Raw genomic sequence first — 108,616 nt, forward strand, 5'->3', positions numbered from 1 at the left:
GAAGGCCACGATCGCGCCGTTCAAGTACCCGCGCGAGATCGAGTTCGTGTCCGTGCTGCCACGCACCGAAACCGGCAAGCTGCAACGCTTCAAACTGAGACAAACCGAAGACAACAGGTCCACCACATCATGATCAAACTCTTGCAGCCTCCGGGCTGGTTGCCCCCCAAGGGCTATGCGAATGGCGTCGCGGCGCGCGGCACCATGGTGTTCGTCGGCGGACAGATCGGCTGGAATGCCCAGCAGCAGTTCGAGTCGGACGACTTCATCGACCAGTGCGGCCTGGCGCTGCGCAACATCGTCGAGGTGCTGCGCGAGGCCGGTGCCGGTCCCGAGCACATGGTGCGCATGACCTGGTACGTGGTCGACCGCGACGAGTACAGCCGCCGGCTCGCCGAGCTCGGCCCGGTGTACCGCGATGCGATGGGCCGCAACTTCCCGGCCATGACCTGCGTGCAGGTCGCGGCGCTGGTGGAGCCGCGCGCGAAGATCGAGATCGAGGTCACGGCGGTCGTGCCGGACTGAAGGCAGAGGCAGGCGCCTCCAGCAACGACAAAGCCCTCTTGCGAGGGCTTTTCTTTTGGACGCGTGCTTCGCGTTGTTGCAACGCGCTTGCGAATCCTGAGCAGGAAAAGAAAAAGGGTCTTTCGTTTCCGAAAGACCCTTATCAATTTGGTTGCGCGAGCAAGATTTGAACTTGCGACCTTTGGGTTATGAGCCCAACGAGCTACCAGGCTGCTCCATCGCGCGGCAAGAGATAAATTATAGCACTTATTCGGCGGCGTTCTGGTCGGCCGCAGAAACTTCGCTCACTTCAGGGCGATCGACGAGTTCGACCAGCGCCATCGGCGCGTTGTCGCCCACGCGGAAACCCATCTTCAGGATGCGGGTGTAGCCACCGGGACGCGCGGCGAAGCGCGGGCCCAGTTCGCCGAACAGCTTCACGACGGAGTCGCGGCTGCGCAGGCGGTCGAAGGCCAGGCGCTTGTTGGCGACGGTGGGCTTCTTGGCGAGCGTGATCATTGGCTCGATGACGCGGCGCAGTTCCTTGGCCTTGGGGACCGTGGTCTTGATGACTTCGTGCTCGATGAGCGAGTTCATCATGTTCTGCAGCATCGCGAGGCGGTGCGAGCTGGTGCGGTTGAGTTTGCGGAGTCCGTGTCCGTGACGCATGGTGCTTTCCTTTGCTTTTTGAAGAACGGGCAGCCGTGTCAGGTACTGCCCGGTGCACTGGCCCTTTTCAGAGGGCCGTTAAAAAAATCAACGCTTGTCGAGGCCGGCCGGCGGCCAGCTTTCGAGCTTCATACCCAGGGTCAGGCCGCGCGAGGCGAGCACTTCCTTGATTTCGTTGAGCGACTTGCGACCCAGGTTCGGGGTCTTGAGCAGCTCGTTCTCGGTACGCTGGATCAGGTCGCCGATGTAGTAGATGTTTTCGGCCTTCAGGCAGTTGGCCGAACGCACGGTGAGCTCGAGCTCGTCGACCGGGCGCAGCAGGATCGGGTCGAACTGCTGTGCGCTGCGCGGTGCCGGTGCATCGAACGCGGCCAGTTCGCCGCCTTCGAGCTGCGCGAACACGGCGAGCTGCTCGACCAGGATCTTGGCCGAGGCGCGCACGGCGTCTTCGGCGGTGATCGCGCCGTTGGTCTCGATTTCGACCAGCAGCTTGTCGAGGTCGGTGCGCTGCTCGACGCGGGCGCTTTCGACGGTATAGCTCACGCGCTTCACGGGCGAGAACGAAGCATCGAGAACGATGCGGCCGATCGACTTGGTCGGCTCGTCGGCATAGCGGCGCATCGTGCCGGGCACGTAGCCGCGGCCCTTCTCGACCTTGATCTGCATGTCGAGCTTGCCGCCTTGCGACAGGTGAGCGATCACGTGGTCGGGATTGATGATCTCGACGTCGTGCGGGGTCTGGATGTCCGAGGCCAGGACCGGGCCTTCGCCGTCCTTGCGCAGGCTCAGCGTGACTTCATCGCGGTTGTGGAGCTTGAACACCACGCCCTTGAGGTTCAGCAGGATGTTGACGACGTCTTCCTGCACGCCATCGATCGACGAGTACTCGTGCAGAACGCCGGCGATCGTGACTTCGGTGGCCGAATAACCGACCATGGACGACAGCAGCACGCGACGCAGCGCGTTGCCGAGCGTGTGGCCGTAGCCGCGCTCGAAAGGCTCGAGCGTCACCTTGGCCTTGTTGGCCGCGAGTTGCTCGACCTGGATGGTCTTGGGTTTCAGCAGGGTGGTTTGCATGCAGACTTCCTCTCAATACCCCCGGCTCGTTACACCGGTAAGGCTGGTGAAGCGCCTGGCCCGCAGCGCGAGTGCGGCACGAACCAGGAACGTGAACAACAAAAACAGGACTCCCGCCGCCGCTTGCGCGGTGCGGGAGTGGAAATCAACGCGAATACAGTTCGACGATCAGCGATTCGTTGATGTCCGCAGCGAACTCGTCGCGGTCCGGGACCTTCTTGAAGGTGCCTTCGGCCTTGTCGGCGTTGACGTCGACCCAGCCGGGGATACCGACTTGCTGGGCGAGTTGCAGTGCTTCGACGACGCGGTTCTGCTTCTTCGACTTCTCGCGCACGGCGATCACGTCGCCGGTCTTCACCAGGTACGACGGGATGTTGACCGACTGGCCGTTCACCGTGATCGCCTTGTGCGACACGAGCTGGCGCGCTTCGGCGCGGGTCGAGCCGAAGCCCATGCGGTAGACGACGTTGTCCAGGCGCGACTCGAGCAGGAACAGCAGGTTGGCGCCGGTGTTGCCACGGCGACGATCGGCTTCTTCGAAGTAGCGGCGGAACTGCTTCTCGAGCACGCCGTACATGCGCTTGACCTTCTGCTTCTCACGCAGCTGCAGACCGTAGTCCGAGGTGCGCTGACCCGAGGTACGGCCGTGCTGGCCGGGCTTGGAGTCGAACTTGGCCTTGTCCTGGATCGAGCGGCGGGCGCTCTTCAGGAACAGGTCGGTGCCTTCGCGGCGGGAAAGTTTGGCCTTGGGGCCGAGGTAGCGTGCCACGTCTTTTCCTTTGTTTGCTGCCGCAGTCGCCTGCGGGAGCCATCGACAACAGAGTGCCGATGGCGGTGGGCTTAGTTAAAAAACAAATGCGCAGCCGCTTTGAAACGGCTGCGCCTGAGGGGGCTGACGCTCAGATGCGACGACGCTTCTGGGGACGGCAGCCGTTGTGCGGAACGGGCGTCACGTCGGCAATGGAATTGATCCGGATGCCGAGCGCAGCCAGTGCGCGCACCGACGATTCGCGACCGGGGCCGGGGCCCTTGATCTCGACGTCGAGGTTCTTGATGCCTTGTTCGACAGCAGCACGGCCGGCCACTTCGGAAGCGACCTGCGCGGCGAACGGGGTCGACTTGCGCGAGCCCTTGAAGCCCTGGCCACCCGACGAAGCCCACGACAGGGCGTTGCCCTGGCGATCGGTGATCGTGATGATGGTGTTGTTGAACGAGGCGTGCACGTGAGCGATGCCGTCCGCAACGTTCTTGCGAACCTTCTTGCGAACGCGCTGTGCGGCGTTGTTGGCAGGAGCTTTAGCCATGCTGTTTCAATCCTTACTTCTTCAGGGACTGCGCAGCCTTGCGCGGACCCTTGCGGGTGCGGGCATTGGTGCGCGTGCGCTGGCCGCGCATCGGCAGGCCGCGACGATGACGGAAGCCGCGGTAGCAGCCGATGTCCATCAAGCGCTTGATGTTCATCGTCGTCTCGCGGCGCAGGTCGCCTTCGATCGTGAACAAGGCGATCTGGTCGCGGATCTTTTCGAGATCGGCGTCCGTCAGATCCTTGATCTTCTTCGAATATTCGATGCCGCTCGCTTCGCAGATTTGACGGGCGCGGGTGCGACCGATACCGAAGATGGCGGTCAGGCCGATCTCAGCGTGCTTGTGCGGCGGAATGTTGATGCCAGCAATACGTGCCATGTGCGTCCTCTAATACTCTTTGATCAACCCTGGCGCTGCTTGTGGCGCGGGTCGGTACAGATCACGCGCACCACACCCTTGCGGCGGATGATCTTGCAATTACGGCAGATGGTTTTGACCGAAGCCGAAACTCTCATTTCATTCTCCTAAAACTCTGTTCAACCCGGCGGGCCAGTGCCCTGTGCCTTACGAAGTCTTGAAATTGGCCTTCTTCAGCAGCGACTCGTACTGCTGGGACATCATGTAGTTTTGGACCTGGGCCATGAAGTCCATCGTGACGACCACGATGATCAACAGGGAGGTACCGCCGAAATAGAACGGAACGTTGTATTTCAGGATCAGGAACTCGGGCAGCAGGCAGACGAAGGTGATGTACACCGCGCCGGCCAACGTCAGGCGAACCAGAATCTTGTCGATGTAGCGCGCCGTCTGGTCACCCGGGCGGATGCCCGGAATGAACGCACCGCTCTTCTTCAGGTTGTCGGCGGTCTCGCGGCTGTTGAACACGAGGGCCGTATAGAAGAAGCAGAAGAACACGATCGCGGCGGCATACAGCAGCACGTAGATCGGCTCGCCCGGGCGCAGCGCGCTGGCCACATCCTTGATCCAGCGGAACCCGCCTTCGCCGGTGCTGAACCAGCCCACCACCGTTGCCGGCAGCAGAATGATCGAGGACGCGAAGATCGGCGGAATCACACCGGCCATGTTCAGCTTCAGCGGCAGGTGCGACGACTGACCGCCATACACCTTGTTGCCGACCTGGCGCCGCGCATAGTTCACGAGGATCTTGCGTTGGCCGCGTTCGACGAACACCACGAAGTAGGTGACCAGCACCACCACCGCGACGATGAACAGCGCGATGATCACGTTCATGGCGCCGGTACGAACCAGCTCCAGCAGACCGCCGATGGCGTTCGGCAGACCGGCGGCGATACCCGCGAAGATCAGGATCGAGATGCCGTTGCCCAGGCCGCGTTCGGTGATCTGCTCGCCGAGCCACATCAGGAACATCGAACCTGCCGTCAGGCTCACCATGGCGGTGATCCGGAAGCCGAAGCCGGGCGAGATCACCAGGCCAGCCGACGACTCGAGCGCCACTGCGATGCTGAACGACTGGAACAGCGCCAGACCCAGTGCACCGTAACGGGTGTACTGCGTGATCTTGCGGCGACCGGCCTCGCCTTCCTTCTTCAATTGCTCGAAGCTCGGAAGCACGTAGGTCATCAGCTGCATGATGATCGACGCCGAGATGTACGGCATGATCCCCAGCGCAAACACCGTGAAACGCGACAGCGCGCCACCCGAGAACATGTTGAACAGGCTCAGGATGCCGCCCTGCTGCCCCTGGAACAACGCCGCGAGCTGGTCGGGGTTGATGCCGGGCACGGGAATGTGCGCGCCGATCCGGTAGACCACGAGCGCGAGCAGCAAGAAGACCAGCCGGCGACGCAGGTCACCGAACTTGCCCGTCTTTGCGATCGTTGCCGCGTTAGTTGCCACGAGGAGCTTCTTTCAGTCCGAAGGTCTGTCGATCAGGCGACGCTGCCGCCCGCCGCTTCGATCGCGGCCTTGGCACCAGCGGTGGCACCGACGCCCGTCAGCTTGACGGCCTTGGTGAGTTCGCCGGTCTTGATGATCTTCACCACCTTGGCGAGCTGGCCCACGAGGCCGGCTTGCTTCAGGGCGAGCACATCGACTTCGGCCAGGCCGAGCTGCTCGAGAGCAGCCAGCGTGACTTCGGCGTTGAACTTGAGCGTCTGCGACTTGAAGCCACGCTTCGGCAGGCGACGCTGCAGCGGCATTTGACCGCCTTCGAAGCCGACCTTGTGGAAACCGCCTGCGCGCGACTTCTGGCCCTTGTGACCGCGACCCGCGGTCTTGCCGATGCCGGAGCCGATACCGCGGCCAACGCGGCGCTTGGCGTGCTTGGCGCCATCCGCCGGCTTGATGCCATTGAGTTCCATATCAGTCTCTCTTACAGAACTTTGACCAGATAACTGATCTTGTTGATCATGCCGCGCACCGCGGGGGTGTCCTGCAGTTCGCTCACGCTGTTGAGCTTGCGCAGGCCCAGGCCACGAACGGTGGCACGGTGCGATTCCTTGGTGCCGATCGGGCTCTTGACCAATTGCACCTTCAGGGTTTGTTGTTGCGTCGTCATTTGAATGCTTCCTTCAGCCTTGCAAGAGCTCGCGCTCAGGCGAAGATTTCTTCGACGGTCAGGCCGCGCTTGGCAGCCACTGCGGACGCGGTCGTCGAATTCTTCAACCCGTCGAGCGTGGCGCGAACCATGTTGTAGGGATTCGACGAACCATGGCTCTTGGCCACGATGTCGGTGATGCCCAAGACTTCGAACACGGCGCGCATCGGGCCGCCGGCGATGATGCCGGTACCCTTGGGGGCCGGGTACATCACGACCGTGGAGGCGCCGTGGTGGCCCTGCACCTGGTGGTGCAGCGTGCCGTTCTTGATCGGAGCCTTGAACAGATTGCGACGGGCTTCTTCCATCGCCTTCTGCACGGCAGCGGGCACTTCCTTCGACTTGCCCTTGCCCATGCCGACGCGGCCATCGCCGTCACCGACCACGGTGAGTGCTGCGAAACCGAGGATACGACCACCCTTCACCACCTTGGTGACGCGGTTGATCGCGATCATCTTCTCGCGAAGACCGTCCTCGGGGCCTTCGTTCTGCGTTCTTGCCTGAATCTTTGCCATTTTGAATCTCGTGTCCGGTTAGAACTGCAGGCCGGCTTCGCGGGCGGCATCGGCCAGCGCCTTGACGCGGCCGTGGTACGCAAAACCTGCGCGGTCGAAGGCAACCTTCTCGACGCCGGCGGCCTTCGCCTTTTCGGCGATGCGCTTGCCGATGGCGGTGGCTGCAGCGGTGTTGCCGCCCTTGCCCGAGCCGCCGAGCGCGGTGCGCACTTCGGCTTCGGCGGTGGAGGCCGTGGCCAGCACCTTCGAGCCGTCGCCGGAGATGACGGTCGCGTAGATGTGCAGGTTGGTACGGTTCACCGTGAGGCGAGCCACACCCTGCGTCGCGATGCGGATGCGGGTCTGGCGCGAACGGCGGAGACGCTGTGCTTTTTTGGTCAACATCATTTTGCTGCCCCTTACTTCTTCTTGGTCTCTTTGATCACGATCTTCTCGTCCGCATAACGGATACCCTTGCCCTTGTAGGGCTCGGGCGGACGAACGGCACGGATCTCAGCGGCCACTTGGCCGACACGCTGGCGGTCGGCACCCTTGATCACGATTTCGGTCGGAGTCGCGGTGGCCACCGTGATGCCTTGCGGCATGTCGATGTTGACCGGGTGCGAGTAACCGACTTGCAGGTTCAACTTGGAACCCTGGGCGGCGGCCTTGTAGCCCACGCCAACCAGGTTGAGCTTCTTCTCGAAGCCCTTGGTCACGCCGACCACCATGTTGTTCACGAGCTGACGAATCGTGCCGCTCATCGCGTTGGCTTCACGCGAATCGTTGGCCGGCTCGAAGCTCAGCTTGCCGTCCTTGCTGACGACGTTGACCAGTGCGTTGCGCGCGAGGCTGAGCGAACCGCCCGTGCCCTTGACGCTGATCTGGTCTTCCTTGATCGACACATCCACGCCTTGGGGGATGGCGACCGGCGATTTTCCTACTCGGGACATTTCAGTGTTCTCCTCGATGTCTCGGTCAGGCGACGTAGCACAGCACTTCGCCACCGACACCGGAGGCGCGTGCCTTGCGGTCGGTCATCACGCCCTGGGGGGTCGTGACGATCGCAACGCCGAGGCCGTTCTGGACTTGCGGAATGGCAGTGCTGGACTTGTAGACGCGCAGGCCGGGGCGGCTCACGCGCTCGATGCGCTCGATGACCGGGCGACCAGCGTAGTACTTCAGCGAAATTTCGAGTTCGCTCTTGCCGGCTTCGGTCTTGACCTGGAAGCCGTCGATGTAGCCCTCGTCCTTCAGGACCTGCGCGATCGCGATCTTCACCTTGGAAGACGGGACCGACACAGTGGGCTTCGCCACCATCTGCGCGTTGCGGATACGCGTCAGCAGGTCGGCAATGGGATCACTCATGCTCATGTTGTTTGCTCCTGCCTGGCTTACCAGCTGGCCTTGATGACACCGGGGATGTCACCGTTGAAGGCCAGTTCGCGGATCTTGGCGCGGGCCAGACCGAATTGACGGAAGGTGCCGCGCGGACGACCGGTGATTTCGCAACGGTTGCGTTGACGCGTGGGGTTCGCGTTGCGCGGGAGCTTTTGCAGTGCCAGGCGGGCGGCTGCGCGCTCTTCTTCGGTCTTCTTGAGGTCGTTCGAGGCGGCCTTCAGTTCGGCGTGCTTGGCGGCGAACTTGGCAACCAGCTTGTCGCGCTTGAGTTCGCGCTGGATCAAAGATGCTTTAGCCACGAATCACCTCAGTTCTTGAACGGGAAACGGAAGCCGGCGAGCAGCGCCTTGGCTTCTTCATCGGTCTTGGCCGTCGTCGTGATGCTGATGTTCAGACCACGCAGGGCGTCGACCTTGTCGTACTCGATCTCGGGGAAAATGATCTGCTCTTTCACACCGATGTTGTAGTTGCCGCGACCGTCGAAGGCACGACCCGAGATACCGCGGAAGTCGCGAACGCGGGGCAGAGCCACCGTCACGAAGCGGTCCAGAAATTCGTACATCTGGACGCCGCGCAGCGTGACCATGCAGCCGATGGGTTGGTTCTCGCGGATCTTGAAACCGGCGATGGCCTTCTTCGACTTGGTGACCACGGGCTTCTGGCCGGCGATCTTGGTCAGGTCGGCGACGGCGTTATCGAGGACCTTCTTGTCGGCGACAGCTTCACCCACGCCCATGTTGAGCGTGATCTTGGTGAGGCGCGGGACCTGCATCGGCGAGACATAACCGAACTTCTCGGTCAGGTCCTTGGCGATCTTTTCGCGATAGTGTTGTTGGAGACGTGCCATCTGAGTACCTCTTAGGCGATCTTGATTTCTTCGCCGCTGGACTTGAAGACACGCACTGCGACGCGCTTGCCTTCGGCATCCTGGCTCACCTTGATGCCCACGCGATCGGCCTTGCCGGTCGCGGCATTGAAGATCGCCACGTTGGATTGGTGAATCGGCATGGCCTTCTCGACGATGCCACCGGTCGTGCCCTTGAGCGGGTTCGGCTTGGTGTGCTTCTTGACGAGGTTGATGCCTTCGACGAGCACGTGCGAGTCGTCCTTGCGCAGCGTCACGACGCCGCGCTTGCCCTTGTCGCGGCCGGCCAACACGATGACCTGGTCGCCTTTGCGAATCTTGTTCATGGCGTTGTTGTCCTTAGAGAACTTCGGGTGCCAGCGACACGATCTTCATGAACTTCTCGGTGCGCAGTTCGCGCGTCACCGGTCCGAAGATGCGGGTGCCGATCGGCTCCAGCTTGGCGTTGAGCAGCACGGCGGCATTGCCGTCGAACTTGACGAGCGAGCCGTCGCTGCGACGGATGCCCTTGGCGGTGCGCACGACCACTGCGCTGTAGATCTCGCCCTTCTTGACGCGACCACGCGGAGCGGCTTCCTTGATGCTGACCTTGATGACGTCGCCCACGCTGGCATAACGCCGCTTGGAGCCACCGAGCACCTTGATACACAGGACGGACTTCGCGCCTGTGTTGTCGGCCACTTCGAGCCGGGATTCAGTTTGGATCATTTCTTGATATTCCCAACTTGTACCAATGCGCGGCCCGGAGGGATTCGCGTGTCTCGCATCGGTCAGTCTTGGGCCCGCCGTCCGCGCCTCGAACCACTCGAAGCGCTTCCCGTTTGGGCTGAAATCTTCGCCTTTTTGAAGCGAAGCCCGCGATTGTGGCACCCGCCTGCTTCGATGTCAACTGCCTTCTTTGCGCCGCCCGCCAAGACACTAGACTCTGGCCCCGTGCGCCCTCCTGCCCCCACCCCCTCGTTCTCGACCACCCGCCGCCTCGTGCTGGGTGGCCTCGCGGGGGCGGCCGGCGCCCTGGCGCTGGGCGTCGCCGGCTGCGGCGCCCCGGCGGCCGCGCCCGAAGCCCCGGCGCCCGTCCGGCTGCGCCGCCTCGCGGAAGCGCGCTGGCCGCACCGGCTCTCCATCGGCGGCACGCCGGCGGGCGGGCTCTCGGGCATCGACTTCGACGCCCGCGCAGGTGAGTACCTGCTCCTGAGCGACGACCGGTCGGACCTGGCGCCCGTGCGCTTCTATATGGCGCGCTGGCCCGCGCCCTGGAGCGCGGCGCCCGAAGCCACCGGTGTCGTCGAACTGCAACGCCCGGGCGGCGGCCCCTGGCCTTCGCGCCGGCAGGCCATCGCCGGCCTGCCGGTGCCCGACCCCGAATCGCTGCGCCTGCGCCCCGACACCGGCACCCTGCTGTGGAGCAGCGAGGGCGACCTCGCGCGCGGCTTCGGCCCCGCGCTCTACGAATCGGCGCGCGACGGCCGTTTCCTGCGCGAATTCGCGCTGCCCGCCCTGTTCCAGGCCGACACGGCCCAGCGCCGCGGCCCGCGCGACAACCTCGCCTTCGAGGGCCTCGCGCTGGTGCCCGATGGCCGCACGGCCTGGCTGGCGATGGAGAACGCGCTGATCCAGGACGGCCCCGTGCCCACGGTCGACGCCGCCGGCGGCCCCTGCCGCTTCACGCGCATCGACCTGGCCAGCGGCCGGGCGACCGGCCAGCTCGCCTATGTGCCCGACGCCATCCCCCTGCGTCCGCTGCTGCCGGGCACCTATGCCGACAACGGCGTGAGCGAGGTGCTGATGATCGACGCGCACCGCATGCTGGTGCTCGAGCGCGCCTACGCCGCGGGCACCGGGAATTCGCTGCGCCTCTATGAAATAGACACCCGCGGCGGCAGCGACGTGCTGGGCCTGGAGGCGCTGGCCCCTGGCAACCACCGGCCGGTCGCCAAGACCCTGGTCGCCGATTTCTCCCGGCTCGGGGCCGACAACGGCCTCTCGCGCCTCGACAACAGCGAGGGCATGTGCTGGGGCCCGCCGCTGCCCGGTGGCGGGCGGACGCTGATGATCGTCAGCGACGACAATTTCAACCCGCTGCAGATCACGCAGTTCGCCGCCTTCGAATTCCTCGACCGACCATGACCATCGCCGCCACCTTCCTGCCCCGCAACGCCCCCGCGCCGCTGCCGCCCATCGCCTTCATCGGCGGCGGCAACATGGCCAGCGCCATCATCGGCGGGCTGATCCAGCAAGGCACGCCCGCCACCTCCTTCGAGGTGGTCGAGCCCTTCGAGGAGGCGCGCGCCAGGCTGGCCAACACCTTCGGCATCGCGGCCCAGCCGGAGGCCGGCGCGGCGCTGTCGCGCTGCGCGGTGGTGGTCTGGGCGGTCAAGCCCCAGACCTTCGCCGAGGCCACGCGCCCGGTGCGCCCCTTCGCCGAAAACGCCCTGCACCTGAGCGTGGCCGCGGGCATCCCGTCCGACAGCATCGCCCGCTGGCTCGGTACCGAGCGCGTGGTGCGGGCCATGCCGAACACGCCGGCGCTGGTCGGCCAGGGCATGACGGGCCTGTTCGCGCGTGCCGGCGCCGACGGCGCCGACCGCGCGCTGGTCGGCCAGTTGCTGACGCCCACCGGCGAGCTGATCTGGGTCGACGAAGAACCCGCGCTCGACGCGGTGACCGCGATGTCGGGCTCGGGCCCGGCCTACGTGTTCTATTTCATCGAGGCCATGACCGAGGCCGGCATCGAGATGGGCCTCACGCCCGACCAGGCGCAGCGCCTGGCGATCGGCACCTTCACCGGCGCCTCGGCGCTGGCCGACAGCGCGCACGAGCCGCCCGCGGTGCTGCGCGAGCGCGTGACCTCCAAGGGCGGCACCACCTATGCGGCGATCAGCGCGCTGCAGCAGGCCGACGTCAAGGGACAGTTCAAGACCGCGATCCGCGCGGCGCAGAAGCGCGCGGCCGAGCTCGGCGAGGAATTCGGCCGCGGTTGAGGGCCCTCAGGCCGGCGGCGCGTCGAAGGTGCCCGCCAGCGCGCGCGGGCCGAGGAAGAACAGCCAGTCGGCCGCCAGCGTGACGGTGCCGTCCTCCAGCTCGAGCTGCAGCGCTTCCTTCAGCAGGAAGCTGTCGCCGGGCTTGGGCGTGACCTCCGCGATGCGCACGCGCGCCCGGAAGCGCGCGCCCACCGGCATCGGCCGCACGAAGCGCAGGCGGTCGAAGCCGTAGTTCAGCGCATGGTTGGTGTCGAAGGGCAGCAGGCTGCGCATCGCCTCGCCGCTGAGCTTGATCAGGTGCGAGACCTGGAAGAAGCCCTGAACGATGGCGCCGCCGTAGCCGGCCTCGCGCGCGGCGCGCTCCGGATCGAGATGGATCCACTCGCCCTCGCCGTCGCCCGAGAGCTCGGCATAGCGCGCCACCATGCCCTGCGTGATGCGATGCCATTCCGAATGGGCCTCCTGCCCGATCCGGCCGCGCAGTTGCGCCAGCGTGGCCTCGGCGTCGGGCGTGGGCTGCATGCGGTCTCGCCTCCGGGCCGGGCCGTGGATCAGCGCAAGCCGTAGCCGGCCACCACGCCGGCGAAGACCGCGAAGCCCAGCCAGTGGTTGAGCCGGAAGGCCTGGAAGCAGCCTTCGCGCGTGCGCTCGCGGATCAGCCGCCAGTGCCAGGCCGCCTGCCCCGCCGCGATCGCGATCGCGAGGTAGAACACGGCGCCGAGCCCGCGGCTCGCGCCGGCCCAGGTCCACACCGCGAGGAAGACCGCATAGCTCGCCATCACCGCCGCCACGTCGTAGCGGCCGAAGGTGATGGCCGAGGTCTTCATGCCGATCTTGAGGTCGTCGTCGCGGTCGACCATCGCGTACTCGGTGTCGTAGGCCAGCACCCAGAACAGGTTGCCCGCCAGCAGCCACCACGCGAAGGCCGGCACGGTCGCCTGCACGGCCGCGAAGGCCATCGGAATGCCGAAGCTGAACGCGATGCCGAGCACCGCCTGCGGGATCGACACGAAGCGCTTCGCATAGGGATAGACCAGCGTGACCGCGAGCGCGGCGAACGACCAGTACACCGTGACCCGGTTGGTCGTGAGCACCAGGCCGAAGGCCACCAGCGCGAGCACCGCGCCGAACAGCAGCGCCTCGCGCACCGAGATCTCGCCGCTGGTCACGGGCCGCTGCGCGGTGCGCTTCACGTGGCGGTCGAAGTCGCGGTCGGCCACGTCGTTGACGCAGCAGCCCGCGCTGCGCATCAGGATCGTGCCGAGCACGAACACCGCGATCAGGTGCCAGCCCGGCCAGCCGTCGGCCGCGAACCAGAGCGCGCCGAGGCTGGGCCACAGCAGCAGCAGCCAGCCCGCGGGACGGTTCCAGCGGATCAGGTCGAGGTACACGGCAAAACGCCCGCGGCGCGGCGCGGGCGTGAGGCCGTGAGGGGCGGGATGGGTGGTCAATCCTCGAGCAGCGAACGCAGCATCCAGGCGGTCTGGTCGTGCACCGTGCAGCGCGCGGTCAGCATGTCGGCCGTCGGATCGTCGCCGGCTTCCTCGGCCACGGGGATGAATTCGCGCGCGATGCGCGACACGGTCTCGTGGCCCTTCACGAGGATGCGCACCATCTCCATCGCCTTGGGAGGGTCCTGCGGCACGTCGGGCACGGTGGCGATCTTGCTGAACTCGGCGTACGAGCCCGGCGCGTAGTGGCCCAGTGCGCGGATGCGCTCGGCGATCACGTCGGTCGAGTTCCACAGCTCGGTGTATTGCGCCATGAACATCGCGTGCAGCGAGTTGAAGTGCGGGCCCGTCACGTTCCAGTGGAAGTTGTGGGTGGTGAGGTAGAGCGTGTAGGTGTCGGCGAGCACGCGGCTCAGGCCTTCGGCGATGGCCGCGCGGTCCTGGCGCTCGATGCCGATGTTGATGATCGGCGCATTGCGGCTGCCGGACTCCTGCGCGACCACCGCGCCGCCCTTCTTGGGCACCTTGCCGGCGGAGGAGGCGGGAGAGGGCTTGGTTTTCTTGGGAGCTTTGGCCATGGCAAAAGGTCTTTCTTCAAGTTGGGAATGACACCGGAATTCTCGAAGCCGACGCGCGGCTTCGCAACAGCGTCACTCTATCTCAGCGTTCGATATTCCAGGCTTGCAACGGCGTAGGCCGAGGTCGCGAATTCGCCCTCTCCCGCGGCCGCCACGGCTCAGGACAGCCGCTTCACGCCCGGCAGTTCGCAGGCATAGATCGCGTTGCGCAGCGCCGCGATCGCCTCGTAGCGCGTGAAGGTGCGCCGCCATGCGAGCACCACGCGGCGCGTGGGCGGATCGCGGTCCTGCGCATCGCGTACCGGCAGGTAGCGCACCATCTGTTCCGATTCCTTGCGGCCCTTGCCCCTGGGCTTGAGCGCCTCGGCCGGCACCGACAGTCGCGGCACCAGCGTCACGCCCATGCCCGAGGCCACCATGTGCTTGATGGTCTCGAGCGACGAGCCCTCGAAGCTCTTGCGGATGCCCTCGGCATTGCTCGAGAAGCGCGCGAACTCGGGGCAGACCTCGAGCACGTGGTCGCGAAAGCAGTGGCCCGTGCCCAGCAGCAGCATGGTCTCGCTCTGCAGCTCTTCCGAGGTGATCGACTCGCGGTCGGCGAACTTGTGCTTGACCGGCAGCGCCGCCACGAAGGGCTCGTCGTACAGCGGCGCCATCGCGAGGCCGGTGTCGGGAAAGGGCTCGGCCATGATCGCGCAGTCGATCTCGCCGGCGCGCAGCATCTCGAGCAGCTTGACGGTGAAGTTCTCCTGCAGCACCAGCGGCATCTGCGGCGTGCGCGAGATCACCTGGCGCACGAGGTCGGGCAGCAGGTAGGGCCCGATGGTGTAGATCACGCCGAGGTTCAGCGGCCCGGCCAGCGGGTCCTTGCCGCGCTTGGCGATCTCCTTGATGCTGGCCGCCTGGTCGAGCACGCTCTGGGCCTGCTGCACGATCTGCTCGCCGAGCGGCGTGACCGTGACTTCGCCGGCGCTGCGCTCGAAGAGCTTGACTTCGAGTTCGTCCTCGAGCTTCTTGATGGCCACCGAGAGCGTGGGCTGGGACACGTAGCAGGCTTCGGCCGCCTTGCCGAAGTGGCGCTCCCTGGCCACGGCAACGATGTATTTGAGTTCGGTGAGGGTCATAGCTTGCGTCAATTATGCGCAAGGCACCGTGACCGCTCGCGGTCAGGGGTCGGGCGCCGCCGGAGCGGCACGCGTCAGGACTCCCCGGGCGTCCAGTCCGGGCTGTAGCCACCGAGCGTGGGGTGGTACATCTCGTCGCCCGTGTGCTGCGTGAACTCGACGTTGAGCCGGTCCTCGCGCAGGCCCAGCAGCTCGATGCAGTGAGCGCACAGCGCCTTGGCGAGCGCCATGCGCAGCTCGGGCGGGCGGCCCTGGCGGATGTCCAGCATCATCAGCGAGACCGGCACCGGCGGGCCCTCCGGGTCGGGAATGCGCCAGAGCCCGCCCTCGCCGAGCTCGCGCACCGCGACGCTGATGCGACGGATGTCCACCGACATCATCTCGGCGTAGGTGCGGCTCATGCGCTCGGCCAGGCGCTGCTTGAGCTCGCTCGGGTAGTGGTCGTTGACGTCCAGTTGAAGATACGGCATGCGGGGCTCCTGAAAAGAAGAGAAGAGGCCTCAGCGCGCCAGACCATAGCGCGCGGCCGGGACGGCGTTGGCGAACTTCGGCGCCAGCGCGCGGCGATCGGCTTCCCACTGCGTCCACCGCTCGCCCTCGTGCAGGCCCGGAATGGTCACGCGCTCGCCCGCGTCGAGGCCCGCCAGCGCGGCGTCCACCAGGTCCGCGGCCGACATGGTGCTGGCCGATTCCTTCTGCGGCGCATAGCCCGCGACGTCCCAGAACTCGGTGGCCGTGGCGCCCGGCATCACGGTCTGGATGCGCACGCCCTTGTCGCCCAGGTCGCGCTGCAGCGTGTGGCCGAAGCCGATGACATAGGACTTCGACGCGCTGTAGACGCCGTTGAGCATCTCGACCGCGACGCCGACCACCGAGGCGATGTTGACAATCGTGCCGGCCTTGCGCCGCACGAACGCGGGCGCCACGGCATAGCTCAGGCGCGTGAGCGCCGTGACGTTGAGCGCGATCATGTGCTCCATGGTGTCGACATCGTCCGCGAGGATGGACGCGACCGAGCCGATGCCGGCGTTGTTGACGAGCATCGTGAGGGACTCGTCGGTGCGCAGCACTTCCTCGACGCGCGAGCGCGCCGCCGGGTCGGTCAGGTCGGCGACGAGGGTCGTAATCCTGCGTCCGGTGGCGGCACGCAGTTCGTCCGCCAGCGTTCGCAGCCGCTCGCCGTTGCGGGCCACCAGGATCAGGTCGTGGCCGCGCCGGGCCAGGCGGTCGGCGTAGATGGCGCCGATGCCGGTGGAGGCGCCCGTGATCAGCGCGGTGCCTGGGGAGGTCGTGGAAGCGGTCATGGAATTCACCTTGGAAGAGAGCGGGCCGACGGGCTGCCGGCGCCTGTGGGTCATCGTAAAAATGACGCCACATTTCCTCAATGTCGTAGATGCAAGGTTTTCGGACACGGCCCGGCAGCACCGCGCAAAGCGCCGCAGAATGGCGCGCTTGCACGACATGCAAGGTTTCAGGTCACTCGAGGAGCGCGAAATGCACAGCGTCGGATTGCTCGTCTACCCCGGCTTCCAGTCCCTGGCCCTGGCGGTGGCCACGGCCTTCGAATACGCCAACCTGATGAATGGCGCGGCCGCCTATGACTTCGCCGTGGTGTCCGAACCCGGCGGCGCGGTGGCCTCGTCGCAGGGCTTCGCGGTGCAGACCGAGGCCTGGGGCGAGCGCACGTTCGACACCCTGATCGTGGCGGGCGACAACGAATGCCGCCTGCCGCCGCGCAGCCTGATCGAGCGCGTCCGAACGTCGGCCGCGCGCTCGCGACGCATGGCCTCGATCTGCACCGGCGCCTTCGTGCTGGCCGAGGCCGGACTGCTCGACGGCCGCAAGGCCACCACCCACTGGCTGCATGCGCGCGCCTTCAGGGAGCGCTATCCGCGCGTGCAGATGGAGGAGGACCGCATCTTCGTCATCGACGGGCCGGTCTGGACCTCGGCCGGCATGAGCGCGGGCCTCGATCTCGCGCTCGCGGTGATCGAGAAGGACCTCGGGCGCAAGCTGGCGCTGACGATCGCGCGCAAGCTGGTCATCTACCAGCGCCGGGGCGGCGGCCAGTCGCAGTTCTCGACCCTGCTCGAGCTCGATGCCAAGTCCGACCGCGTGCAGACGGCCCTGGCCTACGCCAGGGAGAACCTCGCCGCCGACCTGTCGGTGGAGGTGCTGGCCAACGCGGCGCACCTGAGCCCGCGCCAGTTCAGCCGCGTGTTCCGCGAGGAGACCGGGCAGTCGCCGGCCAAGGCGATCGAGCGGCTGCGCGTGGAGGCCGCGCGCCTGATGATGGAAACCAGCCGCCACCCGATCGAGGTGATCGCGCGCGAGACCGGGTTCGGCGACCGCGAGCGCATGCGGCAGGCGTTCCTGCGTGCCTTCGGGCAGCCGCCGCAGGCGATCCAGCGCATCTCGGCCAACGCCGAGCTGGTGTAGCCGGCGCCGCGTCGAGGCAACCTCGCCGCGGCGATGCGCGGCTCACGCCGGCCGCGCGCCATGCCAGCGACGGTAGCGGCGCGTCAGGCGCTGCATGCGCAGCTGGTCGAGCAGCAGGGTCAGGAACGGCGAATGCCGCGGCACCCCGGTGCGGCCCGGGCGCAGGGTGCGCAGGCGGCGCTTCACCAGCGCCATGCGCGCCATCGCGCCCATCACCTGATCCTTCCATTCGACCTTCGGCGCGGGCGCCACCGCGTCCTCGCCCGCGCGCCAACGCGCCGGCAGGTCGGGCGCGACGGCCAGGGCCGTGGCCATGCCCACCACCGCGACGCCGCCGGCCAGCACCTGTTCGGCCACCACGCGGCGCACGATGCCGCCCGTGGTCATCACGGGCATCCGGGCCACGGCGGCGAGCTCGCGCGCGAACTCGAGGAAATAGGCCTCGCGCGCCAGGGTGCGCCCGTCGGCCGTGCGGCCCTGCATCGCCGGACTCTCGTAGCTGCCGCCGGACAGTTCGACCAAGTCAATCGAGAGTGCGTTGAGCCACAGGATGACCTGCTTCGCATCGCTTTGCGAGAAGCCGCCGCGCTGGAAATCGGCCGAGTTGAGTTTCACGGCCACGCAGAAGTCGCGCCCCACGCGGCCGCGCACGGCACGCAGCACGTCGAGCAGGAAGCGCGCGCGGTTCTCGAGGCTGCCGCCCCAGGCATCGGTGCGCCGGTTGGTCAGCGGCGACAGGAACTGCGACAGCAGGTAGCCGTGCGCCGCATGGATCTGCACGCCCGTGAAGCCCGCGCGCTCGGCCGCCTGCGCCGTCGCGGCGAAGCGTTCGACGGTTTCCGCGATCTCGGCCTCGCTCATGGCCTGGGGCTGCACGAAAAGCTTGCTGTGCTTGCCGAGGTCGAGCGCCACCGACGACGGTGCCCAGGCCAGGCCGCCCATGCTCGCGCGGACCTGGCGGCCCGGATGGTTGATCTGCATCCAGACCTGCGCGCCACCGCTGCGCGCGGCCGTCGCCCATTCGGCAAAGCGCTCGAGCGGCGTGCCGGTCTCGAGCACGACGCCGCCCGGGCCGGTGAGCGCGCGGCCATCGATCATCACGTTGCCCGTGATGACCAGGCCCGCGCCGCCCCGGGCCCAGACGCGGTAGAGATCGTGCAGCGCCGCGCCCGGCAACTGCCCGTCCTCGGCCATGTTTTCCTCCATCGCGGCCTTGGCCAGTCGGTTGGGCAGGAAGCTGCCATTGGGCAGGGTCAGCGGCTGGAAGAGCGGCGAGGCATTCACGGTGAAGCGCCATGGGAGGAGTGAGGGAAAGCCGATGCTAAGATTCAAGCCAGCTTCAAGGTCAAGCCCCATGAAAATCGGCGAATTGGCACAGAAGACCGGCATGGCAGCCTCGGCCATCCGCTTCTACGAACAGAGCGGCCTGCTGCCCGCGGCCGAGCGCCGCGCCAACGGCTACCGCGACTACGACGATGCTGCACTGAAGCGGCTGCAACTGATCCAGATCGCGCAGAACCTCGGCTTCTCGCTCGACAGCCTGCGCGGCGCGTTCGCGGACTGCGCGGTGTTCTCGAAGGACGACCTGATCGAGCGGCTCGACGGCCGCGTGCACGAGATCGACCGGCTGATCGCGGGCCTGCGCGCCCAGCGCCAGGACCTGACCGCGATGCGAAGCACCTTGCACGCGCACTGGGCCCAGGGTGAATGCATGGACCCGGCCGCGCTGGCCGAGGGCATGTCGACGCCCCGCGGCAAGGCGGCGCCGCCGGCGCGCCCGCCGAAGGCCGCGAGAAGGTAGCGCCGCCTCAGCGCCGGTAGGGCCGCACCACCTCGAGGTCCGACGCGATCACCGCGCGCACCTGGTCCGCGAAGGCGCTCACCAGCCGCGAATCCGGCGCATCGGGTGGCAGCAGCAACGCGAGCCGCACCGGGATCGCGGGCACGAAGGCGCGCACCGCGAGCTCGAGGTTGCGCCGCTCCTCGAGCGCCGCCAGCGGGTTGAGCACGCTGACGCCCAGGCCCGCGGCGACCAGCGCGCAGACCGAGGCACCGAGGTCCGACTCCAGCACCGTGCGCGTGCGGGCGCCCGCGGCCGCCAGCACGCGGTCGATGCGTTCGCGCGGCGCGCTGCCGAGCGGGAACGAGACGAAGGCCTCGCCCTCGAGGTCGGCCGCCGCGACCTGCTTGCGCTTCGCGAGCCGGTGCCCGATCGGCAGCACGGCCACGCAGTCCATGGTCAGCAGGGTCTGGACCTGCATGCCCGGCACGTCGTCGCCGTAGAGGATGGCCAGGCCGAGCTCGCACAGGCCCGAGCTGACCCAGGTGTTGACGGTGGCGGCGGCGCCCGAGTGGATGGTGAGCAGGGTCTCGGGATGCTCGGCCTTGAACTGCGCGACGGCCTTGCTCAGCAGCCCGCCCGCGATCCGCGGCATGGCGGCCACCGCGAGCCGGTCGCCGCCGAAGGAGCGGATGTTCGAGGCCGCGCCCTCCAGGCCCTCGAGCCCGACGAAGGCCTTCTCCACGTCCTGGAAGAAACGCTTGCCGTCGAGCGAGGGCAGGAGGCGCGTGCCGCGGCGCTCGAACAGCAGGAAGCCGACGATGGCCTCGAGCTGCGACACCAGCCGGCTGACCTGGGGCTGCGAGGTGTGGAGCCGGCGCGAGGCCTCGGTCATCGAGCCCGTCTGCATGACGATGCGGAAGGCCTCGATGTGCTTGAGCGTCATGCGGCGGGTCGTCATATCAAAATTGTATGACGCACCCTCTACAAGGAATTTTGCGTATCCAGGCGGCGCGCGAATACTCGCCGCCATGACTGGCACCGACGCGACCGCACCCTCCGATCCTCCCGGCGTGGACCTGCGCAGCGACACCGTCACGCGGCCCACGCCCGCGATGTACGAGCGCATGCGCAGCGCGCCGCTGGGCGACGACGGCCTCGACGGCGACCCGACCGCGCGCGAACTCGAGGCGCTGGTGGCGCGCACGCTCGACAAGGAGGCGGGCCTCTACGTGCCCACGGCCACCATGGGCAACCTGCTGGCCGTGCTCGCGCAGACCGAGCGCCAGGGCCAGGTGCTGCTCGAGGCCACGGCCCACATGTTCCTGACCGAGCGCGGCGGCGCCACGCTCGCGGGCCTGGCCTACCTCGGCATCGCGGGCACGGCCGGCGCCATGGACCTCGACGAACTCGAGCGCACCCTGCGCCGCCCCGGCGGCCTGCGCACCGAGCTCGTCGGCATGGAGACCTCGCACGCGAACGCGGGCGGCGCCGTGCCGCCGCTCGAGCACATGCGCGCGGTGATGGAGGCCGCGCGGGGCGCGGGCGCGCGCGTGCACCTCGACGGCGCGCGGCTGTTCAACGCGGCGGTCGCGCTCGAGGTGGCGCCCGCCGCCATCGCGGGCTGCGCCGACAGCGTGGCCGTCTGCCTCTCGAAGGGCCTGAGCGCGCCGGCCGGCGCGGTGCTGGTCGGCACCGCCGCGACGATCGAACGCGCGCGCCGGCTGCGCAAGGTGCTCGGCGGCACGCAGCGCCAGGTCGGCGTGGTCGCGGCGGCCGGGCTCGAGGCCATCGAGACCATGGCGGGCCGGCTCGCCGACGACCACCGCCAGGCGCGGCGGCTGGCCGAGGGCCTGGGCGCAGTCCGGCCCGGCGCGCTGCGCACCAACACGCCCGCCACCAACATCGTGCTCGCCGACCTGCCCGCGAACGGCCCCGACAGCGCGGCATGGACCCGCGCGCTGCGCGAGCACGGCGTGCTGGTGCGCGCCTGGGGCAGCCATCGGCTGCGCCTCGTGACGCACCGCCACGTCGACACCGCCGGCGTCGACGCCGCCATCGCCGGCTTCCGCCGCGCCGCCGACGCCCTGCTCCGCTGAGCCGCCCCATTCCAGGAGATCCACCATGCCCACCCTGTCCCGCCGCGACTTCGTCGCCACCACCCTCTCGGCCGCGGCCCTGTCGCTCGGCCGCCCCGCCTTCGCCAATGACTACCCCAGCCGCCCGATCCGGCTGGTCGTGCCCTATGCGCCCGGTGGCGGCTCCGACGTGGTCGGGCGCCTGGTGGCGCAGAAGCTGACCGAATCCAGCGGCTGGAACGTCATCGTCGACAACAAGGCCGGCGCCTCCGCCATGATCGGCACCGACGCCGTGGCCAAGAGCGCGGCCGACGGCTACACGCTGCTGATCGCCGATGCCGCGCACGCCACCAACGCGGCGGTGCAGCCGCGGCTGCCCTTCGATTCGACCAAGGACTTCGCGCCGCTCACGCTGATCGGCTCCTCGCCGCAACTGCTGGTGGCGCATCCGTCGTTCCCGGCCAACTCGCTCAAGGAACTGCTGGCGCTGCCGCGCGAGCAGGTGCGCCAGTACGGCGTCGGCACGCCGGGCCAGGGCTCGGCGCCGCACCTGCTCTACGAGCTGCTCAAGCTCAAGACCGGGATGGAGCTGGTGCACGTGCCCTACAAGGGCGGCGCGCTGGCGCTGACCGATGCCATCGGCGGCCAGGTGCCGATGGTGATCAACTCGGTGCCGGCCTGCATGCCGCACATCGAGGCGAAGCGGCTCAAGGTGCTCGCCATCGCGAGCACGGCGCGCGATCCCAAGCTGCCGCAGGTGCAGACCTTCGCCGAGAGCGCGCCCGGCATCGTCGGCAGCGTCTGGTACGGCCTCATGGTGCCCGCGAAGACGCCCGCCGACGTGCAGCAGCGCCTGAACGCCGCGCTCGCCAAGGTGCTCGACCTGCCCGAGGTCAAGGCCCGGCTGGCCGATGCCTTCATCGACCCGATGCCACGCGGCAGCCAGGCCTTCGCGAAGCACCTGAACGACGAGATCGCGCGCTGGCAGGCGGTGGTGAAGCAGACGGGGTTCACGCTCAACAGCTAGCAGCATGCAACGTACTGTGCGGCTTGCGCCCCACGGATACACAGGCATACGCAGCACGCGCGGCAGCGGTGGCGGGCGTCGAAGAATCGACGCATCGATTCTTCCACCGCCTCTTTCTCACCCGAAGGAACCGCCATGCGCATCCCCGCCGCACCGCTCGCCATCGCCGCCGCCATCGCCGCCTCAGTGGCTTTCGTCACCCTCGCCGCGCCGCCCGGCGGCGGCGACATCCCCACCGCGCAGGCCGCGCCCGCGCCGGCCTTCACCCACATCGACACCTGGCTCAACTCGCCGCCGCTGGACATGGCCGCGCTGCGCGGCAAGGTGGTGCTGGTCGACTTCTGGACCTACACCTGCATCAACTGCCTGAACCACCTGCCCTACGTCAAGGACTGGGACGCGAAGTACAAGGACCAGGGGCTGGTCGTGGTCGGCGTGCACACGCCCGAGTTCGCCTACGAGAAGTCGACTCAGAACGTGAAGGACGCGATCCAGCGCCTGCAGATCCGCCACGCGGTGGCGCAGGACAACAGCTACGGCACCTGGAAGGCCTTCCGCAACCAGTACTGGCCGGCCGTCTACCTGATCGACAAGCAGGGCCGCATCGTCTATTCGCACTTCGGCGAGGGCAGCTACGGCACCACCGAGAAGAAGATCCAGGCGCTGCTGGCCGAACCCGCACCGGCGTCCTGAGATGAAGAAGCTCTGGTTCGCCCTGCTGTTCCTCGCGGGCGGCTTCGCGCATGAAGTCCGCCAGCCGACCAACTGCCAATGCATCTCGACCCGTTCGGCGACGGGTCCTTCGAAGCGAAAAAACGCCTAGTCCCGCGCCTCGACCGCCGCGGCCAGCACATAGCCTTCGCTGCGCACCGTCTTCAGGTAGCGCGGCTCGCGCGCATCGTCGCGCAGGCGCTGGCGCAGCCGGCTCACCAGCAGGTCGATCGAGCGCTCGAACAGCTCGGCCTCGCGGCCCTGGGTCAGGCTCAGCAGCTGGTCGCGGCTCAGCACCTTCTGCGGATGGTCGAGGAACACGCGCAGCAGCCGGTACTCGGCGCCGCTGAGCGCGACCATGGTGCCGCTCTCGTCGAGCAGGTGGCGCTCCACCGTGTCGACCTGCCATTCGCCGAACACCAGCTTGCGCGCGGCCTCGGCCGAGCCCATGTTGGGCGGCAACATGCGGGTGCGGCGCATCACCGAGCGGATGCGCGCGAGCAGCTCGCGCGCCGAGAAGGGCTTGGCCAGGTAGTCGTCGGCGCCCATCTCCAGGCCCAGGATGCGGTCGGCCTCCTCGCTGCGCGCGGTCAGCATCAGGATCGGCGTGGCCTTGTACTTGCCGGTGCGCAGGTCGCGGCACAGGGTCAGGCCGTCCTCGCCCGGCAGCATCAGGTCGAGGATGATCAGGTCGAAGGGCCCCGAGTCCTCGAGCGCCGCGCGCATGTGGCGCCCGGTCGGCACCGCCACCACGCGCAGGCCGTTCTTCACCAGGTAGGTGCTCAGCAGTTCGCGGATCTCCCGGTCGTCGTCGACGATGAGGATGTGGTCGGAGGGCCTGGTGTTCATGGCGCGGTCTCGGGGTTGTCGTGCAGCGCAATGTAGCCGCCGGCCGGCGCGCGCCAGCGGCTTTTGTATGCCCAAGTATCCGGCGCGGCAAGGTGCCACATGCCGTTGCACTAGCGGCTGGCCGCAGCCTGGGACGTGAAACGTACTGTGTGCGTTTTTCGCGCGGATACACAGGCATACGCAAGGCGCGCCGCGGGGGTGGTCGCGGCCCAAGAATCCGTTCCGTTCGACGAACAACCCCTTCTTCACCCATCCAAGGAACCACCATGAGCCAGATCGACAAGGTCCTCTACACCGGCAAGACCCACACCACCTCCGGCGGCCGCGACGGCAGCGCGCGCAGCAGCGACGGCCGGCTCGACATCCAGCTGTCCTCGCCCGGTTCCGCCGGCCAGGGCACCAACCCCGAACAGCTGTTCGCGGCCGGCTGGTCGGCCTGCTTCATCGGCGCGATGGGCCTGGCCGCCGCGAAGCAAAAGATCGCGTTGCCGGCCGACCTGAGCGTGAACGCCGAGGTCGACCTCGGCACCGGCACGGGCGGCTACTTCCTGCAGGCCCGGCTCGACGTGAGCATCCCGGGCCTGGACCGCGAGGTGGCCCAGGGCCTGGTCGATGCGGCGCACCAGACCTGCCCGTACTCGAAGGCCACGCGCGGCAACATCGACGTCACCCTCCGCCTGGTCTGAGCCGCGGCGCGCCGGCCGACGCCGGCGCCTTCGTCCACCCGTCTATAAAGGCGTCCATGTCCACCCCCGCCAGCCCCGCCGCCAGCCAGGCCGCCCCCGTCCGCCGCGGGCTGCGCCGGCTGGTCCCGCGCTCGCTGTTCGCGCGCGTCACGCTGATCATCGTGGTCGGCCTCGCGATCGCGCAGGCCCTGACCTTCGGCGCGATCAACTACGAGCGCGGCCTCGCGATGCGCGAGCTGATGATGATCGGCATCGAGCGCGACATCGCGAGCTCGGTGGCACTGCTCGACCGCCTGCCGGCCGACGAGCGCGCGGACTGGCTGGCGCGGCTGGAGCGGCGCAACTACCACTTCACGCTCGGCGGCGAAGCCGGTGGCAACGAACCGGCCTCGGCCTCGCTGCGCCAGTTCGGCGAGGCCATCATGGAGGCCATGCGCCCGTTCGAGATCGTGAAGATCGGCGAGGTGGGCAACCCCGTCGGCGGCCTGGAGATCCAGGTGCGGCTGCACGACGGCTCGGCGCTGATCGTGCATGCGCGCCGGGTCGACATGCCGATGTCGCCCTGGCTGGTGTGGGGCCTCGCGGTGCAGTTGCTGGTGCTGGCGCTGTGCGCCTGGGCCGCGGTGCGGCTGGTCACGCGGCCGCTGGCGCAGCTGGCGAGCGCGGCCGACGAGCTCGGGCCCGACCTCAAGGGCCGGCCGCTCGACGAGCACGGCCCGAGCGAGGTGGCCCATGCCGCGCGCGCCTTCAATGCGATGCAGCAGCGCATCTCGGGCTACATGTCGGAGCGCGTCGAGATCCTGGCCGCGATCTCGCACGACCTGCAGACGCCGATCACGCGCATGCGGCTGCGCACCGAGCTGATGGACGCCACGCCCGACCGCGACAAGTTCCGCCAGGACCTCGACGCGATGAAGTCGCTGGTGCGCGAGGGCGTGACCTATGCGCGCACGCTGCACGGCGCGACCGAGCCGCCGCTGCGCGTGGATGCCGATGCGCTGGTGCAAAGCATGCTCGCCGACTACGAGGACGCGGGCCAACCGGTGCGGCTCGAGGGCCGTGCCGGCACGCCGATCGTGACCCGGCCCAACGCGCTGCGCCGCATCCTCGCCAACCTGATCGACAACGCGCTCAAGTTCGGCACCGAGGTCAGCGTGCGCGTGCAGCCCGAGGCCGCGGGCGGCCAGTTGCGCATCGCGGTGGTCGACAACGGCCCGGGCATCCCGGCCGACGAGCTCGACGCGGTGCTCAAGCCCTTCTACCGCGTCGAGAGCTCGCGCAACCGAGACACCGGCGGCACCGGCCTGGGCCTGGCGATCGCCCAGCAGCTCGCGACCGCGATGGGCGCGCAGCTGCGGCTGGCCAACCGGCCCGAGGGCGGGCTCGAGGCCAGCCTGCTGCTGGGCACGCGCCCCGCGCCGGGCGACTGAGCGCACACGACCCACCACGGCGACACCCGACGGCGGCCCCGCGACGCGAGGCTGCGCGGGATGCGCACGCCCCATCCCATCGATTCATCCACGACCCAACCAGGAGCGCCACCATGCTCGTTCTCATCGTTGCCTACCTCGGCGGGGTGCTCACCATCCTGAGCCCCTGCATCCTGCCGGTGCTGCCCTTCGTGTTCGCGCGCGCCGACCGCCCGTTCCGCTCGCACGGCCTGCCGATGCTCGCGGGCATGGCGCTGGCCTTCGCGGCCGTCGCCACCCTCGCGGCCGTGGGCGGCGGCTGGGTGGTGGCGCTCAACGAGTGGGGGCGCTACGCGGCGATCGCGCTGCTCGCGCTGTTCGGCCTCACGCTGCTGCTGCCCGCGCTGGCCGACCGGCTGAGCCGGCCGCTGGTGGCGCTCGGCTTGCGGCTGGCCGACGCGCCGACCGGTGGCTCGGTGTTCTCGCCGCTGCTGCTGGGCGTGGGCACGGGCCTGCTGTGGGCACCCTGCGCGGGCCCGATCCTGGGCTTGATCCTGACCGGCGCCGCGCTCAACGGCGCCAGCGCCGGCACCTCGCTGCTGCTGCTGGCCTACGCGGCCGGCGCCTGCACCTCGCTGGCGGCCGCGCTGCTGTTCGGCCACCGGATGTTCGCGCGCATGAAGGCCTCGCTGCGCACCGGCGAATGGCTGCGCCGCGCGGCCGGCGCCGCGGTGCTCGCGGGCGTGGGCGCGATCGCGCTCGGGCTGGACACCGGCCTGCTGAGCCGGCTCTCGGGCGGCGGCACCACCGCGCTCGAACAGGCGCTGCTCGACCGCCTCGGCCCGCCGAAGCCCGCCGTGCCGCAGTCCGCGCGCCAGGACCGCGGCGGCCTGATGCTGACCAGCGCCGAAGCGCCCCTGCCCGCCCCCGCCTTCACGCCGCGCCCCCTGCGCGACCAGGGCCCGTTCCCCGCGCTGGCCAGCGCGACCGAATGGATCAACTCGCCGCCGCTCACGCCCGAGGCGCTGCGCGGCAAGGTGGTGCTGGTCGACTTCTGGACCTACTCCTGCATCAACTGCCTGCGCACCCTGCCCTACCTGCGCGCCTGGGCCGAGAAGTACAAGGACGCCGGCCTCGTGGTGGTGGGCGTGCACACGCCCGAGTTCGCGTTCGAGAAGCGCCCGGCCAACGTGCGCCGCGCGGTCAAGGACCTCGAGATCGGCTTCCCGGTCGCGGTCGACAGCGACTACGCGATCTGGCGCGCCTTCGGCAACCAGGCCTGGCCGGCCTTCTACTTCGTCGACGCGCAGGGGCGCATCCGCCACCACCTGTTCGGCGAGGGCCAGTACGCGAAGTCCGAGCAGGTGATCCAGCAGCTGCTGGCCGAGGCCGGGCCGTCGCGCGTGGCCGCGGGGCTGGTCGCGCCGCAGGGCCTGGGCACGCAGGCCGCGCCCGGCACCGAGCCCGTGCGCTCGGGCGAGACCTACATCGGCCAGGAACGCGCCGAGGGCTTCGCCTCGCCGGGCGGGCTGGTCGCGGGCCGCACCCATGCCTACCAGGCACCCGCCGCGCTGCGCATCAACCAGTGGGCACTGGCGGGCGACTGGGCGGTCGATGCCGAGCGCGCAGTGCTCGCGCGCCCGGGCGGGCGCATCGCCTACCGCTTCCAGGCGCGCGACCTGCACCTGGTGCTCGGCCCCGCGGCCGATGGCAAGCCGGTGCGCTTCCGCGTGCGCATCGACGGCCAGCCGCCGCTGGCCGACCACGGCTTCGACACCGACGCGCAAGGGCAGGGCACGGTCGACGCGCAGCGGCTCTACCAGCTGGTGCGCCAGCAGCAGGGCGCGCGCGAGCGGCTGTTCGAGATCGAGTTCCTCGACCCCGGCGCGCAGGCCTATGCCTTCACCTTCGGCTGAAGCCGGCGCGGTGCTTCAGAACGGGTAGTGCCGCGGCGCGGTCTGCACCGTGAGCCAGCGCAGCTCGGTGAAGGCCTCCACGCCGGCCTTGCCGCCGAAGCGGCCGTAGCCCGAGGCCTTCACGCCGCCGAAGGGCATCTGCGCCTCGTCGTGCACCGTGGGGCCGTTGACGTGGCAGATGCCGGCCTCGATGCGGCGCGCCACGTTCCAGGCGCGCGCGATGTCGCGGCCGAACACGGCCGACGAGAGGCCGAAGGCGTTGTCGTTGGCGGTGGCGATCGCGGCCTCGGTATCGGCCACGCGCACGATGGCCTTGAGCGGACCGAAGGTCTCCTCGCCGTAGACGCGCATCGCGGGCGTCACGCGGTCGAGCACGGTGGCCGGCATCAGCGTGTTCTCGGCGCGGCCGCCGCAGACCAGCACCGCGCCCTGGGCCAGCGCGTCGTCGATCAGCGCGTTGCAGCGCTCCACGGTCGCCATGTCGACCACCGAGCCCAGCACCACCGGGCCCTCGCGCGGGTCGCCCAGCGGCAGGCTCTTCGCGCGCGCCGCGAACCTGGCGACGAACTCGTCGGCGATGCGCGCGTCGAGCACGATGCGCTCGGTCGACATGCAGATCTGGCCCGAGTTGGCGAAGGCGCCGAACACGGCGGCATCGACCGCGGCGTCGATGTCGGCATCGTCGAGCACCACGAAGGGCGCCTTGCCGCCGAGCTCGAGCACGGCGGGCTTGATGTGGCGCGCGCAGGTCTGCGCGATCAACCGGCCCACGCGCGTGGAGCCGGTGAAGTTGACGCGGCGCACCGCCGGGTGGGCGACGATCGCGTCGACCACCTCGGCCGCGTCGGCCGGCGCGTTGGTCACGAAGTTCACCGTGCCCGGCGGCAGGCCGGCGTCGTGCAGCGCATCGACGATCAGCGCATGGGTCTGCGGGCACAGCTCCGAGCCCTTGAACACCACGGTGTTGCCGCAGGCCAGCGGCGTGGCGAGCGCGCGCACGCCGAGGATCACGGGCGCGTTCCACGGCGCGATGCCGAGCACCACGCCGGCCGCCTGGCGCACGCCCATCGCGAGGCTGCCGGGCACGTCGGAAGGAATCACCTCGCCGCCGATCTGGGTGGTGAGCGCGGCCGCCTCGGTCAGCAGCCCGGCCGCGAGGTGCACGTTGAAACCGGCCCACAGCGCCGAGGCGCCGGTCTCGCGCGCCATCGCCTGCACGAAGTCGTCGTGGCGCGCCTCGATCGCCTGCGCGGCCTTCAGCAGCAGCGCGCGCCGTTCGCCGGGGCCGGTCTGCGACCAGGCGTCGAACGCTCGTTGCGCGGCCTCGACCGCGGCGACGGCATCGCGCGCGGTGGCGGCGGGGGCGCGCGTGGCGACGGCGCCATCGAGCGGGTTGCGGCGCTCGAAGACGGCGCCGCCTTCGGCCGGACGGCGTTCGCCGCCGATGCGCATGAGGATGTCGGTCATGAGGAGGTCCTTGGCTGGAAGAAAGAAGGTTCAGGCGACGCCGAGGTAGGCCTGGCGCACCGCGTCGGAATCGAGCAGCGCGCGGGCCTCGCCCGCGGCCACGATGCGGCCGCGCTCGAGCACGTAGCCGCGGTCGGCGGCCTGCAGCGCCTTGCGCACGTTCTGCTCGACCATCAGCACGGTCACGCCCTGGTCGGCGATGCGGCGCACGATGGCCAGCAGCTCGTCGACCATGCGCGGCGCGAGGCCCAGCGAGGGCTCGTCGAGCATCAGCAGACGCGGCCCGCTCATCATGGCGCGCGCCACCGCCACCATCTGCTGCTCGCCGCCGCTCATGGTGCCGGCCAGTTGCCTCGCGCGTTCGCGCAGCCGCGGGAAGTCGTCGAAGGCGCGCGCCAGCCGCTCGGCGCGCAGCGCGGCGGGCACCAGCCAGCCGCCGAGCTCGAGGTTCTCGGTCACGGTCATCTGCGCGAACAGCTGGCGGCCCTCGGCCACCAGCGCCATGCCGCGGCGCACGCAGGCGGTGGCATCGCCCGCGGGCAGCGCCACGCCGTCGAGCAGCGCCTCGCCGCGGCGCGGCAGCAGGCCGGCCAGCGCCTTCAGCAGCGTGGTCTTGCCGGCGCCGTTGGGGCCCAGCACCACGGTCACGCCGGGCACGGCTTCGAGATCGAGCCCCTGCACCACCTCGAAGCCGTGGTAGCCGGCGCGCAGGCCGCGCACGGCGAGGCGGCTGCCGTCGTTCGATGCGGCGCTCATGACGTGGCCTCCATCTCGTCGCCCAGGTAGGCCTCGATCACCTCCGCGTTGCGCACCACCTCGGCGGGCGTGCCGTCGGCGATCTTGCGGCCCTGGTGCAGCACCAGCACGCGCTCGACGTACTTCAGCAAGGTGGTCACCGCATGCTCGATCCACACCACGGTGAGGCCGTGCGCGTCGCGCAGCCGGCGGATGCGCTGCGCCATGGCCTCGACCTCGGCCTCGGTGAGCCCGGCCGCGACCTCGTCGAGCAGCAGCACGCGCGGCCGCGTGCCGAGCGCCATGCCGATCTCGAGCAGCCGCTGCTGCGAGGGCGTGACCTCGGCCGCGAGCCGGTCGGCGAACGCGCCCAGGCCCAGCATGTCGAGGATCTCCCGCACGCTCGCGAGGCCCGGCAGCGGCGCGCGGTGCCGGCCCGCGAACTGCATGCCGAAGCGCACGTTGTCTTCGAGGCTCATGCCGGCCATCACGCGCGGTGTCTGGAAAGTGCGCGCGATGCCGTGCGCGGCGAAGCGGTGCGGGCCGCGGCGCGTGAGGTCGATGCCGCCCTCCACCAGCAGTTGGCCGCCGGTGGGCATCACCACGCCCGAGATGGCGTTGAAGAAGGTGGTCTTGCCCGCGCCGTTGGGACCGATGATGCCGACCAGCTCGCCGGCATGCAGCGCAACGCTGACCGCGTCGACGGCGGTGAGGCCGCCGAAGCGCACGCTGACCTCGCGCGCCTCGAGCAGCAGGGGTCGCGCGGCCTCAGACATGGCGCGCTCCCTTCGCCTTGCGCCGCCACAGCGACGCCAGCCCCTCGGGCAGGTACATCACGCACAGGATCAGCAGCAGCCCCAGCACCATCATGTAGCCGTAGGGCAGTTGCAGCCGCAGGGTCTCGGACAGCACGCTGAACACCACGGCCGCGAGCACCGGCCCGCCGATGCTGGCGGCGCCGCCGATCATCGCGATCAGCACGGTCTGGAAGCCGATGAAGGGGCTGAAGACGGCGGCCGGCTCGATGTAGGTCCAGCGCACCGCCATCGCCGCGCCGACCGCGCCCGCGAAGGCCGCGGTGAGCGCGAAGCCGGCGATCTTCACGCGCCGCGTGTCCACGCCCAGGGTCTGGGCGCGCTGCTCGTCGGCGCCGATGCCCGCGAGCGCGAGGCCGAAGCGGCTGCGCTTCACGGCCATCGCGGTGGCGATCGCGAGCACGGCGATCGCGAGCACCGTGAGGTAGACGGTTTCGTTGGACGGCACCTCGGTCAGCACCCGGCCCACCGTGCCCGAGACCTGCTTCTCGACGAAGGTCAGCGCATGCCGGATCAGCTCGGTCATGCCGAAGGTCAGCACCGCGAAGTAGGTGCCGCGCAGGTGCAGCACGGCCGCGCCCATCAGCAACGCGACCGCGCTCGCGATGGCGGCACCGCCGAGGATCACCAGCGGCCAGGGCAGCACGTCGAGCAGCACGGCGCTGGCATAGGCGCCGAGGCCGAAGAAGGCCGAGGTGGCGAGCGACAGGTAGCGCGTGGCGCCGCAGAACAGCGACCAGCTCGTGGCCAGCGCGATGTACATCAGGCAGCCCAGCGCCACCGAGCTCAGGAACTCGCTGGCGATCCAGGGCACGCAGGCGGCGAGCGCGGCGGCGGTGCCGAGCAGCAGCCACGGCCGCGCGGAAGAAGAGGACAGGGAACTCATCGCGAGAACAATCCGTTGGGCCGCCAGATCAGCACGCCGATGAACACGGCGTACGACAGCAGCATCTTGAGCGAGGGGCTGGTGAAGTACATGCCCAGCGCCTCGACCACGCCGAGCAGCAGGCCGCCGACCAGGCTGCCGGCGATGCTGCCGAAGCCGCCGAGCGTGATGACGATCAGCGCGGTCACGGTGTAGGGCTCGCCCATCGAGGGCGAGATCTCGTAGGTCATCGACAGCAGCGCGCCGGCCACGCCCGAGAGGCCGAGGCCGATGCCGAACATCAGCGGATGCAGCCGCCGGGTGTTGATGCCGACCAGTTGCGCGCCGGTGGGCGACTGCATCAGCGCGCGCACCGCCTTGCCCAGCAGGGTGCGCTTGAGCAGCGCCACCAGCACCAGGCTCAGCGCGAGCGCGACGCCGAACAGCACCAGCTTGTTGGCCGTGAAGCGCATCGCGCCGAGCTGCACCGGCTCGGCCAGGTAGTCGTAGCCGCGCAGGTCGCCGCCCCACACCAGCAACGCGGTGTTCTGCACCAGGAACATCAGGCCGAAGCCCACCATCAGGCTGCGCGCCTCGAACACCTCGACGCTGGGCGCGCGCGCCGCCACCTGGCGAAAGCACAGCCAGTGCACCGCCATGCCCAGCGCCATCAGCAGCGCGAAGGCCACCGGCACGAACAACAGCGGCGAGATGCCCAGCGCGGTGTGGGCCCACCAGGTCAGGAAGGCGCCGAGCATCAGGAACTCGCCGTGCGAGATGTTCATGATGCGCATCAGCCCGTACTGCAGGTTCAGGCCGATGGCCACCAGCGCGTAGATGCCGCCCGAGATCAGTCCGCCGGCCAGCAGCTCGGCCCATCCTCCGAAGGACATGCGGCTACTTCCAGGCCGGCTTGGGCGCGAGCTGCGCGGTGGCGCGGTCCTTCGGCCACACGACCTCGAACTCGCCGCCCTGCCATTGCGCGACGGTGCCGGGCACCGAGGCGTTCTCGCTGCCCTCGAAGCGGATCGGCCCGAGGATGGTCCTGAACTCGGTCTTCGCGATGTGCTCGCGCAGCGCCTTGCGGTCCAGCCCCACGCTGGCCACCGCCTGCTGCAGGATCTCGAGTCCGGCCCAGGCATGGCCGCTGGCCCAGCGGTCGGGCTCCTTGCCGAACTTCTTCGTGTGGGCGTCGAAGTAGGCCTTGGCGCCGGGGCTGGTCTTGCCGTTCCACGAGCCCATGCCGATCACGCCCTCGGTGTTGGCGGCCATCACGTTCTTGTAGAGCTGGAAAGCGGTGCCGACCGAGGCATAGAAGAACTTCGGATTGAAGCCCACCTCGCGCGCCTGGCGGCTCGCGAGGATGGTGTCGGGCGGATAGGTGATGCCGATGAAGGCATCGGGGTTCAGGTCCTTGATGCCGCGCAGCACCGGCGCCAGGTCCTTCACGCCGAGCGGATAGCTCTTGCGCTCCACCACCTGGATCTGCGTCTTCTTGAGCGCGTTGTTGAGCGCCGCGAAGTTCTCGAGGCCGAACAGGTCGTCCATGTAGACGATGGCCACGGTCTTCGCGCCCTGGGCCACCAGCAGGTCGACCAGCGCGCCCATCATCTTGTCGGGCTGCTGCAGCAGCGAGAAGAAGTAGGGCAGCCGCATGTCGATGAGCTTGCGCGACAGCGCGGTGGGCGCGAGCAGCGGATAGCCGAAGCGGTTGGCCAGCGGCGCGACCGCGAAGTTGGCGCCCGAGCCCCAGGGCGGCAGCACCAGGTCGACCTTGTCGCTGCCCATGAGCTTCTCGAAGGTGCGCACGCAGGTCTCGGTCTCGCTGCGGTCGTCGTAGCCGATCAGTTCGATCGGGCGCTTCGCGCCGCCCTTCACCGCGAGACCGCCGGCCGCGTTGACCTGCTCGGCCCACAGCAGGTAGTTGGGCTCCTGGCTCACCTGCGCGCCCGCGGCCCAGGGACCGGTGCGGGCGATGGCATAGCCGATGCGCACAGGCGCGCCCTGCTGGGCGAACAGGCGCGGCGCCATGGCGGCGGCGCCGAGCGCGGCGGCGCCCTGGATCCAGCGGCGGCGAGGGGTGTGGAACACGGCGGTCTCCTTCGATGTTCGGGTCGTGCGGCGCCCGGTGCGGGCCCTGCCGGCATCGTAGGAACGGCCCCGCGCGCTCGCTGTGCCGGCGGTGCACAAAGCGCTTGTCCCAGCGTGCAGCCGGCTAGTGGTTAACCCGCAAGGCGAGGCGGCGCCCGCGCGGCCCACAATGGGCGCCCCATCCACCCCCCAATGCCTCCCGCCGCGCCATGACCGCATCGCAGTTGCTGTCGACCGACGAAGTGCCGCCGCGCGAGCGCGGCCCGGCGTGGTGCGAGTGGGTGTACCGCCACTTCGGCGGCCTGGGCTCCGACCTCTACGGCGACGAGGTGCCGTTCGACGGCCACCTGGCGGCCTCGCGCGCGGGCGACGTGATCCTCACGCGGCTCGAGGCCAACCGCCACCGGGTACTGCGCACCGCGCAGATGGCGCGCCTGAGCGACGCGGCCTACCTGAAGATCGTGGCGCCCTGGCAGGGCTCGGCCGAGGTGGTGCAGAAGGGCCGCGCGGCGGCGGTGCGCTCGGGCGGCTGGACGCTCTACGACACCACGCTCGACTACACGGTGGCCAACCCCGAGCGCAGCGACCACCTGATCGTGATGCTGCCCAAGGAACAGCTGGCCCTGCCCTCGCTGCCGCTCGCGCAGCTGGTGGCGCGGCGCGTCGGCGGCACCAGCGGCATCTCGCGCGTGGCGCTCGAGACCATGCGCAGCACCTACCAGGAGCTGCCCTCGATGAGCGAGGCGGCCGCGCGCGGCGCGGGCGAGCTGCTGATCCAGCTGGTGCGGCTGTCGCTGATGGAGCTGGCCGGCCAGCACACGCAGCAGACCCAGCGCGAGGCGCTGGCCGACCGCATCCGCCATCACGTGGCGCAGAACCTGCACGACCCGGCCTTGTCGGTCGAGGGCATCGCGCAGGCGCTGCGCTGCAGCAAGCGGCTGCTGCACGGCGCCTTCGCCGATGGCGAGGACACGCTCGCGGGCTACATCCAGCAGCAGCGGCTGGCCGCCAGCATCCGCGCGCTGCGCGACCCGGCACGCGTGGCCGAGCCCGTGACCGCCATCGCGCTCGCGGCCGGCTTCGTGAACCTCTCGCACTTCAGCCGCGTGTTCCGCGCCCACACGGGCCTGAGCCCGAGCGATTTCCGGCGCCAGGCACTCGGCTGAAGCCGGCGGTCCGCGGCGCTGCGGATAATGGTCGCCTCCCCCGTCCCCCCACCGCAGACGCCATGACCCTGTCCGCCTACCTGCTGTTCCTGCCGGCCTGCTTCGCCATCAACATGGCGTTCGGCCCCAACAACCTGCTCTCGGTGAGCAACGGCGCGCGCTACGGCATCGCGCAGGCCGTGACCGCCGCGGCCGGCCGCCTGGTCGCCTTCGCGCTGATGATCGCGATCGCCGGCCTGGGCATGGGCGCGGTGCTGGTCGCGTCCGAGCTGGCCTTCGACATCGTCAAGTGGATCGGCGCCGCCTACCTCGTGTGGATCGGCATCCGGCTGCTGCGCGCGCCCGCGCCCGAACTGGCGCAGCAGGCGCGCGAGCTCGCGGGCCCGCCGCCGATGCGCGTGCTGGTGCGGCAGGAGTTCACCGTCGCCGCGGGCAACCCGAAGGCGATCCTGGTGTTCACCGCCTTCTTCCCGCAGTTCGTGGTGCCGGGCGCGTACGCATCGAGCTACCTGCTGCTGGGCCTGACCTTCCTGGTCTTCGAGGTGGTGGCGATCGCGCTCTATGCGCTGCTCGGCGCGCGCATGCGCCGGCTGGCCGGCGGCAGCCGCGCGATGCGCTGGTTCAACCGCGTGAGCGGCAGCATGATGATCGGCTTCGGCTGCCTGCTGGCGTTGACGCGGCGGCCGAGCTGATCGACGCCCGCCCTCTTTTCCAGCTTCAAGCCTTCAGGTACTCGGCCTTGGTGCCGAGCCAGCGGTCGATGTGCCGCCGCGCCAGCTCGGGATGCTGCTCGAGCATGCGCGGCGCGAGCTCGCGCGCCCAGTCGAGCAGCAAGGTGTCGGTCGTGAGGTCGGCGAAGCGCAGCAGCGGCGCGCCCGACTGGCGCGCGCCGAGGAACTCGCCGGGCCCGCGGATCTCGAGGTCGCGGCGCGCGATCTCGAAGCCGTCGCCGGTCTCGGCCATCGCGCGCAGCCGCGCGCGCGCCGCCTCGCCGACGCGGCCGCTGTCGCCGGGCGCATAGAGCAGCACGCAGGCCGAGGCTGCCGCGCCGCGGCCCACGCGACCGCGCAGCTGGTGCAGCTGCGACAGGCCGAAGCGCTCGGCATGCTCGATCACCATCAGCGAGGCGTTGGGCACGTCCACGCCGACCTCGATCACGGTGGTGCTCACCAGCACGTGCATCTGGTTGGCGGTAAAGGCCGCCATCACCGCCTGCTTCTCGGCCGTGGGCATGCGCGAATGCAGCAGGCCGACGTTGACCTGCGGCCCGAGCAGGTCGGCCAGCTCGTCGCGCGTGGCGGTGGCGTTGCGCAGGTCGACCGCCTCGCTCTCCTCGATCAGCGGGCAGACCCAGTAGACCTGCCGGCCCTGCTCGATCTGCGACTGGATGCGCGCGATCACCTCGTCGCGCCGGTGCTCGGCCACCAGCCGGGTGACGATCGGCGTGCGGCCCGGCGGCAGCTCGTCGAGCGTGGAGACGTCGAGGTCGGCGTAGTAGCTCATCGCGAGCGTGCGCGGGATCGGCGTGGCGCTCATCATCAGCAGGTGCGGCTCGAGCTCGTCGCGCGCCTTGCCGCGCAGCGCCAGCCGCTGCGCCACGCCGAAGCGGTGCTGCTCGTCGATGATCGCCAGCGCGAGGTTGTGGAAGCGCACCTTCTCGGAGATCACGGCATGGGTGCCGATCACCAGCGCGGCCTCGCCGCTCTCGACCGCCGCGCCCATGGCGTCGCGCTCCTTCTTCTTCTGGCTGCCGGTGAGCCAGGCCACGCGCAGGCCGCGCTCGGCCAGCAGCGGATCGAGCCAGCCGACCAGCTTGCCGAAATGCTGGGCCGCGAGGATCTCGGTCGGCGCCATCAGCGCGCACTGGAAACCCGCGTCGATGCAGCGCGCCGCCGCGAGCGCGGCCACCACCGTCTTGCCCGAACCCACGTCGCCCTGCAGCAGCCGGTGCATCGGCAGCTCGCGCCCGAGGTCGCGCGCGATCTCCTCGCCCACGCGCGCCTGCGCGCCGGTCAGGCCGAAGGGCAGCACGGCCAGCAGCGCGTCGTGCAGCGAGCCCTTGCCGCCGACGGGCGCGGCCGCCATGTCGAGCATCGGCGCGCGCTGCGCCGCGCGCTCCATGCGCGCCTGCATCTGCGACAGCTGCTGCGCCAGCAGCTCCTCGGCCTTGATGCGCTGCCAGGCCGGGTGGCTGTGGTCCTCGAGCGTGGCCATCGCCACGTCGGGCGTCGGGTAGTGCAGGAAGCTCAGCGAGGCGCGCAGGTCCCAGGCGCCGCGCAGGCCGATCTGCACCGGGATGGTCTCGTCGAGCACCGCGCGCGCGAGGCCCGAGCGCACCTCGCGCCGCAGCACCGGCTGCGCGAGGCCGGCCACGGTCGGGTAGACCGGCGTGAGCGCCTCGGGCAGCGCGGTGCCCGCGGCCTTGACCGTGGGATGCATCATCTGCCGCCCGACGAAGCCGCCGCGCACCTCGCCGCGCACGCGCACCCGCGCGCCCACCGCGAGCTGCTTCTGCTGCGAGGGATAGAAGTTGAAGAAGCGCAGCTGGCAGGTCTCGCCGCCGTCGTCGATGGTCACGATGAGCTGGCGCCGCGGCCGGTAGGCCACCTCGGCCTCGGTCACCACGCCCTCGATCTGCGCGGTGTCGCCGTCGCGCGTGTCGGCCAGCCGCACCACGCGGGTCTCGTCCTCGTAGCGCATCGGCAGGTAGAGCGCGAAGTCGATGTCGCGCACCAGGCCGAGCTTGCGCAGCGCGCGCTGCACCACGCTGAGGCCGCTGCCCGGTGGCCCGGCCGGGGCCGCGGGCGTGGCGGGTGCAGGCGTGGCGGCGCCCGGTGCGCTCGGCGCGGCCGCGGGTGTGGAGGCTTTCTTCTTGGCGGGCACGGACAGGTCTTCTAGCGTGGACGGCAAAGGTCCGTCAAGGCGCTGCGCGCATCGGGAAACATGAACTGGAAGCCGCCGCGCAGCAGCCGCGCGGGCACCACGCGCTGGCCTTCGAGCAGCAGGTCGGCCTGCTCGCCGAGCAGCAGCTTCACGGGCGCCGCGGGCGTGGGCATCCAGCAGGGGCGGTGCAGCACGCTGGCCGCGACGCGCGTGAAGTCGTGCTGGCTCAGCGCCTGCGGCGCGGTCACGTTGAAGGCCTGCGCGGCCAGCATGCCACCTTCGCGTTCGATCCGGCTCCAGGCATGCGCGAGCGCGCGCACCAGGTCGTGCACATGCACCCACGACAGCCACTGCCGCCCGCTGCCCAGCCGCCCGCCGACACCGAGCCGCACCGGCAGCAGCAGTTGCGGCAGCGAGCCCTGGTGGCCCAGCACGAAGCCGAAGCGCATGCAGGCCACCTGCACGCCCAGCGCGACCGCGGCCTGCGCCGCCTGCTCCCAGCGCTGGCACAGGCGCGACATGAAGATGTCCTGCGGCGGCGCCTCCTCGTCGAGCGCGGTGGCATCGCCCTGCGGCTGCACGCCGTAGTAGCCGATGGCCGAGCCCGACAGCAGCAGCCAGGGCTTGCGCGGGCGCCCGGCCATCCATTCGACCAGCTGCCGCGTCAGGCCCTCGCGGCTGGCCAGCAGCTGGCGCTGGCGCCGCTCGCTCCAGCGCGCGCCGAGGATGCGCGCGCCCGCGAGGTTGACCACCACCTCGATCTCCTCGGCCGCGGGCAGCTCGGCCAGCGACTGCACGCAGCGCACCGCGCCGCCGAAGTTCCAGGCCGCCGCGCGCGCGTCGCGCGTCCACACCGTGACCGCATGGCCGTCGGCCAGCAGGTGGCGCACGAGGATCTGGCCGATGAAGCCGGTGCCGCCCGTGACCAGCACGCGCCGCGGCCGCGCGCCGAAGCGCACCGGCGCCTCGGTCTCGCGCACCCGCGCCTGGCGCCGGCGCCGCAGCAGCGCGCGCGCCGCGAAGGCATCGCGCAGCCCCGACACGCCCACCCCCACGCCGCACAGCGCGAGGAAGGCGCCGAGCCAGCCCTGCGGCTGCCAGGCGAGCGCGGTCGGCTCGGCGGCCCAGCCGACGGCCGCCAGCGCCAGCAGCGCGATGAAGGCGCCCGCGTTGATCGCCAGCACCGTGTGCGTGACGCGCTCGGTGGCCGGCAGCAGGCGGCTGCGGTCCTCGACCACGAAGTCCCACAGCGTGAGCACGATCTCGACGCCGAACACCGCGAGCAGCACCCAGGCCCAGGCGCCATGCCAGGCCCAGGACGAGAGGCCGATGAACAGCAGGCAGTAGATCGACGAGCGCGTGGCGTGGATCGCGAGCTCGCGCCCGGCCGAGGCGCGCCGCGGCAGCGCCTCGGTGCCCTCGTGGTGATAGAGCGTGTCGAAGGCGCCGAGCGCGCCCTGGGCCGCCATCAGCTGCAGCGCCAGCAGGTGCGTGTCGATCATGCGGGGGCGGACACTTCCTCGAACACGCCGACCTGGGTGAAGGTGGTGCCCATCAGCGGGTGGCGGATCTCGATGCGGATGTTGAAGCGCTCGGGCGTCTCGTTGTGGTGCCAGAGGAAGGTCTTGCCGGGCGTGAGCAGGCCCGGCAGCGGGATGCGCCAGCCGAGCAGCTGCCAGAAATAGCCGTCGCTCTGGAAATGCAGGCTGCCGTTCTCCACGCTGAGCACCAGCTTCATGCCCAGCCCCATGCCGACGTACTCGAGCACCTCGCCGCGTTCGCTCTCGCGCATGAAGCTGGTGAACTGGATCGGCCGGCGCCCGTGCAGCCGGTAGATGCGCTGCTTGTAGATCGCGGGGTCGCCGGGCTTCGCGTAGACCTGGATCTCGACCGGGAAGTCGGCGTCGCTGTAGGGGATCAGCGCGCCCTGGATCAGCGGCTGCGTGAGGTGGCCCAGCAGCCGGCCGAAGCGCGAGCAGCGCAGCTCGCTGAGCCGGCCGCTGTAGTGCAGCGCCTTGCCGGGCGAGGGGTTCTTGTCGAAGCGGCGGCGGATGTCGGCATGCAGGCCCTGCCAGGCGGCGCCGAGGATCTTCTTGAAGAGCTCGCCCTCGGAGGGTCCGGGCGCGGACCCGGCCTCCTGCGAAACGCGCGCTGCATGTGTATCGACCATGCGGCGATTCTGCCTCGCCGGCCCTCGCCCGACCCCGCGGCGGCGCCCGGTTTTCGCGCCATGGGACAATCGCCGCCTCGCTCTCCGAACGGCCCCTCGCGGCCCCCCTCTTGGAACGGGCCCGTCCGGCCCTCAAGCATCATGCGCGCCTTCACGCTCTCCGATTTCGATTTCGCCCTGCCGCCCGAGCTGGTGGCGCAACACCCGGCCACCGAACGCACCGCCTCCCGCCTGCTCGACGGCACCGGCCCCGCCCCGGCCGACCGCATCTTCCGCGACCTGCCCTCGCTGTTGCGCGAGGGCGACCTGCTGGTCTTCAACGACACCCGCGTCGTCAAGGCGCGCCTGTTCGGCGAGAAGCCGACCGGCGGCAAGCTCGAGCTGCTGGTCGAGCGCGTGCTGCAGGGGCAGGAGGTGGTGGCCCACATGAAGGTCAGCAAGAAGCCGCCCGTGGGCACCACGCTGCAGATGGTCGGCGGCTTCCGCGCCACCCTGCTCGGCCGCTGGCCCGAGGAGGACGGCGCGCTGTTCCGCTTCGCCTTCGAGAGCGACACGGGCGAGAACCCCTACCTGCTGATGGAGCGCTGCGGCCACGTGCCGCTGCCGCCCTACATCACGCACGACGACTCGGCCGAGGACGAGCGCCGCTACCAGACCGTGTTCGCGCGCGTGCCCGGCGCCGTGGCCGCGCCCACCGCCGCGCTGCACTTCGACGAGGGCCTGCTGGCCGCGCTCGAAGCACGCGGCGTGCAGCGCGCCAACGTCACGCTGCACGTGGGCGCCGGCACCTTCCAGCCGGTGAAGACCGAGAACATCGCCGAGCACACCATGCACGCCGAGCGCTACGAGGTGCCCGAGGCCACGCAGCGCGCCATCGCCGAATGCAAGGCGCGCGGCGGCCGCATCGTGGCCGTGGGCACGACCACCGTGCGCACGCTCGAGTCGTGGGCGAAGAGCGGCGAGGCCGCGGGCGACACCCGTATCTTCATCACGCCGGGCTTCGCCTTCGCGCATGTCGACCTGCTGGTCACCAACTTCCACCTGCCCAAGAGCACGCTGATGATGCTGGTCTCGGCCCTCGCGGGTTACGAGCGGGTGATGGCGCTCTATGCGCACGCCATCGCGCAGCGCTACCGCTTCTTCAGCTATGGCGACGCGATGCTGCTCGCGCGCCAACCGAGAACAGAGGACTGACCCCCATGCTGAACTTCGAACTCCTCAAGACCGACCCCGACAGCCACGCGCGCCGCGCCACGCTCACGCTCAACCACGGCGTGGTGCAGACGCCGATCTTCATGCCCGTGGGCACCTACGGCACCGTCAAGGGCGTGATGCCGCGCAGCCTCGACGAGATGGGCGCGCAGATCATCCTGGGCAACACCTTCCACCTGTGGATGCGCCCGGGCCTGGACGTGATGCAGAGCTTCGGCGGGCTGCACCAGTTCGAGAAGTGGAACAAGCCGATCCTCACCGACTCGGGCGGCTTCCAGGTCTGGTCGCTGGGCGCGATGCGCAAGATCAGCGAGGAGGGCGTGAAGTTCGCGTCGCCGGTCAACGGCGACAAGCTGTTCCTCACGCCCGAGGTCTCGATGCAGATCCAGACCATCCTCAACAGCGACATCGTGATGCAGTTCGACGAGTGCACGCCCTACGACACCAAGGGCCACATCACGACCGAGGCCGAGGCACGCATCTCGATGGAACTGAGCCTGCGCTGGGCCAAGCGCTGCCAGACGGAGTTCGAGCGGTTGCAGAACCCGAACGCGCTGTTCGGCATCGTGCAGGGCGGCATGTTCGAGAACCTGCGCGAGGAATCGCTGGCGGCGCTGGTCGAGCTGGACTTCCCGGGCTACGCCATCGGCGGCGTGAGCGTGGGCGAGCCCAAGGAGGAGATGCTGCACATCATGGGCCACACGCCGCACCGGCTGCCGGCGAACAAGCCGCGCTACCTGATGGGCGTGGGCACGCCCGAGGACCTGGTGCAGGGCGTGGCCGACGGCGTCGACATGTTCGACTGCGTGATGCCCACGCGCAATGCGCGCAACGGCACGCTGTTCACGCGCTTCGGCGACCTCAAGATGCGCAACGCGCGCCACAAGAGCGACCCGCAGCCCATCGATCCCAGCTGCACCTGCCATGCCTGCGCGGGCAGCTCGGGCGTGAGCTGGAACGACGGCGGGCGCGAGGGCTTCAGCCGCGCCTACCTGCATCACCTCGACCGCTGCGGCGAGATGCTCGGGCCGATGCTCACGACCATCCACAACCTGCACTACTACCTGAACCTGATGCGCGAGATCCGCGAGGCGCTCGATGCGGGAACGTTCACGGCATTCCGCGCGCGCTTCAAGTCCGAACGCGCGCGCGGGGTCTAGCCGGCGGCCTTGCCCGCGGCGGTGGCCTCGGGCACCTCCACCAGCCGGCCGCTGCGCACGTCGTAGATGTAGCCGTAGATCGGGATCGTCCTCGGCACCAGCGGGTGCTGGCGGATGCGCTCCACGTCCTCCTGCACGCTGCGCGCGTTGTGCGTGAAGGTGTGCCACTTGATGTAGCGCCCGGCCGACGAGCCCGGGCCGCGGCCGGTGTCGTGCCAGCCCGTGGCATCGACGCTCGCGGTCTCCAGGCTCTGCTCGAGCAGGCCCGAGATGACGTCGTCGGTGAACAGCTCCATGCCGCAGTCGCTGTGGTGCACCACGAAGAACTCGCGCGTGCCCAGCAGCTTGTACGAGATGACCAGCGAGCGAATGGCGTCGTCGGTGGCGCGGCCGCCGGCATTGCGGATCACGTGCGCGTCGCCCTCGGCAAGCCCCGCATAGCCCGCGGGGTCGAGGCGCGCATCCATGCAGGTGAGCACCGCGAAGCGGCGCGCGGGCAGCAGCGCCAGCTTCGATTTCTCGCCGAACCCGGCGGCATATCGCTCGTTGGCTTCGAGCACTTCTTGCAGGACGGACATCGGCGGACTCCATGGCTCACACGCACCCATCGGCGTCGGGCCATTCTGGGCAGCGCCGCGGCCAGCCACAACGACCGAGTTGGCATGTGCTTATCGCGAAACTGGCGCTGCGCGCGCGAGCCCGGCAATCCGCGCTAACCTTCCCGCCTCAACGCTGTCGTCTTCCTTTTTCATGACCACTGCATCCACCCCCTCGCCCTACACCGCGCGCTATCCCTCGCTCGCCGAGCGCACCGTCTTCATCTCGGGCGGCGCGAGCGGCATCGGCGAAGCGCTGGTGCGGGCCTTCCATGCGCAGGGCGCGAAGGTCGGCTTCTGCGACCTCGACGTCGCCGCGGGCCAGGCGCTCGCGGGCCAGCTGCGCGGCGAGCATCCCGCGCTGTTCCTGCCCTGCGACGTGACCGACACGGCCGCGCTGGGCGCCACCATCGACGCGGTGCGCTCACGCTTCGGGCCGGTGGGCGTGCTGCTCAACAACGCGGCCAACGACCGCCGCCACGAGATGGCCGACGTCACCGACGAGGACTTCGACCGGCTGGTGGCCGTGAACCTCAAGCACCAGTTCTTCGCCGCGCAGGCGGTGGCACCCGACATGCGCGCGCTGGGCGGCGGCTCGATCGTCAACTTCGGCTCGGTCAGCTGGATGATGAAGGGCCGCGGCTACCCGGTCTACCAGGCCTGCAAGGCGGCGGTGCGCGGCCTCACGCGCTCGCTGGCGCGCGATCTGGGCAAGCAGAACATCCGCGTCAACACGATCGTGCCGGGCTGGGTGATGACCGAGCGTCAGCGGCGGCTGTGGGTCAAGCCCGAGTCGGGCGCGGAGATCGACGCGGCCCAGTGCCTGCCGGGCCGCGTGATGGGCGAGGACATCGCGGCGATGGCGCTGTTCCTGGGTGCCGACGATTCGCGCATGTGCACGGCGCAGGACTACGTGGTGGACGCGGGCTGGACCTGAGCGCCAGCGCGCACCGCCAAAAGAAAAAGCCCGGCACTGCCGGGCTTTTTTTGCTGGACGCGGGCCGCGCGCGGATCAGTCGCGCAGTTCGGCCGGCACCTTGCCGCCGTTGGCGGCCAGCTTGGTCATGACCTGGCGGTGCAGCCAGATGTTCATCTTGGCGCTGTCGCTGGTGTCGGCGCCGTAGCTCAGTTCGGCCGCGAGCTGCTTGCGCGCATCGAGGCTGCTGTCCAGGCCCAGCAGCTTCATCAGGTCGACGATGGAGGTGCGCCAGTTGAGCTGCTTCGCGCCCGGCATGCCGTCGAGCAGGGCCTCGACGTCGACCACCGTGATGGCCGGCGGCGGTGCGGCGGCGGCCGGTGCGCCCGCGGGGGCCGGCGCGGCGGGGGCAGCGGGTGCTGCGGCCGGCGGTTGCGCGGCCTGCGCGGACGGGAAGATCTTGGAAAGGATGCTGCCGAAGATGCTCATTGCGCGTACTCCTTCGAGGTGAGGCATGGAACGGACCGGGGCTGCGGCCGCGAACGCGGCGCAGCGGGCGGTTGTAGCACGCCCGCGTGACCGCCCTCCTCAGGTCGCGGGTTGCGGCGGGGTCCGGGGCGTGAAGGATTTCGCGTCCGCCTCCGACGATGTGGCCGAGGCACCGCACGCATGGCAGAAGCGCGAGAAGGCACTCTTGCGCGTCTCGCAGACCTCGCAGTGGTCGTGCAGGCCGATGCCGCAGTGCGGGCAGAAGTCGATCGCCGTGTTCTTCAGGTCCACCGGCCGCTCGCAGCCGGGGCACACGCCCTTGTCGAGCCGCGCCAGCGCGGTGTCGTAGCTCAGCTCCTCGCGGCGCACCTGGTCGGGCTGCTGCTCGGCCAGCTTCTGGCGCGCGAGGTAGTTGTTGAGCGCGACGATCGCGTAGCGCCCCACCAGCACCGTGAGCACGATGCCCACCACGTAGCGCACGTAGCCGCCGTAGCTCGGCAGGTAGGGCACGAGCTCGACGAAGAAGGCGAACAGCGCGAACAGGATGAAACCCCAGACGAAGGGCCACCAGGTGCTCTTGCGCTTCTTCACGAACAGCCAGCCCGCCACCACCAGCAGCGGCAGCGTGAGCGCGAGCCGGTAGGCGAACACGCGCAGCTCGATGCGGCGGTACTCGGCGTCGAGCTTGACCTGCGCGTCGCGCTCCAGCTCGGCCAGCGTGGTGCGCGCGCGCTGCTCGGCCTGGCGCGCATCGAGCATGACCTGCTGCTGCGCGTTGACCTGGCGCTGCACCGCCTCCTCCTTCTGCTTGATGGCATCGAGCGCCTTGGTGCGCGCGATCAGCTCGGGGTCCTGGTCGGGCTGCGCGGTGGCGCGGCGGGTGGCGATCCAGTTGCCGAAGGTCTCGCGCGCATTGGCGCCGGCCTGCTGCGCGGCCTGCAGCTGCAGCCGGATCTGGTCGAGGTCGCGCGAGGCCTGCAGCTCGGCCGCCTCCGAGGCCTTGACGGTGGCGCGCAGCGGATCGGCCGCGCGGTGGTCGATGAAGTCCTCGATGGTGCGCACGCGCTCGACCTGCGGCAGGTCGCCCACGATGGTGCTGCCCAGCCCGATCAGGAAGCCTGCGAACACCAGCGCCACCAGCCAGAGGCCGCGGCGGAACCATTTCTCGGAGAGGCGCAGGGATTTGCTCATGTCGTCGTTCCTTCCATTCTTCTCGTGCGGGCCGCGCTCACAGCTTGAACGCCACCGGCGCCGCGCCCAGGCCCGCGCGCTGCAGCCATTCGAACACCGAATCGACGGTCACGGTCTCGATGCGGTCCGAGAAGCGCTTGTCGTTGGGATGGTCATCGAAGGCGATGTTGGCCGAGCCGATGCGCCCGCCCAGGCGGGTCAGCGGGCCGAGCTTCAGCGTGGTGGGCTCGTAGCCCTTGAACTGCAGCCAGGCCTGCGCCTGCGAGCGGTTGACGATGGTGGCGGGCTCCATCGCGGCGGCCAGCGTCTCGAGCGCCCACTGGTTCGACTGCTGGTACTTCTGGCCCCAGGCGTAGCTGACGATGCTGTAGGGCGCGGCATGCAGCCGCACCAGGCGCGGCGTCGGCTCCTTGAGCGCGGCCAGCAGCTGCGCCTGCACCTGCGGCGTGGGCACGACCCAGGCGGCCTCGTAGCGCCAGAGGTCGTCGAGGAAGAACTCGCCGAGCCCCTGGCGGTAGACGGCCGCCACTGCGGTGCCGCACTGGTTGAGCTTGTGCACCACGCGCCATGGGCCGGCATCGGTCTTGTAGGCCAGGCCGAAGTGCGAATAGCGCAGGCCGTACTTGCTCAGGTCCTGGCCGGCACGCGCCAGCACGACGACGCGCGCGCCGCTGGCGTCGAGCTGCTGCGAGGTGCGCTCGGCCAGCTCCATGCCCTTGGCGATCAGCGCGGCGCCGGGCTTGACCTGCTCGCACGAGCGGCCGGCCTGCGCCTGCAGCGGCAGGGCCGCCGCGGTCAGCAGGGCCAGCGCCATGACGACGGCGGCGCGTTTCACGACAGCCTCTCGTTGGCCAGCAGCGCGCGGCCGATGGCGTTGGGCACGAAGGCCAGCACCTCGCCCGCGGCCGAGAGCACGACGCCGGTGCCGATCACGCTGACGACGATGGCGGTGCCGACCGCGGTCGAGGCGCCCTGCGCCACGCGGCCCGCCACCTTGACGCTGGCGCGCGCGCCGTCGGCGGCGCGTTCGAGCACGTAGACCGTGCCGTCGGCCGAGGCCTCGACGGCGACCACGGTCAGGATCGAGCCGCCGACCGAGAGCGCGGCCGGCACTTCGCTGGCCTTGGCGGCCGAGGCGCCGGCCGCACCGACCGCGGAGGCGCCGACCAGCACCGAGGCCACGGGCAGCATCGACAGCGCGACGGAGGCATCGCTCTGGGCGCGGGCCACGGGCGCCGCGAGCGCGGCGAAGGCGGTGCAGGCGGCCACGAGGACGGTGGCCAGGGACTTGCGGGCGAAAGCGGTGTTCATGATCGGGCTCCTTGCGTGGGGGGTGCGGGCGGTCATTCGGCGGCGGCCGGGGTCTGGGCGGCTTCGACGCGGGCGGCGTGGCGGCCTTGCAGGCGGGCTTCGGCGAGGTCGGCCTCGTGGCGGTCGCGCAGGGTCTTGGCCAGCGTGAAGGCCGAGCTGATCAGGAACAGCCAGCTCACGCCCAGGAAGGCCTTGTAGGTGTCGTTGACCTCCATGCGCAGCAGGCCCCAGCCGGTCAGCAGCATCGCGACGAAGAAGCCGCCCCAGACGACCAGCTTCCACATCGGCAGGTCGCGGCCGGCGGCATGCTGGTTGTCGCGCACGAACTTCGACAGCACGAAGGCGGTGCTCAGGCAGAACACATAGCCCATCACCATGAAGGCCCGGTCCAGTGCCTCGCCCGGCAGCCAGCTCAGGCCGGTCGCGCAGAGGAAGACGGCGATCGCGAAGGACGCCCAGACCTGGAACTGCCAAGCCCGCGTGTCGCGCTGGACCGGGGCGGTGGTGATGGTGTTGGCTATATGGGTTTGCATGAGTGCCTCGCGGCGTAGTGAAGGTGGGCGGATGATGGTCCGCCCCCGCGCCGCGGGACTCGAATGATTCGACCGGTTCAGCGTTTCGGCTCCGGCGGTATCTCCAACGGATACTTTTCGGGCATCCCGCCCCCAAAGAAAAAGCCGCCCGAAGGCGGCCCGGTCCGTGCGTTGCGCCCGGCCTCAGGGATGGAGCAGCCCGCCCACGCGCTGCTGCAGCAGCTCGGGCCGCACCTCGGCCGGCGCCACCGCGGCGCCGACGTTGAGGCCCACGCGGCTGAAGAAGCCGCGGCGGAAGGGCTTGACCATCGCCACCGGTTCGCCGCCGCGCAGCTCGATGCGGCTGAAGAACGAGCCCCAGAGGTTGGTCAGCGCCATCGGGATCACGGGCGGCTCCAGGCCCTCGGCGCGCGCGCTGTCCACGATCTTCATCACGCCGCCCTTGAAGGGCTGCAGCGCGCCGTCGCGCGTGATCGCGCCCTCGGGGAAGATGGCCAGCAGGTCGCCCTCGCGCAGCACGCCAAGCGCCTTGGCGAAGGCCGCCTCGTAGGCCGCCGGGTCCTCCTTCTGCGGCGCGATCGGGATCGCCTTGGCGAGCTTGAACAGCCAGCCGAGCACCGGCACCTTGAAGATGCGGTGGTCCATGATGAAGCGGATCGGCCGCGGGCTCGCGGCCATCAGCAGCACCGCGTCGATGAAGCTCACGTGGTTGCACACCAGCACGGCCGGGCCCTCGACGGGGATGTGCTCGTCGCCCTTGATGTCGAAGCGGTAGACGAAGCGCGACAGCACCCAGGCCACGAAGCGCAGCAGGTACTCGGGCACCAGCATGAAGATGTAGAAGGCCACCACCGCGTTGGCGATGCCGGTGAACAGGAAGATCTGCGGGATGGTGAAGCCCGCGCCCAGCAGCGCGCCGGCGATGACCGAGCTGCCGATCATGAAGAGGGCGTTGAGGATGTTGTTGGCCGCGATGATGCGCGCGCGGTGCGTGGGCTGGCTGCGCAGCTGGATCAGCGCGTACATCGGCACGCTGTAGAGGCCCGCGAACAGCGACAGCAGCGCCAGGTCGGCCATCACGCGCCAGTGCGCGCTCTGGCGCAGGAAGGCGCCGAGCCCCATCTCGGGCACCGCGGGCAGGCCGCGGGCGGCGAAGTACAGGTCGATCGCGAACACGCTCATGCCGATGGCGCCCAGCGGCACCAGCCCGATCTCGACCTGGCGCCGGCTCAGCGTCTCGCACAGCAGCGAGCCGACGCCGATGCCGATCGAGAACACCACCAGCAGCAGCGAGGCGACCTGCTCGTTGCCGTGCAGCACCTCCTTGGCGAAGCTCGGGAACTGGCTCAGGAACACGGCGCCGAAGAACCACATCCACGAGATGCCGAGCAGCGAGCGGAACACCACGATGTTCTCGTGCGCCAGCTGGAGATTGCGCCAGGTCTCGCTGACCGGGTTCCAGTTGACGACCAGGCTCGGGTCGGTGGCCGGCGCCGGCGGGATCGCCTGGGCCACGGCGCGTCCGATCAGGGCCACCGCCACGCAGGCGATCGCCACGCTCAGGTGGCCGATCTGCGGCACCGCCACCAGCAGGCCGCCGGCCACCTGGCCCAGCAGGATCGCGACGAAGGTGCCCATCTCGACCATGCCGTTGCCGCCCGTGAGCTCGCGCGCGTCGAGCACCTGCGGCAGGTAGGCGAACTTGACCGGGCCGAACAGGGTGGAGTGCAGGCCCATGAGGAACACGCAGCCCAGCAGGACGACCGCGTCGGCGCGCACGAAGCCCCAGGCCGCGATCAGCATGATCGCGATCTCGAGGTTCTTGACGAAGCGGATCATCTTCGTCTTGTCGAACTTGTCGGTGAGCTGGCCCGCGGTGGCCGAGAACAGCAGGAACGGCAGGATGAACAGCGCGCCGATCACCAGCCCCGCCATCGAGGGCTGCATCCAGCTCAGCTGCAGCTGGTAGGTCACCATCACGGTGAAGGCGAACTTGAACAGGTTGTCGTTCGCCGCGCCCGCGAACTGGGTCCAGAAGAAGGGCGCGAAGCGCCGCTGGCCGAGCAGCGCGAACTGGTTGGCGTGCGCGTTCGCCTCGTGCGGGGCGGCGGGGGACGAGGGCGCGGCAGCGGCGGGCGTTGTCATTCGGAAGCTTCTCCTCTTGGCGGCTCCGCGCGGCCCCCGGCGGGGAACGCTCGCGGGGCCGGGGGCTGTCGTCAGGCCGTCAGGGCGGCCGCGCCGGGATTGTGCCGCAGGGCCGCGGCGCGCCAGCCGCGGTCGAGCCGCTGGAGCGCGGTGAGCACCGGCAGCGCGGCCATGGCGGCGCACAGGTGCTTGAGCGTGTGGCCCGAGATCACGCCCTGCGTGGCCTCGTAGATCGGGTGGTCGGCCAGCTCGAAGGCCTTGGCCAGCACGTAGGCCGCGATCACCCAGCCCAGGCGCAGGCCGACGGCGCCGGTGATCGGCCGCGACAGCGCCAGCGTGAGGACCAGCGCCATGCCGCCGAACTGCACCAGCGCCCAGGGCAGCACGTTGCCGGTCTCCTGCGCGATCTCGGCCGACAGCAGGCCGGTGGTGAGCACGAACCAGGCGGCCGGCCAGCCGGCGCGCTGGCTCACGCGCTCGCAGACCGCCATCCCGATCAGGCCGGCGAAGGCGACCGCCATGCCGGCACGGTCGGCGGCCAGCCGCGGCGCGTCGGGCGCCAGGTGATAGAAGGCCGAGCCGGCGGCGGTGGCGATCAGGCCGGCGAAGAACAGCCAGGCGCAGTCGAGCGTGTTGTCGGGCGGATCGCTGGCCGGCGGCGCGAGCGGGAAGCCGGACAGCGCCTCGTGGTGCGCGCGGTCGATGCGGTTGAGCCAGTACAGGCCCCAGCAGCCCATGAGCAGGAAGGGCAGGTTGCTCAGCACGTCCATGGCGTTGGGCAGGCCGTGCCAGGCGCGGGTGTCGGCGAAGACCAGGGCGATCGCGACCTCGGCGGCCGGCAGCACCGGACCGACGATGCCGATCAGGAGCAGCAGGCCCAGGAAGAAGGCCAGGCCACGTTCGCGGCGTGTCAGGGAGTGGAGGAGCATGTCTGTTCTCGAAGTTGGGTGATGGCGGGATGGCCGATCGGTTGGCGGGCGGAATTTAGTTGCCAGCCTCTCCCCAGGCATCGAGAATCGATACGAGGCACTATTTCACACCCATCGGTATCTCCAACCGATACCCAACCGGAACCCTGCCACCTTCATGAGCACCACCGTCGATCTCGTCCAAGCCCTCAAGAACGAACTCAAGAGCGCCCGCATGACCTACGCCGACCTGGCGCGTTCGCTCGACATGGCCGAGTCCAGCGTCAAGCGGATGCTGGCCAAGAGCGACATGCCGCTGTCGCGCGTGGACGCCATCTGCCGCGCGCTGAAGATCGATTTCGCCGAGCTGGCGCGGCGCGTGGCCGACGCCCAGCCGCTGCTCAAGGAACTGACGCACGAGCAGGAGAAGGCCGTGGTCAAGGACAAGAAGCTGCTGCTGGTGGCGATCAGCGTGCTGAGCCAGTGGACGCTGGAGCAGATCGTGACGGCCTACCGGATCAGCGAGGCCGAGTGCATCGGCTTCCTGGCCCAGCTCGACCGGATCGGGATCATCGAGCTGCGGCCGCTGAACCGGTATCGCCTGAAGCTCGCCAAGACCTTCCGCTGGCGCCCGCACGGGCCGGTGATGGAGTTCTTCCGCGAGAACGTGGTGCTCGACTACTACCGCGGCGGCTTCGACGGCCCGGCCGAGGGCCTGCTGCTGGTGCACGGCTCGATCAGCCGTTCGCTGGCGCCGGCCTTCCTCGAGCGGCTGCAGCGCGTGGCGCAGGACTTCGCGCAGCAGCACCAGACCGACCAGAAGCTGTCGCCCAAGGACCGCGAGGGCTACACGCTGCTGCTGGGGATGCGCAACTGGGAGTTCGAGCTGTTCACGCGGCTGCGGCGGGCCTGAGCCCGGGCCGGGGTCAGGCCTTGGCGGCTTCGAGCGTGTCGCGCGTGGTCCGCGCCGCGGCGCGCGCGGCCTCCGCGAAATCGTCGCCCGACGAGGCATAGATGATCGCGCGCGAGGAGTTCACGACGATCGGCGCGTCGGCGCGCCAGCCGGCGCGCACGGTGGCAACCGCGTCGCCGCCCTGGGCGCCGACGCCCGGGATCAGCAGCGGCACCGTCGGCGCCAGCGCGCGCACGCGCTCGATCTCGGCCGGGTAGGTGGCGCCGACCACGAGGCCGAGCTGGCCGTTGAGGTTCCACGGCCCCTGCGCCAGCCGCGCCACGTGCTCGTAGAGGAAGGGCTGGCCCTCGACGCTCGCCAGCCGCTGGCCCTGCAGGTCGGACCCGCCGGGGTTGCTGGTGCGGCACAGCAGGAAGGCGCCCTTGCCGTGGTGGCGCAGGTAGGGCTCGACCGAGTCGAAGCCCATGAAGGGCGAGAGCGTGACCGCGTCGGCGCCGTAGCGCTCGAAGGCCTCGATCGCGTACTGCTCGGCCGTGGAGCCGATGTCGCCGCGCTTGGCGTCGAGGATGGTCGGCACCTGGGGCGCGTTGCGGCGCATGTGCTCCATGAGCTGCTCGAGCTGGTCCTCGGCGCGATGGGCCGCGAAGTAGGCGATCTGCGGCTTGAAGGCGATGGCGAGGTCGGCCGTGGCGTCGACGATGCGGGCGCAGAAGTCGTAGATGCGGCGCGCGTCGCCCTTGAACTGCCCCGGGAACTTCGCCGGCTCCGGGTCGAGCCCCACGCAGAGCAACGAACCGTTTGTTTGCTGCGCGGCGGCAAGCTTGTCGAGGAAAGTCATGGGGGCGATTTTAAAGGGGCCCCCCGACGGCCCCCGGCCCGGCCTCGCCCAGGTTCAGCCCGCCTCGGGCTGCTGCGCGGCCGCCAGGCACAGGTCGGCCCAGGCGCGGCCCTTGTCGACCGGATTGCGCAGCAGGTAGGCCGGGTGGTAGGTGGCGACCACCGGCACGCCCTGGAGCTGCGCCGCCTGGCCGACCCGCCCGCGCAGCTTGCCCAGCGGTTCGCCGCTCTGCATCAGGCCCTGCGCGGCCAGCGGGCCCATGGCCAGCACCAGCCGGGGCGCGAGCGCCGCGGCATGTTCGGCGAAGGCTTCGTCGAGCGGCCGCGGGCCGCCGGGCTGGCCCGAGGCCACGCCGCGGTGCAGGCGCATCAGGTGCACCGGCGTGCCGCCCTCGTGCAGCTTGAGCGCGCGCAGCATGTTGTCGAGCAGCCGGCCGGCATCGCCCGCGAAGGGCTCGCCGTGGCGGCCATCGACCTCGGGCGGCATGTCGGCCAGCACCAGCCAGCCGCCCTGCGGCGCGACGCCCTCGGCGGCATCGGCATAGAGGCGGCACGGAGCCTCGACCAGCACGGCCGCGCCGTGGCCGGCGGGAACCGGCGCCGGGCGCGGCGGCGGCGCGGCCACGGGCGCCCGCGCGGCGGCCGGGGCGCGCTGCGCGACCGGTTCGGGTTCGGGCGCGGCGTCGTAACGGGTGTCGTAGCGGGCGTCCGGCGGCGGCATGTCGACGGGCTCGGCCTCGTCCTCCACCACCGGCGCGGGCGCCACGGCCACCGGGACCTCGGCCGCCTCGGGCACCGGCCACCAGACCTTCACGCCCATCTCGTCGAGCATCGCGCGCTGGCGCGCATCGAGCCGCAGGGTCTGCACGGCGGCGTTCATCGCAAGGCTCCCCAGGCACTGCCGGTTTCGTTGAGGCGCATGCTCATGACGATCGCATCCTCGCGGCCGCCCTCGGCGCCCGGGTAGTAGCCCTTGCGCACGCCGACCGTGCGATAGCCCTGGCGCAGGTAGATGTCGAGCGCGCGCCGGTTGCTCTGGCGCACCTCGAGCCACAGCCACTGGGCGCCCTGGGCACGCGACCAGCCGGTCAGCGCCTCGAGCATCAGCGGCGCCCAGCCCTGGCGCTGGAAGGCCGGCGCCACGGTGATGTTGAGCAGGTGCACCTCGTCGACGCCCTTCATGGCCACGAAGTAGCCGATCAGCATCTCGCCGAGGCTGGTGACCGGCGAGAGGCGCGCCGCCTCGATGCCGGTGCCGGCGACCGGCGCCAGCAGGCACTGGCAGTGGTAGCCGACGGCGATCGAGTCGGTGAAGTTGGCGCGCGTCCAGGGATGGCTGTAGGCGGTCTGCTCGACGGCGCAGACGGCGTCGAGCCGCTCGATGGTGAGCGGCTCGAGGCGGGCTTCCACGGGTTGCGGGAGGGCGCTCATGCGGTCGCGGGCGGTGTGTTGTGGTGGGCGGCGGCCGCCTTGATGGCGGCACGCTCCTCGGTGGTTTGCGCCACTTTATCGCGAACGTAGAGCGGCCAGGCCTGCGCGGCGGGCACGGTGCGGCCTGCCGCCAACAGCGCGGGGGCCAGGCGCAGCAGGGCGGCGGCCGTGGGCAGCACCGCGTGGCGCACGGCCGCGGCCGGCAGGCGTTCGCCGTAGGCGGCGAAGGCATTGCCGGCCAGCGCCCAGCCGGCGGGCACCGCGAGCGATTCGGGCGCCATCAGCAGCGGCCCCTCGGCGCCGACGGCGGGCTCGCCGAGCGGGCCATGGGCCTCGAAGTCGTAGCGCGCGGCGTAGATCTCCTCCATGCGCGCGTCGAGCAGCGCCACCGTGCGCTGCGCGCCGAAGGCATGGCGCGCCTCCTCGGCCACGGCCAGCAGGGTGTCGACCGGCAGCAGCGGCACGCCCGAGCCGAGCGCCAGGCCCTGCGCCACCGCGCAGGCGGTGCGCAGTCCGGTGAACGAGCCCGGGCCGCGGCCGAAGGCGATGGCATCGAGCTGCGCCAGCGCGAGGCCGGCCTCGGCCAGCAGCTGCTGGATCAGCGGGATCAGCGTGGCCGAGGACTGGGCGCCGCCCGCGCCCTCGTGCGTCCACACGCGCTCGCCGCGGCGCACCGCGATCGACAGCTGCTCGGTGCTGGTGTCGAAGGCCAACACATCAGGCATCGCGACGCCCTCCCGCCACGGCGGCCACGGCCGGCACCAGGCCGGCGGCGCGCGCGGGCGCCGGCTTCTGCACGCCGAACAGGATGCCGGCGGTCACCAGCAGCAGGCCGGCGATCAGGTTCCAGTAGAGCGGCTCGTCGAGCCACAGCACCGCGCCCAGCGCCGACAGGCCGGGCACCAGCGCCGTGATCATGGTGGTGCGCACCGGGCCGAAGTGCTGGACCATCTTCGTGAAGGTGATGCCCGACACCACGACCGAGCCGATGCCCTGGAACAGCATCTGGAACGCCAGCTCGCCCCAGGGCGCGCTGCCGATGCGGCTCGCGACCCAGCCGCCGGCCACCAGCAGGCTGTAGACCGGCACGTAGCTCAGCAGCGCGAACACGGTGATGGCGATGGTGGCGCGCACGGCATCGAGGCCGTGGCGGCGCACCACGATGCTGTAGCAGGCCCAGCAGAAGGCCGCGGCCATGAACAGCAGGTCGCCCTTCCAGACCTCGCCGCCCTCGAAGGCATGCAGCAGGCTGCGCCCGCCCACCAGCAGGTCGCCCGCGACGATCAGCGCCAGCCCGAGCGCGCGCAGCGGCGTGATGCGGTCGCGCAGCACCAGCGCGGCCAGCAGGGTGGTCCACAGCGGCAGGCTGCCGGGCAGCAGCACCGAGGCATGGCTGGCCGGCGCGAAGAAGAAGCCGCAGTAGGCGCACACGGCATAGGCGACGCCGCCGAACACGCCGGCCATGGCCGTGACGCGCAGCGACAGCGGCGACAGGCCGAAGAAGGAGGCGGCCGCCTGCGCGCCGCCCGCGCGGGCGCGCATCACGAGCCATGCGCCCCAGGGCACCAGCATCAGGCTGGCGCCGCAGATGCGCGCGAAGGCGATGTCGAACGGGGACAGCGAGCGGCCGGCCGAGGCGCGCGCGATGACGATGAAGGCGGTCCACACCAGCACGGTGATCACGGCCGCGCCGATGCCGACGGTGCGGGGGGAGAGACGGGCAGGGGGAGACATCGGGGGCGCGGCGGGCATCCCCGGGATTATCGAGGGGCCCCGCGGACTGCGCCCGGCGGGGGCGAATCGCGGCCTGCGGCGGGGTCAGCCAGGCGCGGCATCGCCGCGCACGATCGCGAGGCCGGCCCGGCGCAGCGGCGCCAGCGCCTTCTCGGGCGCCTCGGGCGACACCAGCAGCCGCGCGGCCGCGCGCACCGGATTCACGACCCAGGCCGAGGCCGCGCCCAGCTTCTCGGACGAGGCCAGCACCACGGTCTCGGCGGCCGCGGCCATCAGCGCGCGCTTGATCTCGGCCTCCTCGCTATCGCCGGTGGTCAGGCCGGCCTCGGCATGCACGCCGGTGACGCCCAGGAAGAAGAGGTCGGCATGCACGCGCGAGATCGCGTCCATCGCGGCCGCGCCCACCGCCACCATCGAATGCCGGAACAGCCGCCCGCCGATCAGCAGCAGCTCGAGCTGCGCATGACCCGCGAGCTCGGCCGCCACCAGCGGGCAGTGGGTGACGACGGTGGCGCGCAGGTCGCGGGGCAGGTGGCGCGCGAGCTGCACGGCGGTGGTGCCGCCGTCGACGAACACCACCTGGCCCGGGCGCACCATGCGCGCCGCGGCGCGGCCGATGGCCACCTTCTCCCCGGGTGCGATGCGCTGGCGGCCCGCGAGGTCGGCCTCGGCCGGCGCCAGCGGCAGCGCGCCGCCGTGCACCCGCTGCAGCCGGCCCTCGGCCGCGAGCTCGCGCAGGTCGCGCCGGATCGTGTCTTCCGACAGGCCCAGCGCCTCGCTGAGCGGCTTGGCGACCACCTGGCCGTCGCGCGCCAGGACCGAGAGGATGTGTTGCTTGCGCTGCCGGGTGAGCATGGGCCGATGGTAGCGGCGGCTTCACGCGATTGCACGAATTTTCTTGTTATTGCACGAATTCGCACCTATGCTCGCCGCCATGACCCTGCAAGACCGCGTCCGGGTGCACGAAGTCACCCTTCTGTCCGACAACTGGTACACGCTGAAGACCACGGCCTTCGACTGGCGCCGCAACGACGGCAGCTGGCAGCGCATGCACCGCGAGACCTACGACCGCGGCAACGGCGCCACCCTGCTGGCCTACAACCGCGCGCGGCGCACGGTGCTGCTGACGCGGCAGTTCCGCTACCCGGCCTTCGTCAACGGCTGGGACGACCTGCTGATCGAGGCCGCCGCCGGCCTGCTCGACAACGCGGCGCCCGAGGAACGCATCCGCGCCGAGGTCGAGGAGGAACTCGGCTACCGGCTGGGCGCGGTGCAGAAGGTCTTCGAATGCTTCATGAGCCCGGGCTCGGTGACCGAGAAGCTGCATTTCTTCGTCGCCGAGTACGAGCCCTCGATGCGCGTGGGCGCGGGTGGCGGGCTGGCCGAGGAGGGCGAGGACATCGAGGTGCTCGAGTTCGGGATCGACGAGGCGCTGGCCATGGTGGCCGACGGCCGCATTGCGGACGCGAAGACGATCCTGCTGCTGTACCACGCGCGGCTGCATCTTTTCGCGCCGGGATAATGGGCCGCATGCCCGCTGTCACCGTCGCACGCCTTCCCTTTCCCCGTCCTTCCCGCGCGCTCTGCGCCATCGCGCTGTGCCTGGCCGCCGGCGCCCACGCCCAGCAGCCGCAGCCGCTGCCGGCCGAGGTCGATGCCGCGCTGGCGCGCGCCAAGCTGCCGCGCGACGCCGTGACCATGCTGGTCGCCGATGCCGACGGCCTGCGCCCGCCGCGGCTGGCCTGGCGCACGCAGGTGCCGGTGAATCCCGCCTCGATCATGAAGCTGGTGACCACCTACGCCGCGCTCGATCTGCTGGGCGCGGCCTACACCTGGAACACGCCGGTCTACGTCGAGGGCAGCATCGCCAACGGCGTGCTCAACGGCAACCTCTACATCAAGGGCCAGGGCGATCCCAAGCTGGTGATCGAGCGCATGTGGCTGCTGCTGCGCCATGTGCAGGGCCTGGGCATCACGAGCGTGAGCGGCGACATCGTGATCGACCGCAGTGCCTTCGAGAACACGGTCGAGAACGACCCGGCCGCCTTCGACGGCGAGCCGCTGCGCCCCTACAACGCCTCGCCCGATGCGCTGCTGCTGAACTTCAAGTCGGTCAACATGACCTTCGTGCCCGACCGCGGCGGCCAGTTCGCGCGCGTGAGCTACGAGCCGCCGCTCGCGGCCGTGGCGATGCCGCAGACGGTGCCGCTTTCGCCCGGCGAGTGCGGCGACTGGCGCACGGCGCTGCGCGCCGACTACGGCGATCCGAACCGCATCCGCTTCAACGGCGGCTTTCCCGCCGCCTGCGGCGAGAAGAGCTGGGCCGTGGCCTATGCCGATCCGCGCAGCTACGCGCTGCGCGCCATCGGCGGCCTGTGGGCCGAGATGGGCGGGCGCGTGGGCGGCCAGATGCGCGAGGGCCGCGTGCCCGCGGGGCTCAAGCCGGCGTTCGAGTTCGCCTCGCCACCGCTGCCCGAGGTGATCCGCGACATCAACAAGTACAGCAACAACGTGATGGCGCAGCAGGTGTTCCTGACCCTCGGCCTCACGCAGAAGAACCGCGGCACCTTCGAGGCCTCGCGCGGCGCGCTGGTCCAGTGGTGGCGCGAGCGCATCGGCACCGGCGAGGCGCCGCCGGTGTTCGAGAACGGCTCGGGCCTGTCGCGCGACGAGCGCATCAGCGCGGCCGCGCTCGGCAAGATGCTGCAGGTGGCCTGGCGCTCGCCGGTGATGCCCGAGCTCGTGGGCTCGCTGCCCGCGCTCGGCGTGGACGGCACCCTGCGCAAGCGCACGCTGCGCTCGGGCGGCGCCGCGCACCTGAAGACCGGCACCCTGCGCGACGCCTCGGGCATCGCCGGCTACGTGCATGGCGCGAGCGGCCGGCGCTACGTGCTGGTGGCGATCGCCAACGCCGAGAACGCGGGCGCGGCGCGCGCGGCCTTCGACGCGCTGGTCGACTGGACCGCGCAGGACAACTGAAGGCCGCGGATCGCGGCCTGTACTGAAAACGTTGTGTAGGCCGCCACCGCTTGCGCGCCGCAGCGGCGCTGACAGAATCGAACGCCCGTTCGCCCGCCGAGCCGGGCCACGGTGCGCCTCGCGCACCCCCATCGATTCAGGAGACAAAGACGTGCAAAGACCCGTGCCGCCCGCAAGGCCATCCGCTTCTTCCCGCCACCTGTTTGCCGTCGCCCTCGCGGGCGCGGCGCTGCTGCTCTCGGCCTGCGGAGGCGGCGGCGGTGGTGGCGGCATCGGCATCTTTCCGCCGACCACGCCGCCCGAGGACACCGGCCGCGGCTCGGTGGTGACCAACCCGCCCGAGCGTGTGCTGAGCCTGTCGGCCGGCGACTTCCGCGCGCTGCTGCAGCTCGACGACAAGGGCAAGGCACTGTTGCAGGTGTCGGGCCAGCCCAAGTGCGGCATCGACACGCGCTACCTCGAATACCGCACCGTCGGCGGCAAGGGCGAGGCCACCAACGCCACGGCCGCCATCATGGTGCCGCGCGGCGGCGACGCGGCCTGCAGCGGCCCGCGCCCGATCGTGCTGTACGCCCACGGCACCAATGCCGCGCGCGACTACAACATCGCCAAGTGGGCCGACCTGAACCAGCCCGCCGCCGGCGAAGGCGTGGTGGTCGCGGCCATGCTGGCGGCGCAGGGTTTCATCGTGGTGGCGCCCAACTACGCGGGCTACGACAAGTCGACGCTGCCCTACCACCCCTACCTCAACGGCGACCAGCAGGGCAAGGACATGGTCGATGCGCTGACCGCGGCGCGCAAGACCTTCGCCAACATCGACGCCGCGGACGCAGGCTCGCTGTTCGTCACCGGCTATTCGCAGGGCGGCTACGTGGCACTGGCCGCGCACCGCGAACTGCAGGCCACGGGCAAGACGGTGACGGCCTCGGCGCCACTGTCGGCACCCTCGGCCATCAGCCTGCTGGTGGACTACAACTTCAAGGGCTGGCCGGCGCTCGGCAGCACGCTGTTCGTGCCGCTGCTGTCGACCAGCTGGCAGCAGCAGTTCGGCGACGTCTACGGCAGCACCAGCGACATCTACGAGGCGCAGTACGCAACCGGCATCGACACCCTGCTGCCGAGCCTCACGCCCACCAGCACGCTGATCGCGCAGGGCAAGCTGCCGCAGCTCGCGCTGTACCCGGCCGGCGCCACGCCCGGTCCGGTCGATCCCGCGCTGTCGATCTTCTACGGCGCCGGCAACCTGGTGCGCCAGAGCTACCTGACGCGCGCCTCCAACGACATCGACGGCAGCCGCTGCCCGGGCAACGCGCTGCCGGCCACCGCGAACTCGCTGAACTCGGCCACTCCGCTCGACTGCGCGCCCACGCTGGGCTTCCGCAAGGCGGCGCGCGCCAACGACCTGCGCAACTGGGTGCCGGCCAAGCCGGTGCTGATGTGCGGCGGCGCGCAGGACCCGACCGTCAACTTCCTGAGCACGCGCGCCACCGCCGGCTACTTCCGCGCCAAGGGCATGTCCGCGCAGCAGCTGACCGTGGTCGACCTCGAGGACAGCGCGACCACCGACGCCTACTCGGCCGCGCGCGCCGGCTTCGCGCAGGCCAAGGACGTGCTCAAGCAGGGCACCGAGGGCAGCGACGCCGACAAGGCGCGCGCCGTGATGCTGGCCTACCACGGCACGCTGGCACCGCCGTTCTGCCTGGCGGCGGCACGCGGCTTCTTCCAGGGCGTGCTGGCGGCGGGGGGCTGAGGTTTGGAGGCTGCCGGGATCGGGCAGCCGAACGCAGAGGTCGCGAAGGTTTCGCAGAGGTCGCAGAAGGAACAGCCAAGATGGGATGTTTCTTCTGCGACCTCTGCGCGCTTTGGTCTTCCTTCTGCGTTCTGCTGCCCGATCCCGATGTCAGGCCGCGGCCGCCCGCTGCAGGCGGTCGCGCACGCCCTCCCACTCGGGCGTGTCGGGCGGCGTCTCGACCCAGATCAGCTTGACGCCCTGGGCGTCGAACTCGCGCAGCACCGCGAACAGCTGCTGCGCGCTGGCGGCCGCGTCGTCGGGCATGCGCCGCTGCACGACGCGCTGCGAGCGGCTGCGCACGGCGCTGCGGGTCCAGATCGCGATGTGGGCGGCATTGGCGCCGAGCACGTCGAGGCCGGTCTGGATCGCCTTGGCGTCCATCAGCCGCACCTTGGCGTCGGGCGCGTAGTGCGCCTCGAGCGTGCCCGAGGCGCGCGGGTCGGGCATGGCCATGAGTTCGCGGTCGCGCAGGCGTTCGCCGCAGGCGGCCTCGATCTGCGCGCGCGTGATCAGCCCGGGGCGCAGCAGCACCGGCGCGCCGCGGCTGCAGTCGACGATGGTCGACTCGATGCCGACCTCGCAGGCGCCGCCGTCGATCACCGGCACGGTGTCGCCGAATTCGCCGAACACGTGCTGCGCGGTGGTCGGGCTCACGCGGCCGAAGCGGTTGGCGCTCGGGCCCGCGAGACCGGGCACGCCCTGCTCGGCGCAGGCCTCGAGCAGCGCCTGCGCCACCGGATGCGAGGGGCAGCGCAGGCCGATGGTGTCCTGCCCGCCCGCGGCGGCGGCGCCCACGCCGGGCTGGCGCGTGACGATCAGGGTCAGCGGTCCGGGCCAGAAGGCCTGCACCAGCTTCTGCGCGAACGGCGGCAGCGGCTGGGCGAAGCGCGACAGCGCCTCGGTGCCCTTGGTGCCGGCGGCCACGTGCACGATCAGCGGATGGTCGGCCGGCCGGCCCTTGGCCTGGAAGATGCCGGCCACGGCCGCGTCGTTGCTGGCGTCGGCACCGAGGCCGTAGACGGTCTCGGTGGGAAAGGCCACCAGCCCGCCGGCGCGCAGGATGCGCGCCGCCTCGGCGATGGCTGCGGGCGATTGGCCGTCGAGGATCATGCGGCCTTCATGCCACCGGCGGCAGGCCGAGCAGCAGCGCGACCTGCGAGGCGATGGCGCGCACCTGGTCGGCGTCGGCACCGGTGAAGGTCAGGTGGCCCATCTTGCGGCCGCGGCGCGGCTCGATCTTGCCGTACAGGTGCAGGTGGGCGCCGGGCAGCGCGAGCACCTCGCTCCAACGCGGCGAGACCGGCGTGTCGTCGCCGGCCGAGAACCACAGGTCGCCCAGCAGGTTCAGCATGACGGCCGGGCTGTGCTGGCGCGGCATGGCCAGCGGCAGGCCGGCCAGGGTGCGCACCTGCAGCTCGAACTGCGACACGTCGCAGGCTTCCATGGTGTAGTGGCCGCTGTTGTGCGGGCGCGGCGCCATCTCGTTGACCACCAGCGAGCCGTCGGCCAGCACGAAGAACTCGACGCACAACACGCCGACGTAGCCGAGGCCGTTGGCGATGTTCTTCGCCCCGGTGATCGCGGCCTGGGCCACGGTCTTGGGCATGTTCTGCGGATGCACCTCGGTCACGGCCAGGATGCCGTCGCGGTGCAGGTTGCGCTGGGGCGGGAAGTGCACCACCTGGCCGTCGCGGCCGCGCGCCACGATCACCGAGCATTCGAAGTCCAGCGGCAGCAGCTGCTCGAGCACGCAGGGCGCGCAGCCCGTGGCCTGCCAGGCATCGACCAGCTCGGCGCGCGTGCGCACGCGCTGCTGGCCCTTGCCGTCGTAGCCCAGGCGCGCGGTCTTCAGGATGCCGGGCAGGAGCCGGTCTTCCACCGCCGCGAGCTGGGCCGCGGTCTCGATCGCCGCGTAGGGCGCACAGGCCACGCCGCAGCGGCCGAAATGGGCCTTCTCGGCGATCCGGTCCTGCGCGATCGCGATCGCCGGGGCGGCGGGCGCCACCGGCCGCGCCACCGCGAGATGCTCGAGCGAGGGCGCGGGCACGTTCTCGAACTCGGTGGTCACGGCGTCGGCCAGGCCGGCCAGCCGCGCGAGGCCGTCGACGTCGCCGTAGTCGGTGTGGATGTGGTGGTGGCTGACCCGGCCGGCCGGGCTGTCGGCGTCGGGGTCGAGCACCGCGGTGAAGTAGCCCATGCGCTGGGCGGCATGCACGAACATGCGGCCGAGCTGGCCGCCGCCGAGCACGCCGAGCGTGGCGCCCGGAAGGATCGGCAGGTCGCCGTTGTTGCTGCTCACAGGGCACCTCCGCCTTGCGGCGAGAAAGGAGAAACCGGGGCCGGTTCCACGGGCGGCAGCGCCATCGCCTCGGCCGCGGCGGTCTGGGCCGCGCGGAAGGCATCGAGCTTCGCGCGCAGGCCGGGGTCGTTGACCGCCAGCATCGAGACCGCGAACAGCGCCGCGTTGGCCGCGCCGGCGTTGCCGATGGCGAAGGTGGCGACCGGCACGCCCTTGGGCATCTGCACGATGCTGTAGAGGGAATCGACGCCCTGCAGGTGCCGGCTGGCGACCGGCACGCCGAGCACCGGCACCGTGGTCTTGGAGGCCAGCATGCCCGGCAGGTGGGCCGCGCCCCCCGCGCCGGCGATGATCGCCGCGAGGCCGCGCCCGGCGGCGCTTTCGGCGTACGCGAAGAGCGTATCGGGCATGCGGTGGGCGGAGACCACCTTCGCTTCGTGACGGATGCCGAATTGCTGGAGAATCTCGACCGCGTTGCGCATCGTCTCCCAATCGGAGTTGGAGCCCATCACCACACCGACCTGAATGGTTTCGTTCATGGTTTCAATTTTACGTTTCACCCCCAGTTGTTCCCGATGATCGACATCACTCTCGAAAATTTCCAGGACGAGCTGATCGAAGCCTCCCTCGCCCGGCCGGTGCTGCTGGACATCTGGGCCGAATGGTGCGGCCCCTGCAAACAGCTCGGGCCGGTGCTCGAAAAGCTCGAGGTGGAGTACGCCGGGCGCTTCACGCTGGCCAAGCTCGACGCCGACAAGGTGCCGCAGATCTCCTCGCAGCTGTCCGAGATGTTCGGCGTGCGCAGCATCCCGTTCTGCGTGATGTTCAAGGACGGCCAGCCGGTCGACGGCTTCGTCGGCGCCATCCCCGCCGAGAAGATCCGCGAGTTCCTCGACAAGCACGTGCCGGGTGCCGACGAGGCCGAGGCGGCCGCCGAGGAAGAAGCGGCGCAGGAGGCGCTGGCCGAGGGCGACACCGAGGGTGCGCTCGAGAAGCTGCAGCACGCGGTGGCCACCGACCCGGCCAACGACGATGCCCGCTTCGACTACGTGAAGCTGCTGCTGCAGCTCGGCCGTTCCGACGACGCCAAGGTGGCGTTCGCGCCGGTGATCGCCAAGGCCGCGGCGGTGCGCCGCTTCGAGGCGCTGCAGCGCTGGATGGACGCCATCGATTTCGCCGCCCCGCCCACGGGTGCGGCACCGGCCGTGGCCGAGCTCGACGCGAAGATCGCCGCCAACAAGCGCGACTTCCAGGCCCGCTTCGACCGCGCCCGCCTGCTGGTCGCGGAGCAGCAGTGGACCGCCGCGATGGACGAGCTGCTCGAGATCCTGATGCGCGACAAGGCCTGGAGCGAGGAACTCGCGCGCAAGACCTACGTGGCGATCCTCGAGCTGATCGAGCCGCCCAAGGTGAAGGTGGCCGACGGCCAGATCCCGCCCGACGATCCGACCGTGGCGACCTACCGCCGCCGGCTCAGCAGCGTGGTGCTGAGCTGAAGCGATCCAGTGAAAAAGCGCATTTCGATGCGCAATTCAACCAAAAAGCGACTTCTCAGTCGCTTTTTTATTTGCCCACCGCTCCCTGGATAGCTACGATCACTACTCTTTTTCCATGAAAAGATCGTTGCAATGATCAACTTGATCCAGGAACTCGAACAGGCGCGCAAGGCCGCCGGCCTGAGCCAGGAGGCGCTGGCCACGCGCGCGGGCCTGTCGCGCATGACGGTGCAGCGCATCGAGAGCGGCCAGATCGACCCGCGGCTGTCGACCCTGCTCGAGATGGCGCGCGTACTGGGGCTCGACCTGATGCCGGTGCCCGCGGCGCTGCGCCCCACGCTCGAGGACTTCGTGCGCGCGGGCGGCCGGCTGCTCGGCCAGCCGGCCGGCATCGAGGCACCGCCTTCGATCGCGCAGAGCCTGGAGACCGGGCGCGGCCCGCGCTGAGCGCCACGCCACCGTGAGCGATGCCGCCTTCACCACCAGCATCCGCTACCTGCGGATGTACCTGCACGCCCCGGGCGGCGATGCCTCGCGGCGGCGCGCCATCGGCTGGCTCTCGCAGTACGGCGACATCCTGCGCGTGTCCTTCGATGCCGGCTATGTCGACGACCCGGCGCGCCCCACGCTGTCGCTGGCCTACCGCGGCGCCGACGAGGCCGCCACGCGCGCCATCCTGGGCTCGGCGCGCGACGCGCGGGTGTCGCGCGGCGACGGCCACTGGCCCGGCTATTTCCAGAACCTGCTGCCCGAGGGCCACAACCGCGAGCGCCTCGCGCAGCAGCGCGGCTGCCGCGCCGACGACGAGTTCGAACTGCTGGCCGCCGCCGGGCACGACCTGATGGGCGCGATCGAGGTCGAGCCGGTGCCCCGGGCCGAGGGCATTCCCGACACGGTGCGGCACTGGCACACCGCGCTCGGGCTCGACGTGCTCGAGCCCGGCTTCGTCGAGATGCCGGTGGAGGACGCGGCCGCCATCCCCGGCGTGGTGACCAAGTTCTCGGCCGTGCAGGACGGCCGGCGCTACGTGGTGCGGCGCCACGGCGCGGCCGGCTCCTTCATCCTCAAGCTGCCGACCGTGCGCCATCCGGACCTGGTCGCCAACGAGATCGCCGGTTACCGCCTGTGCGGCGCGGTCGGCCTGGACTGCGCCGAGGCCAGCGTGATCGGCCGCGCCGACGCCGACCTGCCCGAGCAGCTGCCGTTCGAGCAGATCCTCGCGGTGCGCCGCTTCGACCGCACGCCCGACGGCGGGCGCATCCACATGGAGGAGTTCGCGCAGGTGCTGCAGTACGAGCCACGCCAGAAGTACGGTCGCGGCCTCGCGATCGACGGGCCCGCGATGCTGCGCGTGCTCGACCGGCTGTCGCCGAACCCCGTGGCCGACGTGCGCGAATGCGTGCGGCGCATCGTCGCCTTCATCCTGCTGGGCAACAGCGACGCGCACCTGAAGAACTGGGCGCTGCGCTACCCCGACGGCGTGGCGCCGGTGCTCGCGCCGCTCTACGACCCGGTCTGCGTGGCCGCCTTCTTCGAGCAGGTGCCCGGCGGCGACTACGCGGTCAACCGCGCCATCGACGCCAAGCTGCGCGCCTTCGGCTGGACCGCGCTCGAGGCGCTGCTGCGCGACGCCGGGCTGCTGCGTCCCGCGCGGCTGCTGGCGATCGCGCGCGACACGGTGCGCCAGGCGCGCGCCGAGTGGCCGGCGCTGCTGGCCGACGACGCCACGCCGCCGGCCGTGCGGCGCTGCGTGCAGGCACGGCTCGACGGCGGCGTGGCGCTCGCGGCCGACCTGCCGCGCTGAGCGCGCGGGGCCCAAACACCCACTGGCCCCCGGCGTTGGCGAGCCACGCCGGCTCGCATACGATGACGCCGATTTCACCTTGTTGCAGATTCGTCAAAAGGACAGACCGGCCATGCGCTCCTCCGCCCGCCCTGCCGCCCTCCGCGTGCTTCCCGCCCTCGCCGCCACCGCGCTCGCGGCACTGCTGACCGCCTGCGGCAGCGGCATCAACCTCGACGAGCCGATCGAAGGCCCGGTGTGGCGCCTGGCGCAGCTGGGCGAGGAGGCGATCGCGCCGGGCAGCGACGCGCAGCTGCAGTTCGACCGCGCCAACGCCCGCGTCACCGGTTCGGGCGGCTGCAACCGCATCACGGGCTCGTACACGCGCACCGGCAGCGCCCTGCGCATCGGCCAGATCGCCGCCACCCGCATGGCCTGCGCCGACCCGGTGCGCGGCGCGACCGAGGCGCAGTTCCTCGCGGTGCTGCAGGGCACGACCAGCTACCGGCTGGCGCCCGGACGGCTGACCTTGCTCGACGCGGGCGGGCGCACGGTGGCGACGCTGAGTTCGGGTCGCTGAAAAGGAAAAGGGCCGGAGAACCGGCCCTTTGATACGAAACCCCGGCCCGCTCAGGCCGTCAGCCGCTCCAGCGCCTCGCGGTACTTGGCGGCGGTCTTCTCGATCACCTCGGCCGGCAGGCGCGGCGCCGGCGGCGTCTTGTCCCAGGGCTTGCCGTTGATCTTGGTGGCCTCGAGCCAGTCGCGCACGAACTGCTTGTCGTAGCTCGGCGGGTTGGTGCCGGCGGCCAGCGCGGCCTCGTAGCCCTCGACCGGCCAGTAGCGCGAGCTGTCGGGCGTGAGCACCTCGTCCATCAGCACCAGCGTGCCGGCCTCGTCGAGGCCGAACTCGAACTTGGTGTCGGCAATGATCATGCCCTTGGTCAGCGCGATCTGGGCCGCGGTCTCGTAGATCGCGATGCTGGTCTCGCGGATCTGCTGCGCGAGCTTGGGGCCGACGATCTCGACCACGCGCTCGTAGCTGATGTTCTCGTCGTGCTCGCCGGCGGCGGCCTTGGCCGCGGGCGTGAAGATCGGGCGCGGCAGCTTGCTCGCGTTGGTCAGGCCCTCGGGCAGCGGCACGCCGCAGACCGCGCGCGATTCCTGGTATTCCTTCCAGCCGCTGCCGGCCAGGTAGCCGCGCACCACGGCCTCGACCGGGATCGGCTTCAGGCGCTTGACCAGCATCGAGCGGCCCGTGACCTGGGCGACTTCCTCGGGCTTGACCACGCTCTCGGGCGCGTCGCCGGTCAGGTGATTGGGGCAGAGCTGGCCGAGCCGGTCGAACCACCACAGCGCCATCTGCGTGAGGATCTCGCCCTTGCCGGGGATCGGCTCGCCCATGATCACGTCGAAGGCGCTGAGCCGGTCGCTCGCGACCATCAGGATGCGGTCCTCGCCGACCGCGTAGTTGTCGCGCACCTTCCCGCGCGCAAGCAGGGGCAGGCTCTGGATGGAGGAGGTGTGGACGGTGGTCATGGGCAGGGACGGCGAACGGTGAAAAACGGGGGACGGTGAAGCGGATTGTGCGCGCAGAAAAAAGCCACCGCGAGCGGTGGCCGGCGAATCACGGCAAGCGGCTCAGACCACTTCTTGCGCGAGCTCGCCCTTGGTGTACTTGGCGGCGACGACCTGCAGCGATTCGCCCTTGATCTTGGGCGCCTGGCCTTCGCAGCCGAACTCGATGTAGCGCTGCTTGCAGATCTGCTTGGCGGCTTCGCGCGCGGGCTTGAGCCACTCGCGGGCATCGAACTTCTCGGGATTCTCGGCCAGGAACTTGCGCACCGCGCCGGTCATCGCGAGGCGGATGTCGGTGTCGATGTTGATCTTGCGCACGCCGTACTTGATGGCTTCCTGGATTTCCTCGACCGGCACGCCGTAGGTTTCCTTCATGTTGCCGCCGTACTGGCGAATGATCTCGAGCAGGTCCTGCGGCACCGACGACGAACCGTGCATCACCAGGTGGGTGTTGGGCAGGCGGGCGTGGATTTCCTTCACGCGCGAGATCGACAGGATGTCGCCGGTGGGCTTGCGGGTGAACTTGTAGGCGCCGTGGCTGGTGCCGATCGCGATGGCCAGCGCGTCGAGCTGCGTGGCCTTGACGAACTGGGCGGCTTCCTCGGGGTCGGTCAGCAGGGCCGAGTGGTCGAGCACGCCCTCGGCGCCGATGCCGTCTTCCTCGCCGGCCATGCCGGTCTCGAGCGAGCCCAGGCAACCCAGTTCGCCCTCGACGGTGACGCCGACCTTGTGGGCCAACTGCACCACCTTGCGCGTCACGTCGACGTTGTAGTCGAACGAAGCCGGCGTCTTGCCGTCCTCGTGCAGCGAGCCGTCCATCATCACGGACGAGAAGCCGAGGTCGATGGCGCCCTGGCAGATGGCCGGGCTCTGGCCGTGGTCCTGGTGCATCACCAGCGGGATCTGCGGATAGGCCTCGATGGCGGCCTGGATCAGGTGCTTGATGAAGGCTTCGCCGGCGTACTTGCGGGCGCCCGCGCTGGCCTGGAGGATCACGGGCGCCCCGACTTCCTTGGCGGCTTCCATCACGGCCTGGACCTGTTCGAGGTTGTTGACGTTGAAGGCCGGAATGCCGTAGCCGTTGGCGGCTGCATGGTCCAGCAGTTCGCGCATCGAGACGAGTGCCATGGGGAAATACCTCGCGGGAAATAGGGTGAGAAGACGGGGAGAAGACGAGAGAAAACTGCCGCGATTCTACCGAGGGCCCTTGTGGGACGGGACTGACGGCAACCCGAGGAAATCGACCACGGGCGGCAGCACCGGTCCGCCGAGCCACTGGATGGGCTTGCCGAAGGCGCCCATCAGCGTGACGTGGCTCAGGTTGTCGAACACCCGCACCTCGACCGGCACGCCCGCGGCGCGCAGCGCGGCCGCCATCGGCAGGGTGTTGCGCTCGGGATAGACCAGGTTGTCCTTGGCCGCGGCCATCAGCAGCGTGCGCGGCGCGCCCGGCGTGACGTGGGCGAGCGGCTGCGAGTCGGCAGGCGTGCGCGGCCAGTCGAAGGCGACGCGGGTCTGCGGATCGCCGATGGGCAGGAAGTCGTAGGGCCCGGCCAGCCCGATCCAGCCCGCGAGCTGGCGCGGACTGGCGCCGAGCTCGCCGAGCCAGCGGCCGTCGAGCGCGACCATGGCCGCGTTGTAGCCGCCCGAGCTGTGGCCCATCACATAGACCTGCTTCGGGTCGGCCCCGAGCTGGGCCGCGTTGTCGAGCGCCCATTTCACCGCCAGCGCGCTGTCGCGCACGAACACGGGGTAGGTGTGGCGCGGCGAGAGGCCGTAGTCGGGCACCACCACCACCGCACCGCGCGCGGCCAGCGCCTCGCCGAGGAAGCGGTAGCTCGCGCGGTCGCCGGTGCTCCAGGTGCCGCCGAAGAAGAACACCACCAGCGGCCGCCGGCCGCGCGCGGGCGCGGTGTCGGGCAATGGCTGGTAGACGTCGAGCTGCTGGCGCGGCGCGGGTCCGTAGGCGATGTCGCCCTGGAACTGGTAGGTGTCGGTGGGCACCAGGCCGTTGAGCAGCTTGATCGGCGAGCAGGCCGCGAGCGCGGTGGCCGCGGCGACGCCCAGGGCGGTGGACAGGGCACGGCGGCGCCGGCGAAGCGACGCAAGGACGGGAAAGGTCATCGAAGGGGTACGCGCGGGAAGGGACGCCGGTTTCGCGGCGCGGCGAAGCGCCGATTGCAGCGCATGGCGCGCGCGCCGCGTGTCAGAGAGGCAGCTGTGTGGTCGACAGCACCTGCTTGAGCACCACGAAGGTCCGGATCTGCCGCACGCCCGGCAGGTAGAGCAGCTGCTCGGCATGCAGCCGGTTGAAGCTGTCGTTGTCGCGCGTGCGCACGAGCATGAAGTAGTCGAACTCGCCCGTGACCACGTGGCACTCGAGGCAGCCCGAGACCTTCTGCGCGGCCTTCTCGAAGTCGGCGAAGGAGTCTGGCGTGGAGCGGTCGAGCACCACGCCGATCATCACCAGCATGCCCATGTCGAGCGCCTGCGCGTCGAGCAGCGCGACCACGCCCTTGATCAGGCCCGAGGCCTTGAGCCGTTCGACGCGGCGCAGGCAGGCCGGCGCGCTGAGGCTGACCTTGGCAGCCAGCGCGACGTTGGACATCGAGGCGTCGCGCTGCAGCGCGCGCAGGATCGCGCGGTCGGTGCGATCGAGCGCGGCGGCCGCCGAAACGGCGGGCGCGGGGGCCTGCTGCGGCTTGGCGGAACGCGCAGGCGAGGAACGCAATTTTGTTGTGCTCATGGCTGCTTTGGCGCATCAAATAGCTTCTATCCCCGCATCTTGATTTCTTTTGGTTTGCGAGGCCACCGAATTTTGCAACCCTGTTGCTCGGCCTTCTTCCTACCATCGGCTTCATCGCCCTTCCCCTGTGCTTCACCCTGGAGTCTTGCCGATGAACCTGAAGAAATTCCCCCGCCACGTGCTGACCTTCGGCCCGACGCCGATCCATCCGCTCAAGCGCCTGAGCGCCCACCTCGGCGGCAAGGTCGAGCTCTATGCGAAGCGCGAGGACTGCAACAGCGGCCTCGCCTTCGGCGGCAACAAGACGCGCAAGCTCGAGTACCTGATCCCCGAGGCGCTCGAGGGCGGCTACGACACGCTGGTGTCGATCGGCGGCATCCAGTCGAACCAGACCCGGCAGGTGGCCGCGGTGGCCGCGCACCTGGGCCTGAAGTGCGTGCTGGTGCAGGAGAACTGGGTCAACTACTCCGACGCGGTGTACGACCGCGTGGGCAACATCGAGATGTCGCGCATCCTCGGCGCCGACGTGCGGCTCGACGCGGCCGGCTTCGACATCGGCATCCGCAAGAGCTGGGAGGACGCGATGGACAGCGTGCGCCAGGCCGGCGGCAAGCCGTTCCCGATTCCGGCGGGCTGCTCCGAGCATCCGCTGGGCGGGCTGGGCTTCGTGGGCTTCGCCGAGGAAGTGCGCCAGCAGGAGGCCGAGCTCGGCTTCAAGTTCGACTACATCGTGGTCTGCTCGGTCACGGGCAGCACGCAGGCCGGCATGGTGGCGGGCTTCGCGGCCGACGGCCGGGCCGATCGCGTGATCGGCATCGATGCCTCGGCCAAGCCGCAGCAGACCTTCGAGCAGATCCTGCGCATCGCGCGCAACACGGCCGAGCTGATCGAGCTGGGCCGCGAGATCACCGAGCGCGACGTGGTGCTCGACCGCCGCTTCGGCGGCCCCGAGTACGGCCTGCCGAACGAGGGCACGCTGGAGGCGATCCGCCTGAGCGCGCGCTTCGAGGGCATGCTGACCGACCCGGTGTACGAGGGCAAGTCGATGCACGGGATGATCGAGAAGGTGCGCCTGGGCGAATTCCCGGCCGGCTCGAAGGTGCTGTACGCGCACCTGGGCGGCGTGCCGGCGCTCAACGCCTACAGCTTCCTGTTCCGCAACGGCTGACCGGAGGCCGGCGCCAGGAAGAAAGGCCGGCATGCGCCGGCCTTTGTCTTTGTCAGCGCGCGGATCAGCTTGCGCGGCAGATCTTCAGCATGTTGGTGCCGCCCGGCGCGCCCATCGGCTCGCCGCAGGTGATCGCGTAGACGTCGCCGCTCTGCACGATGCCGCGCTTCTTCAGATGCGCCTCGGCCTGCTCGAGCGCGGTGTCGCGGTCGCTCTCCGAATCCATCAGCAGCGGGCGCACGTTGCGGTAGAGCGCCATCTTGCGCTGCGTCGCCAGGCGCGAGGTCAGCGCGTACATCGGGATGTGGGCGCGGTGGCGGCTCATCCACAGCGGGGTCGAGCCCGACTCGGTCAGCGCGACGATGGCCTTGGCGCCCAGGTGGTGCGCGGTGAACAGCGCGCCCATGGCGATCGACTGGTCGATGCGCGCATAAGACTGGCCGCTGAAGTCGGCATCGAGCTGCTTGTCTTCGGCGGCCTCGGCGGCTTCGCAGATGCGGCTCATCTCCTGCACGGTCTCGAGCGGGTAGCGGCCCGAGGCGGTCTCGGCCGAGAGCATCACGGCGTCGGTGCCGTCGAGCACCGCGTTCGCCACGTCGCTGACCTCGGCGCGCGTGGGCACGGGGTTGGTGATCATCGACTCCATCATCTGGGTCGCGGTGATCGCCACCTTGTCCATCTCGCGCGCCATGCGGATCATCCTCTTCTGCAGCGCCGGCACCGCGGCATTGCCGACCTCGACCGCGAGGTCGCCGCGCGCGACCATGATGCCGTCGCTGGCGCGCAGGATCTCCTCGAGCCGGGGGATCGCCTCGGCGCGTTCGATCTTCGCGATCAGCCCGGGCTTGTGGCCGTATTCGGCGGCCGCCACGTTGCACAGCTGGCGCGCCATTTCCATGTCGGTCGCGTTCTTCGGGAAGCTCACGGCCACGTAGTCGGCCTGGAAGCTCATCGCGGTCTTGATGTCCTCCATGTCCTTGGCCGTGAGCGCGGGCGCCGTGAGGCCGCCGCCCTGCTTGTTGATGCCCTTGTTGTTCGAGAGCTCGCCGCCGAGCTTGACGGTGGTGTGCACCGCCTCGCCGCGCACGGCATCGACCACCAGCACGATCAGGCCGTCGTTGAGCAGCAGCCGGTCGCCGGCGCGCACGTCGCGCGGCAGGTCCTTGTAGTCGAGACCCACGGCATCGATGTCGCCCGGTTCGGTGCGCGAGGCGTCGAGCACGAACTTCGCACCCGGCTCGAGCCAGATCTTGCCCTGCGCGAACTTGCCCACGCGGATCTTCGGGCCCTGCAGGTCGGCCATGATCGCGACCTCGCGGCCGGCCTTGCGCGCCGCCTCGCGGACCATGGTGGCGCGGTCGATGTGGTCCTGCGCCGTCCCGTGGCTGAAGTTGAGCCGGACCACGCTCACCTTGTGGATGATCATCTGCTCGAGCAGCTCGGGCGTGCTCGACGCGGGGCCGAGCGTGGCGACGATCTTGGTGGCGTGGCGGGGAAGGCGGTCGGTGCTCATGGATCTATCTCCGTTTTTGTATCCGCTACTGTATACAATTTATGTGTCGCGTGGAAGACAACACGCGGATCGATGGAATCCGCGCGATCCTTCCGCGCTCTCAGCCCGCGGCGCGCTTGGCCAGGATCTCGAAGGCCGGCAGGGTCTTGCCCTCCAGCACCTCGAGGAAGGCGCCGCCGCCGGTCGAGATGTAGCCCACGTCCTTCTCGATGCCGTACTTGGCGATCGCCGCGAGGGTGTCGCCGCCGCCGGCGATCGAGAACGCGCTGCTCTCGGCGATCGCCTGGGCGATGGCCTCGGTGCCGCCCGCGAAGGCGTCGAACTCGAACACGCCCACCGGGCCGTTCCAGACGATGGTGCCGGCCTCGCGCAGCTGCGCGGCCAGTTGCGCGGCCGTCTTCGGGCCGATGTCGAGGATCAGGTCGTCGTCGGCCACCTCGCTGGCCGCCTTGACGGTGGCGGGCGCGTCGGGCGCGAAGGTCTTGGCCGTGACCACGTCGACCGGGATCGGCACGTCGGCGCCGCGCGCACGCATCGATTCGATCACCGACTTCGCCTGGTCGACCAGGTCGGGCTCGGCCAGCGACTTGCCGATCTTCAGGCCGGCCGCGAGCAGGAAGGTGTTGGCGATGCCGCCGCCGACGATCAGCTGGTCGACGTTGGCCGACAGGCTCTGCAGGATCGTGAGCTTGGTGCTGACCTTGGAGCCCGCGACGATCGCCACCAGCGGGCGCTTGGGCTGGGCCAGGGCCTTGGTGATGGCGTCGATCTCGGCCGCCAGCAGCGGGCCGGCGCTCGCCACCTTGGCGAACTGCGCGATGCCGTAGGTGGTGGCCTCGGCGCGGTGCGCGGTGCCGAAGGCGTCGTTGACGTAGATGTCGGTCAGCGCGGCGAGCTTGCGCGCGAGCGCCTCGTCGTTCTTCTTCTCGCCCTTGTTGAGGCGGCAGTTCTCGAGCAGCACGACCTGGCCCGGCTTCACGTCGACGCCGTCGACCCAGTTCGCGACCAGCGGCACCTCGCGGCCCAGCAGCTCGCCCAGGCGCTTCGCGACCGGCGCCAGCGAATCCTCGGGCTTGAACTCGCCCTCGGTCGGGCGGCCCAGGTGCGAGGTGACCATCACCGCGGCACCGGCATCGAGGGCCAGCTGGATGCAGGGCACCGAGGCGCGGATGCGGGTGTCCTCGGTGATGCGGCCGGCATCGTCCTGCGGCACGTTGAGGTCGGCACGGATGAAGACGCGCTGGCCGGCGGCTTTGCCCTGGGCGCAGAGGTCGGTGAATCGAAGAACGTTCATGGTCTGGATGGGATGGATACGGGTCGCCCCGCATTGTAGGTAGGGCCTCACTGCGCGACTGTGCGTCTCGTGACGCCGGCCGATGCTTTTCAGGCGTCGCTTCGCTCGCTCGCGAAGCGCTCCAGAATCTGCACGAAGCTGGCCGCCGCGGGCGACAGCGAACGCCGCGCCGCGCCGTAGACGCAGACCTCGCGGTGGAAGTCGGGCGCCTCCAGCCGCACCATGCGCAGCCCGTGCGCCTGCACCAGCGGCGCCGAATAGGTCGGGCACACGGTCAGCCCGAGCCCCGAGGCCACCATGCCGAGCGCGGTCGTCATGTACGACACCTCCTGGGTGCCGGGGCGCTGCATCCAGGCGCGCTCGGCGCTCGCGAGCTCGGGCAGCACGCGCTGGCGGAAGTCGCGCGTGGGCGCGATGAAGGTGTAGGGCGCGAGCTCGGCCCAGCGCACCTTGCGCCGCCCCTCGAAGGCATGGCCGGGCGGGCAGATCAGCCAGTGGCGGTCGCGCAGCAGCGTGCGGCGCTCGATCAGCGCCGGGTCGACCTCGAGGTCCTGCCCCACGGCCAGCTCGACCTCGCCCGCGAGGATGCCGTCGAGCAGGTGCTCGGGCAGGGTGTCGGCCAGCCGCACCTCCACGTCGGGGTATTGCGCGCGGTACACGGCGATCACGCGCGGCATCAGGGTGCAGGCCATGAGCTGCGGCGCGGCCAGCCGCAGCAGGCCCTTCTTCTTGTCGCGCAGCTCGGTCACGCCGGCCACCGCGCCCGCGAGGTCGCCGAGCAGCCGGTGCACCGAGGGCAGGAATTCGCGCCCGGCCTCGGACAGCAGCACGCGCCGCGTGTGGCGGTCGAGCAGCTGCACGCCCATCTCGCGCTCGAGCTCGCGCACCAGGACGCTGAGCGCCGACTGGGTCAGGTGCAGCTGCTGGGCCGCGGCGGTGAAGCTGCCGGTCTCGGCGACGGCGGCGAAGGCGCGCAACTGGCGCAAGGTCAGATTCATATGGCTATTTCATCAATCGATGAATTAATTTCGATTGCATCATAGGTCCAGCCATCGCCCAATAGCGGCTCGGACGGCCCCGATGGCCGTCCCGGAGACAAGCCCGATGCCGACCCCATCCGCCGCGCCCCCGATCCGGGGCCTGCACCATTTCGCCTGGCGCTGCCGCGACAGCGAGGAAACCCGCCGCTTCTACGAGGACCTGCTCGGCCTGCCGCTGGTGCACGTGATCAAGAGCGACCACGTGCCGAGCACCGGCGAGTACTGCCCCTACGTCCACATCTTCTTCCGGATGCGCGACGGCTCGTTCATCGCCTTCTTCGACCTCGGCGACGACATCGCCGCACTGCCCTCGCCCAACACGCCCTCGTGGGTCAACCACATCGCGCTGCGCGTGGACGGCGTGCCCGACCTGCTGGCCGCCAAGGCCCGGCTCGAGGCCGCGGGCGTCGAGGTGCTGGGCATCACCGACCACCACATCATCGAGTCGATCTACTTCTTCGACCCCAACGGCATCCGCGTGGAACTGACCACGCCGACCGTGCCGCAGGCCGAGATGGACGCGCACGCGCTGCGCGCCCATGCCGACCTCGACGCCTGGACCGCGCGCAAGGCGCAGCTGCTGGCCGCGAAAGGCACGGCCGATGCCTGAACTGCAACTCGCCGTCATCGACGTCAAGCCGGGCGCGGCGCTCGAGAGCCAGTCGGGCCTGCAGATGCTGCGCCCGCGCATCTACGGCGCCTACCGCGCGCCCGCGGGGCCGAAGCGCATCGCGGCGATCGTGATGCATCCCACCAGCAACTTCATGGGCCACTACCTGATCGCGCCGCTGGCCGAGCGCGGCATCTGCTGCATGGGGCTCAACTCGCGCTACGTCGGCAACGACACGGTGCTGCTGATGGAACGCGCGATCCAGGACCTGGGCGCCGGCGTGCAGTACCTGCGCGCGGCCGGCTACGAGAAGGTGTTCCTGGTCGGCAACTCGGGCGGCGCCGCGCTCGCGGCCTTCTACCAGGCGCAGGCCGAGCGGCTCACGGCCACGCACTTCCCCGACGGCGACCCCACCCACCTGCATCCCGGCGACCTGCCGCCGGTGGACGGCATCGCGCTGTGCGCCGCGCACCTGGGCCGCACGCGGCTGATGCGCGACTGGATCGATCCCTCGGTCACCGACGAGCACGACCCGCTGTCGGTGGACCCCGAACTCGACATGTACGACGCGCGCCACCGCGTGCCCTACGACGCCGGTTTCCTCGCGCGCTTCTCGGCCGCGCAGCAGGCGCGGCTCGCGCGCATCGAGCAATGGTGCCTCGACCGCCTCGCGCTGCTGCGCGGGACCGGGGGCGCGCCGCGCGACCAGACCTTCATCGTCTACCGCACCCATGCCGATCCGCGCTGCGTCGACCTCTCGCTCGATCCCAACGACCGCCTGCCCGGCAGCGTCTGGGGCGATGCGCGCCAGGTCAACTACTCGGCCAACGCGATGGGCCGCACCACCTCGCTCACGGCCTTCCTGTCGCAGTGGTCCTCGCGCTCGCAGGCCGACGGCCCCACCAACCTCGCGCGCACCACGGTGCCCAAGCTGCTGCTGACCTACACCGGCGACCAGTCGACCTTCCCGAGCACGCGCGATGCCTGGCTGGCCGCGGGCGGCGCGCGCATCCGCAACGTCGACATCGTCGGCGGCAACCACTACCTCGCGGGCCAGCCGGAGCTGGTGCCGCAGGCCGCCGACGCGATCGCCGAGTTCGCGCATTCGCTCTAGTCACGCAGGCAAGCCATGGAAGAACAATTCGCTTTCGCGCCCGCCTACGAACTGCCGAGCTGGCCCTTCGTGCCGACGCCCGAGCTGGCCAGCGGCCAGGTGGTGCGCCACCCGCTCGTGATCGTCGGCGCCGGCCCCTCGGGCCTCACGCTGGCCTGCGACCTCGCCCAGCGCGGCGTGCGCGCCGTGCTGCTCGACGAGGACGACACCGTCGGCGTGCGCGGCGCCTCCTCGCGCGGCATCTGCTATGCGCAGAAGAGCCTGGAGATCTTCGAGCGCCTGGGCATCTTCGAGCGCATCGCGGCCAAGGGCATCACCTGGTCCTTCGGGCGCACCTTCTCGGGCGAGCAGGAGGTCTACAACTTCAACCTGCAGACGGCGAGCGTCTCGCGGCAGCCTCCCTTCATCAACCTGCAGCAGTTCTACATCGAGTGGTTCCTGGTCGAGCGCATCCTCGAGCTCGGCCTGACCGACCTGCGCTGGAAAAGCCGCGTGACGCGCGTCGAACCGATCGCCGACGGCGTGCGCCTCGAGGTCGAGACGCCCGCGGGCCGCTACACGATCGAGGCCGACCGGCTGATCGACGCCACCGGCGCCAACAGCGCGATCCGCACCGGGCTCGGCATCGAGGCCCATGCCTCGCGCAGCACCGACCGCTGGTGCATCAGCGACGTGCGCTTTCGCAAGCCGCTGCCGACCGAGCGCTGGACCTGGGTCGACGCGCCCTTCAACGAGGGCCGCGGCGTCTGGCAGCACCTGATGGCCGACGGCGTCTGGCGCATCGACTACCAGATGCCCGAGGACTGCGACACCGCCTACATCAGCCGGCCCGAGGTGGCGGGCGCGCGGCTGCGCGAGCAGCTCGGGCCGGGCGTGGAGTTCGAGTTCGTCTGGATCGGCCCCTACGGCTACCGCGACCACCTGCTCGAGCGCTTCCGCCATGGCCGCGTGTTCTTCATCGGCGATGCCGCGCACGTGGTGAGTCCCTTCGGCGCGCGCGGCGGCAACAGCGGCATCCAGGACGCGGCCAACCTCGGCTGGAAGCTCGCGCTGGTGGCGCGGGGCCAGGCCGGCGACGCGCTGCTCGACAGCTACGACGCCGAGCGCCAGCCGGCCGCGCGCGAGAACCTGCAGGTCACGAGCCGCTCGGCGCGCTTCCTCGCGCCGCGCTCGCCGGCCGAGCACACGCTGCGCCGCGCGGTCGTCGCTCTGGCCGCGCGCTTTCCGTTCGCGCGCGCCCTGGTGAACACCGGGCGCATGTCGGTCGCCAACGACTACCCCGCCGCGCCGCAACTGCCCGCGGGCGGCCGCACGGTGCAGAACCTGCCGCTGCGCCGGGCCGACGGCCGCGAGACCACGCTGATGCAGCTGCTGGCCGAGGACACGCGCTGCATCGGCCTGTGGTTCGCGCCGACGGCGGATGCGGCACGGGCCGCGCTCGATGCGACGGCGGGACTGCCGCTGCGCCTGCTCGCGGTCGGTGGCACCGACCACGGCCTGCCCGCGCTGCAGCCCGACGACCGGCTCGCGGCCCATGTCGGCGCGGGCGAGCCCGGCAGCTTCGTGCTGGTGCGCCCCGATGCCTACCGCGCGCGCGTGCTCGCGCAGGCCACGCCCGAAGCCATCGCCGAAGCCGTCCGCACCGCCCTGGCCCTCCCCCTCGATCCCGCGCCATGAACACCGAACTCCGCATCCCCGATCCCGACGGCTTCTATGCCGCGCTGCTGGCCGCGCACGAAGGTCGCAGCGAGGCGCAGAGCGCCGACCTCAACGCCCGCCTCGTGCTGCTGCTGGCCAACCAGTGCGCCGACCAGGCGGTGCTGCTGGCCTGCATCAACGCGGCCGCCGAAGAAGAACACTCCACGATCCCCCACCCCGCATGACCGCCAACGTTTCCTTCGCCTCCGCCTCCGACACCCGCGAGCAGAAGCCGCAGCTGCGCGAGCTCGCGCCAGGCGCCTTCGGCTACATCAGCGACTTCGATCCCAACTGCGGCTTCGTGGTCGGCGACGAGCAGGTGGTGCTGATCGACACCCGCCCCACGCCGCGCATGGCGCGCGACTTCCTCGCGGCCATCCGCACGGTGACCGACAAGCCGATCCGGACCATCGTGCTGACCCACTATCACGCGGTGCGCGTGATGGGCGCGAGCGCCTTCGACGAGGTCGAGCAGATCGTCGCGAGCGCGGGCACGCTCGACTGGATCCGCACGCGCGGCCAGGCCGACTTCGATTCGGAGGTGGGCCGCTTCCCGCGCCTGTTCGCGGGCCTCGAGGAGATCCCGGGCCTGACCTGGCCCACCCTGAGCTTCCAGAACGAGATGAGTCTGTGGCTCGGCCCGCGCCCCGGCATCGGCCGCGAGCTGCGGCTGATGGCGCTGGGCCGCGGCCATTCGAGCGGCGACACCGTCGCCTGGCTGCCCGATTGCGGCCTGCTGTTCTCGGGCGACGTGGTCGAGAACCACTGCGGCGTGTACGCGGGCGACGCCTACATCGGCGACTGGGCCGGCACGCTCGACGCGGTGCGCGCGCTGCGCCCGCGCGTGCTGGTGCCGGGCCGCGGCGCGGTGCTGCAGGACGAGGCCGCCTGCGCCGAGGCGATCGACCTGACGAAGGCCTTCCTCTCGACCCTGCTCGACAGCGTGCGCGCCGGCATCGCCGCGGGCGAGGCGCTCAAGGGCTGCTTCGCGCGCGCCGAGGCCGCGATGAAGCCGCGCTTCGGCCAGTGGCCGGTGTTCCAGCACGTGCTGCCCTTCGACGTCTCGCGCGCCTACGACGAGCTGCGCGGCATCGAGCACCCGGTGGTGTGGACCGCCGAGCGCGACCGCGAACTCTGGCAGACGCTGCACGCGTAGGCCGCCGCGCGCGGCGCGCGATCTTCCCGCGACGAGGAAGGCGCGCGCCGCCGCACCGATTTCCCTGAAGAAAACCACCCCGGAGACAAACCGATGAAGCGCTTCCTGCCCCTGATCGCCCCCGTGCTCGCCGCCTTCGCGCTGGCCGGCGCCAGCCTCGCGTCGGCCCAGAGCGGGCCCTATCCGAACCAGCCGATCAAGTGGCTGGTGCCCTATGCCGCGGGCGGCGGCACCGACAACATCGCGCGCCAGCTCGCCGATGCGATGCAGCCCTCGCTGGGCCAGCCGGTGGTGATCGACAACCGACCGGGCGCCTCCACCAACATCGCGGTCGGCCTGCTGATGCAGTCGAAGCCCGACGGCTACACGATCATGCAGGCCGAGAACGCGGCGCTGCTGTTCAACGAGCACATGTTCGCCAAGCTGCCCTACAAGCCCGCGAGCGACTTCACCTACATCGGCGCCATCGGCCGCATTCCGCTGGCGCTGGTGGTGCGGCCCGACTTCCAGGCCAAGACCCTCAAGGACTTCGTCGCCTACGTGAAGGCCAACGGCGACAAGACCAACTACGCCTCGCCGGGCATCGGCACGCCGCACCACATGGCGATGGAGCTGTTCAAGCAGAAGGCCGGCCTGTCGATCACGCACGTGGCCTACAAGGGCGGCGCGCCGGCGCTGCAGGACATCATGGGCGGCCAGGTGCCGATGATGATGCTCGACCTCACGGCCGCGCTGCCCTACCTCAAGACCGGCAAGCTGCGCGCGCTGGCGATCGCGCTGCCGCAGCGCGCCAAGGGCCTGCCCGAGGTGCCGACCTTCGCCGAGCTCGGCTATCCGGAGGTCAACGCCTTCGCCTTCCACGGCCTGATCGGCCCGGCCGGCATGCCGCCCGAGGTGGTGAACCGGCTCAACGCCGAGCTGCACAAGGCGCTGCAGACGCCGCGCATCCAGCAGGTGTTCAGCGAGTTCGGCTTCGAGGCGCTGCCCGGTACGCCGAAGGAGTTCCAGGAGATGGCGCGTTCGCAGAGCGCGTACTGGGGCCAGGTCATCAAGACCTCGGGCGTGCAACTCGACTGAGCACCCTTTTCATCCGACCGTTTCCGCTTTCACTCATGTCCAACGAACCATCCCCTGCTTCGACCGCGCGCGAGCGCGTCGGCTTCATCGGCCTCGGCGTCATGGGCGCGCCCATGGCCGGCCACCTCGCGCGCGCCGGCCACGCGGTCTCGGTCTACGACCTCGCGCCCGGCGCGGCGCAGCGGCTCGCCGAATCGCAGCCCGGCATCACGGCGCGCGCCAGCCTGCGCGAGGTGGCCGCGCACAGCGACGTCATCGTGACCATGCTGCCCAACGGCCGCGTGGTGCGCGAGGTGGTGTTCGCCGACGACGGCCTGCTCGCGGGCTGGGCGCGCGGCGGCCTGCTGCTCGACACCTCCTCGGCCGAACCGTGGATCACGCGCGAGACCGCCGCGCGGCTGGCCGAGCACGGCATCGCGATGGTCGACGCGCCGGTCTCGGGCGCGGCCTGGGGCGCGCAGGCGGCCGAGCTGGTGTTCATGGTCGGCGGCGCGCCGGACGACGTGGCGCGCGCGCGGCCGCTGCTCGATGCGATGGGCCGCGCGGTGTTCCACCTGGGCGCGCTCGGCGCCGGCCACACCATGAAGTGCCTCAACAACCTGATCACCGCCGTCACGCTCACGGCCACGGCCGAGGGGCTGGCGATCGGCACCCGCGCCGGGCTCGATCCGGCCGTGATGACCGACGTGCTCAACGAGGCCACGGGCGGCTCGTGGATCACGCGCACGCACATCCACCAGCGCGTGATCAGCCGCAGCTTCGACGATCCGTTCAAGCTCGAGCTGATGCTCAAGGACATGGGCATCGCGGTCGACCTGGCACGCGAGCTCGGCATGCCGGCGCCGATCAGCGAGGAGGGCCGCCGGCTGTGGCAGCAGGCCGATGCGGCGCGCGGGCCCGGCGTGAGCGTGAGCGAGCTGGTGCGCTGGGTCGAGACCGAGGCCGGCACCGAGATCCGCTCGGCTACCAGCCCCAGATGAGGTGCAGCGGCAGGTACACCGCCATGCCGGCCAGCATGGTGCCGAGCACGCCGCGGCGCCAGTAGTAATAGGCCGCGCCGACCACGGTGGCGTAGATGCGCGCGTCGTGCAGCGAGGTGATCAGGTGGCCCTGCGTCATCACGATCTCGGGCGCGATCACGCCGGCCAGCGCGGCGGCCGGCGCGTAGTGCAGCGCGCGGTGCGCCCACTCGGGCAGGCCCCAGGGCCGGTCGAGGATGAAGAAGAAGCAGCGCGTGAGCACGGTGACACCGGCCAGGCCGACGATCACGGCGAGCGTCCAGAAGTCGGTCTCGCCCTTCACTTGTCGTCCTCCGCCTCGGGGTCGAGGCCGAACTGCTTCTCGAGCCAGAAGCACAGCAGCACCGCCACGCCGATGGCGACCACGATGTTGAGCTTGAGCGGCAGCGCATAGGCCGCCACCGCCGTGGCGCCCGCGATCAGCGCCGCGAGGATGCGCAGCCGCGTCGTCGCCATCGAGCAGACGATCGCCACCAGGCTCAGCACGCCCGCGAAGCCCAGGCCCCAGCTCTGCGGGATCAGGTTGGCCAGCGCGATGCCCAACAGGCTCATGCCCATCCAGGCGCACCAGGTCACGGCGTAGTTGCCCGTGAGGTAGGCCTCCTGCGCGAGCCGTTCCTCGTCGGTGACCGGCGGCGCCGGGTACTGCTTCGTGAATAGCGCATAGCTCATGTCGGCCGTGAGGTAGCCGTGCAGCATGCGGCGCCAGCGCGGCATGTGCATCAGGTAGGGCCGCAGGTGCAGGCTGAAGACCACGAAGCGCAGGTTGACGCAGAAGCCGGTCGCCAGGATCACCCAGGCCGGCGCGCCCGCGAACAGCAGCGGGATGGCCGCGAGCTGCGAGCTGCCCGCGTAGACCAGCAGGGTCATCGCCACGGCCTCGAGCACGCTCATGTTCGACTTGACCATGGCCACGCCGGTCATCAGGCCCCAAGCGCCGATGCCCAGCGCCACGGGGGTCATGTCGCGCACGCCCACGCGGAACTGCGGGCGGCGCCGGATGGCGGCCGACAGGAACATCAGGCGCTCACCCGAACACCTGGCCGGTCTTCAGGTCGAAGCCGCGCAGGAAATCGGCGACGCCCAGGCGCTTGCCGCCCGGACGCTGGAGCTCGGTGACGGTCACGATCGCATCGGCGGCCGCCACCGCGATGCCGTCGCCGGTCACCGCGAGGATGGTGCCGGGCGCGTCGGAGACCGGGCCGGCCACGGCATGCGCAGCCCAGAGCTTGATGGTCTCGTTCTCGAGCGGGCTGTTGGCGCCGGGGAAGGGATCGAAGGCGCGGATGCGGCGCACGATCTCGGCGGCGGGCCGCTGCCAGTCGATCAGCGCTTCCTGCTTCTCGACCTTGTTGGCGTAGCTCACGCCCTCGGCCGGCTGCGGCGTGCGCACGAGACGGCCCTCGGCGGCACCGGCCAGCGCCTCGACGATCATGCGGCCGCCGAGCGCGGCCAGCCGGTCGTGCAGGCGGGCGGTGTTGTCCTCGCCGATCTCGAGCGCCTCGACCGACAGCATGTCGCCGGTGTCGAGGCCGGCGTCCATCTGCATGATCGTGATGCCGGTGCGCGCGTCGCCGGCCTCGATGGCGCGGTGGATCGGCGCGGCGCCGCGCCAGCGCGGCAGCAGGCTGGCGTGGATGTTGAGGCACCCCAGGCGCGGCAGGTCGAGCACCCATTGCGGCAGGATCAGGCCGTAGGCCGCGACCACCATCACGTCGGCACCAGCCGCCAACAGGGCCTCGCGCGCGGCGGCGGCCTCATCGGGGTATTTGCCGTCCAGGCGCAGGCTGCGCGGCTGCGCCACGGGCCAGCCATGGGCCAGCGCGCATTGCTTGACCGGCGAGGCCTGCAGCTTCATGCCGCGGCCGGCCGGGCGGTCGGGCTGGGTCAGCACCAGCGCCACGTCGTGGCCGGCGGCCGCGATGGCCTCCAGCGCGACGCGCGCGAACTCGGGCGTGCCCGCGAAAACGACGCGCAGCGGGTTCACCGGCGCAGCCGATCGAAGTCGAGGTCGTCGCCCGTGTGGTAGCGCCGCACCACGCCGGCGGGGTCGATGTAGATGTGGAGCAGGCGGCGCTCGTTCACCGACTTGTAGCGCCAGGTCCAGACATTGCCGTCGAAGGAGGTCACGCGGCGGATCTCATAGGGGCGGCCGTAGAAGGCCATGACGTCGTTCTGGCGCCACTTGTCGACCTGGATGTCGTGGTCGAAGCGGCGCTCGTCGAGCACCTGGGTCACCGAGACCACCTTGCCGGCGGCATCGAGGTCGATGTCTGTGACCTCGAAGCCGGCCGGCGTGCGCGAGTACTGCAGCCGCTCGCCGCCGCCGTTCAGCGGATAGCGGCCCGTGGGCTCGCCCAGGCGCTGCAGGGTTTCGGCGGCCGAGGTGCCGGGGACGATGCGGGTGGGTTCGCTGGCGCAGCCGGCGAGCACCAGCAGGACGACGGCGCAAAGAAGGGGCAGGCGGGTCAAGGCACCAACGGCCATCGGTCAGGCCCTGCCTTCGCGCACGTCCTCGCGCTGCTGCTTGAGCAGCTTGTTCTTGATGCGGTTGCGCTTGAGCGGCGACAGGTATTCGACGAAGACCTTGCCCAGCAGGTGATCGAGCTCGTGCTGGATGCACACGGCCAGCAGGCCGTCGGCCTCGATGCTGCGCAGTTCGCCGTCGAGGTCGAGCGCCTGCACCTTGACCGCGGTCGAGCGCTCGACGCCGTCGTAGATGCCGGGCACCGAGAGGCAGCCTTCCTCGTTGATGACCTTCTCGTCGCTGGCCCAGGTGATCTCGGGGTTGATCAGCACCAGCGGCTGGTCGCGCTCTTCGGAGACGTCGATGACCACGATCCGTTCGTGCACGTTGACCTGGGTCGCGGCCAGACCGATGCCATTGGCGTCGTACATGGTCTCGAGCATGTCGGCGACCAGGGTCTTGATGCGCGCGTCCACGCCCTGCACGGGCTTGGCCACCGTGTGCAGGCGCTTGTCCGGGTAACTCAGAATGATTCGTTTGGCCATGAAATCGGGGGGAAGTTGTGGCTATTTTCGCCAATTCGGCGGCCGCGGGCCGCGCGTTTGCCGGATAAACGTTGCCCTTCCGGGGGCTTGGCGCCAGAATTCGTAGCAAATTGTGAGATTCGTATGCGCCACGATACGTCGTGCGCTCACCCATCCAGACATGAAAAAGCTCCCAACCCCGGCCCGCCGCACGAACCTCTCCGCCTCCCTGGCAGTCCTCGCGGTCGTTGCGGCAGGTGGCGTCGGCACCACGGCGGCCTGGGCGCAGAATTATCCGATCACCGCCCAGCAACGCGCCACGGCCCAGCAGACCGCCCAGGCCGGCGTGCCGCTGAGCGAGCTGGCACCCAACGCGCCCGACGAGTACACGGTCAAGCCCGGCGACACCCTCTGGGCCATCTCGCGCCTGTACCTGCTGCGGCCCTGGCGCTGGCCCGAGCTCTGGGGCATGAACATCAACGAGATCGCGAACCCGCACCGCATCTACCCGGGCCAGGTGCTCTACCTCGACAAGAGCGGCGGCCGCGCCCGCCTCACCACGCGCCGCGGCGCCGGCGGCGAGGGCGGCACCATCAAGCTGACGCCGCGCACCCGTTTCGACTCGCTGTCCGGCATGGCGCTGCCCACGCTCAACCCGAGCCTGATCGAGCCCTTCCTCAGCGAGCCGATCGTGGTCGACGAGAACACGCTGCAGGCCGCGCCGCGCATCGTGGCCGGCAACGACAGCCGCGTGCTGCTGTCGCGCGGCGACCGCGCCTATGCGCGCGGCGAGAAGGATTCGCCCCTGGTCGAGGTGCCGGGCCCGCTGCAGCACTACCGCGTGTTCCGCAATGCCACGCCGCTGAAGGACCCCGGCACCGGCGAGATCCTCGGCTACGAGGCCCAGTACCTGGGCAAGGTCCGGCTGCAGCGCGGCGAATCGACCACGGTCGAGACCAAGGACGACAAGGACTACATCACGGTCGTGCCCGCCACCGTCGACGTGATCGCGGCGCGCGAGGAAATCCGCGCCGGCGACCGCCTGCTGCCCGAGCCGCCGCGCCAGCTGCTGAGCTACGCGCCGCGCGCGCCCTCCACGCAGGTCGAGGGCCGCATCGTGTCGGTCTACGGCAACGCGGTGCAGTTCGCGGCGCAGAACCAGGTGGTGGCCATCAACAAGGGCACGCGCGACGGCATCGACAGCGGCCACGTGCTGGCGATCCTCAAGAACGGCGAGACCATCCTCGACCGCACCGGCGAGAAGAAGGAAACCATCAAGCTGCCGAACGAACGCATCGGCCTGCTGATGGTGTTCCGCCCCTTCGAGAAGGTCTCGTACGCGCTGGTGCTCGAAATCAACGACACCCCGCGCGCCGGCGACTTCATCGTCAACCCCTGACCCACCCGGTTCCCGCGTGGACCGCGCAGAACTCGCGGGCTGGCTGCGGCTGTCGATGACGCCGGGCATCGGCGACGGCGCCGCCCGTCGCCTGCTGGCCGCGTTCGGCCTGCCCGCAGACATATTCGCCCAGACCGAGGCCGCGCTGCAGCAGGTCGTGAGCGAGGCCCAGGCCGCGGCGCTGCGCCAGATGCCGCCCAACCTGCAGGCGCTGATCGACCAGACCCAGCTATGGCTGCGCCAGCGCGAGGACGGCGAGGGCGCGGTGGTGCGCCGCATCGTCACGCTCGGCGATGCCGGCTATCCGCGCTCGCTGCTCGAGACCGCCGACCCGCCGCTGATGCTGCACGTGCTGGGTGCCGAAGCCTTCGACCTGACCCAGCTCGACCACAGCCTCGCCGTGGTCGGCAGCCGCAACCCCACGCCGCAGGGCGCCTCGAACGCGCGCGCCTTCGGACGCGCGCTCGGCGAGGCCGGCCTGCCCGTGATCTCGGGCCTGGCGCTCGGCGTGGACGGCGCCGCGCACCAGGGCGCGCTCGATGCGGCCGATGCCGCGGGCGCGGGGCCGCGGCTCGCCACGGTGGCGGTGGTCGGCACCGGGCTCGACCGCGTCTATCCGGCGCGGCACCGCGAGCTCGCGCAGCGCATCACGCAGCAGGGCCTGATCGTGAGCGAGTTCCTGCTCGGCACGCCGCCGCTCACGCAGAACTTTCCGAAGCGCAACCGGCTGATCGCGGGACTCGCGCGCGGCACGCTGGTGGTCGAGGCCGCGCTCGCCTCGGGCTCGCTGATCACGGCGCGGCTCACCTCCGAGCAGGGCAAGGACGTGTTCGCGATCCCCGGCTCGATCCACTCGCCGCAGTCGCGCGGCTGCCATGCGCTGATCCGCCAGGGCGCGAAGCTGGTCGAGTCGGTGGCCGACATCCTCGAGGAATTGCAGCCGCTCGCGCAGCAGCCATCGCCGGACGCCTTCAGGCCGTGGACCGGCGGCACGGACCACGGAGATCCGTTGCTCGAGGCGCTGGGTTTCGATCCGGTGAGTCTCGATGCACTCGGTGCGCGCACCGGCTGGGGCGCCGCGGCGCTGCAGGCCCGCATGCTCGAGCTCGAACTCGAGGGCCAGGTCGCGCGCCTGCCGGGCGGGCTGTTCCAGCGCATGGGCGCGGCCTGAGCGCACGAACGCACACCACCCGCCACCGTCGCGCACAGCCTCGCGAGCGGCCATCGGTATTTACGCCGATCCTTGCATTTGCACCACGCGTCGCGCCGCATCCATCGTCGTGGGCTATATTGGGCCCATGTTCGAAGTGCTCGTGTTTGTCTACGAAAACTACTGGCGCAGCGATGCCTGCCCTGAACCCGAACAATTGAGCCGCAAGCTCAGCGCCCACGGCTTCGAGGCCGAGGAGATACGCGATGCCTTGCAATGGCTCGATGGCCTGAGCCTCGCCACGCAAGGCGTGCAGCTCACGCGCAACGACGAGGAGGGCCGCAGCGTCACCGTCGCGTTGCGCAGCAGTGCCGAGGCCACGCGGCCGCAGTCGCCCGATTCGATGCGCGTGTATTCGCAGGCCGAGCAGGAGCACCTGGGCGCCGAATGCCTGGGCTTCATCCAGTTCCTCGAAGGCTCGAACGTGCTGCCCTGCGACATGCGCGAGATCGTCGTCGAACGCGCGATGGCCGCGCCCGGCGCGCCGGTGGCGCTCGACGAGCTCAAGATCATCGTGCTGATGGTGCACTGGAGCACCGGCATCGAGCCCGATGCGCTGGTGCTCGACGAGCTCTGCGAGAACCACGAAGGCCGGCTCGCGCACTGAGCCCTTCGCGAGACGGCCTCTCGCTAGTTCAACAGCCGCTCGGGATTCGCATCGAGCTTCGCGAGCGCCTCGCGCGTGGCGCGCACCGTCAGCGTCTCTTCCTCGGCCGGCACCAGCAGGCCCGCCTGCAGGTAGGACGCGAGCCGCCCGGCCTGGATCAGGAAGCTGCGCCCGTCGGCCGAGGCGAACAGGTGCAGCTGCTTGCGGTCGCTGCGCCAGACGAACTGGACCTGGCTCACGCGGTCGTTGTGGTCGAGCATGAACCAGGTGCCCACCTGCAGCTCGTTGGCCCAGGCCAGCATGTCCTCGGTCGCGCGCGCGCCCGCCGTGTCGGCCACGACCTCGATGGTGCTCGCATCCACGCCCAGCAGCAGCTCGATGTTGGTGGCGTCGAGCGGCAGGTCGGCGTCGCCGCCGCTGTCGCTCACGAAGTCCTCGAGGTGCGCCAGCCGCTCGGCCATGGCCTCGATCTTGGCCTGCGGAATGGCCTCGGTCTTGAGCATGAAGGCATCGGAGAGCGTCGCACCGATGGTCTTGATGTAGGCCTCCTGCGGCTCGCCGACGATGCCCAGCAGCGCCATGCCCTGGCGCAGGCGCTGCAGCAGCTGCGGCAGGTCCTGGATCACGCGCGCGCGGTCGGTGCGGCTGGGCTTGGCGCTCGCGGCCCACACCAGTTCCGAAGCCGCGCGCTTGAGCGTCACGGTCTGCTCGTCCTGGCCGCCGTAGCGCAGCGCGGCGATCGCCAGCACCTCGGCCCAGACCTTGAACAGGAACTCGCGGATCTCGTCGCGCACCGGCATGTCGTTGAGCATCTTGCGCAGCTCGATGGTGTACTGGATCGCCATCGTCTCCTTCTGCTCGACCTGCTGCGCCACGCTCATCACGCGCTGCGCGGTGTCGCTCTGCGTGAGGTAGCGGTTGAGGAAGGCGACGAATTCGTCGAACACCAGCTTGAAGACGCGCTGCCCGGTCTCGGGGTACTGCTCGATCACCTGCACCACGCGCTTGATCTCGTTCTCGAGCGCGCTGCCCGAGATCGCGGCCGCGTCGAAGCCCATCACGCACGAGCCCATGCGGTCGATCAGCATGCGCGCGGGATGCTGCAAGGTGCCGAAGAACTCGGGCTCGGCGATGGCCACGCGCAGCACCGGCATCTGCAGCCGCGCGAACCACACGCGCGCCGAGAACGGAATGCGCTCCTCGGCCAGGATGGCCTGGAACATCAGCGCCACGATCTCGACCGTGGCCTTGTCGGCGGTGGTCGGCGCGCGCTTCTTGAGTTCGGTGCTGCGGCGGCGCAGGTCGACCGCGCTCTGCTGGATCATCGTGGCCTGCTCGCCCGCGGCTTCCAGGTATTGGGTGGCAGCCGCGCGGTAGGCGGCCTCGGCGTCGGCGATGGCGCCCGCGAAGGTGCGCGAGAAGGGCCGTGGCGCGCCGAAGTCGACGCCGCCGGCGCTGCCGCGGCCGTCGACGCCGATCGACGAGGCCGGCTGCGTGCTGTTGCCGGTGTCGCCGCCGATGCGGCCGGTGACGAAGCGCTTGAGGTTCAGCAGCGCGGTCTGGGCGCGCTGGCGTGCCGTGGCCAGCGGCGAACTGCCGGCGGGCGCACCGCCGCCGCCGCGCTGGAATGTGCCGGGCATGGAGGCCGCCGACGGCATCGCGCCGCCCGGCGCTGCATGGCCGCCGGCTTGCCAAACGCCCGATGCGCCCGGCGCGCCCGGGCCGGTCGCGCCGCCCGAGGCCGCGCCGCCGGTGCGCCGCACGAAGCTCTTGAGATCGATCTCGGGCATCACGCCGTGGGCGACCAGGTGGGTGTTGGCGTCCTCGTAGGCCTTGGCGACCACGTCGACCAGCTGCGCCTGCACCGTGTCCTGCACGCGGGTCCAGAGCTGGCGGCTCAGACCGGCGGCCAGCCATTGCTCGACCAGCAGCTTGGCCAGGGTCTCGGGCTTGAGCACGTCCTTGCCGTCGAGCTCGCTCGTGCCCTCGAGGTGCTGGATGCGCAGCCGCAGGTCGCTGAGCTCGAAGCTCGCGCGGTCGTGGATCATCTGCGCCAGGCGCGAGGAGAGGATGTTGCTTTCCACCACCTCGTCGCCGATCAGCTCGAGCCGCAGCATCTGCGTGTGCGAGGTCGAGGTGTGGAAGCCGCTGGCGCCGCTCTCGCCGAGCGCCTTGCGCCAGCCGGTCTGAGCGAGCGACACCCATTGCGAGGCATTGCCCTGGAACGCCACGAAGTCGTCGCGGTGCTCCTGCATGGCGCGCGCGCTGCCGACCTCGGAGGCCAGCTGGGTCAGGCGGTCGCGGATGGCACGGGCCAGCGGAACGATGGCGCCTTCCGTCGCCAGCACGAAACGCTCACGCGTCTCGCGCGCGAGCTGCAGGGACGAGGCTGATCGCGCAATGCTCATTGAGGAAGATCAGGGGGCAGGTACCGGTTTCACCCGACAGACGCGAGCTTGCATCGGGAAGCGCATCCGCACAAGGGTGCGCTTCCTGTCGCGTTGCATGGGCGCCTCGCGGCGAGGGACGGGCCCGACTTTACCTTGCCCAGCGGATGCCGCAGGGGCGCCGCTTCAGACCACCGCGCCGGCGTTCGGATCGTCCGGATCGCCGTCGCGCTTGACCGGGCCCTTGATCAGGTCCTCGCGCTTGATGCCGAGCCACATGGCGATCGCCGCCGCCACGAAGCACGACGAGTAGATGCCGAAGCAGATGCCGATGGTGAGTGCCAGCGCGAAGTAGTGCAGCGTCGGGCCGCCGAAGAAGAACATCGACAGCACCACGAGCTGCGTGGAGCCGTGGGTGATGATGGTCCGGCTGATGGTCGAGGTGATCGCGTTGTCGATGATCTCGGTGGTCGTCATCTTCCGGTAGCGCCGGAAGTTCTCGCGGATCCGGTCGAAGATCACGACCGATTCGTTCACCGAGTAGCCCAGCACCGCCAGCACCGCCGCCAGCACCGCGAGCGAGAACTCCCACTGGAAGAAGGCGAAGAAGCCCAGGATGATCACCACGTCGTGCAGGTTGGCCAGCACGGTGGCGAGCGCGAACTTCCACTCGAAGCGGAACGCCAGGTAGATCATGATCCCGACCACCACCATGCCCAGCGCCTTCAGGCCGTTGGTGGTGAGCTCCTCGCCCACCTGCGGGCCGACGAACTCGATGCCGCGCTGCGTGGCGGAAGGGTCGATGGCCTTGAGCGCGGCCATCACCGGCACGCTCTGCTGCTCGGCGCTCATGCCCTGGCGCGCCGGCAGGCGGATCTGCACGTCGCGCGAGCTGCCGTAGTTCTGCACCAGCACTTCCTGGTAGCCGAGCTTGCTCACGGCGTCGCGGATCTTGCCGACGTCGGCGGGCTGCGAATAGGCCACCTCCATCACGGTGCCGCCGGTGAACTCGACCGACAGGTGCAGGCCGCGGTGCATCAGGAAGAACACCGCCAGCGCGAAGGTCGCGAAGGAGATGATGTTCAGCACCAGGGCATGGCGCATGAACGGAATGGTGCGGTGGATGCGGAAGAACTCCATGGCCTTCTTTCCTTACTTGGCTTCGGCCACGGACGTACCGTCGGCGGTATCGGTCTTGGGGCGCCAGACGGTGCCGATCGACACGCTCTTGAGCTTCTTCTTGCCGCCGTACCAGAAGTTCACGATGCCGCGCGAGAAGAACACGGCCGAGAACATCGAGGTCACGATGCCCAGGCAGTGCACCACCGCGAAGCCGCGCACCGGGCCGGAGCCGAAGGCCAGCAGCGCGATGCCCGCGATCAGCGTGGTCACGTTGGAGTCGAGGATGGTGCCCCAGGCGCGGTCGTAGCCGGCGTGGATGGCCGCCTGCGGCGAGGCGCCGTTGCGCAGCTCCTCGCGCACGCGCTCGTTGATCAGCACGTTGGAGTCGATCGCCACGCCGATCGCGAGCGCCATGGCCGCGATGCCGGGCAGCGTGAGCGTGGCCTGGATCATCGACAGCAGCGCCACCAGCAGCAGCAGGTTGACCGCCAGCGCGATCGACGAGAACAGGCCGAACAGCGCGTAGTACACGCACATGAAGACCATGATCGCCAGGAAGCCGTACATCACGGACTTGATGCCCTTGTCGATGTTGTCGGCGCCCAGCGTCGGGCCGATGGTGCGTTCCTGGATGATTTCCATCGGCGCGGCCAGCGAGCCGGCGCGCAGCAGCAGCGCGAGGTCGTTGGCCTCGGTCACGCTCATCGAGCCCGAGACCTGGAAGCGGTTGCCGAGTTCGCCGTTGATCGAGGGAGCCGTGAGCACTTCGCCCTTGCCCTTCTCGAAGATCATCATCGCCATGCGCTTCTTGTAGTTCTCGCGGCTGACGTCGCGCATGATGTTGCCGCCCTTGGCGTCCATCGTCAGGTCGACCTTGGGCTGGTTGCTCTGCTGGTCGAAGCCGGGCTGCGCGTCGGTGAGGTTCTCGCCGGTGACCAGCACCTGCTTCTTGACGATCACCGGGCGGCCCGCGCGGTCGAAGAACTTCTCGGAGCCGAAGGGCACCGGCCCGCCGCTGAGCTCGGCCGCGCGGCCTTCGGACGATTCGTCGACCAGGCGCATCTCGAGGGTGGCGGTGCGGCCGAGGATTTCCTTGGCCTTGGCCGTGTCCTGCACGCCCGGCAGCTGCACGACGATGCGGTCGATGCCCTGCTGCTGGATCACGGGTTCGGCCACGCCGAGTTCGTTGATCCGGTTGTGCAGCGTGGTGATGTTCTGCTTGAGCGCGGCGTCCTGCAGGCGGCGCGCGGCCTCGGGCTTGATGGTGGCGACGAGGCGCCAGTTGCTGCCGTCCGGACCGTCGGTGGTCGTGAGGTCGGGGAACTGGTCCTGGATCAGCTGCTTGGCCTTTTCCAGCGCCGCGGCGTCGCGGAAGGTCACCTCGACGGCCTGGCCGTTGCGGCTCACCTGGGTGCCGCGGATGTCCTTCGAGCGGAAGTTGGTGCGCAGGTCGCTCGCGAAGGATTCGGCCTTCTTGTCGATGGCGCCCTTCATGTCGACCTGCAGCAGGAAGTCGACGCCGCCGCGCAGGTCGAGCCCCAGGTACATCGGGAAGGCATGCAGCGCCGTGAGCCACTTGGGCGAGCGCGACACCAGGTTCAGCGCCACCGTGTAGGGCGGGTCGGCGGCGTCGGGCACCAGCGCATGCTGGATCAGGTCGCGCGCCTTGAGCTGCTCGTCGGGGCTGCCGAAGCGAGCGCGCAGCGAGCCGCCATCGAGCGTGATCAGATCGGGCACGAGGTCGCCCGCCTTCAGGGCCTCCTCGACGCGGGTCTGGGTGGCGCTGTCGACCTTGACGGTCGACTTGGCCGACGAGACCTGCACCGCAGGTGCCTCGCCGAAGAAATTGGGCAGGGCATAGATCAGCCCCACGAGCAGCACGATCACGATGATCGCGTACTTCCAGACCGGGTAACGGTTCATGAGATCGCGCTTTTCAGAGACGGCAGGAACGGGACACGGCGTGACTTGAGGTCCGGGGCAACGAAGCGCAAGACCGGGCCACGCTTTTCTTTCTTATTTGACGGCGCCCTTGGGCAGCACCTGCACCACCGCGCTGCGCTGCACCTTGATCTCGACGCCGTTGGCGATCTCGAGGCCCAGGTACTGGTCGCCGACCGAGGTGATCTTGCCGAGCACGCCGCCGGCGGTGGCGACTTCATCGCCCTTGACCAGCGCCTCGATCATCGCGCGGGCTTCCTTCTGGCGCTTCATCTGCGGGCGGATCATGACGAAATACAGCACCACGAACATGAGCACCAGGGGGAGCATGCTGCCCAGCGAGGACAACATGTCGCCACCTCCGGCAGCGGGAGCGGCGGTCTGGGCGAAAGCGGTAGAAATGAACAAGGAAGTCTCCAACAGAGGGAAGAGGTAATGACTCCGGCGCGAGCCGCGCTCGGGGTTCGGCGGCACCAGGGCCTTCGCACCAGGGCCTTCGAACGGGCCAAGGGTCAACGGGCACGGGCCGCGAATCGAAGCCAGGCGGGGGCTTGGCCGCCGCACAGCACCGGGCATTGTATTCGTGGCGAAGCGCCGCTCCGCGCGCTTATCCGGCGCGGGGCGGTGGGCATTCGGTGTTTGGGAGGCGCTCCTGGATTGCTATGTTTTGAATAGCATCGATCCTAAGCGGTGCCCGTGACAGCACGGTTTCGGCGCCAGGCCCACAGGCCCGGCGCCGGCGCGGCCGGGCCAGCGCTCAGGCCGCCGCGCGTTCGGCGCGGGGCTGGCGCCACTTGGCCAGCAGCTCGTTCCAGCGCAGGCGCGCGGCCTCGAGATTGCGTTCCTTCACGTGGCCATAGCCGCGGATCTGCTCGGGCAGCGCCGCGATCTCGAGCGCCAGCGCATGGTTGTCGGCGCGCAGCGCGCCGATCACCTCGTCGATGCTCGCGCGGTACTCGCCGATCAGCGCGCGCTCGGTCTTGCGCTCCTCGGTGCGGCCGAACAGGTCGAAGGCGGTGCCGCGCAGGCCCTTGAGCTTGGCCAGCAGCCTGAAGCCCGTCAGCATCGAGGGGCCGAACTTCTGCTTCAGCAGCTGGCCCTTGGCGTTCTTCTTCGCGATCAGCGGCGGCGCGAGGTGGTAGTTGAGCTTGAAGTCGCCCTCGAACATGCCCTCGATGCGCTCGAGGAAGGCGCGGTCGGTGTGCAGCCGCGCGACCTCGTACTCGTCCTTGTAGGCCATGAGCTTGAACAGGTAGCGCGCCACCGTCTCGGTCAGCGCGCTCTTGCCGGTCAGGCTGCTCTCGGCCTGCTGCACCTTGGCGACGAAGCGGCGGTACTCGTCGGCATAGGCCGCGTTCTGGTAGCCGGTCAGGAACTCGACGCGGCGCGCCACCAGGCTGTCGACGCTCTCGCGCTTCTTGAACTCGATCACCTGGCCGGGACGCACGCGCTTTTGCAGCTCGTCGGGCCGCACGGCGGCCTGGCGGCCCCATTCGAAGGCGGCCTTGTTGTTCTCGATCGCCACGGCATTGAGCTCGATCGCGCGCATCAGCGACTCGTGCGCCAGCGGGATCCAGCCCTTCTGCCAGGCGTAGCCCAGGATCATCGGGTTGACGTAGATGGTGTCGCCCATCAGCGCGGTCGCGGCCGCGTCGGCATCGAAGGCGCCCACGCCCTCGGCTCCCACGGCGCGCGCGATCTCGGCGGCACAGGCGTCCTCGGGGTTCTGCCAGTTGGCGTTGCGCACGAAGGCGGCCGTGGGCGCGCTGTGCGTGTTGAGCGCCACGTGGGTGCGGCCCTCGCGCATGCGCGCCATGGTCTCGCCGTTCACCGACACCAGCGGGTCGCAGGCCAGGATCAGGTCGGCCGCCGCCGTGCCCACGCGGGTGGTGCGGATGTCGCCCTGGGTGTCGCCGATCAGCACGTGGCTCCAGGTGGCGCCGCCCTTCTGCGCCAGGCCGGCCGCGTCCTGCGTCACGATGCCCTTGGCCTCGATGTGCGCGGCCATGCCCAGCAGCTGGCCGATGGTGATCACGCCGGTGCCGCCGACGCCGGCCACCACCACGCCCCAGACCTTGCCGCCGGCCAGCGACGGGATCGCGGGCTCGGGCAGCAGGCCGAACTCGGCCGGCGTGGCCGCCTTGTTCTTCGCCTTCTTCTTGAGCTGGCCGCCCTCGACGCTGACGAAGCTCGGGCAGAAGCCCTTGAGGCAGCTCATGTCCTTGTTGCAGGTGCTCTGGTTGATCGTGCGCTTGCGGCCGAACTCGGTCTCCAGCGGCTCCACGCTCAGGCAGTTGCTCTGCACGCCGCAGTCGCCGCAGCCTTCGCAGACCAGCTCGTTGATGACCACGCGCTTGGCCGGATCGACGGCCGTGCCCCGCTTGCGGCGGCGGCGCTTCTCGGTGGCGCAGGTCTGGTCGTAGATGATGGCCGTGGTGCCCGGCATCGCGCGGAACTCGCGCTGGATCTCGTCGAGCAGGTCGCGGTGCTTGACCTGCACGTGGTCGCCCGGAATGCTGACGCCCTCGTACTTCTCGGGCTCGTCGGTCACGATCACGACCTTCTTGGCACCCTCGGCATGCAGGCTCTCGGCGATCTGCAGCACCGAGTGGCCCTCGGGGCGCTCGCCCACGGTCTGGCCGCCGGTCATCGCGACCGCGTCGTTGTAGAGGATCTTGTAGGTGATGTTCACGCCGGCCGCGATGCTCTGGCGGATCGCCAGCAGGCCGCTGTGGAAGTAGGTGCCGTCGCCGAGGTTGGCGAAGATGTGCTGGTCGGTCGTGAACGGCTGCTGGCCCACCCATGGCACGCCCTCGCCGCCCATCTGCGTGAAGCCGATGGTGGAGCGGTCCATCCAGGTCGCCATGAAGTGGCAGCCGATGCCGCCCATGGCGCGCGAGCCCTCGGGCACCACGGTGCTGGTGTTGTGCGGGCAGCCCGAGCAGAACCAGGGCTGGCGCGCGTCCTTCACGCCCTCGGCCTGGATCACCTGCATCGAGCGCTCCTTGGCCTCGAGGATCGCGAGCTGCGCGTCGATGCGCGCCGCCATGTCGGAGCCGGCGGGCAGCAGGCCCGTCTTCTTGAGGCGCCCGGCGATGGCCTTGGCGATCAGCGCCGGGTTCAGGTCGGCATTGGCGCGCAGCAGCGTGTGGGCGGTCGGGTTGGGCATCGACCATTCGCCGCCCGAGTAGCCCTCGGCCGCGTGCACCTCGCCCTCGTCGAACTTGCCGACCACGTTGGGCCGCACGTCGGAGCGCCAGTTGTAGAGCTCTTCCTTGAGCTGGTATTCGATGACCTGGCGCTTCTCCTCGACCACCAGGATCTCCTGCAGGCCGGTCGCGAACTCGCGCGTGAGCTGCGCCTCGAGCGGCCACACCACGCCCACCTTGTGCAGCCGGATGCCGAGCTGGCGGCAGGCCGCGTCGTCCAGGCCCAGGTCGATCAGGGCCTGGCGGGTGTCGTTGTAGGCCTTGCCGCTGGCCATGATGCCGAAGCGGTCGTTCGGGCCCTCGATCACGTTGTGGTTGAGACGGTTGGCGCGGATGTAGGCCAGCGCGGCATACCACTTGTAGTGCATGAGCCGGGCTTCCTGCTCCAGCGCATGGTCGGGCCAGCGGATGTGCAGGCCACCGGGCGGCATCTCGAAGTCGGTCGGGATCACGATGTCGACGCGCTCGGGGTCGATCATGGCCGTGGCGCTCGACTCGACGATCTCCTGGATCGTCTTCATGCCCGACCACACGCCCGAGAAGCGGCTCAGCGCGAAGGCGTGGATGCCGAGGTCGAGGATTTCCTGCACGTTGGCCGGGAAGAACACCGGCGTGCCGCAGGCCTTGAAGATGTGATCGCTCTGGTGCGCCGCGGTCGAGCTCTTGGAGATGTGGTCGTCGCCGGCCACCGCGATCACGCCGCCCCAGGCGGTGGTGCCCGCCATGTTGGCGTGCTTGAAGACGTCGGAGCAGCGGTCCACGCCCGGGCCCTTGCCGTACCAGATGCCGAAGACGCCGTCGAACTTGTTGGTGCCCTGTGGCGAGAAGCCCAGCTGCTGGGTGCCCCACAGCGCGGTGGCCGCGAGTTCCTCGTTCACGCCGGGCTGGAAGACGATGTTCTGTTCCTTGAGGAACTTGCTGGCCTTCCACAGCGCCTGGTCGTAGCCGCCGAGCGGCGAGCCGCGGTAGCCGCTGATGAAGCCGGCGGTGTCCTTGCCGACCTGCTTGTCGCGCAGGCGCTGCAGCATCGGCAGCTTGACCAGGGCCTGGACCCCGCTCATGAATGCGCGCCCGTAGTCGAGGCTGTATTTGTCGTCGAGCGTGACGGTTTCTAGCGCGCGGCGGATGTGCTCGGGCAGCGGGGCGTTCATACGGTACTCCCTTCGCAAACATGCTCGCCGCCAAATCCAGTGCGTCCGCCTACGCCGTCCGCGCCGTACTTGTGCCTTCGGCGCAACCCGCGTTGCGGGTTGTCGTCGAGCGTGACGGTCTCTAGCGCGCGGCGGATGTGCTCGGGCAGCGGGGCATTCATGTCTGTCGTCTCCGTGGTGGCAGGGCCTTGTGGGCCTGGCTGATAGGTGCGGGTCTGTGCCCGGTCGGGCGCGAGCCCATGATCACGCAAAGTGTATGCCGGGGTCCGCGACAGGTGTTTGCTTTCCATGCCCCCAAAAAGCCACTTCCAGAAAGAAGATTGCTTAATATCGAGGCTTATGGAAAGTATTGACAAGTTCGACCTTGCCATCCTGCAAGAACTGCAGACCGACGGCCGCCTCACCAACGCCGAGCTTGCGCAGCGCGTGGGCCTGTCGGCCGCGCCCTGCTGGCGCCGCGTGCGCGCGCTGGAGGAGGCCGGCTTCATCAAGGGCTACCGCGCCGAGATCGACCGGCACAAGATCGGGCTGGGCGTGCTCGCTTTCGTGCGCGTCGACACCGAGCGCGTCACCAACGAAGCGACCCGCAAGCTCGAGGACGCCATCCGCAAGATGCCCGAGGTCGTGGCCTGCCACTACATCAGCGGCACCGGCACCTTCGAGCTGCAGGTGGTGGCGCGCGACCTCGACGGTTTCTCCGCCTTCGCGCGGCAGCACCTGATGAACCTGCCGAACGTGAAGGACCTGCACACCAGCTTCTCGCTCGGCGAGGTCAAGGCGAGCAGCGCGCTGCCGCTGGGGCACCTGGCGAAGTAGCGGCCGCGAGTGCCCGACGGGACCGGCGCCGATGGGCGACGGAACCCGCCGCCCGCCAGCCTAAAATCCTCGCCCACCCCAACCGCCACCCGGCGCACCCGAGGACTCCGCATGACCCCCACCCGCCGCGCCCTGGCGCTTGGCTTTGCCGCCGCCGTGCTGGCTTTCGGCGCCCTGGCACCCGCCCAGGCGCAGAACCGCGAACTGACCGTGGCCTCCAGCGCCACCTATGCGCCGTTCGCGTTCGAGAACAAGGACAAGCAGATCGTCGGCTTCGACATCGACATCATCAACGCCATCGCGAAGCAGCAGGGCCTGAAGATCAAGATCGTGAACACGCCGTTCACCGGCATCTTCGGCGCGCTCAACAACGGCGACGTCGACCTGGTGATCTCGGGCGTGACGATCAACGAGAAGCGCAAGCAGAGCTACGACTTCACGCCGCCCTACTTCGCGGCGCGCCAGCTGATCGCGCTGCCGAAGAACAGCACGGTCGCCTCGCTCAAGGACCTCACGGGCAAGAAGATCGCGGTGGTGAGCGCCTCGACGGCCGACGACATCGCGTCGCGCGAGTTCGGCAAGACCAGCCCGAACATCCGCCGCTTCGAGAGCACGCCGCTGATCATCTCCGAGCTGGCCGGCGGTGGCGTCGACGCGGCGATGGGCGACAACGGCGTGATCGCCTACCGCGTGTCGCAGAACCCCGATCTGAAGACCGTCGACGACAAGTCCTTCCCCGAGGAAGGCTTCGGCATCGTGGTGAAGAAGGGCGACAAGGCGCTGCTCGACAAGCTCTCGGCCGGCCTGGCGGCGATCCGCGCCGATGGCAGCTACGTGACGATCTACAAGAAGTGGTTCAACAAGGACCCGAACGTGCGCTGAGCCGCACGGCCCCCGTTTTGCTCCCACGGCCGCGCTTCGCGGCCGTTTCGTTTTTCTTTTCGTTCGTTTCTCTGCATTGAAGGAAGCCGCCATGGAACAACCGGTGTTGCTGTTCGGATGGTTCCGCTGGGACATCCTGGTCGAATACAAGGACCTGTTCTGGCAGGGCGCCTGGATGACCTTGCGCATGACGGTGGTCTGCGTGCTGCTGGGCGCGAGCTGGGGCCTGTGCCTGGCGCTGGCGCGGCTCGCGCAGCCGCGGCATGCGCCCTGGACCTGGGTGGCGCGCTTCTTCCTGCGCTGGCCGGCCACGGTGTACGTGAGCTTCTTCCGCGGCACGCCGCTGTTCGTGCAGATCCTGCTGATCCACTTCGCGGTGATGCCGGTGTTCATCCACCCCACGTCCGGCCTGCTGATCGACGGCGAGCTCGCGCGCACGCTCAAGCAGGAGCACGGCGCGCTGATCTCGGGGGTGGTGGCGCTCACGCTCAATTCCGCGGCCTACATCTCCGAGGTGTTCCGCGCGGGCATCCAGTCGATCTCGCGCGGCCAGTTCGACGCCGGCCGCTCGCTGGGCTTCAACCCGGCGCAGGTGATGCGCTACGTGGTGCTGCCGCAGGCCTTCCGCCGCATGCTGCCGCCGCTGGGCAACAACGCGATCGCGCTGCTGAAGGACACCTCCCTGGTCTCGGCCATCGGCCTGGCCGAGCTGGCCTACGCGGCGCGCACGGTGGCCGGCGCCTATGCGCGCTACTGGGAGCCCTACCTCGCGATCTCGGTGATCTACTGGGTGATGACGCTGGTGCTGACCACGCTGCTGCGCCGGCTCGAGCACCGGCTCGCGCGCAGCGACCGCGGCTGACCACGAACTGACCGGCCGGGGCCTCGCGGCGACAATAGCCCCACATGCCCCCGATATCGCCCGAAGAGACGCCCATCCCGCCCGCGCGGCCGAAGCCGCCCAAGCTCGCCGCGCTCGAGCCGCTGAAGCTGCCGGTGTTCCGCATGCTGTGGAGCACCTGGCTGATCGCCAACATCTGCATGTGGATGAACGACGTGGCGGCGGCGTGGATGATGACCTCGCTGACCACCTCGCCGATCTGGGTCGCGCTGGTGCAGTCGGCCTCCACGCTGCCGGTGTTCCTGCTCGGCCTGCCCAGCGGCGCGCTGGCCGACATCCTCGACCGCCGGCGCTGGCTGATGGCCACGCAGTTCTGGCTCGCGGGCACGGCGATCGTGCTGTGCGCCGCGATCGCGCTCGACATGATGACCGCGCCGCTGCTGCTGGCGCTGACCTTCGCCAACGGCATCGGGCTGGCGCTGCGCTGGCCGGTGTTCTCGGCCATCGTGCCCGAGCTGGTGCCGCGCCCGCAGCTGCCCGCCGCGCTCGGGCTCAACGGCATCGCGATGAACGCCTCGCGCATCATCGGCCCGCTCACGGCCGGCATGCTGATCGCGAGCGCGGGCAGCGTCTGGGTGTTCGCGCTCAACGCGGTGCTGTCGGTGGCCTCGGGCTTCGTGGTGCTGCGCTGGCGCCGCGAGCACACGCCCAATCCGCTGGGCCGCGAGCGGCTGATCAGCGCGATGCGCGTGGGCGTGCAGTTCGTCTGGCAGTCGCAGCGCATGCGCGCGGTGCTCAGCCGCATCACGATCTTCTTCTTCCATTCGACGGCGCTGCTGGCGCTGCTGCCGCTGCTGGCACGCAACCTCCAGGGCGGCGGCGCGGGCACCTTCACCCTGCTGCTGGCGGCCATGGGCTCGGGCGCGATCGTGGCGGTGCTGTTCCTGCCGCGGCTGCGCCAGGCGCTGGGGCGCGACCAGCTGGTGCTGCGCGGCACCGCGCTGCAGTCGGCCGCCACGGCGGTGATGGCCTTCGCGCCCAACGCCTGGGTCGCGGTGCCGGCGATGTTCTTCGGCGGCATGGCCTGGATCACGGTGGCCAATTCGCTCTCGGTGTCGGCCCAGCTCGCGCTGCCCGACTGGGTGCGCGCGCGCGGCATGTCGACCTACCAGATGGCGATCATGGGCGCGAGCGCGATCGGTGCCGCGCTGTGGGGCCAGGTCGCCACGGTCACCGACCTGCAGGTGAGCCTGGTCGTGGCCTCGGTCACCGGCACGCTGCTGATGCTGGCCGCGCTGCGCTGGGTCACCGACGTCTCTGGCGAGGACGACACCACGCCCGCCAAGGCCGGCTGGGCCTCGGGGCCGCCGACCGAGGCGCCGCAGGAGAACGGCCGCGTGGTGATCAACGTCGAATTCATCATCGACCCGGCGCGCGCCGCGGCCTTCCACCTGGTGATGCAGCAGACGCGCCGCGCGCGGCTGAGCCAGGGCGCGATCGGCTGGGAGCTGCTGCACGACATCGGCGAGCCGGGCCGCTACGTCGAGCAGATCGTCGACGAGAGCTGGACCGAGCACCTGCGCCGCTTCAACCGCGCGACCGCCGCCGACATGGCGCTGCGCGAGCGCCGGCTGGCCTTCCACCTGGGCGAATCGCCGCCGGTGGTCACGCGCTACGTCGTGCGCCGCTGATCCACGGAGCTCCCAAGCCATGAAGACGACCCAGGTCGCCACGCTGTTCTGCTGCCTGTTCCTCATCGGCTCGGCCGAGGTGGTGGCCGGCCCGATGATGGGCGCGATGAGCGCCGACCTCGGCGTGCGCTCGAGCGCCATCGCCTACCTGCCGGCCGCCTACGGGCTCGCCTACGGCGCCTTCGCGCTGATCGCGGGGCCGCTGTCGGACCGCTGGGGCCGCCGGCGGCCGCTGCAGGCCGGGCTGCTGGGCTTCGCGCTGCTGAGCGCGGCACTGCCGAGCGCGCCGAGCCTGACGGTGGCGATCGTGCTGTCGGCGCTGGCCGGGCTGTGCGCGGGTCTGATCCAGCCCAATGCGCTGTCGCTGGTGGCCGACGAATCGCCGCCCGAGCAGATCGGCCGCCGGCTCAGCCATGTCTTCGTCGGCCTGATGCTGGCCTTCGTGCTCACGCCGGTGGTCGCCGGCTGGCTGAGCGACACCGCGGGCTGGCGCTCGGCCTACTACACGCTCGCGGCGATGGCCGCGCTGGCCTTTCTCGCGGTGACGCGCACCTTCGTGCAGCGCGTGCCCGCGGCCGCGTCGCACGCGGGCTTCCTCGCCACGCACGCGCAGGCGCTGCGCACGCCCGGCGTGCGGCGGCGGCTCGCGGTCAGCTACCTCTGGCTCGGCTGGGTGGCGGGCTTCGGCGCCGTGGTGGCCGAGGTGGCGGCGCGCAAGCTGGTGCTGTCGTCGACCGACACCGGCCTGATCGCCGGCCTGTTCGGCCTGGCCGTGATCGCCGGCAACCTGGCCAGCGGCCGGCTGCAGCGCGCGCTCGGCGAAGCCGCGCTGCCGCTGGCGGCGCTGGCCGCGGCGGCGGGCCTGCTGGGTCTGGCACTGCCGGTGGGCTCGACCACGCAGCTGGTGCTGCTCGGCCTGCCCTGGGCCTTCGGCTACGGCTGCGCGGGACCGCTGCACCATGCGCGGCTCAGTGCGCTGTCGCAGCGCTACCGCGGCACCATCAACTCGTACCACGCGAGCCTGCTCAACCTCGGCATCTTCTCGGTCTCGTTCCTGCTCGGCAGCGTGGTGCCGCGCTTCCCCGTGGAGGTGTTCTGCGCGCTGGCCGGCGGCGTGACGCTGGTCGGCGCCTGCCTGCTGCTGCCGTGGCCGTGGCGCAAGGCCGGGGTGGCGACGACCTGAGCGCGACGACCTGAGCGCGACGACCCGAGCGCGGGGCGGCAGCCCGAGGAAAACCCTGACGCGACTTTTTTTGACCATTCGGATAATTTAGGTCATCATCCGCGCCGTCGCCACGAACGAGGACCACCCCGATGAACCCGGTCACCCTGCGCAGCCGCTTCTGGTCGGACCTGACCAGCGAAGAGTTCTCCCGCCTCGACCGCGAACGGCTGATCGCCGTGCTGCCGGTGGGCGCCACCGAGCAGCACGGTCCGCACCTGCCGATGTCGACCGACACCGCCACCATCGACGGCATGGTGCGCGCCACGCTCCCCCACCTGCCCGACGACCTGCCCGTGCTGTTCCTGCCCACGGTGCCCTACGGCAAGAGCAACGAGCACTCGCGCTACCCGGGCACGCTCACGGTCTCGGCCAGCACGCTGATCGCGATGTGGACCGACATCGGCGCCTGCGTGGCGCGCGCCGGCGTGCGCAAGCTGGTGCTCTACAACAGCCACGGCGGCCAGATGAGCGTGATGGACATCGTGGCGCGCGACCTGCGCGAAGCGCACGGGATGATGGTGGTGGCCGCCAACTGGTACACGCTGGGCCTGCCCGAGGGCCTGTTCACCGCGCACGAGGGCAAGCACGGCATCCACGCCGGCGACCTCGAGAGCTCGGTGATGCTGCACCTCACGCCCGACTACGTGCGCGCCGACCAGTTCCGCAACTTCCACTCGATGACCGAGGACCTCGCGGCCGAGAACAAGTACCTCTCGATCACGCCCAGCGGCAAGCTCGGCTGGCAGATGCACGACATCAACCCGATGGGCGCGGCCGGCGACGCCACCCGCGCCACCGCCGAGAAGGGCGCCGCGGTGCTCGACCACGTGGGCCGGCGCTTCGTCGACCTGCTGCACGAGATCGACCGCTTCCCGCTGTCGCGCCTCGCCAACGAGCCCGCCTGGCGCTAGGCTGGCGCCCCTCTCCGCCACGCCCTCCGGAACACCCCATGGAAAGCACCACGCCATCCACCCCCGATGCCGAAGCGCCGCTGGTCCGGCTGCGCAACGTCGGCAAGCGCTTCGCCAACGGAACGCTCGCGCTGCAGGGCATGTCGCTCGACATCGGCGCGCACGACTTCATCAGCTTCCTCGGCCCCTCGGGCTGCGGCAAGAGCACGGCGCTGCGGCTGATCGCGGGCCTCACGCGCGCTAGCAGCGGCGAGATGGCCTGGACCGGCGGCGCCGCGGCGCGCACCGACCGCGACCTGGGTTTCGTGTTCCAGGAACCCACGCTGATGCCCTGGGCCAAGGTGTTCGACAACGTCTGGCTGCCGCTCAAGCTCGCGGGCATGAAGCGCGACGCCGCCGCGCCCGTGGTGCAGCAGGTGCTCGAGATGGTCGGGCTCTCGCGCTTCGCCGACGTCTATCCACGCGAGCTCTCGGGCGGCATGAAGATGCGGGTGTCGATCGCGCGCGCACTGGTCACGCACCCGCGCCTGCTGCTGATGGACGAGCCCTTCGCCGCGCTCGACGAGATGACGCGCATCAAGCTCAACAACGACCTGCTCGCGATCTGGCGCGAGCACCGCTTCTCGGTGGTGTTCGTCACGCACAGCGTCTACGAGTCGGTCTACCTCTCGAACCGCATCGTGGTGATGGCCGCGCGCCCGGGCCGCGTGATCGACGAGATCCGCATCGACGAGCCCTATCCGCGCGGCGAGGCCTTCCGCACCTCGAGCCGCTACAACGCGCACTGCACCGCGGTGTCCCAATCCCTGCATGGAGCCCTGCATGGCGTCGACATCGATCACTGAGACCGCGGTCCCCGCCGTGCACGAGGACGATCTCGCCACGCCCTCGGCCGACGCCCAGCGCGCCCACGAGGACCGGCAGCGCCGGCGCGAATCGCTGCTGCGCATCGTGGTGCCCGCGGTGGTGGTCGGCGCGCTGCTGCTGCTGTGGGAATGGACCGTGCGCGCCAACAACATCCCGCACTACATCCTGCCCGCGCCCTCGCTGATCCTGAAGACGCTGTTCGACAACTGGGACACGCTGTCGAGCGCGCTGTGGTTCACCGTGCGGCTCACGCTGCTCGCGCTGGCCGCGGCCATCGTCGGCGGCGTGCTGCTGGCGATCGCCTTCGCGCTGTTCAAGTGGGTGGAGATCGGGCTGTTCCCGATCGCCGTGATCCTGCAGGTCACGCCGATCATCGCGATCGCGCCGCTGATCCTGATCTACGTCTCGAGCACCACCGCGGCACTGCTGCTGTGCGCCTGGATCGTGGCCTTTTTCCCGATCCTGTCGAACACGGTGGTGGGCCTCAAGAGCGCCGACAGCAACCTGCGCGACCTGTTCCAGCTCTACAAGGCCTCGCCCTGGCAGACCTTCCGCTACCTGCTCGCGCCCAGCGCGCTGCCCTACTTCATGGCGGGCCTGAAGATCGCGGGCGGCCTGAGCCTGATCGGCGCGGTGGTGGCCGAGTTCACCGCGGGCACGGCCGGCAAGGAAACCGGGCTGGCCTCGCGCATCCTCGAGTCGAGCTTCCGCACCGAGATCCCGATGATGTTCGCGGCGCTGCTGCTGGTGTCGCTGCTCGGGATCGTGATCTTCATCGTCTTCGCCGCGCTCTCGCGCCTGGTGCTGGGCCACTGGCATGAAAGCGAAATGCGCCGTGAACGCTAGGACCTCGCTCGCCCCGGCCGTCGACTGGGACGCGGTGCACTGCGACCTCGCGGGCCTGAACCTGGTCACCGCGCCGGGCCAGCGCAAGCAGCTGTCGAAGGACTTCTTCTGGTACAGCCCGATCCTCACGGCGCAGCTCTCGGGCTGCGTGGCCGAGCTGGTCGTGAAGGTCGGCACCGAGGACGACGTGCGCCAAGTCTGCGCCACCGCCGCCAAGTGGAAGCTGCCGCTCACGGTGCGCGCGGGCGGCACCGGCAACTACGGCCAGTGCGTGCCGCTCGAGGGCGGCCTGGTGATGGACGTGACGCAGCTGTGCCGCGTGCTCGACATCGGCGACGGCCGCATGCGGGTGGAGGCCGGCGCGCGCATGCACGACATCGACCTGGCCGCGCGCGAGACCGGCCAGGCGCTGCGCATGTGGCCCTCGACCTGGCACGTGGCCAGCATCGGCGGCTTCATCGCGGGCGGCTTCGGCGGCATCGGCTCGTTCCGCCACGGCATCCTGCGCGACCCCGGCAACCTGCTGCGCGCGCGCGTGATGACGGTGGAGCGCGAGCCGCGCGTGATCGAGCTGGCGGGCGACGAGATCCAGCAGGTGCACCATGCCTACGGCACCAACGGCGTGATCCTCGACGTGGAGGTGGCGCTGAGCCCGGCCGTCGACTGGGTGCACTGCACGGTGCTGTTCGAGCGCTACCGCGCGGCGCTGGACTTCGGCATCGCGGCCAGCACGCCCGATCTCGACCTGTTCCTGCTGTCGACCGTGGAGGCGCGCTTCTCGCCCTACTACACGGCGATGGGCGAGCACTTTCCCGCCGACCGGCATGCGGTCTTCACGATGGTGGCGCCCGCGTCGATGGAAGACTTCCGCGCGCTCGCCGCCGCGCACGGCGGCCACATCGCGCTGGCCGGCACCGAGGCCGAGCTGCTCGCGGCCGGCCTGCCGCCGGCCTACGAATGCGCGTTCAACCACACGACGCTGCAGGCGCTCAAGATGGACCGCGGCTGGACCTACCTGCAGGTGGCCTATGCGCAGCCCTTCGATCCCGCGGTGGTCGAGCGCCACCTCGAGATCTTCGGCGACGAGGTGCTGCAGCACCAGGACTTCGCGCGCGCGGGCGGCGAGGCCGGCACCTTCGGCATCCTGCTGGTGCGCTGGACCGGCGAGGCGCGCCAGTACGAGCTGATCCGCGAGATCGAGTCGCAGGGCGGCTGCAAGATCTTCAACCCGCACGTGGTGACCATCGAGGACGGCGGCATGAAGACCATCGACACGCAGCAGATCGAGTTCAAGAAGCGCAGCGACCCGATGGGGCTGATGAACCCCGGCAAGACGCGCGGCTGGACGCCCGACATGGCCACCGAGGGCTGAAAAGATTTAGGCTTCGCGTCCCGTCCTTTTCCAAGAAACCTCCACAGGAGCACGTCCCCATGCGCATCCCCGCTTTCCGCATCCGCCCGCTCGGCAGCCTGGCCCTCGGCCTGGCGCTGACCGCCGCCGCCTTCGCCGCGCAGGCGCAGGAGAAGGTCGTGTTCGCCACCAACTGGAAGGCGCAGGCCGGCCATGGCGGCTTCTACCAGGCGCTGGTGGACGGCACCTACAAGAAGTACGGCCTCGACGTCGAGATCCAGCAGGGCGGCCCGATGGTCAACAACCGGCCGATGCTGCCGGCCGGCAAGATCGATTTCCTGATGACCGGCAACCTGCTGCAGTCCTTCGACAACGTGAAGAACGGCGTGCCCACGGTGGTGGTCGCGGCCTTCTTCCAGAAGGACCCGCAGGCCATGTTCGCGCATCCGGGCCAGGGCTTCGACACCTTCAAGGACATGACCAAGGCGCCCGTGGCCTTCATCGGCAAGGACGGCCAGTTCAGCTTCTGGCAGTGGATGAAGTCGGAGCACGGCTTCAAGGATTCGCAGCTCAAGCCCTACACCTTCAACGTGGGCCCGTTCCTGGCCGACAAGAAGTCGATCCAGCAGGGCTACGCGATCTCCGAGCCGCTGTCGATCAAGGCCCAGGCCGGCTTCGACCCGGTGGTGCAGCTGCTGGCCGACAACGGCTTCTCGACCTACTCGACCACCATCGAGACGCGCGCCGACCTGGTGAAGACCAAGCCCGAGACGGTGCGCAAGTTCGTCGAGGCCTCGATCATCGGCTGGAACAACTACCTCTACGGCGACAACAAGGCCGCCAACGAGCTGATCGCCAAGACCAACCCCGACTCGCCCGTGGCCGCGCTGCAGGGCTCGATCGAGCTCATGAAGAAGATGGGCATCGTCGACAGCGGCGAGTCGCTGACCAAGGGCATCGGCGCGATGGACGAGGCGCGCGTGAAGGACTTCTACGACAAGATGGTCAAGGCCGGCCTCTACAAGCCCGGCGAGGTCGACCTGTCGAAGGTGGTCACGACCCAGTTCGTCAACAAGGGCGTGGGCCTGGACGTGCGCAAGAAGCTCACGGGCAAGTAAGCCGCGACCAAGGATCCGATCCACGACCACACCGATTTCTCCGCGGGCCGCGCGGTGCTTGCGCCGGGGTCAGATGCCGGCGCCTGGGATGCCATAAGGCACCGTGCGGCTCTTCATTCGCTGGGCTCTGACCCCGTATTGCCGCCTAGGACCTGTTAACGCTATGCAAGGGGTCGCGTTGCCCCGCAAAGGGGCTGGATGC

Annotated in this window: 116 protein-coding genes and 1 tRNA gene (1 of these 117 cut by a window edge); 46 read left to right on the forward strand and 71 right to left on the reverse strand. The window is 70.1% G+C overall.

Annotated elements, in window-relative coordinates; genetic code table 11:
• Positions 1-133: the 3' end of an AMP-binding protein gene (locus tag R0232_RS32705; protein WP_431510722.1), read on the forward strand. It extends 1,520 nt beyond the left edge of the window; 133 of the gene's 1,653 nt are visible here — the last part of the coding sequence; its start codon lies off the left edge, out of view; the stop codon is at positions 131-133.
• Positions 127-525 (forward strand): RidA family protein, encoded by a 399-nt coding sequence (locus R0232_RS32710; RefSeq protein WP_093351655.1) that lies wholly within the window; start codon positions 127-129, stop codon positions 523-525. Before R0232_RS32705 ends, R0232_RS32710 begins: the two co-directional genes overlap by 7 nt.
• 148 nt (positions 526-673) lie before the next feature.
• Here R0232_RS32710 and R0232_RS32715 read toward each other — a convergent pair.
• From R0232_RS32715 to rplN, 18 genes are all read right to left on the reverse strand, one after another.
• A tRNA-Met gene (locus tag R0232_RS32715) sits at positions 674-750 on the reverse strand.
• Positions 751-771: 21 nt separating this feature from the next.
• Positions 772-1,173 carry a 50S ribosomal protein L17 gene (rplQ, locus tag R0232_RS32720; protein WP_093351125.1) on the reverse strand — a complete coding sequence of 134 codons (402 nt, stop codon included), beginning with the start codon at positions 1,171-1,173 and terminating at the stop codon, positions 772-774.
• An 87-nt stretch (positions 1,174-1,260) separates the two neighbouring features.
• Positions 1,261-2,250 (reverse strand): DNA-directed RNA polymerase subunit alpha, encoded by a 990-nt coding sequence (locus R0232_RS32725; RefSeq protein ID WP_009124827.1) that lies wholly within the window; start codon positions 2,248-2,250, stop codon positions 1,261-1,263.
• Positions 2,251-2,395: 145 nt separating this feature from the next.
• The gene (gene rpsD / locus R0232_RS32730) at positions 2,396-3,019 is read right to left on the reverse strand and encodes a 30S ribosomal protein S4 (RefSeq protein WP_057593153.1); all 624 of its coding nucleotides are present in this window, start codon (positions 3,017-3,019) and stop codon (positions 2,396-2,398) included.
• Between the two features lie 130 nt (positions 3,020-3,149).
• Positions 3,150-3,554, reverse strand: coding sequence for a 30S ribosomal protein S11 (gene rpsK / locus R0232_RS32735; RefSeq protein WP_009124825.1), 405 nt, complete (start codon positions 3,552-3,554; stop codon positions 3,150-3,152).
• A 13-nt stretch (positions 3,555-3,567) separates the two neighbouring features.
• Positions 3,568-3,933: a 30S ribosomal protein S13 gene (gene rpsM / locus R0232_RS32740; RefSeq protein ID WP_013544105.1), complete on the reverse strand. Its 366-nt coding sequence runs from the start codon at positions 3,931-3,933 to the stop codon at positions 3,568-3,570.
• 23 nt (positions 3,934-3,956) lie between these two features.
• The gene (rpmJ, locus tag R0232_RS32745) at positions 3,957-4,070 is read right to left on the reverse strand and encodes a 50S ribosomal protein L36 (protein WP_038201958.1); all 114 of its coding nucleotides are present in this window, start codon (positions 4,068-4,070) and stop codon (positions 3,957-3,959) included.
• 49 nt (positions 4,071-4,119) lie between these two features.
• Positions 4,120-5,433 carry a preprotein translocase subunit SecY gene (gene secY / locus R0232_RS32750; protein WP_057593152.1) on the reverse strand — a complete coding sequence of 438 codons (1,314 nt, stop codon included), beginning with the start codon at positions 5,431-5,433 and terminating at the stop codon, positions 4,120-4,122.
• Positions 5,434-5,465: 32 nt separating this feature from the next.
• Positions 5,466-5,897 (reverse strand): 50S ribosomal protein L15, encoded by a 432-nt coding sequence (gene rplO / locus R0232_RS32755; RefSeq protein WP_093351127.1) that lies wholly within the window; start codon positions 5,895-5,897, stop codon positions 5,466-5,468.
• 11 nt (positions 5,898-5,908) lie between these two features.
• Positions 5,909-6,094, reverse strand: a complete 186-nt coding sequence (rpmD, locus tag R0232_RS32760) for a 50S ribosomal protein L30 (RefSeq protein WP_009124818.1) — start codon at positions 6,092-6,094, stop codon at positions 5,909-5,911.
• Between the two features lie 35 nt (positions 6,095-6,129).
• Complete coding sequence (rpsE, locus tag R0232_RS32765) at positions 6,130-6,648, reverse strand: 30S ribosomal protein S5 (RefSeq protein WP_093351130.1); 519 nt, start codon at positions 6,646-6,648, stop codon at positions 6,130-6,132.
• An 18-nt stretch (positions 6,649-6,666) separates the two neighbouring features.
• Positions 6,667-7,032: a 50S ribosomal protein L18 gene (gene rplR / locus R0232_RS32770; RefSeq protein ID WP_057593190.1), complete on the reverse strand. Its 366-nt coding sequence runs from the start codon at positions 7,030-7,032 to the stop codon at positions 6,667-6,669.
• A gap of 14 nt (positions 7,033-7,046) precedes the next feature.
• Positions 7,047-7,580, reverse strand: a complete 534-nt coding sequence (gene rplF, locus R0232_RS32775) for a 50S ribosomal protein L6 (protein ID WP_093351132.1) — start codon at positions 7,578-7,580, stop codon at positions 7,047-7,049.
• Between the two features lie 25 nt (positions 7,581-7,605).
• A complete protein-coding gene (gene rpsH / locus R0232_RS32780; RefSeq protein ID WP_093351135.1) occupies positions 7,606-8,001 on the reverse strand; it encodes a 30S ribosomal protein S8 in 396 nt (131 codons plus the stop codon).
• Between the two features lie 20 nt (positions 8,002-8,021).
• A complete protein-coding gene (gene rpsN / locus R0232_RS32785; protein ID WP_057593146.1) occupies positions 8,022-8,327 on the reverse strand; it encodes a 30S ribosomal protein S14 in 306 nt (101 codons plus the stop codon).
• Positions 8,328-8,335: 8 nt separating this feature from the next.
• The gene (rplE, locus tag R0232_RS32790; protein WP_093351137.1) at positions 8,336-8,875 is read right to left on the reverse strand and encodes a 50S ribosomal protein L5; all 540 of its coding nucleotides are present in this window, start codon (positions 8,873-8,875) and stop codon (positions 8,336-8,338) included.
• Positions 8,876-8,886: 11 nt separating this feature from the next.
• Complete coding sequence (rplX, locus tag R0232_RS32795; RefSeq protein WP_057593144.1) at positions 8,887-9,219, reverse strand: 50S ribosomal protein L24; 333 nt, start codon at positions 9,217-9,219, stop codon at positions 8,887-8,889.
• 13 nt (positions 9,220-9,232) lie between these two features.
• The gene (rplN, locus tag R0232_RS32800; protein WP_093351140.1) at positions 9,233-9,601 is read right to left on the reverse strand and encodes a 50S ribosomal protein L14; all 369 of its coding nucleotides are present in this window, start codon (positions 9,599-9,601) and stop codon (positions 9,233-9,235) included.
• Positions 9,602-9,826: 225 nt separating this feature from the next.
• Here rplN and R0232_RS32805 point away from each other — a divergent pair, with 225 nt between their 5' ends.
• A complete protein-coding gene (locus R0232_RS32805; protein ID WP_431510723.1) occupies positions 9,827-11,020 on the forward strand; it encodes an esterase-like activity of phytase family protein in 1,194 nt (397 codons plus the stop codon).
• Positions 11,017-11,874 (forward strand): pyrroline-5-carboxylate reductase, encoded by an 858-nt coding sequence (gene proC, locus R0232_RS32810; RefSeq protein WP_431510724.1) that lies wholly within the window; start codon positions 11,017-11,019, stop codon positions 11,872-11,874. Before R0232_RS32805 ends, proC begins: the two co-directional genes overlap by 4 nt.
• Before the next feature lie 6 nt (positions 11,875-11,880).
• Here the strand turns inward: proC and R0232_RS32815 are convergent, their stop codons facing one another.
• The 6 genes from R0232_RS32815 to R0232_RS32840 form a co-directional block, all read right to left on the reverse strand.
• Positions 11,881-12,396: a MaoC/PaaZ C-terminal domain-containing protein gene (locus R0232_RS32815; RefSeq protein ID WP_431510725.1), complete on the reverse strand. Its 516-nt coding sequence runs from the start codon at positions 12,394-12,396 to the stop codon at positions 11,881-11,883.
• Positions 12,397-12,425: 29 nt separating this feature from the next.
• Positions 12,426-13,325: a 4-hydroxybenzoate octaprenyltransferase gene (gene ubiA, locus R0232_RS32820; RefSeq protein WP_093351153.1), complete on the reverse strand. Its 900-nt coding sequence runs from the start codon at positions 13,323-13,325 to the stop codon at positions 12,426-12,428.
• Complete coding sequence (locus tag R0232_RS32825; protein ID WP_057593138.1) at positions 13,322-13,903, reverse strand: Dps family protein; 582 nt, start codon at positions 13,901-13,903, stop codon at positions 13,322-13,324. The genes ubiA and R0232_RS32825 overlap by 4 nt, the downstream gene beginning before the upstream one ends.
• Positions 13,904-14,061: 158 nt before the next feature.
• Positions 14,062-15,027: a LysR substrate-binding domain-containing protein gene (locus R0232_RS32830; protein ID WP_057593137.1), complete on the reverse strand. Its 966-nt coding sequence runs from the start codon at positions 15,025-15,027 to the stop codon at positions 14,062-14,064.
• A gap of 74 nt (positions 15,028-15,101) precedes the next feature.
• Positions 15,102-15,497: a tautomerase family protein gene (locus R0232_RS32835; RefSeq protein WP_057593136.1), complete on the reverse strand. Its 396-nt coding sequence runs from the start codon at positions 15,495-15,497 to the stop codon at positions 15,102-15,104.
• Between the two features lie 30 nt (positions 15,498-15,527).
• Positions 15,528-16,331: an SDR family NAD(P)-dependent oxidoreductase gene (locus tag R0232_RS32840; RefSeq protein ID WP_431510726.1), complete on the reverse strand. Its 804-nt coding sequence runs from the start codon at positions 16,329-16,331 to the stop codon at positions 15,528-15,530.
• Between the two features lie 190 nt (positions 16,332-16,521).
• Here R0232_RS32840 and R0232_RS32845 point away from each other — a divergent pair, with 190 nt between their 5' ends.
• On the forward strand, positions 16,522-17,466 hold the full coding sequence (locus R0232_RS32845; RefSeq protein ID WP_431510727.1) for a GlxA family transcriptional regulator: 945 nt from the start codon (positions 16,522-16,524) through the stop codon (positions 17,464-17,466).
• A 42-nt stretch (positions 17,467-17,508) separates the two neighbouring features.
• Here R0232_RS32845 and R0232_RS32850 read toward each other — a convergent pair whose 3' ends face one another.
• Positions 17,509-18,750: an NADH:flavin oxidoreductase/NADH oxidase family protein gene (locus tag R0232_RS32850; RefSeq protein WP_431510728.1), complete on the reverse strand. Its 1,242-nt coding sequence runs from the start codon at positions 18,748-18,750 to the stop codon at positions 17,509-17,511.
• Between the two features lie 70 nt (positions 18,751-18,820).
• Between R0232_RS32850 and R0232_RS32855 the strand changes: the two genes are divergently transcribed.
• On the forward strand, positions 18,821-19,267 hold the full coding sequence (locus R0232_RS32855; protein WP_431510729.1) for a MerR family transcriptional regulator: 447 nt from the start codon (positions 18,821-18,823) through the stop codon (positions 19,265-19,267).
• Positions 19,268-19,274: 7 nt separating this feature from the next.
• Here R0232_RS32855 and R0232_RS32860 read toward each other — a convergent pair whose 3' ends face one another.
• Positions 19,275-20,207 carry a LysR substrate-binding domain-containing protein gene (locus R0232_RS32860; protein ID WP_281077025.1) on the reverse strand — a complete coding sequence of 311 codons (933 nt, stop codon included), beginning with the start codon at positions 20,205-20,207 and terminating at the stop codon, positions 19,275-19,277.
• 70 nt (positions 20,208-20,277) lie between these two features.
• Here R0232_RS32860 and R0232_RS32865 point away from each other — a divergent pair, with 70 nt between their 5' ends.
• From R0232_RS32865 to R0232_RS32875, 3 genes are all read left to right on the forward strand, one after another.
• Complete coding sequence (locus R0232_RS32865; RefSeq protein ID WP_431510730.1) at positions 20,278-21,345, forward strand: GntG family PLP-dependent aldolase; 1,068 nt, start codon at positions 20,278-20,280, stop codon at positions 21,343-21,345.
• Between the two features lie 25 nt (positions 21,346-21,370).
• Positions 21,371-22,351, forward strand: a complete 981-nt coding sequence (locus R0232_RS32870; protein WP_431510731.1) for a tripartite tricarboxylate transporter substrate binding protein — start codon at positions 21,371-21,373, stop codon at positions 22,349-22,351.
• A 135-nt stretch (positions 22,352-22,486) separates the two neighbouring features.
• Positions 22,487-23,044 (forward strand): thioredoxin family protein, encoded by a 558-nt coding sequence (locus tag R0232_RS32875; RefSeq protein WP_431510732.1) that lies wholly within the window; start codon positions 22,487-22,489, stop codon positions 23,042-23,044.
• A gap of 126 nt (positions 23,045-23,170) precedes the next feature.
• Here R0232_RS32875 and R0232_RS32880 read toward each other — a convergent pair whose 3' ends face one another.
• The gene (locus tag R0232_RS32880; protein ID WP_057597879.1) at positions 23,171-23,911 is read right to left on the reverse strand and encodes a response regulator; all 741 of its coding nucleotides are present in this window, start codon (positions 23,909-23,911) and stop codon (positions 23,171-23,173) included.
• 266 nt (positions 23,912-24,177) lie between these two features.
• Here R0232_RS32880 and R0232_RS32885 point away from each other — a divergent pair, with 266 nt between their 5' ends.
• The 3 genes from R0232_RS32885 (at position 24,178) to R0232_RS32895 (ending at position 27,922) form a co-directional block, all read left to right on the forward strand.
• Entirely contained in the window at positions 24,178-24,597 is a 420-nt protein-coding gene (locus tag R0232_RS32885; protein WP_057597880.1) for an organic hydroperoxide resistance protein, read from the forward strand.
• A gap of 56 nt (positions 24,598-24,653) precedes the next feature.
• A complete protein-coding gene (locus R0232_RS32890; protein ID WP_431510733.1) occupies positions 24,654-26,027 on the forward strand; it encodes a sensor histidine kinase in 1,374 nt (457 codons plus the stop codon).
• A gap of 113 nt (positions 26,028-26,140) precedes the next feature.
• Positions 26,141-27,922 (forward strand): cytochrome c biogenesis protein DipZ, encoded by a 1,782-nt coding sequence (locus R0232_RS32895; RefSeq protein WP_431510734.1) that lies wholly within the window; start codon positions 26,141-26,143, stop codon positions 27,920-27,922.
• A gap of 15 nt (positions 27,923-27,937) precedes the next feature.
• Here R0232_RS32895 and R0232_RS32900 read toward each other — a convergent pair whose 3' ends face one another.
• From R0232_RS32900 to R0232_RS32925, 6 genes are read right to left on the reverse strand one after another with little or no spacing between them, the layout of a single operon-like run.
• Complete coding sequence (locus tag R0232_RS32900) at positions 27,938-29,389, reverse strand: aldehyde dehydrogenase (protein WP_431510735.1); 1,452 nt, start codon at positions 29,387-29,389, stop codon at positions 27,938-27,940.
• A gap of 30 nt (positions 29,390-29,419) precedes the next feature.
• The gene (locus R0232_RS32905; RefSeq protein WP_431510736.1) at positions 29,420-30,145 is read right to left on the reverse strand and encodes an ABC transporter ATP-binding protein; all 726 of its coding nucleotides are present in this window, start codon (positions 30,143-30,145) and stop codon (positions 29,420-29,422) included.
• The gene (locus R0232_RS32910) at positions 30,142-30,900 is read right to left on the reverse strand and encodes an ABC transporter ATP-binding protein (protein ID WP_431510737.1); all 759 of its coding nucleotides are present in this window, start codon (positions 30,898-30,900) and stop codon (positions 30,142-30,144) included. Before R0232_RS32910 ends, R0232_RS32905 begins: the two co-directional genes overlap by 4 nt.
• Positions 30,893-31,825 carry a branched-chain amino acid ABC transporter permease gene (locus R0232_RS32915; protein ID WP_431510738.1) on the reverse strand — a complete coding sequence of 311 codons (933 nt, stop codon included), beginning with the start codon at positions 31,823-31,825 and terminating at the stop codon, positions 30,893-30,895. The genes R0232_RS32910 and R0232_RS32915 overlap by 8 nt, the downstream gene beginning before the upstream one ends.
• Entirely contained in the window at positions 31,822-32,697 is an 876-nt protein-coding gene (locus R0232_RS32920; protein ID WP_431510739.1) for a branched-chain amino acid ABC transporter permease, read from the reverse strand. The genes R0232_RS32915 and R0232_RS32920 overlap by 4 nt, the downstream gene beginning before the upstream one ends.
• Before the next feature lie 4 nt (positions 32,698-32,701).
• Positions 32,702-33,835 (reverse strand): amino acid ABC transporter substrate-binding protein, encoded by a 1,134-nt coding sequence (locus R0232_RS32925; RefSeq protein WP_431512946.1) that lies wholly within the window; start codon positions 33,833-33,835, stop codon positions 32,702-32,704.
• Positions 33,836-34,104: 269 nt separating this feature from the next.
• Between R0232_RS32925 and R0232_RS32930 the strand changes: the two genes are divergently transcribed.
• The gene (locus tag R0232_RS32930) at positions 34,105-35,061 is read left to right on the forward strand and encodes a helix-turn-helix domain-containing protein (RefSeq protein ID WP_431510740.1); all 957 of its coding nucleotides are present in this window, start codon (positions 34,105-34,107) and stop codon (positions 35,059-35,061) included.
• A 62-nt stretch (positions 35,062-35,123) separates the two neighbouring features.
• Complete coding sequence (locus tag R0232_RS32935; protein WP_208509744.1) at positions 35,124-35,753, forward strand: LysE family translocator; 630 nt, start codon at positions 35,124-35,126, stop codon at positions 35,751-35,753.
• Between the two features lie 25 nt (positions 35,754-35,778).
• Here the strand turns inward: R0232_RS32935 and recG are convergent, their stop codons facing one another.
• From recG to R0232_RS32950, 3 genes are read right to left on the reverse strand one after another with little or no spacing between them, the layout of a single operon-like run.
• Positions 35,779-37,944 (reverse strand): ATP-dependent DNA helicase RecG, encoded by a 2,166-nt coding sequence (gene recG, locus R0232_RS32940; protein ID WP_431510741.1) that lies wholly within the window; start codon positions 37,942-37,944, stop codon positions 35,779-35,781.
• 11 nt (positions 37,945-37,955) lie between these two features.
• Positions 37,956-39,446: a TIGR01777 family oxidoreductase gene (locus tag R0232_RS32945; protein ID WP_431510742.1), complete on the reverse strand. Its 1,491-nt coding sequence runs from the start codon at positions 39,444-39,446 to the stop codon at positions 37,956-37,958.
• Positions 39,443-40,114 carry a DUF4166 domain-containing protein gene (locus R0232_RS32950; RefSeq protein WP_431510743.1) on the reverse strand — a complete coding sequence of 224 codons (672 nt, stop codon included), beginning with the start codon at positions 40,112-40,114 and terminating at the stop codon, positions 39,443-39,445. Before R0232_RS32950 ends, R0232_RS32945 begins: the two co-directional genes overlap by 4 nt.
• Before the next feature lie 141 nt (positions 40,115-40,255).
• On the opposite strand from R0232_RS32950, the gene queA reads away from it, so the two are divergent.
• The gene (gene queA / locus R0232_RS32955; RefSeq protein WP_208510123.1) at positions 40,256-41,308 is read left to right on the forward strand and encodes a tRNA preQ1(34) S-adenosylmethionine ribosyltransferase-isomerase QueA; all 1,053 of its coding nucleotides are present in this window, start codon (positions 40,256-40,258) and stop codon (positions 41,306-41,308) included.
• 5 nt (positions 41,309-41,313) lie between these two features.
• Positions 41,314-42,486, forward strand: a complete 1,173-nt coding sequence (gene tgt, locus R0232_RS32960) for a tRNA guanosine(34) transglycosylase Tgt (protein ID WP_431510744.1) — start codon at positions 41,314-41,316, stop codon at positions 42,484-42,486.
• On the opposite strand, the gene R0232_RS32965 is transcribed toward tgt, so the two are convergent.
• Positions 42,483-43,064 carry a beta-class carbonic anhydrase gene (locus R0232_RS32965; protein WP_431510745.1) on the reverse strand — a complete coding sequence of 194 codons (582 nt, stop codon included), beginning with the start codon at positions 43,062-43,064 and terminating at the stop codon, positions 42,483-42,485. The two genes, tgt and R0232_RS32965, sit on opposite strands and share 4 nt — an antisense overlap.
• A gap of 172 nt (positions 43,065-43,236) precedes the next feature.
• On the opposite strand from R0232_RS32965, the gene R0232_RS32970 reads away from it, so the two are divergent.
• Positions 43,237-44,019 (forward strand): SDR family NAD(P)-dependent oxidoreductase, encoded by a 783-nt coding sequence (locus tag R0232_RS32970; RefSeq protein ID WP_431510746.1) that lies wholly within the window; start codon positions 43,237-43,239, stop codon positions 44,017-44,019.
• Positions 44,020-44,094: 75 nt separating this feature from the next.
• On the opposite strand, the gene R0232_RS32975 is transcribed toward R0232_RS32970, so the two are convergent.
• From R0232_RS32975 to R0232_RS33005, 7 genes are all read right to left on the reverse strand, one after another.
• The gene (locus R0232_RS32975) at positions 44,095-44,487 is read right to left on the reverse strand and encodes a DUF3597 domain-containing protein (protein WP_093351205.1); all 393 of its coding nucleotides are present in this window, start codon (positions 44,485-44,487) and stop codon (positions 44,095-44,097) included.
• 99 nt (positions 44,488-44,586) lie between these two features.
• On the reverse strand, positions 44,587-45,678 hold the full coding sequence (locus tag R0232_RS32980; protein ID WP_208510130.1) for a zinc ribbon domain-containing protein: 1,092 nt from the start codon (positions 45,676-45,678) through the stop codon (positions 44,587-44,589).
• Between the two features lie 37 nt (positions 45,679-45,715).
• On the reverse strand, positions 45,716-46,492 hold the full coding sequence (locus R0232_RS32985) for a DUF2145 domain-containing protein (RefSeq protein ID WP_431512947.1): 777 nt from the start codon (positions 46,490-46,492) through the stop codon (positions 45,716-45,718).
• Positions 46,493-46,509: 17 nt separating this feature from the next.
• Positions 46,510-46,989, reverse strand: a complete 480-nt coding sequence (locus R0232_RS32990; protein ID WP_431510747.1) for a hypothetical protein — start codon at positions 46,987-46,989, stop codon at positions 46,510-46,512.
• Between the two features lie 32 nt (positions 46,990-47,021).
• Positions 47,022-47,522 carry a YiaA/YiaB family inner membrane protein gene (locus tag R0232_RS32995; protein ID WP_431510748.1) on the reverse strand — a complete coding sequence of 167 codons (501 nt, stop codon included), beginning with the start codon at positions 47,520-47,522 and terminating at the stop codon, positions 47,022-47,024.
• 183 nt (positions 47,523-47,705) lie between these two features.
• Complete coding sequence (locus tag R0232_RS33000) at positions 47,706-49,667, reverse strand: MFS transporter (RefSeq protein WP_431510749.1); 1,962 nt, start codon at positions 49,665-49,667, stop codon at positions 47,706-47,708.
• Positions 49,668-49,738: 71 nt separating this feature from the next.
• Positions 49,739-50,596, reverse strand: coding sequence for a hypothetical protein (locus tag R0232_RS33005; protein ID WP_208512558.1), 858 nt, complete (start codon positions 50,594-50,596; stop codon positions 49,739-49,741).
• 157 nt (positions 50,597-50,753) lie between these two features.
• Here R0232_RS33005 and R0232_RS33010 point away from each other — a divergent pair, with 157 nt between their 5' ends.
• Positions 50,754-51,488, forward strand: coding sequence for a helix-turn-helix domain-containing protein (locus R0232_RS33010; RefSeq protein ID WP_057596203.1), 735 nt, complete (start codon positions 50,754-50,756; stop codon positions 51,486-51,488).
• A gap of 13 nt (positions 51,489-51,501) precedes the next feature.
• Here the strand turns inward: R0232_RS33010 and pyrF are convergent, their stop codons facing one another.
• From pyrF to R0232_RS33040, 6 genes are all read right to left on the reverse strand, one after another.
• The gene (pyrF, locus tag R0232_RS33015; RefSeq protein ID WP_093351223.1) at positions 51,502-52,326 is read right to left on the reverse strand and encodes an orotidine-5'-phosphate decarboxylase; all 825 of its coding nucleotides are present in this window, start codon (positions 52,324-52,326) and stop codon (positions 51,502-51,504) included.
• A gap of 54 nt (positions 52,327-52,380) precedes the next feature.
• On the reverse strand, positions 52,381-53,205 hold the full coding sequence (locus tag R0232_RS33020; RefSeq protein WP_431510750.1) for a uracil-DNA glycosylase family protein: 825 nt from the start codon (positions 53,203-53,205) through the stop codon (positions 52,381-52,383).
• Entirely contained in the window at positions 53,202-53,756 is a 555-nt protein-coding gene (gene rimI, locus R0232_RS33025; protein WP_057597908.1) for a ribosomal protein S18-alanine N-acetyltransferase, read from the reverse strand. Before rimI ends, R0232_RS33020 begins: the two co-directional genes overlap by 4 nt.
• Positions 53,753-54,481, reverse strand: a complete 729-nt coding sequence (tsaB, locus tag R0232_RS33030) for a tRNA (adenosine(37)-N6)-threonylcarbamoyltransferase complex dimerization subunit type 1 TsaB (protein ID WP_431510751.1) — start codon at positions 54,479-54,481, stop codon at positions 53,753-53,755. The genes rimI and tsaB overlap by 4 nt, the downstream gene beginning before the upstream one ends.
• A complete protein-coding gene (locus tag R0232_RS33035; protein WP_431510752.1) occupies positions 54,474-55,490 on the reverse strand; it encodes a DMT family transporter in 1,017 nt (338 codons plus the stop codon). Before R0232_RS33035 ends, tsaB begins: the two co-directional genes overlap by 8 nt.
• 84 nt (positions 55,491-55,574) lie before the next feature.
• Positions 55,575-56,345, reverse strand: a complete 771-nt coding sequence (locus R0232_RS33040; protein WP_431510753.1) for a DeoR/GlpR family DNA-binding transcription regulator — start codon at positions 56,343-56,345, stop codon at positions 55,575-55,577.
• Between the two features lie 79 nt (positions 56,346-56,424).
• Between R0232_RS33040 and R0232_RS33045 the strand changes: the two genes are divergently transcribed.
• The 3 genes from R0232_RS33045 to R0232_RS33055 all read left to right on the forward strand — a co-directional run bounded on the left by R0232_RS33045 (position 56,425) and on the right by R0232_RS33055 (position 60,219).
• Entirely contained in the window at positions 56,425-57,012 is a 588-nt protein-coding gene (locus R0232_RS33045) for an NUDIX domain-containing protein (protein WP_208512562.1), read from the forward strand.
• A gap of 8 nt (positions 57,013-57,020) precedes the next feature.
• Positions 57,021-58,469: a D-alanyl-D-alanine carboxypeptidase/D-alanyl-D-alanine endopeptidase gene (dacB, locus tag R0232_RS33050; RefSeq protein WP_208512563.1), complete on the forward strand. Its 1,449-nt coding sequence runs from the start codon at positions 57,021-57,023 to the stop codon at positions 58,467-58,469.
• A gap of 151 nt (positions 58,470-58,620) precedes the next feature.
• On the forward strand, positions 58,621-60,219 hold the full coding sequence (locus R0232_RS33055; RefSeq protein ID WP_431510754.1) for an alpha/beta hydrolase family protein: 1,599 nt from the start codon (positions 58,621-58,623) through the stop codon (positions 60,217-60,219).
• A 150-nt stretch (positions 60,220-60,369) separates the two neighbouring features.
• On the opposite strand, the gene R0232_RS33060 is transcribed toward R0232_RS33055, so the two are convergent.
• From R0232_RS33060 to purE, 3 genes are all read right to left on the reverse strand, one after another.
• Positions 60,370-61,371 carry an L-threonylcarbamoyladenylate synthase gene (locus R0232_RS33060; RefSeq protein WP_093351243.1) on the reverse strand — a complete coding sequence of 334 codons (1,002 nt, stop codon included), beginning with the start codon at positions 61,369-61,371 and terminating at the stop codon, positions 60,370-60,372.
• 7 nt (positions 61,372-61,378) lie between these two features.
• Positions 61,379-62,482, reverse strand: a complete 1,104-nt coding sequence (locus R0232_RS33065) for a 5-(carboxyamino)imidazole ribonucleotide synthase (protein WP_431512948.1) — start codon at positions 62,480-62,482, stop codon at positions 61,379-61,381.
• 74 nt (positions 62,483-62,556) lie between these two features.
• Complete coding sequence (purE, locus tag R0232_RS33070) at positions 62,557-63,099, reverse strand: 5-(carboxyamino)imidazole ribonucleotide mutase (RefSeq protein ID WP_203203305.1); 543 nt, start codon at positions 63,097-63,099, stop codon at positions 62,557-62,559.
• 36 nt (positions 63,100-63,135) lie between these two features.
• On the opposite strand from purE, the gene R0232_RS33075 reads away from it, so the two are divergent.
• From R0232_RS33075 to R0232_RS33090, 4 genes are all read left to right on the forward strand, one after another.
• On the forward strand, positions 63,136-64,056 hold the full coding sequence (locus R0232_RS33075; RefSeq protein WP_431510755.1) for a tetratricopeptide repeat protein: 921 nt from the start codon (positions 63,136-63,138) through the stop codon (positions 64,054-64,056).
• A 132-nt stretch (positions 64,057-64,188) separates the two neighbouring features.
• Complete coding sequence (locus tag R0232_RS33080; protein ID WP_208512567.1) at positions 64,189-64,503, forward strand: helix-turn-helix transcriptional regulator; 315 nt, start codon at positions 64,189-64,191, stop codon at positions 64,501-64,503.
• Positions 64,504-64,558: 55 nt separating this feature from the next.
• Complete coding sequence (locus tag R0232_RS33085) at positions 64,559-65,860, forward strand: type II toxin-antitoxin system HipA family toxin (RefSeq protein ID WP_431512949.1); 1,302 nt, start codon at positions 64,559-64,561, stop codon at positions 65,858-65,860.
• Between the two features lie 145 nt (positions 65,861-66,005).
• Positions 66,006-66,419 carry an META domain-containing protein gene (locus tag R0232_RS33090; RefSeq protein ID WP_296775045.1) on the forward strand — a complete coding sequence of 138 codons (414 nt, stop codon included), beginning with the start codon at positions 66,006-66,008 and terminating at the stop codon, positions 66,417-66,419.
• A 50-nt stretch (positions 66,420-66,469) separates the two neighbouring features.
• On the opposite strand, the gene R0232_RS33095 is transcribed toward R0232_RS33090, so the two are convergent.
• The 4 genes from R0232_RS33095 to R0232_RS33110 form a co-directional block, all read right to left on the reverse strand.
• Positions 66,470-67,375, reverse strand: a complete 906-nt coding sequence (locus R0232_RS33095; RefSeq protein WP_093351259.1) for a phosphoribosylaminoimidazolesuccinocarboxamide synthase — start codon at positions 67,373-67,375, stop codon at positions 66,470-66,472.
• Between the two features lie 102 nt (positions 67,376-67,477).
• Positions 67,478-68,542: a class II fructose-bisphosphate aldolase gene (gene fba / locus R0232_RS33100; RefSeq protein ID WP_093351263.1), complete on the reverse strand. Its 1,065-nt coding sequence runs from the start codon at positions 68,540-68,542 to the stop codon at positions 67,478-67,480.
• 66 nt (positions 68,543-68,608) lie between these two features.
• The gene (locus tag R0232_RS33105) at positions 68,609-69,538 is read right to left on the reverse strand and encodes an alpha/beta hydrolase (protein ID WP_208512570.1); all 930 of its coding nucleotides are present in this window, start codon (positions 69,536-69,538) and stop codon (positions 68,609-68,611) included.
• 82 nt (positions 69,539-69,620) lie between these two features.
• A complete protein-coding gene (locus tag R0232_RS33110; RefSeq protein ID WP_208512571.1) occupies positions 69,621-70,160 on the reverse strand; it encodes an Lrp/AsnC family transcriptional regulator in 540 nt (179 codons plus the stop codon).
• A gap of 151 nt (positions 70,161-70,311) precedes the next feature.
• Between R0232_RS33110 and R0232_RS33115 the strand changes: the two genes are divergently transcribed.
• The gene (locus R0232_RS33115; RefSeq protein WP_431510756.1) at positions 70,312-71,328 is read left to right on the forward strand and encodes a 1-aminocyclopropane-1-carboxylate deaminase; all 1,017 of its coding nucleotides are present in this window, start codon (positions 70,312-70,314) and stop codon (positions 71,326-71,328) included.
• Positions 71,329-71,392: 64 nt separating this feature from the next.
• Here R0232_RS33115 and pyk read toward each other — a convergent pair whose 3' ends face one another.
• The 3 genes from pyk to R0232_RS33130 all read right to left on the reverse strand — a co-directional run bounded on the left by pyk (position 71,393) and on the right by R0232_RS33130 (position 75,133).
• Complete coding sequence (gene pyk / locus R0232_RS33120; protein ID WP_093351273.1) at positions 71,393-72,841, reverse strand: pyruvate kinase; 1,449 nt, start codon at positions 72,839-72,841, stop codon at positions 71,393-71,395.
• Positions 72,842-72,941: 100 nt separating this feature from the next.
• A complete protein-coding gene (locus R0232_RS33125) occupies positions 72,942-74,135 on the reverse strand; it encodes a phosphoglycerate kinase (RefSeq protein WP_431510757.1) in 1,194 nt (397 codons plus the stop codon).
• A gap of 89 nt (positions 74,136-74,224) precedes the next feature.
• Positions 74,225-75,133 carry a LysR family transcriptional regulator gene (locus R0232_RS33130; RefSeq protein ID WP_431510758.1) on the reverse strand — a complete coding sequence of 303 codons (909 nt, stop codon included), beginning with the start codon at positions 75,131-75,133 and terminating at the stop codon, positions 74,225-74,227.
• A gap of 106 nt (positions 75,134-75,239) precedes the next feature.
• Between R0232_RS33130 and R0232_RS33135 the strand changes: the two genes are divergently transcribed.
• The 7 genes from R0232_RS33135 (at position 75,240) to R0232_RS33165 (ending at position 81,810) form a co-directional block, all read left to right on the forward strand.
• Complete coding sequence (locus R0232_RS33135) at positions 75,240-75,785, forward strand: VOC family protein (protein WP_057594377.1); 546 nt, start codon at positions 75,240-75,242, stop codon at positions 75,783-75,785.
• Positions 75,778-76,899, forward strand: coding sequence for an alpha/beta hydrolase family protein (locus tag R0232_RS33140; RefSeq protein ID WP_431510759.1), 1,122 nt, complete (start codon positions 75,778-75,780; stop codon positions 76,897-76,899). Before R0232_RS33135 ends, R0232_RS33140 begins: the two co-directional genes overlap by 8 nt.
• A 15-nt stretch (positions 76,900-76,914) precedes the next feature.
• The gene (locus R0232_RS33145; protein WP_431510760.1) at positions 76,915-78,576 is read left to right on the forward strand and encodes an FAD-dependent monooxygenase; all 1,662 of its coding nucleotides are present in this window, start codon (positions 76,915-76,917) and stop codon (positions 78,574-78,576) included.
• Complete coding sequence (locus tag R0232_RS33150; protein ID WP_431510761.1) at positions 78,573-78,782, forward strand: DUF2783 domain-containing protein; 210 nt, start codon at positions 78,573-78,575, stop codon at positions 78,780-78,782. The genes R0232_RS33145 and R0232_RS33150 overlap by 4 nt, the downstream gene beginning before the upstream one ends.
• The gene (locus R0232_RS33155; protein WP_431510762.1) at positions 78,779-79,753 is read left to right on the forward strand and encodes an MBL fold metallo-hydrolase; all 975 of its coding nucleotides are present in this window, start codon (positions 78,779-78,781) and stop codon (positions 79,751-79,753) included. The genes R0232_RS33150 and R0232_RS33155 overlap by 4 nt, the downstream gene beginning before the upstream one ends.
• 93 nt (positions 79,754-79,846) lie before the next feature.
• Positions 79,847-80,830, forward strand: coding sequence for a Bug family tripartite tricarboxylate transporter substrate binding protein (locus R0232_RS33160; RefSeq protein ID WP_093351292.1), 984 nt, complete (start codon positions 79,847-79,849; stop codon positions 80,828-80,830).
• 35 nt (positions 80,831-80,865) lie between these two features.
• A complete protein-coding gene (locus R0232_RS33165; RefSeq protein ID WP_431510763.1) occupies positions 80,866-81,810 on the forward strand; it encodes an NAD(P)-dependent oxidoreductase in 945 nt (314 codons plus the stop codon).
• Here the strand turns inward: R0232_RS33165 and R0232_RS33170 are convergent.
• The 5 genes from R0232_RS33170 to def are packed head-to-tail and all read right to left on the reverse strand — an operon-like array spanning position 81,794 to position 84,861.
• Positions 81,794-82,132 carry an AzlD domain-containing protein gene (locus tag R0232_RS33170; protein ID WP_093351297.1) on the reverse strand — a complete coding sequence of 113 codons (339 nt, stop codon included), beginning with the start codon at positions 82,130-82,132 and terminating at the stop codon, positions 81,794-81,796. The genes R0232_RS33165 and R0232_RS33170 overlap by 17 nt on opposite strands.
• On the reverse strand, positions 82,129-82,869 hold the full coding sequence (locus R0232_RS33175) for an AzlC family ABC transporter permease (protein ID WP_093351299.1): 741 nt from the start codon (positions 82,867-82,869) through the stop codon (positions 82,129-82,131). Before R0232_RS33175 ends, R0232_RS33170 begins: the two co-directional genes overlap by 4 nt.
• Before the next feature lie 7 nt (positions 82,870-82,876).
• Positions 82,877-83,836 (reverse strand): methionyl-tRNA formyltransferase, encoded by a 960-nt coding sequence (fmt, locus tag R0232_RS33180; protein WP_431510764.1) that lies wholly within the window; start codon positions 83,834-83,836, stop codon positions 82,877-82,879.
• Positions 83,833-84,321 (reverse strand): hypothetical protein, encoded by a 489-nt coding sequence (locus R0232_RS33185; RefSeq protein ID WP_431510765.1) that lies wholly within the window; start codon positions 84,319-84,321, stop codon positions 83,833-83,835. The genes fmt and R0232_RS33185 overlap by 4 nt, the downstream gene beginning before the upstream one ends.
• 18 nt (positions 84,322-84,339) lie before the next feature.
• The gene (def, locus tag R0232_RS33190) at positions 84,340-84,861 is read right to left on the reverse strand and encodes a peptide deformylase (RefSeq protein WP_093351307.1); all 522 of its coding nucleotides are present in this window, start codon (positions 84,859-84,861) and stop codon (positions 84,340-84,342) included.
• A gap of 160 nt (positions 84,862-85,021) precedes the next feature.
• On the opposite strand from def, the gene R0232_RS33195 reads away from it, so the two are divergent.
• The 3 genes from R0232_RS33195 to R0232_RS33205 all read left to right on the forward strand — a co-directional run bounded on the left by R0232_RS33195 (position 85,022) and on the right by R0232_RS33205 (position 88,056).
• Positions 85,022-86,239, forward strand: a complete 1,218-nt coding sequence (locus R0232_RS33195) for a LysM peptidoglycan-binding domain-containing protein (protein WP_208512582.1) — start codon at positions 85,022-85,024, stop codon at positions 86,237-86,239.
• A 16-nt stretch (positions 86,240-86,255) separates the two neighbouring features.
• On the forward strand, positions 86,256-87,410 hold the full coding sequence (dprA, locus tag R0232_RS33200) for a DNA-processing protein DprA (RefSeq protein WP_398498628.1): 1,155 nt from the start codon (positions 86,256-86,258) through the stop codon (positions 87,408-87,410).
• Between the two features lie 127 nt (positions 87,411-87,537).
• Entirely contained in the window at positions 87,538-88,056 is a 519-nt protein-coding gene (locus tag R0232_RS33205) for a DUF494 family protein (protein ID WP_093351314.1), read from the forward strand.
• A gap of 23 nt (positions 88,057-88,079) precedes the next feature.
• On the opposite strand, the gene R0232_RS33210 is transcribed toward R0232_RS33205, so the two are convergent.
• From R0232_RS33210 to R0232_RS33235, 6 genes are all read right to left on the reverse strand, one after another.
• On the reverse strand, positions 88,080-90,464 hold the full coding sequence (locus R0232_RS33210) for a DUF1631 family protein (RefSeq protein ID WP_431510766.1): 2,385 nt from the start codon (positions 90,462-90,464) through the stop codon (positions 88,080-88,082).
• A 165-nt stretch (positions 90,465-90,629) separates the two neighbouring features.
• On the reverse strand, positions 90,630-91,583 hold the full coding sequence (gene secF, locus R0232_RS33215; RefSeq protein ID WP_093351319.1) for a protein translocase subunit SecF: 954 nt from the start codon (positions 91,581-91,583) through the stop codon (positions 90,630-90,632).
• A gap of 12 nt (positions 91,584-91,595) precedes the next feature.
• A complete protein-coding gene (gene secD, locus R0232_RS33220) occupies positions 91,596-93,488 on the reverse strand; it encodes a protein translocase subunit SecD (protein WP_296792098.1) in 1,893 nt (630 codons plus the stop codon).
• Positions 93,489-93,581: 93 nt separating this feature from the next.
• Positions 93,582-93,914, reverse strand: coding sequence for a preprotein translocase subunit YajC (gene yajC, locus R0232_RS33225; RefSeq protein ID WP_093351325.1), 333 nt, complete (start codon positions 93,912-93,914; stop codon positions 93,582-93,584).
• Positions 93,915-94,263: 349 nt separating this feature from the next.
• On the reverse strand, positions 94,264-97,866 hold the full coding sequence (locus tag R0232_RS33230; protein WP_431510767.1) for an indolepyruvate ferredoxin oxidoreductase family protein: 3,603 nt from the start codon (positions 97,864-97,866) through the stop codon (positions 94,264-94,266).
• Positions 97,863-98,027, reverse strand: coding sequence for a hypothetical protein (locus R0232_RS33235; RefSeq protein WP_431510768.1), 165 nt, complete (start codon positions 98,025-98,027; stop codon positions 97,863-97,865). The genes R0232_RS33230 and R0232_RS33235 overlap by 4 nt, the downstream gene beginning before the upstream one ends.
• A 178-nt stretch (positions 98,028-98,205) precedes the next feature.
• Between R0232_RS33235 and R0232_RS33240 the strand changes: the two genes are divergently transcribed.
• From R0232_RS33240 to R0232_RS33285, 10 genes are all read left to right on the forward strand, one after another.
• Complete coding sequence (locus R0232_RS33240) at positions 98,206-98,682, forward strand: Lrp/AsnC family transcriptional regulator (protein WP_057594358.1); 477 nt, start codon at positions 98,206-98,208, stop codon at positions 98,680-98,682.
• Positions 98,683-98,793: 111 nt separating this feature from the next.
• Positions 98,794-99,564 carry a basic amino acid ABC transporter substrate-binding protein gene (locus tag R0232_RS33245; protein ID WP_093351330.1) on the forward strand — a complete coding sequence of 257 codons (771 nt, stop codon included), beginning with the start codon at positions 98,794-98,796 and terminating at the stop codon, positions 99,562-99,564.
• A gap of 91 nt (positions 99,565-99,655) precedes the next feature.
• Positions 99,656-100,426, forward strand: a complete 771-nt coding sequence (locus tag R0232_RS33250; RefSeq protein WP_057595865.1) for an amino acid ABC transporter permease — start codon at positions 99,656-99,658, stop codon at positions 100,424-100,426.
• A gap of 44 nt (positions 100,427-100,470) precedes the next feature.
• Positions 100,471-102,096 (forward strand): MFS transporter, encoded by a 1,626-nt coding sequence (locus tag R0232_RS33255; protein WP_093351332.1) that lies wholly within the window; start codon positions 100,471-100,473, stop codon positions 102,094-102,096.
• Positions 102,097-102,115: 19 nt separating this feature from the next.
• Positions 102,116-103,279 carry an MFS transporter gene (locus tag R0232_RS33260; protein ID WP_431510769.1) on the forward strand — a complete coding sequence of 388 codons (1,164 nt, stop codon included), beginning with the start codon at positions 102,116-102,118 and terminating at the stop codon, positions 103,277-103,279.
• Positions 103,280-103,410: 131 nt separating this feature from the next.
• Complete coding sequence (locus tag R0232_RS33265) at positions 103,411-104,232, forward strand: creatininase family protein (protein WP_203203336.1); 822 nt, start codon at positions 103,411-103,413, stop codon at positions 104,230-104,232.
• A 38-nt stretch (positions 104,233-104,270) separates the two neighbouring features.
• The gene (locus R0232_RS33270; protein WP_093351340.1) at positions 104,271-105,077 is read left to right on the forward strand and encodes an ABC transporter ATP-binding protein; all 807 of its coding nucleotides are present in this window, start codon (positions 104,271-104,273) and stop codon (positions 105,075-105,077) included.
• On the forward strand, positions 105,055-105,945 hold the full coding sequence (locus R0232_RS33275) for an ABC transporter permease (RefSeq protein WP_431510770.1): 891 nt from the start codon (positions 105,055-105,057) through the stop codon (positions 105,943-105,945). The genes R0232_RS33270 and R0232_RS33275 overlap by 23 nt, the downstream gene beginning before the upstream one ends.
• Positions 105,917-107,317, forward strand: a complete 1,401-nt coding sequence (locus R0232_RS33280; protein WP_431510771.1) for an FAD-binding oxidoreductase — start codon at positions 105,917-105,919, stop codon at positions 107,315-107,317. Before R0232_RS33275 ends, R0232_RS33280 begins: the two co-directional genes overlap by 29 nt.
• 59 nt (positions 107,318-107,376) lie before the next feature.
• On the forward strand, positions 107,377-108,414 hold the full coding sequence (locus R0232_RS33285) for an ABC transporter substrate-binding protein (RefSeq protein WP_057595872.1): 1,038 nt from the start codon (positions 107,377-107,379) through the stop codon (positions 108,412-108,414).
• Positions 108,415-108,616: the final 202 nt, after the last annotated feature.

This window comes from Variovorax sp. DAIF25, assembly GCF_050711835.1.
Classification (GTDB): Bacteria; Pseudomonadota; Gammaproteobacteria; order Burkholderiales; family Burkholderiaceae_C; genus Variovorax.

What these genes read in the sequence shown, in the direction of transcription:
- rplQ (WP_093351125.1), bottom strand. Translation starts at nt 1,173, where the DNA reads ATGCGTCACGGACACGGACTCCGCAAACTCAACCGCACCAGCTCGCAC.
- R0232_RS32725 (WP_009124827.1), bottom strand. Translation starts at nt 2,250, where the DNA reads ATGCAAACCACCCTGCTGAAACCCAAGACCATCCAGGTCGAGCAACTC.
- rpsK (WP_009124825.1), bottom strand. Translation starts at nt 3,554, where the DNA reads ATGGCTAAAGCTCCTGCCAACAACGCCGCACAGCGCGTTCGCAAGAAG.
- rpsM (WP_013544105.1), bottom strand. Translation starts at nt 3,933, where the DNA reads ATGGCACGTATTGCTGGCATCAACATTCCGCCGCACAAGCACGCTGAG.
- rpmJ (WP_038201958.1), bottom strand. Translation starts at nt 4,070, where the DNA reads ATGAGAGTTTCGGCTTCGGTCAAAACCATCTGCCGTAATTGCAAGATC.
- rplO (WP_093351127.1), bottom strand. Translation starts at nt 5,897, where the DNA reads ATGGAACTCAATGGCATCAAGCCGGCGGATGGCGCCAAGCACGCCAAG.
- rpmD (WP_009124818.1), bottom strand. Translation starts at nt 6,094, where the DNA reads ATGACGACGCAACAACAAACCCTGAAGGTGCAATTGGTCAAGAGCCCG.
- rpsE (WP_093351130.1), bottom strand. Translation starts at nt 6,648, where the DNA reads ATGGCAAAGATTCAGGCAAGAACGCAGAACGAAGGCCCCGAGGACGGT.
- rplR (WP_057593190.1), bottom strand. Translation starts at nt 7,032, where the DNA reads ATGTTGACCAAAAAAGCACAGCGTCTCCGCCGTTCGCGCCAGACCCGC.
- rplF (WP_093351132.1), bottom strand. Translation starts at nt 7,580, where the DNA reads ATGTCCCGAGTAGGAAAATCGCCGGTCGCCATCCCCCAAGGCGTGGAT.
- rpsH (WP_093351135.1), bottom strand. Translation starts at nt 8,001, where the DNA reads ATGAGCATGAGTGATCCCATTGCCGACCTGCTGACGCGTATCCGCAAC.
- rplE (WP_093351137.1), bottom strand. Translation starts at nt 8,875, where the DNA reads ATGGCACGTCTCCAACAACACTATCGCGAAAAGATCGCCAAGGACCTG.
- rplX (WP_057593144.1), bottom strand. Translation starts at nt 9,219, where the DNA reads ATGAACAAGATTCGCAAAGGCGACCAGGTCATCGTGTTGGCCGGCCGC.
- rplN (WP_093351140.1), bottom strand. Translation starts at nt 9,601, where the DNA reads ATGATCCAAACTGAATCCCGGCTCGAAGTGGCCGACAACACAGGCGCG.
- proC (WP_431510724.1), top strand. Translation starts at nt 11,017, where the DNA reads ATGACCATCGCCGCCACCTTCCTGCCCCGCAACGCCCCCGCGCCGCTG.
- R0232_RS32815 (WP_431510725.1), bottom strand. Translation starts at nt 12,396, where the DNA reads ATGCAGCCCACGCCCGACGCCGAGGCCACGCTGGCGCAACTGCGCGGC.
- R0232_RS32825 (WP_057593138.1), bottom strand. Translation starts at nt 13,903, where the DNA reads ATGGCCAAAGCTCCCAAGAAAACCAAGCCCTCTCCCGCCTCCTCCGCC.
- R0232_RS32830 (WP_057593137.1), bottom strand. Translation starts at nt 15,027, where the DNA reads ATGACCCTCACCGAACTCAAATACATCGTTGCCGTGGCCAGGGAGCGC.
- R0232_RS32835 (WP_057593136.1), bottom strand. Translation starts at nt 15,497, where the DNA reads ATGCCGTATCTTCAACTGGACGTCAACGACCACTACCCGAGCGAGCTC.
- R0232_RS32840 (WP_431510726.1), bottom strand. Translation starts at nt 16,331, where the DNA reads ATGACCGCTTCCACGACCTCCCCAGGCACCGCGCTGATCACGGGCGCC.
- R0232_RS32845 (WP_431510727.1), top strand. Translation starts at nt 16,522, where the DNA reads ATGCACAGCGTCGGATTGCTCGTCTACCCCGGCTTCCAGTCCCTGGCC.
- R0232_RS32855 (WP_431510729.1), top strand. Translation starts at nt 18,821, where the DNA reads ATGAAAATCGGCGAATTGGCACAGAAGACCGGCATGGCAGCCTCGGCC.
- R0232_RS32860 (WP_281077025.1), bottom strand. Translation starts at nt 20,207, where the DNA reads ATGACGACCCGCCGCATGACGCTCAAGCACATCGAGGCCTTCCGCATC.
- R0232_RS32865 (WP_431510730.1), top strand. Translation starts at nt 20,278, where the DNA reads ATGACTGGCACCGACGCGACCGCACCCTCCGATCCTCCCGGCGTGGAC.
- R0232_RS32870 (WP_431510731.1), top strand. Translation starts at nt 21,371, where the DNA reads ATGCCCACCCTGTCCCGCCGCGACTTCGTCGCCACCACCCTCTCGGCC.
- R0232_RS32875 (WP_431510732.1), top strand. Translation starts at nt 22,487, where the DNA reads ATGCGCATCCCCGCCGCACCGCTCGCCATCGCCGCCGCCATCGCCGCC.
- R0232_RS32880 (WP_057597879.1), bottom strand. Translation starts at nt 23,911, where the DNA reads ATGAACACCAGGCCCTCCGACCACATCCTCATCGTCGACGACGACCGG.
- R0232_RS32885 (WP_057597880.1), top strand. Translation starts at nt 24,178, where the DNA reads ATGAGCCAGATCGACAAGGTCCTCTACACCGGCAAGACCCACACCACC.
- R0232_RS32890 (WP_431510733.1), top strand. Translation starts at nt 24,654, where the DNA reads ATGTCCACCCCCGCCAGCCCCGCCGCCAGCCAGGCCGCCCCCGTCCGC.
- R0232_RS32895 (WP_431510734.1), top strand. Translation starts at nt 26,141, where the DNA reads ATGCTCGTTCTCATCGTTGCCTACCTCGGCGGGGTGCTCACCATCCTG.
- R0232_RS32900 (WP_431510735.1), bottom strand. Translation starts at nt 29,389, where the DNA reads ATGACCGACATCCTCATGCGCATCGGCGGCGAACGCCGTCCGGCCGAA.
- R0232_RS32905 (WP_431510736.1), bottom strand. Translation starts at nt 30,145, where the DNA reads ATGAGCGCCGCATCGAACGACGGCAGCCGCCTCGCCGTGCGCGGCCTG.
- R0232_RS32910 (WP_431510737.1), bottom strand. Translation starts at nt 30,900, where the DNA reads ATGTCTGAGGCCGCGCGACCCCTGCTGCTCGAGGCGCGCGAGGTCAGC.
- R0232_RS32915 (WP_431510738.1), bottom strand. Translation starts at nt 31,825, where the DNA reads ATGAGTTCCCTGTCCTCTTCTTCCGCGCGGCCGTGGCTGCTGCTCGGC.
- R0232_RS32920 (WP_431510739.1), bottom strand. Translation starts at nt 32,697, where the DNA reads ATGTCCTTCGGAGGATGGGCCGAGCTGCTGGCCGGCGGACTGATCTCG.
- R0232_RS32925 (WP_431512946.1), bottom strand. Translation starts at nt 33,835, where the DNA reads ATGGCGCCGCGCCTGTTCGCCCAGCAGGGCGCGCCTGTGCGCATCGGC.
- R0232_RS32930 (WP_431510740.1), top strand. Translation starts at nt 34,105, where the DNA reads ATGACCGCATCGCAGTTGCTGTCGACCGACGAAGTGCCGCCGCGCGAG.
- R0232_RS32935 (WP_208509744.1), top strand. Translation starts at nt 35,124, where the DNA reads ATGACCCTGTCCGCCTACCTGCTGTTCCTGCCGGCCTGCTTCGCCATC.
- R0232_RS32945 (WP_431510742.1), bottom strand. Translation starts at nt 39,446, where the DNA reads ATGATCGACACGCACCTGCTGGCGCTGCAGCTGATGGCGGCCCAGGGC.
- R0232_RS32950 (WP_431510743.1), bottom strand. Translation starts at nt 40,114, where the DNA reads ATGGTCGATACACATGCAGCGCGCGTTTCGCAGGAGGCCGGGTCCGCG.
- queA (WP_208510123.1), top strand. Translation starts at nt 40,256, where the DNA reads ATGCGCGCCTTCACGCTCTCCGATTTCGATTTCGCCCTGCCGCCCGAG.
- tgt (WP_431510744.1), top strand. Translation starts at nt 41,314, where the DNA reads ATGCTGAACTTCGAACTCCTCAAGACCGACCCCGACAGCCACGCGCGC.
- R0232_RS32965 (WP_431510745.1), bottom strand. Translation starts at nt 43,064, where the DNA reads ATGTCCGTCCTGCAAGAAGTGCTCGAAGCCAACGAGCGATATGCCGCC.
- R0232_RS32970 (WP_431510746.1), top strand. Translation starts at nt 43,237, where the DNA reads ATGACCACTGCATCCACCCCCTCGCCCTACACCGCGCGCTATCCCTCG.
- R0232_RS32975 (WP_093351205.1), bottom strand. Translation starts at nt 44,487, where the DNA reads ATGAGCATCTTCGGCAGCATCCTTTCCAAGATCTTCCCGTCCGCGCAG.
- R0232_RS32980 (WP_208510130.1), bottom strand. Translation starts at nt 45,678, where the DNA reads ATGAGCAAATCCCTGCGCCTCTCCGAGAAATGGTTCCGCCGCGGCCTC.
- R0232_RS32985 (WP_431512947.1), bottom strand. Translation starts at nt 46,492, where the DNA reads ATGGCGCTGGCCCTGCTGACCGCGGCGGCCCTGCCGCTGCAGGCGCAG.
- R0232_RS32990 (WP_431510747.1), bottom strand. Translation starts at nt 46,989, where the DNA reads ATGAACACCGCTTTCGCCCGCAAGTCCCTGGCCACCGTCCTCGTGGCC.
- R0232_RS32995 (WP_431510748.1), bottom strand. Translation starts at nt 47,522, where the DNA reads ATGCAAACCCATATAGCCAACACCATCACCACCGCCCCGGTCCAGCGC.
- R0232_RS33000 (WP_431510749.1), bottom strand. Translation starts at nt 49,667, where the DNA reads ATGACAACGCCCGCCGCTGCCGCGCCCTCGTCCCCCGCCGCCCCGCAC.
- R0232_RS33005 (WP_208512558.1), bottom strand. Translation starts at nt 50,596, where the DNA reads ATGCTCCTCCACTCCCTGACACGCCGCGAACGTGGCCTGGCCTTCTTC.
- R0232_RS33010 (WP_057596203.1), top strand. Translation starts at nt 50,754, where the DNA reads ATGAGCACCACCGTCGATCTCGTCCAAGCCCTCAAGAACGAACTCAAG.
- pyrF (WP_093351223.1), bottom strand. Translation starts at nt 52,326, where the DNA reads ATGACTTTCCTCGACAAGCTTGCCGCCGCGCAGCAAACAAACGGTTCG.
- R0232_RS33020 (WP_431510750.1), bottom strand. Translation starts at nt 53,205, where the DNA reads ATGAACGCCGCCGTGCAGACCCTGCGGCTCGATGCGCGCCAGCGCGCG.
- rimI (WP_057597908.1), bottom strand. Translation starts at nt 53,756, where the DNA reads ATGAGCGCCCTCCCGCAACCCGTGGAAGCCCGCCTCGAGCCGCTCACC.
- tsaB (WP_431510751.1), bottom strand. Translation starts at nt 54,481, where the DNA reads ATGCCTGATGTGTTGGCCTTCGACACCAGCACCGAGCAGCTGTCGATC.
- R0232_RS33035 (WP_431510752.1), bottom strand. Translation starts at nt 55,490, where the DNA reads ATGTCTCCCCCTGCCCGTCTCTCCCCCCGCACCGTCGGCATCGGCGCG.
- R0232_RS33040 (WP_431510753.1), bottom strand. Translation starts at nt 56,345, where the DNA reads ATGCTCACCCGGCAGCGCAAGCAACACATCCTCTCGGTCCTGGCGCGC.
- R0232_RS33045 (WP_208512562.1), top strand. Translation starts at nt 56,425, where the DNA reads ATGACCCTGCAAGACCGCGTCCGGGTGCACGAAGTCACCCTTCTGTCC.
- dacB (WP_208512563.1), top strand. Translation starts at nt 57,021, where the DNA reads ATGCCCGCTGTCACCGTCGCACGCCTTCCCTTTCCCCGTCCTTCCCGC.
- R0232_RS33060 (WP_093351243.1), bottom strand. Translation starts at nt 61,371, where the DNA reads ATGATCCTCGACGGCCAATCGCCCGCAGCCATCGCCGAGGCGGCGCGC.
- R0232_RS33065 (WP_431512948.1), bottom strand. Translation starts at nt 62,482, where the DNA reads ATGTTCGTGCATGCCGCCCAGCGCATGGGCTACTTCACCGCGGTGCTC.
- purE (WP_203203305.1), bottom strand. Translation starts at nt 63,099, where the DNA reads ATGAACGAAACCATTCAGGTCGGTGTGGTGATGGGCTCCAACTCCGAT.
- R0232_RS33075 (WP_431510755.1), top strand. Translation starts at nt 63,136, where the DNA reads ATGATCGACATCACTCTCGAAAATTTCCAGGACGAGCTGATCGAAGCC.
- R0232_RS33080 (WP_208512567.1), top strand. Translation starts at nt 64,189, where the DNA reads ATGATCAACTTGATCCAGGAACTCGAACAGGCGCGCAAGGCCGCCGGC.
- R0232_RS33085 (WP_431512949.1), top strand. Translation starts at nt 64,559, where the DNA reads ATGTACCTGCACGCCCCGGGCGGCGATGCCTCGCGGCGGCGCGCCATC.
- R0232_RS33095 (WP_093351259.1), bottom strand. Translation starts at nt 67,375, where the DNA reads ATGACCACCGTCCACACCTCCTCCATCCAGAGCCTGCCCCTGCTTGCG.
- fba (WP_093351263.1), bottom strand. Translation starts at nt 68,542, where the DNA reads ATGGCACTCGTCTCGATGCGCGAACTGCTGGACCATGCAGCCGCCAAC.
- R0232_RS33105 (WP_208512570.1), bottom strand. Translation starts at nt 69,538, where the DNA reads ATGACCTTTCCCGTCCTTGCGTCGCTTCGCCGGCGCCGCCGTGCCCTG.
- R0232_RS33110 (WP_208512571.1), bottom strand. Translation starts at nt 70,160, where the DNA reads ATGAGCACAACAAAATTGCGTTCCTCGCCTGCGCGTTCCGCCAAGCCG.
- R0232_RS33115 (WP_431510756.1), top strand. Translation starts at nt 70,312, where the DNA reads ATGAACCTGAAGAAATTCCCCCGCCACGTGCTGACCTTCGGCCCGACG.
- pyk (WP_093351273.1), bottom strand. Translation starts at nt 72,841, where the DNA reads ATGAGCACCGACCGCCTTCCCCGCCACGCCACCAAGATCGTCGCCACG.
- R0232_RS33125 (WP_431510757.1), bottom strand. Translation starts at nt 74,135, where the DNA reads ATGAACGTTCTTCGATTCACCGACCTCTGCGCCCAGGGCAAAGCCGCC.
- R0232_RS33130 (WP_431510758.1), bottom strand. Translation starts at nt 75,133, where the DNA reads ATGAATCTGACCTTGCGCCAGTTGCGCGCCTTCGCCGCCGTCGCCGAG.
- R0232_RS33135 (WP_057594377.1), top strand. Translation starts at nt 75,240, where the DNA reads ATGCCGACCCCATCCGCCGCGCCCCCGATCCGGGGCCTGCACCATTTC.
- R0232_RS33140 (WP_431510759.1), top strand. Translation starts at nt 75,778, where the DNA reads ATGCCTGAACTGCAACTCGCCGTCATCGACGTCAAGCCGGGCGCGGCG.
- R0232_RS33145 (WP_431510760.1), top strand. Translation starts at nt 76,915, where the DNA reads ATGGAAGAACAATTCGCTTTCGCGCCCGCCTACGAACTGCCGAGCTGG.
- R0232_RS33150 (WP_431510761.1), top strand. Translation starts at nt 78,573, where the DNA reads ATGAACACCGAACTCCGCATCCCCGATCCCGACGGCTTCTATGCCGCG.
- R0232_RS33155 (WP_431510762.1), top strand. Translation starts at nt 78,779, where the DNA reads ATGACCGCCAACGTTTCCTTCGCCTCCGCCTCCGACACCCGCGAGCAG.
- R0232_RS33160 (WP_093351292.1), top strand. Translation starts at nt 79,847, where the DNA reads ATGAAGCGCTTCCTGCCCCTGATCGCCCCCGTGCTCGCCGCCTTCGCG.
- R0232_RS33165 (WP_431510763.1), top strand. Translation starts at nt 80,866, where the DNA reads ATGTCCAACGAACCATCCCCTGCTTCGACCGCGCGCGAGCGCGTCGGC.
- R0232_RS33175 (WP_093351299.1), bottom strand. Translation starts at nt 82,869, where the DNA reads ATGTTCCTGTCGGCCGCCATCCGGCGCCGCCCGCAGTTCCGCGTGGGC.
- def (WP_093351307.1), bottom strand. Translation starts at nt 84,861, where the DNA reads ATGGCCAAACGAATCATTCTGAGTTACCCGGACAAGCGCCTGCACACG.
- R0232_RS33195 (WP_208512582.1), top strand. Translation starts at nt 85,022, where the DNA reads ATGAAAAAGCTCCCAACCCCGGCCCGCCGCACGAACCTCTCCGCCTCC.
- R0232_RS33205 (WP_093351314.1), top strand. Translation starts at nt 87,538, where the DNA reads ATGTTCGAAGTGCTCGTGTTTGTCTACGAAAACTACTGGCGCAGCGAT.
- R0232_RS33210 (WP_431510766.1), bottom strand. Translation starts at nt 90,464, where the DNA reads ATGAGCATTGCGCGATCAGCCTCGTCCCTGCAGCTCGCGCGCGAGACG.
- secF (WP_093351319.1), bottom strand. Translation starts at nt 91,583, where the DNA reads ATGGAGTTCTTCCGCATCCACCGCACCATTCCGTTCATGCGCCATGCC.
- secD (WP_296792098.1), bottom strand. Translation starts at nt 93,488, where the DNA reads ATGAACCGTTACCCGGTCTGGAAGTACGCGATCATCGTGATCGTGCTG.
- R0232_RS33230 (WP_431510767.1), bottom strand. Translation starts at nt 97,866, where the DNA reads ATGAACGCCCCGCTGCCCGAGCACATCCGCCGCGCGCTAGAAACCGTC.
- R0232_RS33235 (WP_431510768.1), bottom strand. Translation starts at nt 98,027, where the DNA reads ATGAATGCCCCGCTGCCCGAGCACATCCGCCGCGCGCTAGAGACCGTC.
- R0232_RS33240 (WP_057594358.1), top strand. Translation starts at nt 98,206, where the DNA reads ATGGAAAGTATTGACAAGTTCGACCTTGCCATCCTGCAAGAACTGCAG.
- R0232_RS33245 (WP_093351330.1), top strand. Translation starts at nt 98,794, where the DNA reads ATGACCCCCACCCGCCGCGCCCTGGCGCTTGGCTTTGCCGCCGCCGTG.
- R0232_RS33250 (WP_057595865.1), top strand. Translation starts at nt 99,656, where the DNA reads ATGGAACAACCGGTGTTGCTGTTCGGATGGTTCCGCTGGGACATCCTG.
- R0232_RS33255 (WP_093351332.1), top strand. Translation starts at nt 100,471, where the DNA reads ATGCCCCCGATATCGCCCGAAGAGACGCCCATCCCGCCCGCGCGGCCG.
- R0232_RS33260 (WP_431510769.1), top strand. Translation starts at nt 102,116, where the DNA reads ATGAAGACGACCCAGGTCGCCACGCTGTTCTGCTGCCTGTTCCTCATC.
- R0232_RS33265 (WP_203203336.1), top strand. Translation starts at nt 103,411, where the DNA reads ATGAACCCGGTCACCCTGCGCAGCCGCTTCTGGTCGGACCTGACCAGC.
- R0232_RS33270 (WP_093351340.1), top strand. Translation starts at nt 104,271, where the DNA reads ATGGAAAGCACCACGCCATCCACCCCCGATGCCGAAGCGCCGCTGGTC.
- R0232_RS33275 (WP_431510770.1), top strand. Translation starts at nt 105,055, where the DNA reads ATGGCGTCGACATCGATCACTGAGACCGCGGTCCCCGCCGTGCACGAG.
- R0232_RS33280 (WP_431510771.1), top strand. Translation starts at nt 105,917, where the DNA reads ATGAAAGCGAAATGCGCCGTGAACGCTAGGACCTCGCTCGCCCCGGCC.
- R0232_RS33285 (WP_057595872.1), top strand. Translation starts at nt 107,377, where the DNA reads ATGCGCATCCCCGCTTTCCGCATCCGCCCGCTCGGCAGCCTGGCCCTC.